Source organism: Citrobacter sp. Cpo040 (genome assembly GCF_030332915.1).
GTDB lineage: Bacteria > Pseudomonadota > Gammaproteobacteria > Enterobacterales > Enterobacteriaceae > Citrobacter > Citrobacter portucalensis.
Map to the genome: position 1 here is coordinate 343010 of NZ_JAOWGX010000037.1, position 115343 is coordinate 458352.

Sequence of the window (115343 nt, forward strand, 5' to 3'; positions counted from 1 at the left end):
GCCCAAACCATCATAATAATGCCTGCGACAATCATCGGGATAGAGAGGATCTGCCCCATGCTGATGTACTGTACCCAGGTGCCGGTAAACTGCGCATCCGGCTGGCGGAAGAATTCAACAATAATACGAAACGCGCCATAACCAATCAGGAACAGACCGGATACCGAACCCATCGGGCGCGGTTTGCGAATGTACAAGTTCAGAATGATAAACAGCACAACGCCTTCCAACGCCATCTCATAAAGCTGTGAGGCGTGGCGTGGCAGCGAGCCGTAGGTATCAAAAATAGACTGCCATTGCGGGTTAGTTTGCAGCAGTAAAATATCTTCGGTACGGGAGCCGGGGAACAGCATGGCGTACTTGAAGTTCGGGTCAACGCGTCCCCACAGCTCACCGTTGATAAAGTTGCCCAGACGCCCTGCACCCAGGCCAAATGGAATCAGCGGGGCAATGAAATCAGAAACCTGGAAGAACGAACGCTTAGTGCGTTTGGCGAAGATAATCATCACCAGGATCACACCGATAAGTCCACCGTGGAAGGACATACCGCCGTCCCAGACGCGGAACAGATACAGGGGATTATCGAGGAATAACGGGAAGTTATAGAACAGTACGTAACCAATACGCCCACCGAGGAAAACCCCGAGGAAGCCCGCATACAGTAAGTTTTCTACTTCATTTTTGGTCCAGCCACTGCCCGGACGATTCGCGCGGCGCGTCGCCAGCCACATCGCGAAAATAAACCCCACCAAATACATTAAGCCGTACCAGTGAAGCGCGACGGGTCCGATTGAGAAAATGACCGGATCGAAATCCGGAAAATGCAGATAGCTACTGGTCATCTGTCACCACAAGTTCTTGTTATTTCGCTGAAGTCAGACAGCAATTGATAAGCGCGCCTGCATAATGCAGGCGCTCCAAAGGTGCGAATGATAGCACAAGGGGTTAGAAGCGGATGCCGGGAAGATGTAAAAGATCTGTATAGGTAATCTCTATCCCCCGTAATACCTGATAGCGCTACGCTTGTCAGACCTACAATCCCCCGCGAATCAAGCCCCCCATGCCACGACGCTCCATGAAGGCCGCTACCTGATGGCGTACTTCTGTTGCCATCTGTGCCTCCAGGCTGCGCTGCGCCAGCGTTTGCGCCTCATCAAAATCGATATGGCGCAGCAGATATTTTACGCGAGCGACAGAACGACCGTTCATCGACAAATGACGGAAACCGAGACCGATCAGAATAGCCACGCACATCGGGTCGCCCGCCATTTCACCACACAGGCGCAAATCGATACCGCTTCTTTCGGCTTCCTGCGCAATCATCGCCAGCGCACGCAACATCCCCGGATGCAGGCTGTCATAAATGCTGGCTACCCGTGTGTTGTTACGATCGACGGCCAGTATGTACTGGGTAAGGTCGTTGGTTCCAACCGAGATAAAGTCTATACGGTTTGTCAGATGCGGCAGCATGAACACCATCGACGGAACTTCCAGCATAATGCCAATGCGCGGTTTCGGGATCTCGTAACCGATCATCTCCTCCACTTCGCGTCCGGCGCGTTCAATCAAACGTCGCGCTTCGTCCACTTCATCGATGCTGGTTACCATCGGCAGCAAAATGCTCAGGTTTCCGGTTGCCGCATTCGCACGCAGCATAGCGCGAACCTGGATCAAAAAGATCTCCGGCTGATCGAGCGTTATGCGGATCCCTCGCCAGCCAAGGCAGGGGTTCTCTTCACTGATCGGCATATAGGGCAGCTGTTTATCGGCGCCGACATCCAGCGTACGCAGGGTCACCGGCTTGTCGTTAAACATTTGCAGCATCCCCTGATACTGCGCAACCTGTTCTTCTTCCGAAGGAAAACCGCTTTGCAGCATGAACGGAATTTCGGTGCGATACAGGCCAATGCCGTCGATTCGGCTACCCAGCTTTTCTTCATGTTCCGGGCTGAGGCCCGCATTGAGCATCACCTTCACGCGCTCGCCGCTTTTCAGCTGTGCTGGCTGGTTGACGTCGTCTTCCGCCAGGCGGCTCAGCTCAATTTCTTCACTGATAAGACGCTGGTATTCCTGGATCAATACCGGTTCCGGATCGACCAGCAGTTCACCGCGATAACCGTCCACCACCAGCGTACGGCGATGCAGCACCGACGGCTGGATATCGGCCCCCATGACGGTAGGGATACCCAGCGCACGCACCATAATTGCCGCATGAGAGTTGGCTGCGCCGTCCCGGACAACCACGCCAACTAACCGGTCCTGAGGAAGCTCCGCCAGCGTGGTCGCCGAAAGTTCGTCCGCCACCAACACAAAGCGTTCCGGCCAGGCATTTGGCCCCTGGATAGAGTCATCAAGGTGGAACAGCAGACGCTGGCCCAGCGCGCGTAAATCTCCGGCCCGCTCTTTGAGGTAGTTATCGCTCAGCGCGGCGAACTGTTCGGCAAACTTTTCGATGATCGTTTTAACCGCCCACTCGGCCACCGAACCGTTATCCACTTCCGCAAACAGCTCGCGGCGCAGACGGGTATCGGAAAGTAAGTGCGAGTAAAGATCAAAGATCGCCGCCGTTTCTTTCTGCGCCCCAGCGGTAAAACGCTTGCTGTAGCGGCGGAATTCGTTCGCCGCCTCTTCCAGCGCACCGGTCAGTCGCTCGCGTTCAAGCACAGGATCCAGCGTTGAAGCCTGGTAGACCTGTTCCATCAACGGCAGCGTCGCATCCTGCCAACCTTCGGCTATTGCCACACCGGGAGCGGCTGGCAGCGCACGGATGCGCGTTTGACGGTACTGGCCGAACAGCGCGTTTAGCTGCGACTGCGAAAGTATGGCCGCCATTTGCGTGGCGAGCGTGACGAGGAAAGACTCTTCACTTTCATCGTACTGACGCAGTTCACGCTGCTGCACCACCAGCACACCTAAAAGCTGGCGACGCTGAATGATCGGTACGCCTAAGAATGCACGAAAACGCTCTTCTTTTACCGAAGGAATGTATTTAAAGCTGGGATGTTTTTGCGCATCGGCGAGGTTGATAGGTTCCGCCAGCCTGCCAACCAGGCCAACGATACCTTCATCAAACGCGAGTGCGACAGTGCGACCACGTGGTTTTTTTAGTCCCCGGGTCGCCATGAGGTAATAACAACGTCGATCGTGATCGGCCAGATAGACCGAGCAGACCTCTGTATCCATCGCAAGACAGATGTCGGTAACCAGTATATTCAGCGCTTCGTTCAGACGCGGAGCACTGGCCACCTTTTCGACTATTTCGCGCAGGCGGGTGAGCATAATTTGCGTAGCTTAACCTCTTTTACGTCTGTACGCAGGTGCGCTTTGTGGCTTAGGAGTGCTCTCCTGAAGCGCCATGACAACACTTGCGAATTCTTTCATCACCCTGCGATAGACATCGCGTTTAAATGACACCACCTGTCGAACCGGATACCAGTAACTCACCCAGCGCCAGCCGTCGAACTCAGGTGTACTGCTGGTTTGCATATTGATTTCAGCATCGCTGCTGACCAATTGCAGAAGAAACCATTTTTGTTTCTGGCCGATACAAACCGGCTTTGTGTCCCAACGCACCAAACGTTTCGGTAACTTGTAACGCAACCAGTTACGAGTAGAAGCAAGGATCCGTACATCTTTACGACTGAGACCCACTTCTTCAAAGAGTTCCCGGTACATCGCCTGCTCTGCTGTCTCTCCTGCATTGATCCCACCTTGTGGGAATTGCCAGGAGTGCTGACCAAATCGCCGGGCCCACATGACCTGCCCCTGGCGGTTACAAATTACTATCCCTACATTCGGGCGGTAGCCATCGTCATCAATCACCGGACTACCTCAACATAAACCTTATATACAAACGATTGTTTCACACTCCTGAGGGGCGGTAAACCACTCTGTTAAGGGTGCGATATTCTAATAACAATTGAATAACTCACAGTTAAAGGCCGAGTTATAAACAGAAGAAGGGCAAGCAAGGCGATTTTATTCACCTTTTCTGTGGATATAGTTGTGAAGAAGTACGGAATTACTATGGGAAAACCCAGAACAGTCCGAATAAGACATTCGTCACATATCAAAAATACTCTTATACATTCATAAAGTTAAAACCGATCCACGCAGATAAACACACAGAAATGTGATGTGCATCACGCATACGATCTTCACGCTGATGAAAGATCGACCAGCGTTGTTTTTATCCACAGATTATGCCAATAAGTTAGGCACAATTTGTGTGAAAATTAGATTTTCGTCGCACGTCAAGGCTGTAAATTGAAACAGTAGTGGGGGTTTTTCACAGTTATCCCATCTTTCTGTGGATAACATGGTGTAAGATCCTGTTCATTGTCAGTGACCAGAATTGGAAAACCCGCTTCGCTGTTGCGCAACTCTGCGAACGTGAATCTAAAAACCAATATAAATCATAGAATTGAATAAAGCATGTGGAAAAAGATAAACTCTGTCCACACGGTATAAAATCATTGCTCATTTTTTCACCTAAGGGTTAACCCGATGCCAGAACTCCGTCCGTTGCTTTCTCCCCCTGAATCTGAAGCCCAGTTGCTGAGCCAGGCACGGCAGCTTTCGGGCTACGCGTTAGGAGAATTAGCGGCAATGGCGGGGATCGTTACGCCGAAGGATCTTAAGCGCGATAAAGGCTGGATTGGCGTCCTGCTGGAAATCTGGCTCGGTGCCAGCGCGGGCAGTAAACCAGAGCAGGATTTTGCGGCGCTGGGCGTGGAGCTGAAAACGATCCCTGTGGACAGTCTTGGCAGACCGCTGGAAACCACCTTTGTGTGTGTGGCACCGTTAACCGGCAATACCGGCGTCACCTGGGAAACCAGCCATGTACGACACAAACTCAAACGTGTTCTGTGGATCCCGGTAGAAGGCGAACGCAGCATCCCTCTGGCTGAGCGCCGCGTCGGCTCTCCCCTGCTGTGGAGCCCGAATGAAGAAGAAGAGCAGCAATTACGGCTGGACTGGGAAGAACTAATGGACATGATTGTACTAGGCCACGTCGAACGCATCACCGCTCGCCATGGGGAAGTACTGCAACTGCGTCCTAAAGCCGCCAACGCCCGCGCGCTTACCGAGGCCATTGGCGCCAACGGCGAACCCATCCTGACCCTGCCACGCGGCTTTTACCTGAAAAAGAACTTCACCCGCGCATTGCTTGAGCGACATTTCTTGTTCCAGGCGCAATAGGCACCGTCCGGCCTTTCACCCGCCGCGTTACGGGCCTATAATTACCGCTTCTTTTTTTTGGCAGGACTTTGTTCGATGTTATTTGCATGGATAACCGATCCTAACGCCTGGCTTGCGCTCGGTACGCTGACGCTGCTGGAGATCGTTCTTGGGATCGACAATATTATTTTCCTTTCTCTGGTTGTAGCCAAACTCCCGACAGCGCAACGCAATCATGCCCGACGTATTGGGCTGGCGGCGGCGATGATCATGCGTCTGGCACTGCTGGCTTCTATCGCCTGGGTAACGCGGCTGACAAACCCGTTATTCGAGCTGTTTGGCGAGGCGATATCAGCACGTGACCTGATCCTTCTGCTGGGGGGATTGTTCCTGATCTGGAAAGCCAGCAAGGAGATCCACGAATCCATTGAAGGTGAGGAAGAGGGGTTAAAAACCCGCGTATCTTCTTTCCTGGGCGCGATTGTGCAGATCATGTTGTTAGACATTATCTTCAGTCTGGATTCCGTGATTACTGCGGTTGGCTTGTCCGATCATCTGTTTATTATGATGGCGGCGGTGGTGATTGCCGTAGGCGTGATGATGTTTGCCGCGCGCCCAATTGGCGAGTTTGTCGATCGCCACCCTTCGGTGAAAATGCTGGCGCTATCGTTTCTGATTCTGGTCGGTTTTACGCTGATTCTGGAAAGTTTCGACGTCCACGTTCCGAAAGGATATATCTATTTCGCCATGTTCTTCTCTATCGCGGTAGAGACCCTGAACCTGTGGCGTAATAAAAAAAATCCGCTCTGATGAAATCCATCGCTCCCCGCAAGGGGAGCGAATGCCAGCCACACCTACCCCTTCTCACAGTTTAAGATTTTACTGCTTTCACCCTGCACAACTTCGCGTTATTACTAAACTATTGTCAGACGCAGGCCATGTGAGGATAAGCAGATGAAAAAATGGGCAGTTTTGATTTCCGCCGTAGGACTGGCTTTTGCCGTTTCCGGATGCAGCAGCGATTATGTAATGGCGACAAAAGATGGTCGAATGATCCTGACCGATGGAAAACCAGAAATTGACGATGATACCGGTCTGGTGAGCTATCACGACCAGCAGGGCAATGCGATGCAGATTAACCGCGATGATGTGTCTCAAATCATTGAACGCTGATGGTTGAGGTCAGCAGCGCGCTGGCCTTAACAATTTTACTTCCCTTTTTCTCTTCCCTCAGCCATTTTTATAATCCTTATGTCGTGATTATAAAAAGGAAACGGCTATGCAATATCACCGTATACCCCACAGCTCGCTGGAAGTCAGTACACTGGGGCTGGGCACAATGACGTTTGGTGAACAAAACAGCGAAGCCGACGCACATGCACAGCTCGATTATGCAGTAGCACAGGGCATTAATTTGATCGACGTTGCCGAGATGTATCCGGTACCGCCGCGTCCTGAAACCCAGGGTCTCACCGAAACCTACGTAGGTAACTGGCTCGCCAAACACGGCAGCCGCGAAAAGCTGATCGTTGCGTCTAAGGTCAGCGGACCATCACGTAACAACGACAGCGGCATTCGACCGAATCAGGCGCTGGACCGTAAAAATATCCGTGAAGCGCTGCACGACAGCCTGAAAAGACTGAAAACCGATTATCTGGATCTGTATCAGGTTCACTGGCCGCAGCGCCCGACCAACTGTTTTGGTAAGTTAGGCTACAGCTGGACAGACTCCGCGCCGGTCGTTTCCCTTCTCGATACGCTGGACGCTCTGGCCGAGTTTCAGCGCGCCGGGAAAATTCGCTACATCGGCGTTTCTAATGAAACCGCGTTTGGCGTGATGCGCTATCTGCACCTGGCGGACAAACACGATCTGCCACGCATCGCCACCATCCAGAACCCCTACAGCCTGCTGAACCGCAGCTTTGAGGTTGGACTGGCTGAAGTGAGCCAGTATGAAGGCGTTGAGCTGCTGGCTTACTCTTGCCTGGGCTTCGGTACGTTAACCGGGAAATACCTGAACGGCGCGAAACCTGCCGGTGCACGCAATACGTTGTTTAGCCGTTTCACGCGCTACAGCGGCGAGCAGACGCAGAAAGCCGTTGCGGCCTATGTGGATATCGCGAAACGCCATAATCTGGATCCTGCGCAAATGGCGCTGGCATTCGTGCGTCGTCAGCCGTTTGTCGCCAGCACTTTGCTGGGCGCCACGACGATGGAGCAGCTAAAAACCAACGTTGAAAGCCTGCATCTGGAGTTGAGCGAAGAAGTACTGGCAGAGATTGAAGCGGTGCATCAGGTGTATACCTATCCTGCACCGTAACAGTTAGCGCCTGATGGCGCTACGCTTATCAGGCCTACAAAGTGAGCATCCTGTAGGCCGGATAAGGCAACGCCGCCATCCGGCAACAGCATACAACAGACTATTGGCGGCGCTGCCAAATCCACAGCGCCGCAATCGCCAGCGCAAACAGCGCACCAAATCCAATACCAATCGCAACTGCCGGGATCCCCACTAGCACCGCCAGTGAGTAAACCCCCAGCATCAACAGCATCGCGCTGTTTTCACCCAGGTTTTGCACCGCTATCGCATTACCCGCGCCGACGCTTTTCTTACCCCGTTCCTGCAGCAACGCATTCAACGGCACCACAAAGAAGCCACCCGACACGCCGATAAGCATCAGCAATGCGTAGGCCGGAAGCAGCGAATGTTGAAGAGAGAAAATCAGCACCACGACGCCAATCAGGATCCCCGCAGGCATACAGCGCGACACGGTTTCCAGCGTTACCAGCTTCGCGGCCGCACCCGCACCGACCACAATCCCGATTGCTACCATGGCATTGAGGTAGGTCGGTGTGGCGTTATCGGTGATGCCGAGCGCCACCGGGACCCACAGCACCAGCAGAAAACGCAGCGTAACGCCCGCGCCCCAAAAAAGGCTGGTTCCCACCAGCGAGAAGCGTGTTTCACCGTTGCGCCACAGCGAGGAGGCGGCACAGAAGAAACTGCGCGTCATTTTCCCCAGATGCCAGGACTGGCCAGGACGAGCCGCGGCCAGTTTCGGGATATACAGGTTAGCCACCACGGCGCCAGCATAGGCCAGGGCACAGGCAGAAAGCGCGGCAATCACGTGCCAGTCGGCCAGAACGCCGCCGGCGACAGAACCGAGCAAAATCGCGGCAATGGTGGAGGCTTCCATCAGGCCGTTAGCCTTCACCAGTTTGTCGCCGGTAGTCAGTTCACCGAGAATGCCGTACTTGGCCGGTGAATACGCCGCCGCGCCGATTCCCACCAGCGTATACCCAAGAAACGGATTAATGCCGAAGCAAATACTCGCCGCACCCAGCAGTTTCAGAGCGTTCGCGAACATCATCACTCTGCCTTTGGCAAAGCTATCCGCCACCTGTCCCACAAAGGGGGCAAACAGAATGTAAGCGCCCACAAACACCATTTGCAGGATTGGCTGACTCCAGTCCGGATAGAATTGTTCTTTCAGCAACGCCAGCGTAGCAAACAGCAACGCGTTATCGCCAAACGCCGACAGGAACTGCGCGGCGATAACGGACATCATCCCTTTGGACCAGATTGAAGTGTTAGTGTGCACTGACTCACTCATGTTGTTTTTCCGGCTCATCGACCCAGCTTTTCAGCGTAACAAAATCCGGCTTACCGCTGCCGAGTAAGGGGAGTTGCTTCAGATGGCGAATATCACGCGGTACGGCGAGTTCAGGTACACCGTGCGCCCGCGCATACTGCTGTAGTTTTTCACGTGTCAGCTCGCTGTCGGTAGTGAACAGCACCAGCGCCTCACCTTTGCTGGCATCACTCTTGATCGCCGTGGCGTGCATTTTGTCTGAGGATACCGCCAGCGCCAGTTGCTCAACCATTTCCAGCGAAACCATCTCTCCGGCAATTTTAGCGAATCGCTTAGCGCGCCCCTGAATCTGTACAAAGCCGTTTTCATCAAAGCGCACGATGTCTCCGGTGTCATACCAGCCGCGCTCAATCTCACCTTGCGCATTTTCTGCTGTCGGCACTTCCAGCACGCCAGGTTTTTCGACGCGCAAATAGCCGCTCATAATATTAGGACCTTTCAGCTGTAAACGCCCACCGTCCTCAATTCCCGGAACAGCCAACAGTCGAGCATCCATACCAGGCAAGATGCGCCCTACCGTTCCCGATTTTGCCGCCATTGGTACGTTAATCGACACAACCGGCGCACATTCCGTCACGCCATAGCCTTCAAGAACGCGCAGGCCAAATTTCTCCTGCCACAGCTGCTTTGTGCTGTCCTGAAGTTTTTCCGCTCCCGCCACCACATAGCGCAGGCGGTGGAAATCGTACGGATGCGCAAAACGCGCGTAGTTGCCGAGGAACGTTGAAGTACCAAACAACACGGTGCAGTTCCGGTCGTATACCAGCTCTGGCACAATGCGGTAATGCAGCGGGCTGGGATAAAGAAACACTTCTGCGCCAGTCAGTAGCGGCGTGAATAATCCCACCGTCAGGCCAAAGGAGTGGAACAGCGGCAGCGCCGACATAAAACGGTCATCGGCGGTGAAATCGGCAATCGTTTTGATCTGCTCAACGTTCGCCAGAATGCTTTTATGACTGTGAACCACACCTTTCGGATGGCCTTCTGAACCAGAAGTAAAGAGGATCACCGCAGCGTCTTCCGGCTGCTGCTTCACCTGCGCCAGATGCGGTGCCAGCAGATGTGAGAAAATCCACAGCTTATCGCTAAAGGTCACATCAGCTTTTAAGTCTTCCAGATAAACCCAACGCACCTGGGTGAGCTGTTCCGGTAAATGCCAGAGTTTGCCTTTATCGAGAAACTGTCGGGATGTGAAGATCGTTTTAATTTCAGACGCAGTAATGGCACTGGTTAATCCTTTCACGCCCGCGGTGTAGTTCATCATGGCCGGAATGCGTCGGCGCGCAATGGCGCCAAAAATGACCGCTGCGCTGATCCCCGCGTTTGGCAGCATCAGGCCGATTTTTTCACCTTCGACGCTGTATTTTTCCAGAATACGGGCCACAAAGAGCGTCTTTGTCAGCAGCTTGCGGTAGCTGTCCGGGGTAAAGTTAACATCTTCAATGCAGTTTTTGCCTGCGCCAAAACGGTATTTCGCCGCCAGCAGCGACTCGTATAGCGTTTCACGCGGACGAACCGCCATGCGTGCTTCCATCATAATTTGATGCAGCATCTCTCCGGCAATTTTGCGGCGATCGCGAGCACGCGGAGCTTCCGGCATCGGCAGTTGTGTGGGCGGTAGGATGTGTAAGCGGATGCGCGGGAAGAATCGCTGTTTAACCAAACCTTTCAGGCGGCTAAAGCGGGAAAGCTCCGCGCCTTCAATGCGCACAGGAACCACCGTCGCCCCCGACTTAGCGGCAACAAACCCCGCGCCGTCATAAATTTTCATTAACGAGCCGGAGGTCGAAATACGTCCTTCCGGGAAAATAACCACCGGACGGCCCTGTTCGACCAGACGAACCAGATGTTTAATCGACATCGGTTTGGTTGGATCTAACGGTACGAAATCAATCAGCGGGGTTAGCCAGCGCATATACCATTGCTGGCTGATCGAGGTGTAAACAGCGAAGACGGGACGAATCGGTAAAAAGAGCGCCAACAGGATGCCGTCTATAAATGAGACATGGTTGGGAGTGATTAGAACGCGTTCTCCCTGTAGCGCGCTGACATCGCCCGTGACGCGAACGCGGAAAAGCACGCGAAACAGATTACGAAAAAAGCCAAATAGCATCTCAACTCCCTGTGCCATTAATTATATAAACATCAATGGTGGGAGAGTATACGAGTTGGGGAATTGGCGCGACAGGTAACTGGTAAATACAATCCGAAAAAAAACCTGCGCATCCGCGCAGGTTGGTGCAAGAGACAGGTACGAAGTGCGTACCGAATAATCTCACCAATCAATACCTCTGGGATCTTGATTGTGGTCGTCAGCAGCCAGATACGCCAGTGCGAAAACGCAAAGGAATGAACCCAAATGCAACGAGTTGTGTAAATTATCGGTTACTGTTACAGATAGGCTGAAGGTAAAAAAAAACCTGCGCATCTGCGCAGGCTGGTGTAATTCTAGTGATCAACCCGAAAGTTGATTTCACCTATCAATACCTCTGGGATCTCAACTCTAGCAATCTGCTCAGTTCTCTCACCAGCGAACAATCGCAACAGCACATCGCAAAGTGTAAGCAAAAATTAGCATTTTCTATTTTCTGTCTTACTTCGCTCGTGTGCGCTCACATTTGCGACGTTCTGACGGGCAATCTGCTTGAACAGCCAGCCATTTTCCGTAACACTGACGGAATGTAAGCGTTTACCCACAACAGGTACTATCATGGCGACCATAAAGGATGTAGCCCGACTAGCTGGTGTATCAGTCGCCACCGTTTCTCGAGTGATTAATGATTCTCCTAAAGCCAGCGAAGCATCGCGCCTGGCCGTAACGAGTGCAATGGAATCACTCAGCTACCACCCCAACGCCAATGCGCGTGCGCTGGCACAACAATCCACTGAAACCATCGGTCTGGTGGTTGGAGATGTGTCCGATCCATTTTTTGGGGCAATGGTTAAAGCTGTCGAGCAGGTGGCGTATAACACCGGTAATTTTTTACTGATTGGTAACGGCTACCATAACGAACAGAAGGAACGACAGGCGATTGAACAGCTCATTCGCCACCGCTGCGCAGCCCTTGTTGTCCACGCGAAAATTATCCCGGATGCTGAGCTGGCATCACTCATGAAGCAAATCCCCGGCATGGTATTGATTAACCGAATTCTGCCGGGATTCGAACAACGCTGCGTTGCCCTTGATGACCGTTTCGGCGCCTGGCTCGCGACCCGACACCTCATTCAGCAGGGCCATACGCGCATTGGTTATCTGTGCTCCAATCACACGATTTCAGATGCGGAAGATCGTCTGCAAGGCTATTACGACGCGCTGGCAGAGAGCAATATTCCTGTCAGCGATCGACTAGTAACGTTTGGTGAACCAGATGAAAGCGGCGGTGAGCAGGCCATGACCGAGTTACTTGGCCGTGGCAAAAACTTCACTGCGGTAGCCTGCTACAACGACTCAATGGCGGCTGGTGCCATGGGCGTATTGAATGATAACGGCATTGATGTGCCGGGAGAAATCTCGCTGATTGGTTTTGATGATGTGCTGGTTTCCCGCTACGTGCGCCCGCGTCTGACCACGGTGCGCTACCCGATCGTGACGATGGCAACCCAGGCTGCCGAACTGGCGCTCGCGCTGGCGGAGAAGCGTCCCGTGCCTGAAATTACCCACGTTTTTAACCCAACTCTGGTGCGTCGCCATTCCGTTTCGACGCTGACAGAGCCGGGGAATTCATCGTCAAACGATTAACCAGGATAGCGTTATGACTACGATGTTGGACGTTTCACGACACGCAGGCGTCTCAAAAGCGACCGTTTCGCGCGTACTGAATGGCACGGGTCAGGTAAAAGAGAGCACGCGCCAGAAAGTGTTTAAGGCCATGCAGGCACTTGATTATCGGCCTAATTTTTTAGCGCGCTCTTTGGCAAACCGCACCAGCAACAGCATTGGTCTGGTAGTTTCCACATTTGATGGATTCTACTTTGGCCGCCTGCTGCAACAGGCTTCACGCCAGACGGAATCTCACGGCAAGCAGTTGATCGTCACCGACGGCCACGACACATCAGAGCGTGAGCAGGAAGCCGTGCAAATGCTGGCGGACAGGCAGTGCGACGCCATTATTCTCTATACCCGCTATATGAGTGAAAAGGCGATTATGTCGTTGATGAACAGCATTGCTATGCCCTTGCTGGTCATCAACCGTGATGTCAGCCAGGCCCGCGATCGCGCAATTTTCTTTGAACAGGAAGACGCGGCCTATCAGGCGGTCAATTATCTGATCTCGCAGGGCCATAGCGATATTGCTTGTATCACTGTGCCTGGCCATACGCCTACCGGTAAATCACGCCTGATGGGGTATCGTAAAGCGCTGGAAAAAAACGGTATTCCCTGGGATCCCGATAAGGTCAAATACGGCGACTCCACGATGACGCGAGGCTATGAGGCCTGCCGTGAACTGCTGGAGGAAGGGGTGAAATTTAGCGCCCTGTTCGCCTGTAACGATGACATGGCATTAGGCGCATCAAAAGCGTTACATCAGGCCGGGCTAAGGATCCCAACGGACGTCTCACTGTTTGGTTTTGATGATGCGCCGAGCGCCAAATGGCTGGAGCCGGGGCTGTCTACCGTTTATCTACCGATTGATACCATGATAACCACGGCAATCGACCAGGCTATCCGGCTGGCCAACGGCGAGAGCGTCGAGCCAATCCCACCGTTCACCGGCAAACTGGTACTACGTGACTCAGTAACGCTCGGGCCATACTTTAAGTAATCAAATGCCGGATGGCGGCGCAGTTAATCTTGTAGGCCGGATAAGCGTAGCGCCATCCGGCATTTCACAACGCTGTAATCAGATTAATTCCAGCGCTAACAGCTCATCAATGGTCTGGCGACGGCGAATCAGCCGCGCCACGCCGTTATCGAACAAAACTTCCGGCAGCAGCGGACGGCTATTGTAGTTTGACGACATTGACGCGCCGTACGCCCCGGTATCATGCAGCACCAGATAATCGCCCGGCACCACCGCAGGCAACAGTCGGGTTTCCACATTTCCGCCCTCCTGCTGGGTAAACACATCGCCAGATTCGCACAGCGGCCCGGCTACCACGGTTTCCCGTTGCGGGGTGTGTTCCAGAGAGCGACCATCCCCTGCCAGCGCTGAGATATGGTGATAACTACCGTACATGGCCGGGCGCATTAGATCGTTGAAGCCCGCATCGATCAGCACAAAGTGGCGGCTACCCATCTCTTTTACGCTACGTACCTGCGCCACTAACACACCGGCTTCCGCGACCAGAAAACGACCCGGCTCTATCTCAAGTGCGACCGGGTGGCCCAGGTGTTTAGCAATCTGTTCACGCGCAGCGTTCCACAATCCAAAGTAGTGATCGGTATCGATCGCCTCTTCCCCTTCGCGATACGGGATTGATAAACCACCGCCCGCGGAGATCGCCTCCAGATCCTGACCAAATTCAACCACCTGGCGCACCATTGCGCCGCACACCTGCTCCAGATGGCCGTAGTCTACGCCGGAGCCGATATGCATATGAATCCCCACCAGCTTCAGCTTATAGCGCTGAATCACCTCCAGCGCCGCGGGAAGATCGCTATACCAGATCCCGTGCTTGCTGTTTTCGCCGCCGGTATTGGTTTTCTGACTGTGCCCATGCCCAAAACCAGGGTTTACGCGTAGCCACACACGATGGCCCGGCGAGACCTGGCCCAGTTGCTCCAGCATATCCACCGACCCGGCATTTACCGGAATGCGCAATTCATGCACCCGCGCGAGCGTCGCTTCATCAATCATATCGGCGGTAAAGACGATTTCATCTTTCCCCGGTACAAAGCCTGCCGCCAGCGCACGTTCAATTTCGCCAAGCGAGACGGAATCAACCTTCACGCCCTGCTCGCGCATCAGGCGCAAAATATGAATATTCGAACATGCCTTTTGGGCGAAACGCACCACGTCAAACTGACTCAATTTGGCAATCTGCCCGCGGATAATCTGAGCATCATAGACCCACACCGGGCAGCCGAATTCGGCAGGCAGGCGCAGCAGGTTGTCGGCGGTCAGGTCAGTGTCAGTACTATTGAGTGGGCGTGGCATGGTGTGCTCCGGTATTGGCTTTTTTATGATTACGCCACAGCCCGAAAAGAATAAAAAATATCGTTTTATCGTGAGTCTATGCAAAAATGATATGGATTGATTCATTCGAGGATTGCCCATGCCCGCCGTTAACCTGCGACACATCGAAATTTTTCACGCCATCATGACGGCAGGTAATCTGACAGAAGCCGCGCGCATGCTACATACCTCGCAGCCCACCGTCAGCCGGGAACTGGCCCGATTCGAGAAAGTGCTGGGATTAACGCTGTTTGAACGTACGCGTGGCCGACTGCACCCAACCGTGCAAGGGTTACGTCTGTTTGAAGAGGTGCAACGTTCGTGGTATGGCCTGGACAGAATTGTGAGCGCCGCCGAAAGCCTGCGCGAGTTTCGCCAGGGCGAATTGTCGATTGTTTGCCTGCCGGTATTCTCACAGTCTTTTTTACCGCCGCTGCTGCAGCCATTCCTCGCTCGCTATCCACAGGTCAATATTCAGATAGTGCCGCAGGAGTCACCGCTGCTGGAAGAGTGGCTGTCGGCGCAGCGCCACGATCTGGGGTTAACGGAAACGCTGCATACGCCTGCCGGAACGAAACGCACCGAATTGCTGGCGCTGGATGAAGTGTGCGTGCTGCCTCAGGGCCATCCGCTGACTAAGAAAGCGGTGTTAACGCCGCAGGATTTTCAGGGAGAAAACTACATCAGCCTGTCGCGCACCGACAGCTACCGTCAGCTACTGGATACCCTGTTTAATGAGCACCAGGTGAAGCGCCGCATGGTGATTGAAACCCATAGCGCCGCTTCAATTTGTGCAATGGTACGGGCAGGCGTGGGGATCTCGGTGGTGAACCCACTGACCGCGCTGGATTACGCCAGCAGCGGAGTCGTTATCCGCCGCTTCAGTATTTCGGTCCCCTTTACAGTCAGCCTGATTCACCCGCTTCATCGCCCCGCCTCGGCGCTGGTTGATGCTTTTACGGCGCATCTGCAGGCCCATCTACCGAGGCTTATTGACCCGCTGGAGGCTATTTTGCATCCGCAGCCGAAAGCATAAACGCCACCGCATCTTGCGCATGGATTGCCGCGGTGTCGAAAACCGGTAGTGGGCTTAGCTCGGTGGGAACCAGCAGACCAATCTCGGTACAGCCAAAGATAACCCCTTGCGCCCCCTGTTTCGCCAGTTGGTCGATGACGCCCAGGTAATAATCGCGGGAAGCCTCGCTGAATTCACCGAGACACAGCTCATCGAAAATAATCTGGTTTATTTTCTGACGATCATCAGCTTCAGGGATCAGCGTGCTAATGCCGAATTCAGTCTGTAAACGCCCGCGGTAAAAATCCTGCTCCATGGTGTAACGCGTACCCAGTAGCGCCACGTTGCTCATTTGCTGCTTTTGTATCGCCCGCCCCGTCGCGTCGGCAATATGCAGAAACGGCACATCACAGGCGCTTTCAATCGCCTCAGCAACTTTGTGCATGGTGTTGGTACACAGCACAATTCCTTGCGCCCCGGCTTGCTGTAGCCCTGTGGCGGCCTGCGCGAGGATCTCACCGGCTCGCTGCCAGTCACCGCTTGACTGGCAGACTTCAATCTCGTGAAAATCCACGCTGTGCAACAGAATCTGCGCAGAATGCAGGCCGCCCAGACGCTGTTTTACGCCTTCATTAATGAGTCGATAATAAGGAATGGTAGATTCCCAGCTCATACCGCCTAACAGACCGATCGTTTTCATCATTTCCCCTGACTCGTTGTTGTCTCTCCAGTGAACCAAAGATGTGATCAACTTTCCACATCTGTTGGCGTGCATTTCTTTTTTTAATTTTCTGATATAGGTTTAATGAAACATTGTTTTAATTAATTACAGGAAGGCCGGATGTTTATTTTTCATAAAGAGACCACGCTTGACGATCTGGGCAATGGCGTTACCCGGCGCATTCTTGCTCACGGCGGTAACATGATGGCGGTTGAGGTGAACTTCGAGCAAGGCGCAATCGGCCCGATGCACAATCATCCGCACGAGCAGCTGACTTACGTGTTGTCCGGTGAGTTTGAATTTACCATCGGCGAAGAGAAACATATCGTTAGGGCGGGCGATACTCTGTATAAACAGCCCAACATTATGCATGGCTGCGTCTGCTTAAAACCGGGAACGCTGTTGGATACCTTTACCCCAATTCGCGAAGATTTTCTGCACGGGTAAGGTGCTAAATAAAAAAGCCGGGTCGCGTTGACGCTTTCCCGGCCTGTAAGAGACTCCACTCGCAGGCCGGACAAGGCTGAAGCGCCATCCGGCATGGTTGTCTGACTTACACCCCAATATCTCTTAACTTCTCGCCCGCCATCAGCTTACGTTCGATATGCTCCAGCGTGACGTTTTTGGTTTCTGGAATCAGCCAGAACGTAATACCAATAAATACGACGTTCAGCGCAGTATAGAGCCAGAACGTACCGGCGGCGCCAATGCTGTCGAGCAGGGTCAGGAACGTTGCGCCAATGATCATGTTCGACACCCAGTTGGTGGTGGTGGAGCAGGTAATACCAAAATCACGGCATTTCAGCGGCTGAATTTCCGAACACAGAATCCACACCACCGGCGCGGCGCTCATTGCATAGCCTGCAATACACATCATCGTCATGCCAACTGACAGCCAGGATAGTCCACTGGAAGCCGTGCCGTTATCAAACTGCATCAGGCAATATCCGAGCACCAGCGTCCCGATGGCCATTACGCTGAAACCAATTTTCAGCGCCGGTTTACGTCCTGCTTTGTCGACCGTGAAGACGGCAATAAAGGTAGCGAACATAAACGTTAAGCCAACTACCAGCGTGGCAATCATCTGCTGCTCTGTGGTAGTAAAACCCGCCATTTTAAAAATGCGCGGCGCGTAGTACATGATGATGTTCATCCCGGTGAACTGCTGCATCGCCTGCAGTAACATTCCGAGGAAAACCGCGCGACGCACGTTACGGTTAATTTTAAACAGCGCCCACCCCCCCTGCTTTAGCTTCAGGCTTTCACGGATTTCGTTCAGCTCATCGCGGGCTTTCTCTGACGTATCGCGCAACATGCGCAGTACTTCTTCAGCTTCGATGTGGCGACCTTTCTCCGCCAGCCAGCGCGGGCTGTTGGGCAAGAAAACAACCAGAATAATCAGCAATACAGCCGGAAGCGCCAGCACGCCAAGCATAGCGCGCCAGTTACCGCTGTAGCTGAACGCGGTATCGGACAAAAAGGCCAGAACGATGCCCAGCGTCACCATCAGCTGATACATACTGATCATCTTGCCACGCACGTTTTCGCTGGCCATTTCGGAGAGATAGAGCGGTGCGGTGTAAGACGCGATCCCCACCGCAACGCCCAGCACCACGCGGGCAAAAATGAGCATTTCTACGCTGGAGGCAAACGCCGAGCCCAGAGATCCGACGACGAAAAGGATCGCGCCCGCCATCAGGCTGTATTTGCGCCCCAGGCGGAATGACAACCAACCGTTAAACAGCGCACCAATTGCCGCACCCAGCATCATGCTGCTTACCACCCACTCCTGCAGGCGGCTGGTCAACACAAAGTGATCGGTGATAAAAGGCAACGCGCCAGCAATCACGCCAATATCCAGGCCGAATAACAACCCTGCGACAGCCGCAGAGATAGAAACAAACATATTCATACGTCGCGTATCGCGCACTGGGCGCGGCGCTAAAGCAGCATCATTATTTATTGAGACCATTTTTTCCTGCCAGATACAGAGTAACCATGCCATTGAAAGTAAGGGATCCCTTGCAGGAAGCGTCAGGCGGGAAACGGCAAAAACATGGATTAAATAGCTACACCACTTGGTTATGTGATGGATATTCCAATTTTAAAATTTACCGACAATCACTCAATTAAATTTAATTCATTGATATTAAAGAATATTAAAACAATAAATTTATACGTATGAAATTTAATATGGAATAATTTATAACCACAATATGGATTTTAATGATCCGAATATAAAAAAACCCTGCCAGAGGGCAGGGTTTAACGGTTCTGGAAAGCGAATTAACGTGCCAGCCAGCCGCCATCTACTGCAACGGTATAGCCGTTGATGTAGTCAGATGCGCTGGACGCCAGGAACACGACAGGCCCCATCAAATCGCTCGGCAGACCCCAACGACCCGCCGGGATACGATCGAGGATCTCTGCGCTACGTTGCTCATCAGCACGCAGCTGTTGAGTGTTATTCGTCGCCATGTAACCCGGTGCAATCGCGTTGACGTTGATGTTATGTTTTGCCCACTCGTTCGCCATCAGACGGGTAACACCCATTACGCCGCTTTTAGACGCGGTGTAAGACGGCACGCGGATCCCGCCCTGGAAGGAAAGCATAGAGGCGATATTGATAATTTTGCCGCCGTTACCCTGAGCGATAAAGTGCTTCGCCGCGGCCTGAGACATAAAGAACACGCTCTTAATGTTCAGGTTCATCACGTCATCCCAGTCTTTTTCGCTGAAGTCGATCGCATCGTCACGACGAATAAGACCCGCGTTGTTGACCAGAATATCGATATGGCCGAATTCTGCCACTGCGCGCTCCAGCAGTGCCGGAATACCATCGATTTGACGCAGATCGGCGGTCAGGCTTAAAAAACGGCGGCCCAGTGCGGTCACGCGTTCGATGGTTTCTGTCGGTTCAACAATGTTGATACCGACGATATCGCAGCCCGCTTCAGCCAGTCCCAGCGCCATACCCTGACCCAAACCTGTGTCACAACCGGTCACAACGGCGACTTTACCTTCAAGAGAGAATGCATTCAAAATCATTGTAAATCCTTAATTTTTTATAATGCCCGCCGCAGCAGGCACGGCTGTCGCCCGCAACTAGCGCAGATCTTTTACTGCAACATGGTCCATATCATCAAAGACCTGGTTTTCGCCGACCATGCCCCAAATGAACGTATAAGCTTTTGTGCCGACACCGGAGTGAATAGACCAGCTTGGAGAAATCACCGCCTGCTCGTTGTGCATCACAATATGACGCGTTTCCTGAGGCTGACCCATCATGTGGAAGACGCAGGTGTCTTCTTCCATATTGAAATAGAAATAGACTTCCATACGACGTTCATGGGTATGACACGGCATGGTGTTCCACAGGTTACCCGGAGCCAGCTCAGTCAGACCCATGCTCAACTGGCAGGTTTCCAGAACATCCGGCACAAAGTATTTGTTGATGGTACGACGGTTACTGGTGAGGTCATCACCCAGCGTCACTGGCGCAACGTCTGCAGGCGTGACTTTCTTAGTTGGGTAAGTCGTGTGTGCCGGCGCGCAGTTGTAGTAAAACTTCGCCGGTTTCGCCGTATCAATACTGGCGAATACCACTTCTTTTGCCCCTTTTCCGACGTACAGCGCGTCGCGATGGCCAATTTCATAGCACTGGCCGTCAACGGTAATCGTGCCCGGGCCGCCGATATTGATCACACCCAGCTCACGACGTTCGAGGAAATAGGTTACGCCCAGCTGTTTGCCGACTTCGCCACCCACAGAGACGGTTTTGGCCACTGGCATAATGCCGCCAACAATGATGCGGTCGATGTGGCTGTAGACCATGGTGTATTCATCTGCGACAAACACTTCTTCGACCAAAAACTCATTACGCAGCCCCTGAGTGTCCAGGGTTTTCGCATGCGCACTATGGATGCTTTGTCTTACGTCCACATTTACCTCCAGTGATAAATTGACCGTGAATGCTTAAACGAATAGCAAAACGCTGTTCCGTTTTATCTTATGCGCTCATGATATCCCTCCCTGAATGTGTTTTCAATTATAACTAAAACGATGTTTCACTTTTTCCGCATCTTATTATCAAAAGTGTAAGTGCGATCACGCTAGCGCATATAAATCGCAAAAATGGTTTCAATAAAATCATTTAAAACAATTAGATAGATAAAAATACAAAAGAGTAGATCATTAGTGGCAGGGATAAGATATTGAAAATACAGCCAGGCTCATACGTCATTCACACACCTTTTCTAACAAAGTGCGCTATCAATCACATGAAATGAAACAACGTTTTGATATGTTGGCAGGGTTTAGAGTGTATGTTTCTGTAACTGGCCTTGCCCTCCTGCTGGAGGGCTTTTTTATAGAGGAAGAGATAACACGGCAGAAAACTGTTCGAGAAGAAAAATATATACCCTAAATAATTCGAGTTGCAGGAAGGCGGCGACGCAGCGAATTCCCCGGAGCGTACATAAGTACGTGACTGGGGTGAGCGAGTAAAGCCAACGCACATGCAGCTTGAAGTATGACGGGGATTAGTCTCGTTCGATAGCGAGCGCCACCCCCTGACCACCACCAATACACAGTGTTGCCAGGCCCTTGTGCGCCCGACGTTTCACCATTTCATGTACCAGCGAAACCAGAATACGACAGCCAGAAGCGCCAATCGGATGGCCGAGCGCAATGGCCCCGCCGTTCACATTCACCCGCCGTTCATCCCACTCCAGCATTTTCCCAACGGATAATGCCTGCGCGGCGAAGGCCTCATTAGCTTCGATAAGATCAACATCAGCCAGTTGCCAGCCCACACGCTCAAGGCAGCGGCGTGTTGCATACACTGGCGCAATCCCCATGAGCGCAGGGTCGACTCCGACGCTGGCAAAGGCGCGAATACGGGCCAACACAGGTAAGTTAAGTTCCTGCGCCTTGGCCTCGCTCATCATCATCACCGCAGCGGCACCGTCGTTGATGGATGACGCGTTACCCGCCGTTACCGAACCGAGTCTGTCAAAGGTAGGATCCAGACGCGCCAGCCCCTCGGCGCTGGCATCGGTACGCGGTTGTTCGTCGGTATCCACCACGAACGATTGCCCGTTACGCTGTGTTACCACCGGCACGATTTCATCTTTAAAGCGTCCGGCATCAATTGCCATCCGCGCTTTGTGCTGCGAGTGTAGCGCGTAGGCATCCTGCAATTCGCGGCTGATTCCGTATTCTCGCGCCAGGTTTTCCGCGGTAACGCCCATGTGATAGTCGTTGAAGGCATCCCACAGACCGTCATGTACCAGGCTGTCGACCAGCTGGCTATTCCCCAGCTGTGCGCCAGTGCGGCTATCGGTAAGGACATGCGGTGCACGGCTCATATTCTCTTGCCCGCCCGCAATCACAATGTCGGCTTCGCCACACTGGATAGCCTGGGTCGCCAGATGCAGCGCTTTCAGACCCGAGCCACAGACATCGTTAATGGTGATGGCGGAAACGGTGTTGGGTAGCCCACCATTGATGGCAGACTGACGCGCAGGGTTCTGCCCGGCACCTGCGGTAAGCACCTGTCCGAGGATCACTTCATCCACAGCGTGAACGTCCACGCCCGTGCGTTCCAGTAACGCCTTGACCACCATGCTGCCTAACTCAACGGCAGAGTGGCGTGCCAGCGTCCCCTGGAAGCAGCCAATCGGTGTCCTTAATGCCCCGACGATCACAACCTCTTTCATCACTACCTCAGCGCAAAATAACACCGCAATAGTAGATGATTGTTAAAAATAGTTATCAAGGTTGTTTAAAAACGGTGATTTTTATCACAAAGGAAATTCGTATCACTTATTGGTCATCTGAACGCCACTCTGCTGTAAATGGTCACGCAGCCAGCTTCCTGCCACACCAGGCGGTGATTTCTTATTCCACAACAGATCGATAGAGATAGCCTTTGGCCAGCCAGGCATCTTTAATTGCACCAGTGGTTTTTCTGCCGCAAATTCCTCCACCAGCGCACAAGGGAGCGCGCACCAGCCGAATCCCTGAACAGCCATACTTAGCAATAACAGGTAGTTAGGAGCAGACCAGACGGGACCGCGCGCCACGTTGGTGCCGCTTTCCAGATAGGTATTCAAGCGCAGCTCGCGCCAGGTGTGTAGCTGCTCCCACTGCAGTTTTTCTTGAGCCGCGAGCGGATGCGACGCTGCAACGTATAATCCCATCCAGGTTTGCATCGGCAGACGCGTAACGCCCATGTCGGTCGGGTAATCCTCCCGCGCCTCGATCAACCCCACCTGAGCACGTCCTTTTTGCAGCAGATCGATCACGTCTTCATCTTCACCAATCAGGCATTCAAACTCGGTATGGGGAAACTTGCGATCAAACTGCACCATCAACTCTTCCAGCACATCCGGATGCAGCGTGTCAGACAGCACAAAGGTCAGACGCGCCTCAGTTTCACCCGACAGCGAGATCGCCGCCTCATCAAGACGTTCGCTGGCCGTCAGAATAGCCTGCACATAGCCCAACACCCGCTTACCTTCCTCGGTCAGCGTTGGCTGGCGGGATGAACGGTCAAACAGCGCAAAACCAAGATCGGCTTCCAGATGCGCAATGGCCGTACTGATAGTGGACTGGCTTTTACGCAACCGCCGGCCCGCCGCAGAAAATGAACCGCAGGAAACGGTCTCCACAAATGCCGTTAATGCTTCAGGAGAATAACGCATGAACTATCTACTTTATCGATGGATACTATCTTTTAGATATCACATAAAACGATAAAATTGCCACCATTCCGTTATCCGGGCATCAAAGAAGGTTTTAGGTTATGCAACACGATACTGTCCAACGCCGCTCGTTAGTTGAGCGTATTTTTCATGCCGTCTGCTTTGAAGGCATTGCCACCGCGATCCTCGCACCAACCACCGCATGGTTGATGCAGCGCTCGGTACTGGAAATGGGCGGACTGACCATTCTTCTCGCCACCACTGCGATGATCTGGAATATCATTTATAACGCCCTGTTTGACCGTTTGTGGCCGTCGCACCTGGTAAAACGTACGGCGAAAGTGCGAGCATTTCACGCCTTAGGTTTTGAGAGCGGTTTTATTGTGATCGGGGTGAGCATCGTGGCGTATGTGCTAAACGTCAGCCTGGTTCAGGCATTCACGCTGGAAATAGGTTTCTTCCTGTTCTTCCTGCCGTACACCATGTTCTATAACTGGGCTTATGACACGTTACGCGAGCGCGTTATGAAGCGCCGCCAGCAGCGCGTTACTGCCTGATAATTAAAATAATAGTCGGAATCTTCTCGGTTCCGACTATTGTCCCATTCACTCGCCCTCTTGTTCACACCTCCCCCAGCCCCTGCCATTTGTGGTAAATTGCGCTTCTTTTTGTTTATTTTATAGTTGATACGTTCAAATAATGTCGAAATTTTGGTCAAAAGAAGAGACTCTCTGGAGCTTCGCACTATATGGGACTGCCGTCGGCGCAGGAACCCTCTTCCTCCCCATACAGCTGGGTTCTGCAGGCGCGGTGGTATTGTTTATCACCGCACTCGTCGCCTGGCCTTTAACCTACTGGCCGCACAAGGCGCTGTGCCAGTTTATCCTGTCCTCAAAAACGTCGGCTGGTGAAGGGATCACTGGCGCAGTTACTCACTACTACGGCAAGAAGATTGGCAGCCTGATCACCACCCTCTATTTTATTGCCTTCTTTGTGGTGGTGCTGATTTACGCCGTAGCGATAACCAATTCACTCACTGAACAGCTGGCAAAACATATCACTATCGATCTGCGGATCCGCATGCTGGTCAGCTTTGGCGTGGTGCTGGTGCTGAACCTGATTTTTCTGATGGGCCGACAAGCCACTATTCGGGTCATGGGCTTTTTGGTGTTCCCGCTCATCGCGTACTTTTTGTTCCTTTCGCTCTACCTGACCGGAAGCTGGCAGCCAACGCTACTCACCGGCCAGATGTCTTTCGATCAGCACACGCTTCATCAGGTTTGGATATCTATTCCCGTGATGGTTTTCGCTTTTAGCCATACGCCAATTATCTCTACGTTCGCCATCGACAGACGAGAGAAATACGGCGAGCAGGCCATGGGTAAATGCAAAAAAATCATGAAGGTAGCCTACGTTATCATCTGCCTGAGCGTACTGTTTTTCGTCTTCAGCTGCTTGCTTTCGATTCCGACAAACTATATCGAAGACGCGAAAAATGAAGGCGTGACGATTCTTTCCGCGCTGTCGATGATGCCAAACGCACCGGCATGGCTGTCGATTTCCGGGATCATCGTTGCCGTTGTCGCGATGTCAAAATCGTTCCTCGGCACCTACTTTGGCGTGATTGAAGGGGCAACGGAGGTAGTAAAAACATCGTTGCATCAGGTGGGTGTGAAGAAAAGCCGGGCCTTTAACCGCGCTCTGTCCATCATGCTGGTCTCGGCTATCACGTTTATCATCTGCTGCATTAATCCTAATGCCATTTCAATGATTTACGCGATAAGCGGCCCGCTGATTGCCATGATTCTGTTTATCATGCCGACATTGTCTACCTATCTGATCCCGGCGCTGAAGCCGTACCGTTCAGTGGGTAATCTGATCACCCTGATTGTCGGTCTGCTGTGCGTATCTGTGATGTTTTTTGGCTAGAACGTGTTGTTTAACGGCTCATTCTCCTGAAAGTGGGTGCGATGTCGTTCAGTTAACGACTCAATTTCAGAAAGTTTCAACCTGTGTTGGCGGAAGTAATGACCATGCTATCTCAGAGAAGGGTTCCGTTCACCTCATGTTCATCGTTTCTCTGAAGCACCGATTCCTGTGAACGTGCAAGGGAGGCTCACCGCCGTCTCCCTTGCAACCCAGGCTCCCGGCGGGATTGTAAAGGGCGTGGCGAAGAACGCCCTTTACACGTTCACGGGTATCTGTGCTTCAGATAAATGACACTGCTGAGGTGAACGGAACCCTGAGCAAGAAGAACATGTTCACCCTGCATGCTTAACTGGACAGTATTGAACGTGGATGAGCCGTTAAACTGACTTATTTGATGTACGAATCCAGCACTTTCAGGACCACATCCAAATCCTCTTCGCGCTTAATTTCATCGCCCTGATGCACAATGTGCTCGGTCAGATGACCTTTAATCACTTCACGCATTAATCCGTTTACTGCCCCGCGGATCGCCGCTATTTGCTGCAATACTGCCGCGCATTCATGCGGTTCATCCAGCATGGTTTTCAACGCCGCTACCTGCCCCTGAATCTTGCTGGTTCGGGCTTTCAGCTTTTGTTTGTCGCGGATCGTATGTGACATAACTTTACCTTTTTAACGTCTGGCTGTAGGGACAATACCATCGACATTCTACTGGGGGGTAGTATTTGATACTGGGGGGGAGTAGAATCAGGCGAAATTAAACAACTAAGAATCATTCTCATGGGTGAGTTTTCTACGCTTCTTCAGCAAGGTAACGCCTGGTTTTTCATTCCCAGCGCGATTCTATTGGGTGTGTTACACGGCCTGGAGCCGGGGCATTCCAAGACGATGATGGCGGCCTTTATTATTGCCATTAAGGGGACCATCAAACAGGCGGTGATGCTGGGGCTGGCAGCAACGCTGTCGCATACCGCCGTGGTATGGCTGATTGCGCTCGGTGGGATGTATATCAGCAAAGCGTTTACTGCCCAGGCCGTTGAGCCATGGCTGCAGTTTGTCTCGGCGATTATTATTCTCGGGACCGCATTCTGGATGTTCTGGCGAACCTGGCAGGGAGAGCAGAACTGGCTGGCCCAGATGCATCACGACCACAATCACGAGCATCACCACCACCATGATCATGATGACCATCACCGCCATCATCATGACCACGATGACGATCATCATCATCATCACGAACACGAGCATAATCACGACCATGCCGCACTGGCAGGACTCACCGAAGGATCGAAAGAGTATCAGGATGCCCACGAACGGGCGCATGCCACCGATATTCAGCGCCGCTTTGCGGGCAAAGAGGTCACCAACGGCCAAATATTATTGTTCGGTCTGACCGGCGGGCTAATCCCGTGCCCAGCCGCCATTACGGTGCTGCTAATTTGCATCCAGCTCAAAGCCTTCACGCTGGGCGCGACCATGGTACTGTGCTTCAGCCTCGGGCTGGCGCTGACGCTGGTAACGGTGGGCGTGGGAGCGGCAATCAGCGTGCAGCAGGCGGCCAAACGCTGGAGCGGATTTAACACGATGGCCCGCAAAGCACCCTATTTTTCCAGTGTGCTCATTGCGATGGTCGGCTTATATATGGGGATTCACGGCTATATGGGGATCGTCGGTTAACGCTAAGAGAGCGCAGCAGCGCTTGCCGCTGCGCGAAAAACCAGACTAGCTTGCGACATTCCCCCACACCAGTTGCCCTTTATGGAAAGTCGCGGTGCGTGGGGAAATTCGCGCGACCGCTTCTGCCGAACAGGAGGCATCCACCAGCACAAAGCTGGCTTCATCCTGCGCTTTCGGCCAGACGCGCTCACCTTTATCGTTAAGCGGCAACACATCGCCGGTGGCGAGGAACAACGCCCGCGACAGGTTGAGTTCGTTGGGGCGAATATAGAGCTGCGCATACAGATTTGCCTTTTCCAGCATGTCGCCCAGCCCGTACGGCGACCAGTGATCAATTACGCTGTCGGTTCCGGTAATCACTTCCACGCCTTTATCGCGCAACTGCTTGAGCGGCATGTGCAAGGTGCCGATCGGCACCGTCGAGGCAATGGTAATCTGCTGTGCCGCCATGCGGCTCGCCAGCGCATCCACCTGCTGTTCGTTCAGCGTTGCCAGCGCAAACGCGTGGCTGATGGTCAATTTGCCCTTTAATTGCGGCGTTTTCTCCACCGTTTCCACCATGTAATTCACCGCCGCCACGCCCGCCGGGCTGGTTTCATGCAAATGGATATCCACGCTTTTATCGTAATCCAGCGCAATCTGGAACATGGTGTCGAGAGATTTTTCCATCGCCCCATCGACGCTGGTTGGGTCCAGACCGCCGACGTAATGCGCTCCCGCCTGCATCGCTTCACGCATCAGCGGTTCAGATTTTGATAACAGCAGGCCATGCTGCGGAAATGCCACGATTTCACAGGCAAAACCCGACTGACGACGCGCCAGTACCGCCTGCAGGTTTTCGAGATTTTTCAGCCCGGAAACCGGTTCTATGTTGCAGTGGCTGCGGGCGATCGAGGTGCCTTTTGATTGCAGCAGATCGATCAGCTTTTCTGCGCGCTCCTGCGTATAAGGCTGGAGTTCAGGCAGCAGCTTTTGTTCCAGGCGGATCATATCCTGAATAGTGGTGCCAGCCGGACGGTTCAGCGAACGCCAGGGGCCACCGTAAAAGGTTTTATCCAGATGGATGTGCATGTCGCGCATGGCGGGCAGCATCAGCTTTCCACCCGCATCGTAGTGCGGCAGCGTCGCATCCGGATGCTGCTTATTCTCGCGCAGCGCAACGATTTTTCCGTCCTGGATTTCAACGGTTTGCAGCGCGGTACGGGTGTGCACCACCACCGAGTTTTCGTAATCAAAGCCCGCTTCCAGCAGGACGTTATCCAGGTAATAGTGTTTATCGTTAATCGTCATTGTGCTCTTCGACCCGCAGGTGTTCCCGACAGGATTAGCAGCATACGCGACCGGAGCAACCGCGCCAAACAGCGCGGCAGCGGTCACCATTTTTCCGCTCTGGCTTAAAAATTCACGGCGGCTGTTACTTTCCTTCATTCACGTCTCCTCTCAGGAATGGACAATATGGGTGCCCGTTTCGCCGCGCAGTGCGGCAGGCAGGCATTCCGGCGTGGTGATGATCACTCGTTTACCGCCACGCTCCAGAAACGCCAGGCTGGCAACGATCTTGGGTAACATGCTGCCAGGCGGGAAATGTCCCTCCTGCATGTAACGGGTCATCGTTGCGACATCCACCGTATCCAGCGCCTGCTGGTTGGGTTTGCCAAAATGAATACAGACCTGCTCGACGCCGGTGGTGATCACCAAAATGTCGGCGCGGATCTCCTGCGCCAGTAGCGCCGTGGAGAGATCTTTATCAATCACCGCGTCCACGCTCTGGTAATCCCCTTGATCGCTACGCACCACCGGGATCCCGCCGCCGCCCGCGCCAATAACCACAAAGCCTTGCTGGGTCAGCGTTTTGATCGCCTCCGCCTCGACAATGCGCTTCGGTTGTGGAGAGGCGACTACCCGACGGTAGCCGCGCCCCGAATCCTCAACAAAGCGCCAGCCCGGATTGACCCGCAGCAGTTCATCACGCTGCACTTCGCTAAAGAACGCTCCAATGGGCTTGGTCGGATTAGCGAAGCCCGGATCGTTTTTGTCGACCTCCACCTGCGTGACCACCGTAACTGCCCTCTGCTCACCGCGCCGCGCCAGACGGTTATTCAGCGCCTGTTGGATCAGATAACCGATACCGCCCTGCGTATCGGCAACGCAGTTTGCCAGCGGGGTAAGCGGCAGCCCTTCACGCTCGTGCGCGATTTCCGCACGCCGCAGATCCAGCCCTACCTGTGGCCCGTTACCGTGCGTCAGCACAATGTTGTAGTCCGATGCCAGCATCTCCAGCACCGTATCCGCTACCGCTTTCACCGCTTCAGCCTGGTGTTCAATCGACTGGCTGGCGTTATCTTTGATAATGCTGTTGCCGCCAATGGCAACGACCACAAGTTCTTTCATAGTGTTATCTTCCGCTTGCAGGCAATTCAGGTCGTTTTCGTCGGTTCCTGCTCAGGCGCAGTCACCGCTTCACGGCTATCAAGAACATGCTTGAGGACAAACATGCCGCTCATCATCAGGTAGGCCACAACAAACATCATCGAGCTGCCTTCCGCAAAGCCAACCGCCGGAGAGTGGATCACGCCAAACAGCGATAACAGCGCGCCAAAGGCTGCGGCAATCGCGCCGCGCAGCGGCTTGTTCATAATGGCGAAGATAGCGACGCAGCCCCACAGCATGCTGGCCAACGGCGCGCCGCTTCCCAGATGCACCAGTCCGTCGTAATAGACACCTTTGCTGTGCAGCAAGTCACTACCCAGTTTCCCCGCGGAAGTTCCGGCGGCACCCATCACGCTGTTGACGATGGTCAATGCCCAGTTGGCGATCCACGGGAACAGACAGATGAAGATAACGGGAACCTCGACTTTGGGCGTTTCTCGCACCACCTGGTTGGCGGTCACCACGCCGATAAACACCAGAATTGGCACTATCGCGGTCATCGGAATAATGGCGAGCATAAACGCGCCCAGCCCAAACAGCGGCACCAGGAACATGGTGATGCCTGAAGCGAGGGTATAGCCGATGCTGGCCCCCATCGCTTTCCAGCCCGCATGCCCAACATATACGGTCACCGGGAACGGGTTACCCAGCATGCAGCCGAGCATGGAGGCAAAGCCGTTCGCCATCATGACCTTACGGGTGTTGTACTCATCCCCCGCCGCGTGCGCACTTTCAATGTTCTCAAGGTCAAAAATGTAGTTCGCCAGGCCCAGAGGAACAGCAGAAGCCAGATACGGCAGTGCGTGCGGCAAACCTTGCAGGAAGCTGTCGACATGAATTTCCGGCGGGTTGAAGCCAAAGGAAGACATCGACGCTTTAATGGCTTCCGGGCTTTGTAAACCGGAGATCCACGCCAGGGCCGTACCGGCAATCAGCAGCAGTAAACCGGTAGGAATACGGGCAAAAATCGGCTTCTTACCGAACCAGTTAATGAAGATCAGCAACAGGACGATGAAAGAAACCGTCGGCGCTTCGAATGCCTGCAGCATCGGGTTCATCGCCAGCAGCAACAGCCCCAGGCCGGACAGACAAGAAAGCAGTACCGTACGCGGGATCATCTTGCGGATGGTCTCGCCCAGGAAGGAGCCGCCGACCAGGATCAACGCTTCGACAAAGCACCACACCAGGGCTATCTGGATAGCGAAGTTGGCATCTTTGGTTTGCTGATAAACCGGCATCAGCACCAGGAAGGTCACGGTGAAGATTGACGGTGCACTCGGTCCGGACGGCAGCGCCGTTACGTCGTTACGCCCGGTGTGCTTAGCCATCTGCAGACCAAACCAGGCGTAGCAGACGCTGGCCACCAGCACCGCCAGACCAAAGGCAGGCGCAATACGACCGTAGACAATTTCGGTAGGGATCCCGACGACAAAAATGAGTAGTCCCATCATTGTCAGCAGGTTAGTCAGGTTGTTGGTCATCAGCCCAAAGTAAGCCGCCCAGTCACCACGTTTCCATTCTAGTTTTATGCTGTTCATGGAATATCCTTAACAGGTTAAGCATCGTTTGCGATCGCGGAGATCGCCCAGCCCTGCAGGTAAGCAACGTTTTTCGCTTCGCTACTGTGGGGCTAATCGCGTTAGCCCCGGTTATTGTTATTGGCAGTAGCGGTCGCGCCAGTTGAGGATCGCCTTTTCAAAACAGGCGAACGGCGGGTGAACTATTCCGGCGCCGATCATGCCGATCCCCGCGTCTTTGTGCGCAATAGCGGTGTTGATCACCGGCAGAATGCCGGTGCTGCCTACACGCGTAATATCGATAGCGGTCGGTACGCCCATAAAACCAAGCAGTGGAATGGTGACGTTGGGGTTTTCGCCGAGAGTGATTTCTCGCATCTGGCGAGAGAAATCAACGGCCTCTTCGACCGTACCGCCCACCAGCGCTACGATGGCCGGTGCCGTCGCCATCGCGAAACCGCCAATGCCGTAGGTTTCTGTTATCGCGCTATCGCCGATATCACGTCCGGAATCTTCCGGCTTGTAGCCCGCAAACATCGGCCCAATCACCTGCTGCGCCGGACCGGTAAACCACTGGCCCGGTAAGCCGCTAATGCGCAGACCGAACTCAACGCCGTTGCGCGCCATCGTCGTCACCACGGTGCTGTATTCAATACCGTGTGCAGCGTCCATTGCGGCTTTACACATCGCCATCCAGGTCGGTCCGGAGAAGTAATCACTACTAAGGACGAACTCGAACACCTCACGTTGCTGCTCAACCGGATAGCCGGTCTGAATAATCCACGGCGTCAGCGCCTGAATCAGCAGCGCCGTCCCGGCGTTGTTGCGGTTATGGCACTCATCACCCATGTGCAATGCCTGCGCCAGCATCAGGCGCAGATCGATTTCGCCCGCCAGCTTCATAGCATCGCGCAGCATCGGTCCCAGCACATCGCGCATCCAGTTCAAACGATCGATAACGCTCTGATCGTTCGCGCCCATACGCAGGATCTTCGCCATCTGCTCGCTCATATTGGTATATGCGCGGTTGCCATAGGTTTTGTTCTCGACGATGTGCATAAACATCGATGCCGACGTCACGCCCGCCATCGAGCCGACACAGTCATGCTCGTGGCACGGAGAGAAGATGATTTCACCCGAGGCGGCCAGTTCGGCGGCTTCATCCAGATCTTTCGCCAGCCCTTCAAAGACCAGCGCCCCGGTTACCGCCCCCTTCATTGCGCCGCACATTTTTTCCCAGCGGATTGGCGGCCCGGCGTGCAGGATGGTGTTACGGGTCATGCCCGGCACGACGTTGATCGCCTGGTCATAGCCAATCAGCACCGGATGCGACTGGATAATGCGTTCCAGCGCCTGCTGGTTAGCGGCCGCGATTTTGTCTGCCAACGGTGAATCGGCAATGTCATCCAGTGCCGCTACCACCTGCATGTTGCCCTGGCCCGGCGGCGTCCAGTCGAGCTGGGTCACCGGTACGTTCTGCTTTTTCAGGTCATCGCTGAACATTGCGATGCCAACGTTAATCACGTTCAGCGGCTGGTTAAACAGTGTCTGGCTCATCAGGCTTCCTCCCCTTTACAGATAAATTCACGCGCCAGCAATCCGGTGTTGGTGCTACTGCTCGCCCAGATAACCCCGGCGTCGGTCAGCATCTGACACTGTTTTTCCAGCGACGGCGTATCAAGATCGGTTCCCAGCACATAGCCGAGGATCTCAAGCGGACGACCGTCTGCGGCGGCGATCGCTTTGGCTTCAACGATCGCATCGAGCATCACGCCAACCGGATCTTCATGCGATCCAAATCCAAGGACGAAGTCCATCACGATCACGCCAACTTCAGGATCGCGCGCTTCCTGTAACAGACGACTAATGCGGTTGGTGGGATCGATCATCGGGTGCGGTTTGCCATTGGTAAAATCGTCATCACCGAAATCGAGGAAGGTATGCGCCACGCTGCGGTTGAGATCTTTCAGGCGGAACGCCGGATCCGGATGAATGTTGCTGTAAACTTCGGCATGTTTTTCCATGGCAGCAAACATCGCCTCATCGCACAACGTGCCGCCGCAGAACAAGCCACGGATGTACTTTTGCTGTGGAGTCAGACGGGCGCGAACCTCTTCAATCAGCGGCCAGTTGAGCGGATGTAGATCCAGACTCTCTTTTTTCACGCCGGTCAGCAGTACCGCTTTCAACGCCGCCTCTTTAGTACCGCGGGCAAACTGTAGGCCTTTTTCATCCGCAGGCGCGGCTTCACGTCCGAGGAAACACACCACCACGGGCTTATGACAGGCGCGCGCACGTTCCAGCACCTTGCGCACCACCGCTGGCGCAGGCGGTTTGGAGATAAGTGCGATGATCTCAGTTTGCGGATCGGCCTCCAGCATGCCAATCGCGTCAAGCATCATCAGGCCGCCAATCTTTTCACTCAGATCGCGTCCACCTGTGCCAATCAACTGGGAAATTCCGCCGCCAAACTCGTGAATGCGTACGCTCAGCTCCTGGCTACCGGTACCGGAGGCACCAATAATTCCGATGTTGCCGCGACGCACCGCGTTGCCAAAACACAGCGCCGCGCCGTTAATGATGGCGGTTCCGCAATCTGGCCCCATCATCAACAGTCCTTTTTCATGCGCCAGCTGCTTAAGCGCCAGCTCGTCCTCAAGAGAGACGTTGTCAGAGAACAGCATCACATTGAGGTTATTTTGCAGCGCCTGGCGCGCTTCACGCGCGGCAAACAGGCCATTGACCGAGATCACCGCCAGATTGCTCTCAGGAACATGCTTCTTCGCGCTGGCAAGCGTGGCATAGCGCGATTCATGCTGGCCACCCTGCTCTTTATGCGTAAACAGATCGTCAATCGCCATCAGCGTCTGGTCGTTCGCCGCCTCGCTGGCGCCTTTAATGACAATCATCAGATCGCCACTTTTCGCCTCTTCCAGCTCAGGCGTCAGCAGGCCGAGATTCTTCAGCACACCCTTATTCATCTCTGTCGCCATAGCCACAAACGCCTGCTCAACGCCATCGAGCTTATTTGCGCGCGTGGAGATAGACATCAGTGAGACAGAATCAAAATACGTGTTCTTTTTAACAACTATCCTGATCGACATAATTCCCTCCGGACCTGTGGCTCAGGGCGCAGGCATCCGCCATGCCATACAGCATGTCGCAGCCAGAACTTGAACCGATATTTTTAATGTCAGTAATATATTGCGTAGAAACGAGTTGTTGCTCAGTAATAAATTGGTTCAGCAGCCGGCCGATGCTTTCCCGATAACGCTGATTAAATGCTTCCTCTAGCGTTATTTTGCTAAGTAGCGTTGTATTATTTCCTGCACGTTGCAATGCTACTAAAAAATCATCTCGATATTTCCTCAGCGGATGTCCGGGAATAAATAAAATAGTGCTTAAGCCTACTAAATAATCATCCGATGAGGGCGTCAGCCCTATCCCCAAACCAATTAAATGGCTGACCGCCGTAGTAATATTTTCTCCTGTACGCAACGCCATCAGTAATGTTTGTCGGCGGTTGAGTAATTGACGGGTGATTTCCTGATAAAACGGATTGTCACCCCGGTACAGAAATAATGTGTCGTCGCTTCTTAGCTGTTGGCGGATAACCTCTTCCCAATACTGCCAGCCGACTGCGGCAAGGCTTGCTGCATCAGATGTCCACCGTGGTATTCGCCACAGCAGGCAACCGGCGGTTTCTATCCATTTATCATTGCCAACAACTATTCCCGACCCGCTAAAATTGACCCGCTCACCGGGGTGAAACAGGTCTTCACAATGCGTCAGCGCCAACCGACAGCTGTTAGGTGCGTTATCACAATCTTCACTCAGTAACGTCAACAGTCGCTGCTGTTCGGGTATCAACAGGTTTACCGCGTGAGAAAAAACCTGTTCAACCCGTCCCGTTCCCCGGAAAGTGAGAAACGCGCTGTCTGCGGTTAGCGCCCGTACGCATCGCCGTGATGGCGTAGCGATAATGGCGCTCCTGTGTCAGGCTCCGGCCGCAATCAGCAGCTCGGCAATTTCGTGGTACCCTTTCTCTCGCGCCAGTTCCAGCGGGGTTTTACCGTATTTATCCGTCATGTGCGGGTTTGCGCCATGGTCGAGCAGCAGCTTAACGATCTCCTGCTGCTTCGCACCGCCGTCATTTAGCACGATGGCTTCCAGGAGCGGCGTCCAGCCAACAAAATTAGTATGGTTGACATTGATATCGGTACGCAGCAGCAGCTCGCGCACGATCTCGACATGACCTTTTTCGCTGGCAGGTGTAATACCAACGCCGCCAAAACGGCTCAGGCAATTGAGGTCGGGGTTAGCCGGTAATACCGTACGCAACAGCGTTAAATCATTCGTCAGGCAGCTAATCAGGAAGGGGTTAAAACAAGTTTGATCTTGTTTATTAATATCGGCACCCGCAGCAATCAATAAAGAAACACAGTCATAATGTTTATTCAGGCTGGCAATAATAATGGCAGTACGCCCCTGGCGGTTAGTGGCGTTAATATCCACATTTTTTGCCAGACAGGATTTTAATCCATCGGCATTGCCCTGTTCTGCCGCCAGCAGAAATTCAGTAATGAGTTCTTTCTCTGACATAATCGCTCTCCTGCAGTTTTTTAGACTTTTTAAATATCCGATAACCTGAGAATAGCAATAGAGTGCAGAGAATAACATCCGCTTAAATTTCATTCATCGTTAGCGCATCGATTATTGAATCAATTTTAACAATGAGGACAAAACGTGCTGTAGTGCAATCTTTCCCTTATGGCTGGGCCCCTTTTAGCCACTAATCAGTAGTCCGGGAAATCAGGCGGTATGCTGCACGGATAGCGGCCTGCAATTAAAATACAGAAGTGTGATTGCCTTCAAATCAAATGTAAAACTGGTGTTAAATTCTGTTCAAAACTGATTGCTCTGTATAAGGATTACAAATACATTCAACAATCATCGTGTTGCGGATGCGCATTGTCGCCGGAGGGGAGAAAGATGAATTCAATATTTACCGAGGAAAACCTACTGGCATTTACGATGGCTGCCCGCTATAGCAGTTTCAGCAAGGCAGCGGAGGAGCTTGGCTTAACCACATCGGCAATTAGTTACACCATTAAGCGCATGGAAATGGGTCTCGACGTGGTGCTGTTTACCCGCAGTACTCGCAGCATTGAGCTGACCGAGTCCGGACGCTATCTGTTTCGTAAGGCGACCGACCTGCTCAACGATTTCCACGCAATCAAGCGCAGCATTGATACCATCGCTCAGGGAATTGAGGCTCGGGTGCGCATCTGCATTAACCAGCTGTTGTATACCCCTCAACATACGGCGCGGCTGCTGCAGGTACTCAAGAAACAGTTTCCAACCTGCCAGATAACCGTCACCACAGAGGTGTATAACGGCGTCTGGGATTCGATCATCAACAACCAGGCCAATATCGCCATTGGCGCGCCCGATACATTACTGGACGGCGGCGGAATTGATTACACCGAGATCGGCGCGATCCGTTGGTCGTTCGCGATTGCCCCGGATCATCCGCTGGCGTTTATGCCTGAACCCATTTCTGAGAGCCAACTGCGCCTGTACCCGAACATCATGGTGGAAGACACCGCACATACCATCAATAAGAAGGTCGGCTGGCTGTTACACGGACAGGAGTCGATTCTGGTTCCCGATTTTAATACCAAGTGCCAGTGCCAGATCCTGGGGGAGGGCATCGGTTTTCTGCCAGACTATATGGTGCGCGAGGCGATGGAAAAGTCGTTGCTGGTGACACGGCAGATCCACAACCCGCGTCAGGATTCACGAATGCTGTTGGCAACCCAGCATTCGGCAACCGGTCGTGTCACTCAGTGGATTAAAAAAGAGTTTGGCCCGCAAGGGATACTGACGGGGATTTATCAGGATTTACTGCATCGGGCGTGATGCACCGGATGGCTGTTATACCTTCCGGTGCATATTAGATAATCAGGCGCGGATATCGTCGTACTCGCGGGTTTTATCAAATTCATGTTTGGCAAACGGGCACAGCGGAATAACTTTGCGGTTTTCAGCGCGCATCTTCTCTACCACTTTCGCCACCAGCTGTTTGCCGACGCCCTGACCTTTCAGACTGGGATCGACATCGGTATGTTCAATGATGCTCAGATGCTCGCCCGTCGGCACGAAAACAATCTCGGCAACCTGGTTGCCCTCAGCATCATTGACATAAAACTTGTTATGGCCTGCAAGAATTTCCATGCTTCCCTCACTCATTTTTGGCGATATTTCAGCGCACCGCTCGGACAGGTATCGATGACCTTGATGACCGTGGCAACGTCCACTTCATCCGGAATAATCCACGGTTTACGTTTCAGGTTAAACAGCTTCGCGCTTCCCCGCACGCAATTGCCCGAATGCTGACACATCGCCGTGTTGAAGTAGACGTCAATTTTCTCGCCGGTATAGGCCCGGTAACCTGCATCCAGTAGTTCCTTATCCACGACATTGCCTCGCATTTTTTTATTGTCTGGGTCTAATCATAGACCTATGCGAGGCTGAAGGAAGCGGCTGAAAGCAGAAATATCATTCAGGCTTTTTCTGTATCGACGGCTGCGGCTCTGGCGGCAAATACTCCAGCATCGCAGGCGTCGGCGGCGGGAGGCGGTTATCGGCAATATCCCTGTCCACATCGATATGACTGATTTCGCCATTCTCATGATGGTGGACCGTCAGCACCCTCGCCTTGTTCAGTTCCGTAACCAGCTCCCGGGTAATACGCAAACTTTCTGCCAGCTCATGGTCTTCAAGCCCGGGTCTGCGACTGCGGCGTTCGACCCGAAAACGAAACTGGTTGTATTTCGCCCAGCCGATCAGCACCAGTCCGTTGACCAGGGCGACAAGGATATAAAACGTGACCGTATCCAGCGTGGTGAAAAAGGGACGCACGCCCATATACGGTGAATGCGCCAGGGCCGTGATCAGCCCTTTATAGATCAAATAGATAAATCCAACCCATGCGATGGCCGTCAACAACACATCGATGATGCGCGGCAGCAAACGCCGCTCTGTGAAGATCAGTGGCTGGTTCATGATTCGATCCTCCCAATACCGCGGTCAGGACTCACCCAACGCGCTCTGCCACGTTTGCGTTTGAGCATCACTTTCGGGAACGCGACCAGCGTGGTGAACAGGCTTAGCATCCAGTACACCACCGGGAACCAGATAATCCAGAACAACGAGGCGCCAATGCCTTTTTCATAGCGTCGTTCAATCATCAGGCTCACCGCAAACTGCAGCAAGCACACCACGCCGAGGATAAGCCCGGTAAAGGCTGGCGGGAAAAGATGCTGTACATACAGCGAGTCCGGCATCGGGATCATCAGTCCTAACAGGAACAGCACGATACTGATCGCATAGGCAAACGACCAGGCGGTAGAAAAACAGAACTCAAGAAACAGCGGCCACATGCGACGGAACTCCCACGACCACAGACGACGCATGTTAACGATAAACACCTCTGCACCACCCTGCGCCCAGCGCAAACGCTGCTTCCATAGCCCTTTTAATGTTTCAGGCATCAGGATCCAGCACAGTGCGCGCGGCTCAAAGAATACCGACCAGTGGCGCAATTGCAGCTTCCAACTGATATCGATATCTTCGGTGATCATGTCCGGGCTCCAGTAACCGACCTCGGCCAACGCGCGACGGCGAAACGCCGCAACTACGCCGGAAACGGTAAAGATCTGCCCATAGACTCGCTGAGTACGCTTAATTAAGCCGATAATGGAAGAGAACTCACCGACCTGCACACGACCGATTAACGTAGAGCGGGTTCGAATACGCGGGTTCCCCGTCACTGCACCAACGCGCGGGAACTGGATCAGAGGAGCCACAATATAGGCAACGGCATCACGATCCAGTAACGCATCGCCATCAATGCACACCAGGTAATCACTGCGCGCAGCGGCTGCACCGGTCTTGAGCGCCAGCGCTTTACCCTGGTTTTCAGCCAGATGAATCACCCGCAGGCTGGGGTATTCCACTGCCAGTTGTTCCAGCACGTCGTGAGTGTCATCCGTCGAGCCATCGTTGATGGCGATCACTTCGATATTCTTATATCGCTGTGCCAGTGCTGCCTCAATGGTTTCACGCGCGTTGATCCCTTCGTTAAAACAGGGGATCAGAATGGAAACCAGTGGATTCCCCGGCAGGGTTGGTGGTGGCGTGTCATCTCCCCATTTCCAGTGACGTTCACGGTAAAACCAGAAATAGACCCCGCCGCTTATCCACAAAGCAGACATGAACAATGGCCAGAAGAAGACGAAGTTCAACATCACTTCACCTGTAAAGATGACAGCCACGCCAAACGGCAGGCTGAACATCAGACAAAGTATCAGGAAAGCAATAATGCGATCGGTCATTTTTGCGGATACCAGTATGAGGAGAACGTCGAGCGAATCTCTGACATCTCAGGTTTGTCGCTGATGAAATCATCCGGGTAATAGCCGTAGTTACCTGCACCGCTTAATTTCAGCTGGCGCATCCATTCGGCTATTTGTTTTCCGCTGATTTCAGCCTGATCCCCGGATTTACGCCAGTCTCGTGCCTGCAGTTCAAACACGGTTTTATCCAGCGCCCCAGGGGTTTGTGCAACGGCATTCACCAGTCGGTCAAGCCATGCGTTGGCATCATTGGCCGGGATCTGTTCCATGAATGGCATCGCCATCGGCGCCGTCCAGTCATAGGTATTGAGGAAATCATTCAGGTTTTGTGCAAACCAGGCTTCACTTTCAGGCTCCAGTACCGGCATGGCGTATATATTGCGCGCAGTTTGCACCTGTGGACCGCGAATATTACGCACCGTCCGGGTCAGTTGTTTGGTGAAGTCAATCAGCATCTTACTTTTCAGGCGAGTCCAGCGCTCGAACGCCTGAGGATTATTACGTATTTGCTCGATACTGCCCGGAAGCCCTGCGGCACGGTAGGCGGCTAACGCCTCCGGTGACGCATCTTCAAAATCCGTCAGGAAAGCATCGTCATGGAACAAAATACCTTTGAAGCTGGCGTGCTTCGCCAGGTCTTCATAGATTTCAGTGATGCGTTTGCGCGCTTCGCTGTCCCAGGGCGAGAGACGAACATAGTTCTCATGATTGATAGCAGTGCGTCCCGTTTTCGGATCCCATGCGGTTACGCGTGGAATGGACGCGTCGAGATCGAAAGCCAGAACCGGCATCCAGGCATACACCGTCACCCCGGCCCGCGTTTGTAACTGCCAGGAGATATAGTTAAACAGATCGGCACGCATCGGCAGCCAGCGGTTGGGGAAATAGACCTCACGAATATTCCCGTCGCCCTGCGGATCGGCGTACGCCTGCAGGAAGACATGGGAAATACGCATGTCATAAACGCGCTGGATCAGCTTATCGATATTTCGCTTCTGCTGAGCAGGGTCTTTGTCATACACGTAATCCAGATCGACATGCATCACGCGCATCGTCTGTGGTTCACGGACCTGAGCGACCTGACTGGCAAAGCGCTTAAGGGATGGGTTATCAGAGATCAGCACGCGCGGAATATCATCGAGAAACGCGGCATTCGCCAACCCTTCATTAAGCGTAAAGGCCATCTTATAGCCATGCTCTTTGGCCAGGTTTAACGTTGTGCCGTTGGCTGCGCCGTAAGGCCATACCCACGCGCGCGGCGATTTGCCGGTCACCGCTTTGATCTTGTTAGTGATCAGAGAGATATCCGTGTTTATACGTCGCGTGTACTGTTCGTCCGTTTCGTAAGTGCCGGTTTTCTTATCATACAGGCGGTTCGCCACAGCGGGCTCTTTACTCCCCTGCGGGTTGGCCTCAGCGCCAAAGTGCGAGTTCCAGGTGTGCGCACCGACTTCCACCAACGGCGACTTGCCCATTTCTTCGACCATTTTCCAGGTGGCGAATTTGTCTCGCGCGGTCATTAAGCCGCCAAAATCGACTTTTTTGTTGGCTGGCGCATCAACCCAACTGCCTACTGGTGCCCAGAGTGCAGGCCAGTTGTAGGCTTTCAGCAATGGCCAGACGCGGGTATAAAAACTGCTATATCCGTCGTCAAAGGTGAGTAATACCGCTTTTTCCGGCAGTACAATTTTACCGTCATGGGCGTCCAGAATTTGCTGCACGCTGATCGGCTGATAGCCATTATCACGCAGCCAGGCCATTTGGTCGCTCAACGCGCTGGTACGCACAGAGAGGTAGCGCTGGTCGGCTGCACCATCCTCCACATCATGGTAGCCGAGCACCAGAAAGCTATTTTTCGGCCACGGATGATCCGCCGTCAGCGGTGTTCTCTCTGCGGGAGGAACATAGCGAGGCGTTGTATTGTGCGCGCTGCTGCACGCGGTAATCATCAACCAGCCAGCGATTAATGCGCTAAGCCACAGGCATCTTTTCAGCATGAACAATCCTTAAAACCTGACATTTAAATCGAAAGCGAGGGAGATATTCCGCTCACGTTTACCGTCATAGGGGCGTTTATCCCAAATCAGCATCACCCCGCCGTCTACGACGTTGTTCCATTTAAGCCGTTGGCCGTATCCCACCTGGACGATAGCGCCTGCATCTTCACCTTGCTGCCAGTAGCCACCTACGCCAGCCAGACCTTGCTGCGTCCAGACGGTATCATAGTGGCGGTAAAGAACCTGCTCTGCGCTCAGGCCAGGGACAACCGAAAAATCACTCTTCGGGTTGTAATACGGAACATTTTCTTTGGTGTTGGTGCTCCCGCCGATACCCGGCGTAAAGTCCAGCGTGAAGCGCGGCGTGGTCCACATGCGCTCTTTTCCGCTGAGTCCATATTCGATGCGATCGTTACCGTCCGAGAAATGTGATGCGGCAAACGATAGTTGATATTCACGTCGTTCGTTTTGATACCAGCGAACAAACATATCGCCGCCGTTGGCATACACGCCGCTACGCAGCGCGCGCAGTGGCGTGTTGCGCGAAAGACGCTCGGCCGACCCACCAACGCGCCAGTTGTCATTGAAGTCATGCCAGCCGGATAGACGCCCGCCAATCTTCTGACCATCGCCATAATTTCGGCCAGACACTTCCATTTCCGCCCAGTAATCGCGGGAAGTCCATTCTGCACCCGCCGCCAGATCGCGGCTGATGCCCTTCCCTTCCTCAAATTCACCAGTAGCAAAGTTGAATCCGGTAAACAGTCGCCAGTTGTCATTAATCGGCGGACTGTAAATAGCCGTGTTGATGTTGAAGTCATTCTTACCGCTGACCGGGCTATCGGACGAGATCCCCTGCGTTCCGCTAATACGCACTTCCGACATTTTGTGGACATCACGAATACGCGCGAGGCGCAGCGTCGCTTCATCATCCGGGCTACGGGCAATAACGTCATCCGTCAGTTCATCTGCCTGTTTCCACTCCTGAAGATCCAGTGCAACGTAAGCCTGCTGACGTTCCAGCTCCAGGTTGCTTGGCTCAATGACTTCCGCCAGCTTAAGCTCTTTCTCCGCCGCATGCGGCAATCCACGCGCTTCAAGCACAGAGGCATAAGATATGCGCAATCCCTGGTTACCAGAGCCTGTTCGTGCCAGATGCTCTGCGAGCTTTTCTGCCTCTGGCAGTTCATTGGCAGCGATATGATATTGCGTCAGTAGCGACTGTCCGAGCAGCCAGTTATCGTTAGGCTGCGGCGTTGGCGAGCCATAGATACGCCGCAGATACGGACTCTCTTTGATCAAATCATCGACTTGTTTTTTGGCAGCATCGAAGTTTTCATTATCAATGTGCGCGTAGAACAGATCTTGTTGATCCTCAGGACTGAGCGGCGTCACCGGGATAGGTCCATTCGGGTAGTAGATGCTCGCCAGCATCGCTTCGGTTTTTTCCGGCTGGCGTTCGCTTAACCATGCTGATGCCACCCAGCGTTTTGCATAGTTTGGTACTTCGCCGCTTGCAGAAAGGGATTCATACTCATCAATCACTTCGGCAGTACGCTTACGCACCAACAGGGCACCCATACGGTCAATTCTCGCCCGACGGACATCATTCTGCGCAGACGGCTCATCTTTCCAGGCCGCCAGCAACTGGTCATAACGGGCCAGCGCTTTATCGGCCACGATAAACCGTTCTTCTTCATTACGTGCGGACGTATAGGAGGAGCGTACCATTTCAGCCGCCGCATCAAGCTCAAGACGGCGCTTCACTGGATCAGCCGTGGGAACGACCTCCGCCATATTTAAAGCGGGTCCGGAAACGCGGTTCGCCGACAGCGCAGATAGCAGCGTGGATTTTGCATTTTTGTTGCCTGGATCAACATCATCCGCCTGGCTGGCAACCAACAGTGCATCCCAGTTTTTCCCCTGAGAATGATATACGTAGGCAAGCAGTGCGTCGGAGTCTGCGCCCGGATGCGCCTGCGCCCATTTATTCGCTTCAGTAAGGGCTTGTTGGTTGTAGCGCGCATCCGCCAACGTCATTATCCAGCCGGTGCGTACATCCACGTTATCAGGCTCTTCCTGTAAAACGCTTTCCCACACCGCCAATGAATCATTCCAGTTTTTCTGGTTACGGTACGCACGTGCAACGGCGACTTTGCCGCGCGCAGGCACATCCATCTGCCCACGATACCGCTGCCAGATTTCAATGGTTGTTTTATCGTTGTTATCGACCCAACCAGAAACTTGCAACCAGTCGGCAACCTGATTTGGCGTTAGCGCACTTTTCTTTCCCTGATCCTCAAGGTAGCGCAATAGCGGCGCACTATTCCCTTCCCGCGCTTCAATAACCAAAGCATCATAATCTGATACCGCAGCAGAGATTTGCATAGGGAAAAGAATGCTTGCCGTAAATAAACAGCTTACAGACTTAAAACGTTTAATGAAGTTGGCATGTCGACGCATACTGAACATATCTGCCCTTATATCTTACATCAGAGTAAAAATAAGCGTTTTCAATAAGTTACGGTCAATCCCTGACAGTTGCCGACCATGTAAGATGCACTGCCGCTTATTTCGTAATAGGGTTATGAAGCAATTAATTCTTTCGTCTTATTGACTACCCGCACCGCGTCCTCTAATCGTTGGACAGGGGGCATAAACTCGGGAATTTTATCACTCCATGTAGTTCGTGGCTACGCAATAAGAAAAGTCTTAGGCAAAAAAGTATTTTAGACTAAATAATCCTAATACTCTTGGGATTGAATTCTGGATTTAAACAAAGTTTGCCCGGTGACATCATGTGACGATGCTTACTATTGCTGGTTAGCATAGCTACACCGCGCAACTGTTTGCATGGTAACTATTTTGAGAGGTGAATAGAGAAAAATCTGATAATAGGCTCTCTGCTAACAACAAAATATAACTTAATTTTTAGGGCTCAAACAGGGCCAATGAAATGAAAATAAGGGTACAGGCGCAAGAAGAATTAGATACAGTAACAATGCGTTGAAATCAAACAACTTTATTTATCATTTTTCGAAACCTACCATAATTGGTATTTGGAAACTCAATCAAATACGTGCGTGAATAATTGTGTATTACTCTACCTGTTAATGTATTAACCAACCTTGCGTACTATTGACAATATCAACCACAATCAATTATTTCCCCTTACAATATGAAAGCCTATTTGCATTACAAGCAACTGATAGAAGCATAATTTTTTGCACTTACCTTCCCCTCAGTCTTTCAGGTAATCTGGGCAAAGACGCCAATGGGAGCTGGTCAATGAAAATCGTTAACGCAGAAGAAAAGCACATCCTCGCCATACGCGATATCTATGCACATCATGTTCTTCACGGTACCGGCAGCTTTGAAACCGACCCGCCGGATGCACACGAGATGCTTGCTCGTCTGGAAAAAATCCGCAGCCTCGGGCTGCCGTGGGTCGTCGCTCTGCAGGAAGATAAGGTCATCGGGTATTGCTACCTCACCCGCTACCGCGAGCGCTATGCCTACCGCTATACCCTTGAGGATTCGATTTATATTGCTCCAACGGCTCAGCGTCAGGGTTTAGGAAAAGCCTTACTGCGTCATGTGATTGGCTGGGCTGAAGCACAGGGTTATCGGCAACTGATTGCCATCGTCGGCGACAGCAATAATCAGGGATCGTTAAAAGTCCATCAGCAGGCCGGATTTACGCAAATCGGCACACTGAAAAACATTGGCTTCAAACATGGGCTATGGCTCGACACGGTATTGCTACAACGTAATCTGGGTGAAGGTAACAGCACGCTGCCACCGGATTCCGGTGTCGCTATCTAACGTTTTTAAGGATTAACTACAGGGAGAGAATTTTTGGAGCGGGCGAAGGGAATCGAACCCTCGTATAGAGCTTGGGAAGCTCTCGTTACTCCATCCCGACATTGTACATATGGCTGTACCTGATGGCGTGATTTTAGAGGATCAAAATCATGTCTATCAAGAACAATCAGTATCTTTTTCAAAGTCATTCGGGCGTATGGATCTTTCAGGTCTTTGTACCTGCGTACATGCGTCATCTGTTCGGTAATAAGCGAGCCTGGCGAAAATCCACAGGGACAAAGGACATAGTTAAGGCTCGCCACTTCAGAAATCACATGTTGATTGAGTTCAACAACCTGAAAGCCCTGTTGAATCCTGATCGGGAAGACATTCGCATCCAGAATGCGATCACCACACTCCATACCACAATAAAACAGGCAAAGAATGCGCCTGTAGCAGTATCTCCGATCCCAACGCTGGCGGTCATACGTGATGAATACATGACGGTTTATAGTGAACGTCGGGCATTCTCCACACTCAGCAAATCCGCGCGAGCCGTAGAAGTTTTTCTTCAGAGTATCGGTAAAGTTGATATTGGGTTGAACAAGATCGGACGCAGAACCGTTACTGATTTCATCGAAGGCCAACAGAAAAAGGCAGCACCTCAAACCGTGCAGAACTGGCTAACATCTTTGGGGAGTCTGTACGAGTTCGCCAAACGCCGCTACGACGCGATACCTGACAGCAACCCTTTTCACGGTCATAACCTTGAAGCACGTCGTACGATAGAGAGTTATCAGCCGTTTGAACCTGAACAGTTACAATCCCTTATCGGAGAAGCCGATGACGTTCTACGTGATGTCATTTTGATCGGCCTGTACTCTGGAATGCGACTTGATGAGATAGCCAGCATCAAGCGGGATGAGATTGTGATGATGGAGGGTGTGCGGTGTTTCTTCGTCAGCAAGTCTAAAACTGTCGCCGGGGTGCGATATGTTCCGATCCACTCGCTACTGATGGGGATTATTGATAAGCATCTGGCGCAAAACGGCGGTGCATATCTTTTGGCGCAGTCAAATAACATCATCCGGAAGGATGGCAAACGCGGTCCGTGGTACAGCCAAAAATTTACCCGGCTGCGTGATAGCGTCTTGCCTACAGCTACAGATAGGCAATGTTTCCACAGCTTGCGCGGGATGTTCATCACATGCTTAGACAGAGCAGGCGTACCAGAACAGCGCATAGGTGCTATCACCGGGCATACTGAACAGAAGGCCAAAACTGAAGCATTCAGGACATATAGCAAGGGCGCAGGTATGAGAGAGTTAGCCAAATATGTTGAGTGTGTGTATTATCATGCTCTATAGATTAAAGGGGGGCTGCCCCCCTTATATTATTGTGGCCATTCAGCTTGAATACGAGCAGAAACTTCATCAGGAAGATTATACCAATAAGCATTATTATTTGTTGCATCCACAACAATTAATCTATCATCATTATCCATTGCAGCCTTGACTATCTTCGCTGCATTTTCAGCAGAATAGCCACTATTGACATACCAGTTAGATTCTGTCGCCTTTGCCCAGTTACCCAGCGTTTTAATGGCAGCATGAACAGCCGTGTAATCCTTATCTTTTATAAGATCATAGGTAATAAATAAGTTATTAGCCATTAACTTTCTCCCAAAGGACAATAAAAAAATAAAGCGCCCCGTAAGGCGCTCATATTTCAATGGTCTTTAAGCCAAGCCTGCACTTTTTTAGCCGAATGACCTACGGCTTGAACAGCTTGAATAAGTTTAGCCTCACTAACGCCGAACTTTTTAGCCCAATCACGTCTTTCGTAATCCTGTTTGATACTTATTAAATCATTGTCAGGTGTACCAATTTTGGTCTTATCATCAGCCATTTTACTGATTCCTCGTGATACAGGCTTATACCTGCACACTACTTATATGACTCCTCTGCCGCTTCGTAAACGGTCAGTTATCAAACAATTGACACTGGTCATAAAACCAGTAAATAATTTTTTCCGAGCTTGCTAACTTTGCCGCTTCGCTTCTATCATAACCACTACATATTGTGTTTATTAATATAAGAAATACAATATATCCAAACATCCATCCCGTGAATAGGTGTTGAAATGGCGAACAATGATAAGCAATCCTCGAAAGATGTAGCTCATCTGGCAGCAGAGACTCTAAACAACCCAAACGCCTCTGCGATTCAGAAAAGTTTAGCGGGTTCAGTGCTATCACAAGCAGGAACAAAAAATCAAACTGGCGCGAACATGGAAGCCAAAGCATCAGCAGCATTGAAAAACCCACGCTCAAGCGAGGTTACTAAAACCTTAGCTGGTTCGGTTGTTTCTCAATCGAATAAAAAGCGCTAAAAAAAGCCGGGATTAACCCGGCTCTCATGTTTTCAGTTTTCGTTGTCGCTGTTCGCTCAGGTAGTACCTGATAGCGCTGTCCAATCCATACGTATGGATGCGGTCCAGTAGGCTGGAACGACTACACTCAAGCCTGCGTGCTAACGCTGACATGTTGATGATCGAATCATCGCCCCTGCCATCTAGAATCCACTGCATCAGCGGCATGTTGCCAGTACCGATCAAAGCTAATTTCATATGTATCTCCTCTTCTTTGCCTCGCCAGCAGCGGGGACAATGCGTCCCCAATAACTGCTACTGATCATTAAGCTGCGTCGTTCGCCAGTTTGGTCACAAAGTCTGGACGGTACACCACAGGCAAGATTGAGCTTTCCGCGAATAGCTCCACGTTCTTAAACTTGTCCTGTACGCTCCAGATACGGAAATCAACCGGATCAGCAAATGCCAGATCAAGATTGCGGCTGGTAGCCGTTGCTACATAACCGAAAGGTAGAGCAATATCAGAGGACAGTGGGCGGCTGAAACGTGGAACTAGGAAGGATTCATCCGGACCAATTCCATAAAGATTTTGGTCCGTTACTTCCACCACTCGGACATTTTCAATAATGAATGTTGAGAACGCAGGAAGCACTTCTTTGTTAAACAGAACATCACGATCAAGCACACCGAACTGAACATTCTGGCGTACGTCTGGGTGATACTTAATGCCGCGAAAAACATTGCTACCTGCAAACAGGATAAATCCATCAAGCTGACCAGCAAGGCCCCCCATACGCACTTTAGCGGCGGTTACAGCATCATCGAGGCTGCGAAGTGGGTCACCAGAGCTAACGTTGGTTTTGATTGTCCCAGTTGCCTGTTGGTATCCAAATTCATCTTCCCAGGAAATGATCGGCTGCTGGGTGTAGGTCGCTTCGACGGTATTACGAAAAAGCGCATCAGCAAAAATCCGCTCACGGGTACGCATGTACTTATCGTGCATTGCGACAGCAGAAGAAGTCACCGCATCCATTACAGACATTTGCAGGTCGGAGCCTGGTTTGCGATATGGTTGCACGTCTGCCGCTGTAATACGGTCCTGAAAAGCATAAAGCGGAGCTTCAATCAGGTGATTGCTGGCGCTACGCTTAGGAATGCTGGACCACTCAGAGCCGTAACGATTAACAGAGCTTGCCACCTTCTGAGCGACTTCATCAATGATATCGAGGCTCACCTTCGGACTTGCAGAAGTCTGACGATCACTGAAAACATTAAGCGTGGACAGCAAAGTGTTCTTTGCATCCATGTTCACAAAGGTGTTGGTGTAATCCGCGTAGCTGAAATTGGTTGATAGTCCCATGTTGTCTTCTCCTTATTATTCTTCGTCCGGTGCGCTGGTACGGATTGCGCCCGTTTTGGTGAGTGCTGCAATAGCATTGGCGGCAGCGGTAGCGCCCATAACAGCGACGATGGTGTCTTGTTTGATGTAAATCCCGCGATCAGCAACGATGATATGAGCAGCATCTTCTGCCCTGTGGTGGCTCAGGACCAGCAGGCAGTCATCACCAGAGACATAAGCAGCCCCAGCGCTGGTAATGCAACTACCCGGCTGGACTTCTACAGCCAGATCGACAGTAATAGTCTTGCGGTCAAAATTCGGATCGGCTGCATACGCGATCACGTCATTGTAAGAACGTTCAGTTGTTCCCATTTTCATATTATTAACTCCCGTTAAATTTCACATAGCTATGTAAACAAAAGGCCAGCGCCTGCTTGAGCCGTAAACGGCGACAGGGCCAGCCTTTCGAATTGTTCCGATGAAAAAGAAAACCGGACGGAGAGAGGCCCGGTGTGAATTTCACTGGTAGGAATGAGGAGGTGATCAGCGCCATCCAAGAGGTAAGGAGCCTCAAACGCTGAACACCTGAGCCAGTTTGCATCATGGCTGATGACCGGAGGAGAGCCGGGTTTAATGGCAAATCCAGACCAGAGGCCTAGATTTTGTACGCCCTAAGGCGAATCTTTCTTTTCTGGAGTACACCCAGCGGCTATGGCGTAGCCTTTCTGTGAGAGTGCAGGTCATTGGATGTACTTTAGAAAAGGCCCGCACGGAGTTCACACAGGCACTCTAAGTAAGGAGAAGGAATGACAACGGCTGTTGTACGCACATACAATTTAAATCATCACCCTATGCAATTATTTTAACATGAACGATTATCATTTGCAACAAATTTCACGAGAAGTATTTGATTTGTCGCTAAATTTGATACATGCGCATTGTGGTGTTGAGATAGAGGCGACGAATTCGCCGCCCTCTGTTTCATCATTGAGCAATACCAAGGATCATGTTGTTCTGTGCCTGCTCATAGCTCCTCAGCTTTGTATCAATCAGACCATTAATCGCACCATCATTAACGTTAACATCAAGCGGTGAGAGTTTAATCTCAGCCTGTCCGGTCACACTGACAGGGATCGGTTGTCGCTGCGTCATGCTATCAATTGTCGGAACCGTGAACGTTGGTTGCTGGGGTGTTAGATAGTTCAGGCCAGGAACATTCAACGCTAGCGCTGGAACGTTATACGCCGTGCCTGAGCCGATACTGCTCGAAGCGGAACTATCCAGCCACGGGTAAATCTGTTTGAGCGTTTGACCGATGCTTCGAGGATCAAAGCCTGTCTTTTCCTTAATCCAATCGGCAGCACCGTTTGCTGAATCATCTACCACGCTCGTATAAACCGCATCCGGCAGTGTCGCACCTTTCTTGAGTTCTTCACCAACTCGACCAGCGAAGGAGAGAATGTTGGTGGTTAGCTCACCAAGGGCAACGCCGAGGGCATCGGAAATTGGGATCAGTCCAGTCATATTCTGACGTAGAGTGTCAGTATTGGCAGCGTACTGCCCCAGGCCTTCAACAAACGAGGCTGAGAAGTGATCCGCAAGGCTGGTTTGTACTCGGTTGTACTCAGCCCCCAAAGCTGCCAGCTTATCAAGGTTGGCCTGCTGTGCATCAGATAGCGTCCATCCTTCAGAAGCGAGTTGATGCATACGCTGGATAAGTCCCTGCCCCTCATCATTGAACACTTCGAGGAAGACCGAACCATCATTTACAGCCTCAGCCAAGTGCCGGGTCTGGTTGTTCGTCCATTTGAAAGTTTTCTGCAACTGTTTCAGGTAAGTGATGAAGGTCGGAAAATCCAGCTTTTGCAGTTCTCCGATCACCTTCTGTGCTACCTTCTGGTTGCCGTTGGTGGAGGTCAGCACGTTGTTGATGATATCTGCGAACTCGCCACCGCCGCTGAAATTCACCTGTCCAGTTTTCTTGTTACGTTTGAAAGAGCCGGTGTTCAGCAATTCCCCGGCCTTTTCGGTTGTGTCCTTGTTGAGGTCAGCCAGCTTGTCAGCACTCAGTGAGTAACCAACACGGCTCATCGAGAGATCCTGAAGTGCAGCGAACTCAAGGTTGCTGATACCGTACTGCTGGAGTTTTTTCACATCGCGAGAACGCTCAAGGCTTCCCTGGAGGGTCTGACCGACACGAGAAACGCCCATACTACCTACTAACGCCGCACCACCAATAACTCCAGCGGCAGCAAGACTGGCATTCCCGCCCTCTGTGCGTACACGACCAGCACGAACACCTGCGGCTTTCTGCTCACGGGTAATACGTTGTTGCAAACGAGCCTGCTTGCGTAATTCTGTGGTGATACGAGCCATTTCGAAGCGGGTCTCTTCGACCGTATAGCGCTCTTCTTTCTGGGCTTTGAGTGCCTCTTTTGCTGCACTGATCGCTTTATAACGGGTTGCAACGTCAGCGCCGTTCACGTTTGCCAGAGTCAGAGCGCTACGGCGCAAACTGTTGTAATAAGTCACCTCACGCTTAAGTCCTGCCTCTTTCTCACGCTGGCGCTTCTCCTCCAGGGCCATCGCCTTTTTGGTGGCTGCGATGTCAGCAGCAACAGCCCCGTGACCACGGTTCATTGCTTCAGTCTGGCGAGAAACAAGACCGGGATCGTAATGTTGACCGCCCATGTTGGGGTTGTAGGTCATCGCGCGGGAGCGACTCGCCTGTCTCACCTTTTCAGATATTGCTGCTAAACGGGCATTCTGACGTGCTGCCTGTTCCTGTTGGGATAACTGGCGAGCCTGTAATGAGGTCATTTTATTGGCGTGGGCGATTGCGTCCCGCTCCATTTTGGCTTGTATCTGAGCTTGTTTCTGTTGCTGTTTTGACAATTGTTCAGCCTGTCGAAGTTTCGCAGTCTGGGCTTTCGCTGCTGCTAGTACTGCTTTGCCTTCACTCTGGGCGGTACGCTTCTGTGCCTTCTCAAGCGCTTTAGCGGGTTTCTCGTGAGCAGCCTTAAGAGAAATTATCTTCTTTTTGGCTTTTTGATATGAGGCATCGTCTGTGATCCACGAGATTTCATTAACGGTGCTGGTAACAATCTTATTGGTCCCACTCATTACACCCCCTGCTGCTTGATGATATTGCCGTATCGATCAGGATCGGATTTTGCGAGAGCAGCAGCCGCTGCTTTAGCCTTCGCCAGTATTTCAGGATCGATATGGTCAGCGGTATGTGAGACAACCGAACGACTATCAGCACCCAACGATTTTTTAATCCGTTTGGTGGGGGTGTCAGACGAGGCTGATTTGAGCAACTTCGGATGTTGATCTAGAAAGTTATCGGTGACGCTCTTCAGATTGTCCCGCGCTTTTTGGAGTTCGTATTCCTCCGGTGTCATGCCATGCATGGCGGCGAAAATCCGGTCTTTTATTGTGGTCATTTTTATAGTATCTCCAGAGAAGGATGCTCCCGCCGATCAGGACGTGACGAAGCGCCACCCAGATCCAAAGCAGGAAAAAGATGTAATCAAAGTTCATTGGCTCCCGATGTGGGATTATTTGGATTTACGTTTAGTGCGCTTCTTCTTCACTGTCGGCAGCTTGCAGATATTCGCGAATACGTCTGGGTAGTAACCCAACATTTCAGCGTCAGTGATCCCGGCGTTATGCAGGTAATATCGAAGGCTGACGTATGACAGACCATCGCAACGCTTGCGGATCTGCTCAGGATGCATCCTACTAACCCACATTTCACGGACAAATTCTGTCCGGGTTGTCGGTGTCATCATCGCCCAGGTCACCGCTTGTTTTTGTCGTGCGAGCCGCCAGACTTCAGCAAACGGAAGATCTAGTGTATTAGCGACAATTTGCAGTGAAAGCCCACGATTCAATAGCAAACGTGCTTTACGTTGTGTTTCCACGTCGGAAGGTTTGGACCGGGATTTATATGTCGGTTTCTCCAGAAGGGAGAACAGGCGGGATAGCTTTTGTTCTTCATGTGCGGTCAGTTCACCGCTAACGTGTTCACACAATTGTTCCTCCAATTGTTAAAACGGATATTCTTCTGATTCTTCCTCTTCTTCTGTTTCTTCTTCGTCAGAGGCTGTTGAAGGGGCAGATGGTTGTGGTTGTGGTTCGGATTGACTATCAAAGAGCGGGTTTATAATCTCCAGCGCTCTCCATATCTCATGCTTCTCCTCTTCTTCAGACGTTGCACCTCGTGAACGCGCCCATGCTTTCGCCTCAGGAACTAAGTCACCATTACCTTTAAACGGAGCACGGAACCAAGCAGGCCTGCCATTATCATTGCTGCCTTTATCAGGCTGATCATTCAGTGATGAATCATCATTGGCAGGTACATCAGCATCGACAGGAGCATCCACAGGAGGTACGCCGTCTGGCTTTCCAGCAGCAGGCGCGGCAGTCTCAGAAGCCACAGTAGTAGGTTGTTCGTGATTTTGTTGCTGTACGCCATTTTCGCTCTCCTCGATTTTTGGCTGTTCTGCTTTTTTCTTTTTAGGCGTTCCGCGCGGCTTCTTCTTCTCTAATGTGCGAATGAGCATTCCTTCAGCCAGTGGCCCACCACTGATCGATTCAGGGCCGTAGAAAAGGAGGTTGTCGGATACTTCTTCTAAAGGGATCACTGTATGGTGAAAACGTTTGTGACCGTAGGAATCACGCTCCTGCTCCTGAGATTTAACCAAGCCGAGTCTGTTTAAAACCTCAATCCTGGCAGCAATCCAGCGGCGATCACGCCCTTTAAACTTACGGCCCATGCTCTCTTGCGATTCAAAAAACGGCTTTCCGCGATCCTTATAGCTCTCGTACTGGTCACGCATGTAACCATGCAATGTTTCAATGCAATCAGGGATTTCAATTTCTTCCCCTGTGTCCTGGCGCACGATGTGCGTGGAATGCAGCAAGCGCTTATAGAAAAAAGCGTATTTCTCAGTGTTTTCTGTCTCGTTCTGGCTCATGTTGTTCTCCCTGTGGGTTCGTCTGTGGTAGTTCGTTGCGTTTCTGAATGTGTTTCGCCAAGTTCTGGCACATGTTCCGGATCATCCTGGGAACTGGCATTCCCAACCGATCCGACTCTTCGCGTAAAATTGCATATGTTTCATCGTCTAGTGACAGCTTCAAGTTCCCTCCGAATGCATAAAAGTTATCGCTCCTGCTATCGCGGATGGCGATCAGGAGTAAGAAGCCGTGTTTCGGCGATTTCGTTTGGTGGCGTTGCTGCCAACGGAGTAAAGAAGAGAATGGTTATTCGGTTGCGGTCAGTTCGGGAATGGCTTTTCCGGTAATGCCTTCGAGTTCACCACCAGACTCAATCATCTTAAGCAGAAGGATCTGCTCATTCATCAGACCGATGCCGTGGGAGGCGTAATAGACACGCCAAGCAGAAAGCACAGGTTCAATGATTTCCATAACATCACGGCCTTTTGCCAACTCATGGCTGTAAGGCTTCAGGATATCCCGGATGATTTTTGCATTCTTAGCCTGCTGACGCAGACCTTTGATGATATTCATGGCTTCACGAGTTGCCGGGTATAGTTTGTCTGCTTTCCTGGAACCGCCAACGCGGGTTCTGAAACTGCGAAGATTCACTAAAGAAGTGATTTTGTTGTCGATTGCAGAAACAATCTCTGAGGCGGTAGCGTTCGAAAAGTCGAACAGGACTGGTTTTGTCATCTAATCTCCTATGTTGTTTTAATGTTTCCTTTTCTCAAGGTATGAATATATTATGTCATAAATCACACTTTTTGTCAAGTCTCTTATTGCATTATATATAAAAGTGTGGTAGCAACCTTTTAGGCTGGACCGCATAATTCCATAAAGCAACACACAATGTCATTAGCAATTTGTGCTGAGTGTAATTATGTGTATTGCATTCTTATTTAAGGTGGTAAATAATTCAGGGTTACATAAATCTCCTATGATGCGTTCTAAGCGATTCTAGGCCGTAGGCAGTACCTATGGGTTACCTCCACCGTTTAAACGCCGTGTAGTGTGTCTGATGCGCTCTGTGAGCCTCCTGTGAAGTCTGAGGGGGGAGCGCCGCCCCTCCAAGGGGGGAGTTACGTCGCGTTTAAAGCTCCTGACTGCATCGCAGTCGTTCACATTGGACTGACGCGCTTGCGCTTGTCTTCCACACATGCTGGCAGAGCCATTGGGTAACCCGACACACAGAACAGCAACCGGTTGTCGTGATGGGCTATGGGAGGTTAGAAGGTCACGAGATGACGGGTCTGTTTACGTCATCGAAGAGAGCTTCTTACCACACACATATCTGAAGTGGCGGAGCCGTTCACATAACATCAACACGACCAACAATTGAACGCATGTTCAATCTGTCTTCTGGTTTTCTTCTTTATAGTGATTCATGTACTAACTTTGTACGTGGGTTTGAGGTTTTGAAGTTACTTTGTAATGATTATTACTTTGTTATTGATTCATGTACAAACTTTGCTAAAAGCCATGTACAAACTTTGCTAAAAGCCCCTCTGACAGACGACACCTCGCGATCCGGTCACGAAGTGATGAACGATAACGCTCACCGCTATGCGGCCTTGCCGTTAGCTTTTTTATAAAGATCGTGTTTTAGGTTTTTTATCTTTATTATCTAGTTCTTTATTATATCGTAGGTCGTTTTTGTCACCCCTCCCCCTACGTTTTTGGCAGGGGTTGGTCGCTTCTTAATCAGTTCATCCTTGGGGATGGTGCGCCTCGCCAAGCTGTAAATAAATGCCGGAAAATTCAACTTTAATCGCTGGCATTTCGCCGTAAATGCGTCGTGATGTCACTGGCTAGCTTGTGAGATGTGATAACCGTTATGGTGTAAGGTATACAACAAAGCTAGTAATGGCGCTGCCTCGGCAGATCTGTCACTCGTGGTGTGGCTAAACACAATCACCGATCCGCCCTCTCAAACCGAAAAAATTAATTTTCTTCGAAAAAAATAATGAAAAACCGTCCATTTCTAGGCCTGTGAAAGCCTCTCAGCGTGGCGCTGTGCTATCGGTCTGTCAGTTTACAATTGTGTGGAGATGACGCCGTTACGGGCTTCTGGTGAAGCGCATGATGGCTTGGTGGGTTGGCTGTTTACATTGTTGTGGGAAATGGTACGAAGCAGTGGCGGCCTGGCTCGGTGAATATCACCAGGTGATGGCAGACCTTCAGCCCGTTGTGGTAACGTCGCCGTAGTAGCCTTGTGTCTGCTGCGAATAGAAAAATGTGCTTTTATGGCATTTGATGCACTGGCAACTTCAAAGGCCTGAAACCTAAAATTGTGTGGTGACCAGCCAAACTCATCCAAAATCCTTGAACAAGAGAACTCACCTCAAATCCTCCCGAATGCTTTCCTTCTGTTGATGAAATCGCTGTTGTCTACCCCGCTTCGCATCAACGCTCCGAAAAGCAATACCTGACACTTTAAGTCAAGTACTTATAAGAACCATTATGTTAAATAGAACAGAAAACGAACAGTAAAATGCTCTGTTGTGGCAAATTTTCCATGTTGTGATGGCCTATGGGATTAAGTGATGAAGTGCATTGCTGGGAGTGTCGGCTGTAGGATATTTGGTGAACATTCTGGTTTTTTACGGAGAGTCTGGGCTGGCGGTCTAGCAGATCACCAAAAGTTCCGTGCCTGATTATTTTAAGCACCAGAGACGAATACTCAATCGTGTGTTTTTTTCATAGTTACCAGTAACATGAATCCACATACTCAAAATCATGTTGAAGAAATCAGCACTCGATCAAATTTTGAATTTTTTTTCTTAATTATTGACATGTCTTCCAGGCCTTACGGTACGAGGACTTAGCCTTTTTACCCTTTCACAGCCTTAACTTAACGTCAAAATAAACCCTTGTGCACAAAAGAATCATCTCTAAAATATCGACTATGTGGGGCCGCCATTGATTGACCACCCCCACATGTAGTGCTGCGCCTGAATTTTAGGCATAAAAAAACCGGATTCATTTGCATGAACCCGGCTTACAAAGCATGACCAATACGAGTCGCCAAACCCGTATGAATCTTAGCCTTGCCTTCATTTCTGACGGCTTGATTGTGCCAGGCAAAGAGGATCATGTAAACCATAAAATGACGCTCATAAGGAGCATTGCATGACCATTTGTAAACTGTCACACCGTTACAATACTCTTTTCATCAGCTTACCTCACGATCAAGGTGGTGAAGGTCGCCATAAATGTTGCGGCTGCGCTTACGATCAGGGTTACCGTGCAGGCTTGGCTCGCTCAGGGCAAGTTTGGGTAGACTTAGCCGCCTTACCTGATAGCCAGGCGGGAACCGTTCGCCACAAAAGTCCTCAGGCAGCGTTTGCTGATGGTTATCGTGATGGTGTGCGTGAATCCTACCGTCACGCTGGTTAATGTAGACTGAAGGGGCTTTATTGCCCCTTCCTTTTCAAGGGATAAACCGCCCCAATTTTTTGTAAGATTGACTTTTTCGGATTTAGAGCAATCCCGACGAACAAGAGTTAGAAGGCGGGAAGAGGCTGTGTACTTACGAAAACAGCATATACTTGTTCATATTGGTGACTAGATCACAAACCAGTCCTTATACCCGAACGTTCGATGCAGCAGACAATCAAAATAATTCCTAATATTTGCTAATGGGGTGCCCTACCAATCATTTCCTTTAGATTTTTGAAGCGTTCTTTAATTATTCTTCCATTCTCGGCTAAACGATTCGCTTCAAACGCAGTGAATTGAGCAATATTTTCTATTTCTTCGCGGCTGATGCTCATAAAATTCTCATCAAGTTTAGAGAGCATATTTGTGACACCTTGTCTACTTTGTGTAAAGAAACCAAGGTTATCTCTGACACCCTTAAGAAGTTCTTTCTTACCATAAGGGTTCATATTTGTACTCATTTCTATAGACTTGATAAGTTCTTCCGTATCACTACATATTCCACGATAAACCAGTTCAACTTCACGAAGTTCTTTCACTGTATCAATTTTCATTTTTCTTAAGGACTCATGCTCAGCATTTTTCCTTGATCGATAGGTGTTATACAGAGCAGTTATGCTGACAATAAGAGCAATGAAGGAGAGTAGAGCGCTAAAGATAGACAGTAATTCTTTTGACATTTTTCACTCCAAATTTATCAGTCTCGAAATTAACCTCTAAATTTTTGATAACAACGTCTATCAATCTCTTCTGCTAATCTTGTATGCATCTCTCCATAGCTTAATCGTTCCATATCTGAAGATATTTTCCAACCACAACCTTTGAAATTACACTTGATAATAGGATATGGAACATAGTTATAGTAATCAACGCTGGAGTGTTGGCTTAGAAGGCCTCCACATTTAGGGCATCTCATGTGAAGATTTCTTAACGAGTATCCGCGATCTCCTAATGCTTTAATCCATTCCCAAGAAACTATCATTTCATAAATATTATCCGAAGTATAATGCAAAAAACTGCCCTCTTGTCCTGTAGCTTTCGCTGCAATACGACGGCGCATTACAAATCCGACAGTAGGTAAAATTGCCAATAATAAGATCGATAAAATGAGGAGCATCCATAAGGGCATTGTTACTGGGAAGGTAAGGATGTCCATTAACCAATGGAAGAACTGCTTAATGTAATTCCATAGCCACACAACGACGGCGATCCCACTTCCGCCAGTGACAAGTGCAACGATAACGCCCGATATGCTGTCTTTACTAAGGTCTTTCAACCATGCCATAGAAATTCTTCTTATTAAGCTATTCTTTATGCTCAATTTTACAGCGAACCAGATTTTTGACAATAGAAGCCATAAAGCCCCGTTAGTGGTACAAGCAACAAGCGGAGCATAGCGACTGCATCAGGCCAACCTAGTTGGTTTCGCTTTGCGAAAGTCACCAGTGATCAAATCAGATTGTCAGAGGGATCACATCTTATCAGGGTGCTCGTGTACCTTTCGGAGCGTGAGCGAAGCGCTGGCAGAGCCGGATCTGTAGCTACCGGGGCATTACCACTATTCACCTGTTTACGTGGCTTATAGGGCCACACATCGGGCTTAAATGCGTGTGATCAATCTGTTCGGGAGTTATGCCAGGTATGCGGCTTTTTGTTCGTTGTTGTACTGTCGCGGTAAGAACTTGGAACCACCGCCTGCGTGATGATATGCTCCCTTGTACCACAGACCAATCACGCGACAGGTGCGGGCGTAGAACAATGGGTAGTTTAAGTTGTACCTGCTAAAGCGGGGCAACGTAACTAACTGATAAATCATAACTTGTTGATTTATCAGGAGAATGGAGCGGGCGAAGGGAATCGAACCCTCGTATAGAGCTTGGGAAGCTCTCGTTCTACCATTGAACTACGCCCGCATCGAAGTGCGTAAGGGATTATAAACCTTACGCTCTTCTTGGCAAGGGACTAACCGACTGACTGGCGATTAAATCACCGTCAGCATTTTGGCTTACTGCCCTGCGGCGGCAAATAACGCAGCGGATCGATAGCTGTCGCCCGGTAGCGGATTTGGAAATGCAGCCGCACCGTAGTCGCATCCGAGCTGCCCATCGTCGCGATTTTCTGCCCGGCCTTCACGTTTTGACCGTTGTTCACCAGCATGGTGTCATTATGCGCATACGCAGTGATGTAGTCCTCACTGTGCTTAATCATGATGAGATTACCATAGCCCCGTAGCTGATTACCGACGTAAACCACCTTCCCGGCGCCGGCGGCATAAATCGGTGTACCGCGCGCAGCCGAGATATCAATGCCCTTGTTGCCGCCGTCCGCGGTTGAATAAGGCAGGATCACCTTACCGCTGGCAGGCCACAGCCAGCAACGTTGCCCTACCGGAGGCCAGGAAGACTGCGGTACGGACGAAGACGGTCTGACCGCTGCCGTTTTGGTTGAGGATTTCTTGGTTGTTTTGCCAGAGTTAGAACTGGTTTTCGCGCCACCGCTGACCTTCAGTTTTTGCCCTACTTCAATGGTATAGGGCGGTGAAATATTATTCAGGCGGGCAATTTCTTTCACGCTGGTCCCGGTAGCGCGCGAAATACGGTATAGCGTATCCCCCCGCTTCACGGTATACACGGAGCCGGAATAACTTCCTGTATCAGACGACTTGCTCCCGGAACACCCTGCTAACAGCAGACCGACGCACAGCAACATCACGATACCCAGGCCATTTTTCTTCAGGCGTCCTGCACTCAAAACAATACCTCGCAACATTTTCAGACGCTTTATCATAGCAGCCAGAAACCGGATGCCAAATCATATCGCGCAACGAACCGTCGGCCCTGGCATTTCACACCCTCTGTTAATCAATCTGACTTAATTAAGCATATAATATGGATGCTTAAGATTGATGGTGGACGCTATGCGACAGGAACATGTCATTTTATTGAATGAGCAGGACCAACCCTGCGGAACGCTGGAAAAATATGCGGCGCATACCGCCACAACCCCCCTGCATTCCGCTTTCTCGTGCTGGATATTTAACGAGCTGGGCCAACTGCTGGTCACCCGCCGCTCGCTGCACAAAAAAGCCTGGCCTGGCGTCTGGACCAACTCTGTCTGTGGTCACCCGCAGTTGGGTGAAACCCACGAAGCCGCTATTGTCCGCCGGGCTCGCTTCGAACTGGGTGCAGACATCGACTCGCTCAGCCCCGTGTATGCTGACTTTCGTTATCGCGCTACAGACCCGAGTGGAATTGTGGAAAACGAAGTGTGCCCGGTTTATGCCGCACATATCGTGAGTCCGCTACAGCTAAACCCAGATGAAGTGATGGATTGCCAGTGGAGCAGTCTTGAGGATATCTTAAGCGGGATTGACGCGACGCCGTGGGCTTTTAGCCCGTGGATGGTAATGCAGGTTGCAGACAAAGAAGCGCGTGCGCTGTTGCGGAATTACTGCCAACAAATTATTGCCTGATGGCGCTACGCTTATCTGGCCTACATAACGAATCGTAGGCCGGATAAGGCGTCAGCCGCCATCCGGCATTTCACATCTTACTTAACCGGGCGCATCGCCGGGAACAGGATCACGTCGCGGATAGTGTGGCTGTTGGTGAACAGCATAACCATACGGTCGATACCAATGCCCAGACCCGCAGTCGGCGGCAGACCGTGTTCCAGAGCGGTAACGTAGTCTTCGTCATAGAACATTGCTTCGTCATCACCCGCATCTTTAGCGTTAACCTGATCCTGGAAACGCTGCGCCTGATCTTCCGCATCGTTCAGCTCGCTGAAACCGTTACCGATTTCACGTCCGCCGATGAAGAATTCGAAGCGGTCAGTGATTTCCGGGTTTTCGTCATTACGACGCGCCAGCGGAGAAACTTCTGCCGGGTACTCGGTAATGAAGGTCGGTTGAATCAGGTGCGCTTCCGCAACTTCTTCAAAGATCTCGGTCACGATACGGCCCAGACCCCAGCTCTTCTCAACTTTGATGCCGATAGATTCAGCAATCGCTTTTGCAGAGTCGAAGTTATCCAGATCGGCCATGTTGGTTTCCGGACGGTATTTCTGAATCGCTTCGCGCATGGTCAGTTTTTCGAACGGTTTACCGAAGTCGAAGACTTCTTCACCGTAAGGCACTTCAGTCGTTCCCAGAACGTTCTGCGCCAGCGTACGGAACAGCGATTCGGTCAGTTCGATCAGATCTTTGTAGTCCGCATAAGCCATGTAGAGTTCCATCATGGTGAACTCTGGGTTATGGCGAACAGAGATGCCTTCGTTACGGAAGTTACGGTTAATTTCGAATACGCGTTCGAAGCCGCCAACCACCAGACGCTTGAGGTACAGTTCCGGCGCGATACGCAGGTACATATCCAGATCCAGCGCGTTATGATGGGTGATGAACGGACGCGCAGCGGCACCGCCAGGGATCACCTGCATCATCGGGGTTTCCACTTCCATAAAGCCGCGACCCACCATGAACTGACGGATGCCAGCCATAATTTGTGAACGCACTTTAAAGGTATTGCGGGATTCATCGTTAGAGATGAGATCCAGGTAACGTTGACGATAGCGCGCTTCCTGATCCTGCAGACCGTGGAATTTGTCCGGCAGCGGGCGCAGCGCTTTGGTCAGCAGACGCAGTTCGGTGCAGTGGATAGACAACTCACCGGTCTTGGTCTTGAACAACTTACCTTTCGCGCCAAGGATATCGCCCAGATCCCATTTTTTGAACTGCTCGTTGTAGACGCCTTCAGGCAGGTCATCGCGAGCAACGTACAGCTGAATACGGCCGCCAACGTCCTGCAGCGTAACGAATGATGCTTTACCCATAATACGACGGGTCATCATACGGCCAGCAACGGATACCTCAATGTTCAGCGCTTCCAGCTCTTCGTTTTCTTTCGCGTCGAAGTCAGCATGCAGTTGGTCTGAGGTATGATCGCGACGGAAATCGTTCGGGAACGGGATCCCCTGCTCACGCAGGCTCGCCAGCTTCTCACGGCGCGTTTTCAGTTCATTGTTAAGGTCGGCTACCGCGTCAGCGCCCTGTACGTGTTGTTCAGACATGTTGGTTCCTCATAACCCTGCTTTCAAACTTGCTTCGATAAATTGATCCAGGCTGCCATCCAGCACCGCCTGCGTGTTACGGGTTTCAACCCCGGTACGCAGATCTTTGATGCGGGAGTCATCAAGGACATAAGAACGAATCTGGCTACCCCAGCCGATATCTGACTTGTTGTCTTCCATCGCCTGTTTCTCGGCATTCTTCTTCTGCATTTCCAGTTCATAAAGCTTCGCTTTCATCTGCTTCATGGCCTGGTCTTTGTTCTTGTGCTGGGAACGGTCGTTCTGACACTGCGTCACAATCCCAGTCGGGATGTGGGTAATACGCACCGCAGATTCCGTACGGTTAACGTGCTGACCACCCGCACCGGAGGCACGGTAAACGTCAATACGCAGATCCGCCGGGTTGATATCGATATCAATATCATCATCAACTTCCGGATAAACAAACGCAGAACTGAACGACGTATGGCGACGTCCGCCGGAGTCGAACGGACTCTTACGAACCAGACGGTGTACGCCGGTTTCAGTACGCAGCCAACCGTACGCATATTCGCCAGCAATTCTGATGGTTACGGATTTAATACCCGCCACTTCACCTTCAGACTCTTCAATAATTTCAGTCTTAAAGCCGCGCGCTTCAGCCCAACGCAGATACATGCGCATCAGCATGCTTGCCCAGTCCTGCGCTTCCGTACCGCCAGAACCTGCCTGAATATCGAGATAGCAATCTGCGCTGTCATATTCACCGGAGAACATACGACGGAATTCCAGCTGGGCCAGTTTATCTTCCAGCGTGTCGAGTTCTGCTACGGCTTCGTTAAAGGTTTCTTCGTCGTCGGCTTCTACAGCCAGTTCCAGCAGGCCGGAGACATCTTCCAGGCCCTGGCTCATCTGATCGAGCGTATCAACGATGGCTTCAAGAGAAGAACGCTCTTTACCCAGCGCCTGCGCGCGTTCGGGTTCGTTCCATACGTCCGGCTGTTCCAGCTCGGCGTTTACTTCTTCCAGACGCTCTTTCTTGGCATCATAGTCAAAGATACCCCCTAAGAACGTCAGAGCGCTCCGTGAGGTCCTGAATGCGGTTATTTACCGGATTAATTTCAAACATTGTCTGATTTCTTTTATTGGACTAGTCAAAATGCGGTGATAAGAGCGGGATTGTAACTAATCCACGCCCTTTTTTATAGCGATTAGTGACGCTAAAGTGGCCAGATATTATCGATTATTAGCTGCAAACTGCGGTTGCCGCGAAACTCATTAATATCCAGTTTATAGGCCAACTGAACATCGCGAACGCCGTTGTCCGGCCAGCAACTGGTATCAACGTTGAACGCAATTCCGTCCAGCAGAGGTCCGCCGCCAACTGGCTCCACCATCACCTTCAGATGACGCTCCCCCACCAAACGCTGCTGAAGGAGACGGAAATGTCCATCAAACAGCGGTTCCGGGAACATTTGCCCCCACGGCCCGGCATCACGCAGCATTTGCGCGACCTCCATGGTCATCTCCGCGGCGCTTAGCGGGCCATCTGACACCACTTCGCCCTGCAGCAAGGCGGGATCCAGCCACTCGGTAACCAGTTCGCCAAAACGCTGCTGGAAACGCTCAAACTGCGCCTCTTCAAGCGATAACCCCGCCGCCATGGCGTGACCGCCAAACTTGATGATCATGCCCGGATGAAGGGTGTCCAGGCGCTCCAGCGCATCACGCATGTGCAGCCCCTGAATCGAACGCCCGGAGCCTTTGAGAGTACCATCACCTGCCGGGGCAAACGCTATCACCGGACGATGGAATCGCTCTTTAATGCGCGATGCCAGAATCCCCACAACGCCCTGATGCCACTCGGGATGATACATTGCCAGGCCGCCCGGAAGCGTATCGCTACTGCGTTCCAGCTTTTCACACAGGGTAAGCGCTTCGGCCTGCATACCCTGCTCAATTTCTTTGCGCGTCTGGTTGAGTGCGTCCAGCTCATTGGCCAGCACGCGCGCTTCACCAATGTTGTCGCACAGCAACAGCGCTACGCCAACGGACATATCGTCCAGACGCCCCGCCGCATTCAGCCGTGGCCCGAGGGCAAAACCTAAATCACTGGCTGCCAGCTTTAGGGGGTCGCGATTGGAAATCTCCAGCAGCGCTTTGATACCAGGGCGGCATTTTCCAGCACGGATACGGCTTAAGCCTTGCCACGTCAGAATGCGGTTATTGGCATCCAGCGGTACCACGTCCGCCACCGTGCCAAGCGCAACCAGATCGAGCAAATCCGCCAGGTTCGGCGGTGCAATGCCTCGCTCATCAAACCAGCCTTTGTCACGCAGGAAAGTGCGCAGCGCCAGCATCAGATAGAAGGCTACACCAACGCCTGCCAGCGATTTCGACGGGAACTCACAGTCGTGCAGGTTAGGATTGATGATCGCCTCCGCGCCCGGCAGCGTATCCCCTGGCAGGTGGTGATCGGTCACAACGACCGGGATCCCCAACGTTCTGGCATGTTCGACACCCGCGTGAGACGAGATGCCGTTGTCTACGGTGACAATCAGCTGAGCACCACGGGCATGGGCCTGATCAACGACTTCCGGGCTTAAACCATAACCGTCCTCAAAACGATTTGGCACCAGGTAGTCAACGTTACTGCAGCCCAACGCGCGCATCGCCAGGATGCTTAGCGCCGTGCTGGTCGCGCCATCGGCATCGAAATCGCCAACAACGATGATGCGAGTTCCCGCACGAAAGGCGTTGTAGAGGATCTCAACCGCCTTTTCGACACCGTTTAAATGCTGCCACGGCAGCATTCCTTTGACGCTACGCTCAAGCTCCTGCGCGCTACGTACACCGCGACTGGCGTATAAACGACGCAACAATGGCGGCAAGTCATCAGGTAGCTCGGCGGTCTCGTCGGCTTCACGCCGACGAAGTTGTATCTGTTGTTTCACGCGAATTATTTACCGCTGGTCTGTTTTGCATGTGCGTCGAGGAATTCTTTCATCTCTTTCGGGCCCTGATAACCAGGTACGACATAGCCATTGCTCAGCACAATCGCCGGTGTACCGCTGACGCCAAACTGTACGCCCAGCGCATAGTGGTTAGCGATATCCACATCACAGGTCGCCGCTTTCACGCCCTTGCCTGCCATCGCATCATCAAAGGCTTTGTTTTTGTCCTTAGCACACCAGATAGACTTCATGTCCTGCTCAGCCTGGCTGTCCAGCCCCTGACGTGGGAAGGCCAGATAACGAACGGTGATCCCCAACGCATTGTAATCTTTCATCTCTTCATGCAGCTTGTGGCAGTAACCACAAGTGATGTCGGTGAAAACGGTAATGACGTGTTTTTCCTGCGGCGCTTTGTAGATGATCATCTCTTTTTCCAGCGCGTTCAGATGCTTCATCAGCAGTTGGTTGGTGACATTCACCGGACTTGCGCCGCTCACGTCGTACATCGGTCCCTGAATAATATGTTTACCGTCTTCAGTTACGTACAGCACGCCGCTATTGGTCAGTACGGTTTTCATGCCCGCAACCGGAGCAGGTTGAATCTCGGTGCTCTGCACACCCAGCTTTGCTAATGACTGACGAATTGCCGCGTCGTCTGCATGTACCATGCCGGAAAACGCCGTCGCCAGAAGGGTGAACATCATAAAACGTTTTTTCATAGCCTATCCTATCCTGTCAGCACTCACGCTCGCGGGTGATGCTGTTGATGTAGTTGCCGCAAGCGCTCCGTTGCGACATGAGTATAAATCTGCGTTGTCGAGAGATCGCTATGCCCCAGTAGCATCTGCACCACGCGCAGGTCTGCGCCATGGTTGAGCAAATGCGTGGCAAACGCGTGCCGCAGGACGTGCGGTGACAGCTTTTCGCTGTCGATTCCCGCCAACACAGCATAGTGTTTGATACGATGCCAGAAGGTCTGACGGGTCATCTGTTGCGCCCGCTGACTAGGAAACAGCACATCAATCGATACGCCGTTGAGCAACCATGGACGCCCATGCTCCAGGTAAGTTTCCAGCCAGTACACAGCCTCCTCACCCAACGGGACAAGGCGCTCTTTGTTACCTTTGCCGATCACCCGTACCACACCCTGACGCAGGCTGACGTCACTCATCGTCAGTCCTACCAGTTCAGACACGCGCAGGCCTGTTGCATACAGCACTTCCAGCATGGCTTTGTCGCGTAGCTCCAGCGGTTGCTCAATAAGCGGCGCTTGTAGCAGCCGCTCAACCTGCGCTTCGCTGAGATCTTTAGGCAGGCGCTGCGGAAGTTTAGGTGATGCAAGCGAGGCGCTGGGGTCATCTTCGCGATATTTTTCGCGGTACAGATGCTGAAAAAAACGTCGCGTCGCACTGAGCAAACGTGCGGAACTGGTGGCTTTATACCCTCCATCCATCCGCTCAGCCAGCAAGGCTTGCAGATCATCACTTTGCGCGGTCGCAAGCGAAGCGCCGCGGTGATGTAACCATTCCACAAGCATGGTCAGATCGCGACGATACGCACTTAATGTGTTTTCCGCCAGATTTCGTTCCAGCCACAGGGCATCAAGAAACTGCTCGATGCGCGCCAGATCCTGTTCCACTCGCGCCCCTTATTCCACTCTCATTTTTGATGCATTATGCCTCATTGTGCCGAGAATGCGGCGATTCTGTTACACTACCCGCAACGCTACAGCAGAATTGAGATGTTTACGTCATGAACATGGGTCTTTTTTACGGTTCCAGCACCTGCTACACCGAAATGGCAGCAGAAAAAATCCGCGATATCCTGGGTCCCGAACTGGTGACACTGCACAACCTCAAAGACGATTCTCCGACCCTAATGGAGCAATATGACGTGCTCATTTTGGGCATCCCAACCTGGGATTTCGGTGAAATTCAGGAGGACTGGGAAGCGGTCTGGGAGCAACTGGACGACCTCAACCTGGAGGGCAAGATTGTCGCGCTTTACGGTATGGGCGATCAGTTGGGATACGGCGAATGGTTCCTGGATGCGTTGGGTATGCTGCACGATAAACTGATCACCAAAGGTGTAAAGTTTGTCGGCTACTGGCCCACAGAAGGCTACGAATTCACCAGCGATAAACCCGTCATTGCTGATGGACAGCTGTTTGTTGGCCTGGCGCTGGATGAGACGAACCAGTACGATCTCAGCGATGAACGCATTCAGGCCTGGTGCGAGCAAATTCTTGGGGAAATGGCCGAGCACTGGTCCTGATAACCGATTTGCCGGATGACGGCGTAAATGCCTTATCCGGCCTGCATGACGCGCCTAACTGTTGGCCTTCAAGCTGCGCGCCATCAGGCATGTGTCATGCGTTACCCTTGCTTCGCTTTTTGCAGCATCAACCGCCGTAAATCCCGCCACTCTGCATCATCCATACTGTCTGCTGCCAGCCACAAATGTTGACGTTTTCCGGCATCAGATAGCAAGCGTAGCATCATACCTGTTTTAACCATCCAGGGGGCGCTAACGATAGACCACTCTTGCCCTTGCCAGCGCAGACGGCCATCCATCAATAGCCGAATCTCACCCTGACAGGCGTTGATTCGACGCTGACTGCGAACGCTATCGAACACCACCAGAGAGAGCAAAACCAGCCATAATGGGGTGTAGCTCAATGGCCAGGGCATCAATAAAATAAACACCGCGACCAGCCCATGAATTAGCAGTGAAAGCCACTGCGCGCGCCATGATACGCGTAAATCAGATTGCCACTGGACCACGTTCCCGATTCCGTGTCTGGATAAGTCGCACCATCTGTTCCAGCTGCTCATCAGCTGGTTTCCCATGATTCATCAACCAGTTAAATAAATCTGGATCATCACATTCTAGCAGACGGATGAAGATACGTTTTTCTTCGTCACTTAAGCTGTCATATTCATGTTCAAAAAACGGCATGATCGAGATGTCCAGCTCGCGCATACCGCGGCGGCATGCCCAATGAATACGTGCTTTGTTGTTAATATCCATGTTCTTCTCCCTGTCTCGCGAAAACGAAGTATCCCGCTATTGTAACGTGTTTTTCCCGCTCTTTTTACGGGAATATCAGTAAACTGAAGCTCGCTCGCTAAATAAAACCTTATTAAGCCAAAGGATTCACCAATTTTGGATGTCTCCTCGCAAAGCACAATATATGGCACAAATAGCCTGTTTAAACCGCTTGCAATGGGCCATAGCTCTTTTACCATTAGTCATCATCACTGCGTTAAGCAAATCAGGACATTATTATGGCTTTTACATCTTTTCCTCCTCGCCAGCCTTTTGCGTCAACGCGTTTACCTCTGACGCTAATGACGCTCGATGACTGGGCGCTCGCCACCATCACAGGTGTCGACAGTGAGAAGTATATTCAGGGTCAGGTCACGGCGGATGTCAGCCAGATGACCGAGCATCAGCACCTGTTGGCTGCACATTGTGACGCCAAAGGTAAAATGTGGAGCAACCTGCGTCTGTTCCGCCAGGGTGACGGTTTTGCATGGCTTGAGCGCCGTAGCCTGCGTGATGCGCAGCTCACTGAGCTGAAAAAATACGCGGTCTTCTCGAAGGTGGCGATCGCCCCAGACGACGAGCGCGTCTTGCTGGGCGTAGCGGGATTCCAGGCACGTGCAGCGCTGGCCAATCTCTTTAGCGAATTACCGAACAGTGATAAGCAAGTCATTACCGAAGGTGCCTCCACGGTATTGTGGTTCGAACACCCTGCCGAACGTTTTCTGCTGATCGTTGATGCCACCACAGCAGAAACCTTGGTTGAAAAGCTGCGTGGCGAAGCTGAGTTAAATAACAGCCAGCAGTGGCTGGCGCTGGATATCGAAGCGGGTATCCCCGTTATTGATACAGCCAACAGTGCACAGTTTATTCCACAGGCTACCAATCTGCAGGCTCTGGGCGGGATCAGCTTTAAAAAAGGCTGCTACACCGGTCAGGAAATGGTGGCTCGTGCAAAATTCCGCGGAGCCAACAAACGCGCCATGTGGACTTTGGCGGGTGCCGCCGGTCGAGTACCGGAAGCTGGCGAAGACCTTGAATTAAAAATGGGCGAGAACTGGCGTCGTACTGGTACCGTACTTGCCGCAGTACAACTGGCCGATGGTCAGGTACTGGTGCAGGTTGTGATGAATAACGACATGGAGGCCGACAGCGTGTTCCGCGTTCGTGACGACGCAAAAACGCTGCGTATCGTACCGCTGCCATATTCGTTAGACGAAGAGTAATTGGTCGGCCTGATAAGCGCAGCGCCATTAGGCAATTCGGCACAGGCCGCCGGATTGCGGCATTGCCTCGTCCGGCCAACAAAATACAGCCCGGGCGAGGCGTTTACGCCGCCCCCGGGGTTGCACTGAATCTATGCGTGTTGCCCCACGTACAGATAGATCGCCAGGAAGTGGCAAACGCTGCCGCCCAGCACAAAACCGTGCCAGATCGCATGGTTATAAGGAATACGCTTACAGACGTAGAAAATTACGCCCAGCGAATACACCACACCGCCAACAGCCAGCAACGTCACGCCTCCCGCCGCCAACTTCACCGCCAGTTGATACACCACAATCAGCGAAAGCCAGCCCATTGTCAGGTAAGTCACCAGCGACAGAATTTTAAACCGGTGTGCGATGGTCAGTTTGAATAAAATACCGAGCAGCGCCAGGCTCCAGATAACAATCATCAACCCACGAGCCAGCGGCGAATCAAGCCCCACCAGCAGAAATGGCGTATAGGTCCCGGCAATCAGCAGATAAATCGCACAGTGGTCGAATTTTTTCAGCCAGACTTTCGCTCTCTGATGGGGGATCGCGTGATACAAGGTTGAGGCGAGGAACAGCAGGATCATGCTGCCGCCGTACAGGCTATAGCTGGTAATCGCCATAGCGCTGGCATTGGTATCCACTGCCTGAACCAGCAACAACACCAGTCCGACAATCCCAAACACCAGCCCGATACCGTGACTGATGCTGTTGGCTATTTCCTCTGCCAGCGAATATCCCTGCGCGATTAATGGCTTCTGAACCATAACTTACTCCCGAGAAACGAACCCTATCGTGATTGCTCCTCTAGCGTAACTGAGAATGGTTCCAGTGAACACCTGTTAGCTAAAATAATTACCAGATAAATATTTACCATTAAAAATCATGGTTTTAGTTTTTAAATTTCAGCTAACATGCGTACCATTAAAATCAAAGGCATTTAAAATCAATCACATAAAATTGCGTCTGATCCGGGTAAATCTCGGCAATGACACGTTTAAGTTCTTCAAGCGTCATGTTTTCCTGCTGGGCATGTTTATCCGTCAGCGTATCCAGCGTGACGGTTGAGGTGCCAACAACCTCAATCGTGCAGAAGTAACCGTCATCTTCGAAGCGCCCAACCCGTAAAATGTCCCCGGCTTTGAAGTGTGATTCAGACTCGTCACGAATAGTGATGGTCTTGCGTCCGGCCAGAATGTCATCCTGGAAACGCTGAAAAAAAGTGATGTCATTTGGCTGCATGTTATTATTCCCTGTAGATGAAGTCTGATGAGTGAGTTTTGCCATTGTGAGTATGTTCTCCCACGCTGCCATCGCCAGTCTCAACAATCTTGAGATGCTGGTCTACAACTATGTCATCAAAAACCGTGACAAAGTCATGTACATGACCATTCGCGAACTGGCCGATGCCGTGGATGTTTCCACTACCACCGTACTGCGCTTTTGCCGCAAGCTTAAGTGTGAAGGTTACTCAGAATTTCGCGTGCGCTTCAAATTATATTTAGAGCAGAATGAACCGCAACAGGCTAATTTCGGTGCTAGCGAAATTATCAGCTTCTTTAAAGGCGTTAATAACGATGAGTTCGATAATCTGCTCGATCAGGCTGTTGATATTATATTATCTTCCGAGCGTATTATATTCGTTGGGGCGGGAACATCCGGAGCCTTAGCCAAATATGGCGCACGTTTTTTCTCAAACGTTGGAAAATTCAGTAATCACATTGATGACCCTTATTTCCCGGTAACGAATGACATGGCCAGAAACGCGCTGGCGATCGTGCTTTCCGTTTCCGGTGAAACAGAAGAGATCCTGCGTTTTGCCAGCCAGTTCAGCCTGCATAACTGTAAGGTCCTGTCTGTCACCAGTCATGAACATTCGCGGCTGGCCAAATTGGCTGACTTTAATCTCTCCTGGCACGTTCCACAGACGCGCATTGCCGGTGTATACGATATAACTACGCAGATCCCTGTTATTTATATTCTGGAATCACTCGGCCGCAAGTTGGCGAAAAGAATAACGTAAAAAAACAATCTGTTTTTTGGATGTAACAAATCACATTAGCGCTATTTTGTTATATCGTGACATTTATCTTTCCTTTGTTAGACTCAAAATCAGATGGTATTAATTTGAGACTGAGCGCAGATGAAAAAACTTACCTTACCAAAAGATTTTTTATGGGGTGGCGCGGTTGCGGCGCACCAGGTTGAAGGCGGCTGGAACAAAGGTGGCAAAGGCCCCAGCATTTGCGATGTACTGACCGGAGGGGCACACGGCGTTCCGCGAGAAATCACTCAGGAAGTTGAGCCCGGTAAGTACTACCCCAACCACGAAGCCGTCGATTTTTACGGTCATTACAAAGAAGACATCAAGCTGTTTGCCGAGATGGGCTTCAAATGCTTCCGTACCTCAATCGCCTGGACCCGTATCTTCCCCAAAGGGGACGAAAGCCAGCCGAATGAAGAAGGGCTAAAGTTCTACGACGACATGTTCGATGAAATGCTGAAGTACAACATCGAACCGGTCATCACCCTTTCCCACTTTGAAATGCCGCTGCACCTGGTTCAACAATACGGTAGCTGGACCAATCGTAAAGTCGTCGATTTCTTTGTCCGATTTGCTGAAGTCGTTTTTGAGCGCTACAAGCACAAGGTCAAATACTGGATGACCTTTAACGAGATCAACAACCAGCGCAACTGGCGCGCACCGCTGTTTGGTTATTGCTGCTCCGGCGTGGTGTATACCGAGCATGAAAACCCGGAAGAAACCATGTACCAGGTGCTGCATCACCAGTTCGTGGCCAGCGCTCTGGCAGTGAAAGCCGCACGTCGCATCAACCCGGAAATGAAAGTCGGCTGCATGCTGGCGATGGTGCCGCTGTACCCGTTCTCCTGTAAGCCTGAAGATGTGATGTTCGCGCAGGAATCGATGCGTGAGCGCTACGTTTTCACCGACGTTCAACTGCGCGGCTACTATCCATCATATGTACTGAACGAGTGGGAACGCCGCGAATTCAACATCCGAATGGAAGCCGGAGATGAGCAAATCCTGCGTGAAGGCACCTGTGACTATCTCGGATTCAGTTACTACATGACCAACGCGGTAAAAGCGGAAGGCGGCAGCGGCGATGCCATTTCTGGTTTTGAGGGCAGCGTACCGAACCCGCACGTAAAAGCGTCCGACTGGGGCTGGCAGATTGATCCGGTCGGTCTGCGTTACGCCTTATGCGAACTGTATGAGCGCTATCAGAAACCGCTATTTATCGTAGAAAACGGATTTGGTGCCTACGACAGAGTGGAAGAAGACGGCAGCATCAACGACGACTATCGCATCGACTATTTGCGCGCCCACGTTGAAGAGATGATGAAAGCGGTAACGTATGATGGCGTAGACCTGATGGGCTACACTCCGTGGGGCTGCATCGACTGTGTCTCGTTCACCACCGGTCAGTACAGCAAACGTTACGGCTTTATCTACGTGAACAAACACGACGACGGCACCGGCGATATGTCGCGTTCACGCAAGAAAAGTTTTAACTGGTACAAAGCGGTGATTGCCAGCAACGGCGAGAAACTTTGATTTTTTGCCGGATGGCGGCGTAAACGCCTTATCCAGCCTACATATTAAATTCCCGTAGGCCGGATAAGCGTAGCGCCAACCGGCGATTAAACCCTACTTCCCGCCAGCCAGTTCCAGAAAACTGCCCGTTACGTACGACGCCTTCTCGCTCAGCAGCCAGGTAATCGCCTGCGCGACCTCCTCCGGTTGTCCGCCGCGCTGCATAGGCAACATCGATTTCACGCGATCGACCCTTCCCGGCTCGCCGCCTGAAGCGTGCATTTCAGTGTAGATAAGACCAGGTCGCACGCTGTTTACGCGGATCCCTTGCGCCGCAACCTCCAGCGCAAGGCCTGTGGTGAGCGTGTCCACAGCGCCTTTTGAGGCCGCGTAATCAACATATTCGAATGGCGCACCAAGCCGCGATGCCGCCGAAGACACATTCACAATCGCCCCGCCTTGCCCTCCGTGTTTGAACGACATCCGCTTTACCGCTTCCCGACAACACAAAAAATAGCCGGTAACATTGGTCGCCAGCACGCGGTTAATTCTTTCGGCGGTTAAGCTTTCCACCGTGCTCTGTTCAAACAAAATCCCGGCATTATTCACTAACGCGGTCAGCGGTTCACCTTCGCGGTCAATGGATTCAAACATTGCCACAACCTGGCTTTCATCGCTGATATCAGCCCGTAGAGCAAACGCCTTTCCCCCGGTAGCGGCAATGGTATTCACCACCTCCGTTGCCGCACGGATATTGTGATGAAAGTTAACCGCAACCGTGTAACCCTCTTGCGCTAACTGCAGCGCGGTTGCCCGCCCGATGCCGCGACTGCCGCCAGTAACCAATGCGATTCCCATGGATACCTCCAGATATGAAAAAGCCGGGAGGCGTCTTCGCCTTACCCGGCCTACAAAAGCTTTACTGCACGGAAAAGTTACTGATATTCGCTCATCGGCACGCAGGAGCAGAACAGGTTACGGTCACCGTAAACATCATCAAGGCGTTTCACGGTCGGCCAGTATTTGTTCGCCACACCAGCCGGGAAGACGGCGATTTCTCGGCTATAACCGTGATTCCACTCCGCGACCAGCTCGTTTTGCGTGTGCGGTGAGTTAACCAGCGGGTTATCTTCCAGTGACCATTCACCGGCTTTCACGCGATCGATTTCAGCGCGGATTGCCAGCATCGCATTGATAAAGCGATCAAGTTCCACTTTGCTTTCAGATTCAGTCGGTTCAACCATCAGGGTACCCGCGACCGGGAATGACATGGTCGGCGCATGGAAACCGTAATCAATCAGACGCTTGGCAATATCCAGTTCGCTGATGCCGGTCTCTTCTTTCAGTGGGCGAATGTCGAGAATACATTCATGCGCCACGCGACCGTCGCGACCGGTATACAGTACCGGATAAGCATCTTTCAGACGGCTGGCAATGTAGTTAGCGTTAAGGATAGCCACCTGGCTTGCCTGCTTCAGACCTTCTGCACCCATCATACGGATGTACATCCAGCTGATTGGCAGAATGGATGCGCTACCGAACGGCGCCGCTGAAACTGCGCCCTGACGGGTGAGCATTCCTTCAATCTGCACTACGCTGTGACCCGGTACAAACGGTGCCAGATGTGATTTGACGCCAATCGGTCCCATACCTGGGCCGCCGCCGCCGTGCGGAATGCAGAATGTTTTATGCAGGTTGAGGTGCGAGACATCTGCGCCGATAAAGCCCGGCGTGGTGATCCCAACCTGAGCGTTCATGTTCGCGCCATCAAGGTAAACCTGGCCGCCAAACTGGTGCACAACGTCGCACACTTCACGGATCGTTTCTTCATACACGCCGTGAGTAGACGGATAGGTCACCATGATGCAGGAGAGATTCGCAGCATGTTGTTCTGCTTTTGCTCGCAGATCGTCCAGGTCGATGTTGCCGTTCTTATCACACGCGACAACCACAACCTGCATCCCCGCCATCTGTGCAGATGCCGGATTGGTGCCGTGGGCAGAAGCCGGGATCAGACAGATATCGCGATGGCCTTCGTTACGGCTTTCGTGATAGTGACGAATCGCCAGCAGACCCGCATACTCGCCCTGCGCGCCGGAGTTCGGCTGCATGCAGACGGCGTCATAACCGGTCAGTTTTACCAGCCACTCGGAAAGCTGGCCGATCATCTGGTGATAACCTTCTGCCTGCTCTGGCGGGCAGAACGGGTGAAGTTCAGCGAATTCCGGCCAGGTGATAGGGATCATCTCGGCGGCAGCGTTCAGCTTCATGGTGCAAGAACCCAGCGGGATCATTGCCTGGTTCAGCGCCAGATCTTTGCGCTCCAGCGAGTGCATGTAGCGCATCATTTCGGTTTCGCTGTGATAGCGATTAAACACCGGATGGCTGAGGATCGCATCGTCACGCAGCATGCTGTCCTGAATGGAACGGCTGTCGAGCGCCACATCTTTATCCAGCGTATCGATATTCAAACCGTGGCTGTCGCCCAGCAGAACATTGAACAACTGCACCACGTTTTCACGGGTGGTGGTTTCATCGAGCGTAATACCTACCGCGTTATGGATATCGCTACGCAGGTTGATTTCTGCCGCTTCGGCACGCGCCAGAACAGCCGCTTTGTCAGCCACTTCAACACACAGAGTGTCGAAGTAGTGCGCATGGCGCAGCTTCAGCCCTTTCTGTTGCAGACCGGCCGCCAGAATATCAGTCAGGCGGTGGATGCGATTAGCGATACGTTTCAGGCCAACCGGACCATGATAAACGGCATACAGGCTGGCGATGTTGGCCAGCAGAACCTGCGAGGTACAAATGTTGGAGTTCGCTTTCTCACGGCGGATATGCTGCTCGCGAGTCTGCATCGCCATGCGCAGTGCGGTATTGCCCGCCGCATCTTTCGATACGCCGATAATACGGCCTGGCATGGAGCGTTTGAATTCGTCTTTAGCGGCGAAGAATGCCGCGTGTGGGCCGCCGTAACCCATCGGTACGCCGAAGCGTTGCGCAGAGCCGAAAACAATATCCGCGCCCTGTTTGCCCGGTGCAGTCAGCAGTACCAGCGCCATAAAGTCGGCAGCGACACTGACCACAACTTTACGGGATTTCAGCTCGGCAATCAGTTTGCTGTAGTCGTGCACTTCACCGGTGGTGCCAACCTGCTGCAACAGCACGCCAAACACATCCTGGTGATCTAGTGCTTTCGCCGCGTCATCAACAATGACGTCAAAGCCAAAGGTTTCTGCACGGGTGCGAACCACGTCCAGCGTTTGCGGGTGAACATCAGCCGCCACAAAGAAACGGTTGGCATTTTTCAGTTTGCTGACACGTTTGGCCATCGCCATGGCTTCAGCAGCCGCAGTGGCTTCATCCAGCAGAGAAGCAGAAGCCATATCCAGGCCCGTCAGGTCCAGCGTGACCTGTTGGAAGTTCAGCAGAGCTTCCAGTCGTCCCTGGGATACTTCCGGCTGATACGGCGTATATGCGGTGTACCAACCTGGGTTTTCCAGCATGTTACGCAGAATAACCGGTGGCAATTGCACGGCGGTGTAGCCCATGCCAATGTAGGACGTGAAGCGCTTGTTACGCCCGGCGATGGCTTTTAATTCAGCCAGCGCAGCGTATTCGGTCGCCGCCTCGCCCACCTGTGGCGGGGTTGCGAGCTGAATGTCTTTCGGCACAATCTGGCCGATCAGCGCGTTTAACGACTCGGCGCCAACCGCATTCAGCATCTCTTGCTGCTGCGCGGCGTCCGGTCCGATGTGGCGTTCAATGAAAGCGCCGCTGTTTTCAAGCTGGCTTAACGTCTGTGTCATGGGCGATGGTTCCTGAAACGTGCAGTGAATCGTGATGGTCTCTAACTCAATTGCCCGGTGGCGCTGACGCTTACCGGGCCTACATAAAACCGTAGGCCGGATAAACGCAGTGCCATCCGGCACAATCTTATTCGTCTTCCAGTAATGCCTCGTACGCAGTGGCATCCAACAGCGATTCAATTTCGCTTTCATCGCTGGCTTTGATTTTGAAAATCCAGCCGCCCGCATACGGTTCGCTGTTGACCAGTTCCGGGGAGTCGCTGAGCGCATCGTTAACCGCAACAATCTCACCGCCTACTGGCGCATAGATATCGGATGCCGCTTTTACGGACTCCGCAACGGCGCAATCATCGCCCGCGCTGACGGTGGCGCCAACTTCTGGCAGGTCAACGAAAACCATGTCACCTAACAGCTCCTGAGCGTGTTCGGTGATACCAACGGTGTAAGAGCCGTCAGCTTCTTTGCGCAGCCATTCGTGTTCTTTGCTGTATTTCAGTTCTGCAGGTACGTTGCTCATCAATCAATCTCCAAAAAAGGATGAATTACGCGACGGCTTTGCCGTTACGCACAAAAACAGGTTTAGTCACTTTTACCGGCATTTCACGGTTACGGATCTGTACGATCGCAGTCTCACCGATACCCGCAGGCACGCGCGCCAACGCGATGCTGTAACCCAGGGTTGGGGAGAATGTGCCACTGGTGATAATGCCTTCATGCTGGTTGCCAGAAGCATCGGTGAAACGCACCGGCAGTTCATTACGCAGCACGCCCTTCTCAGTCATCACCAGCCCGACCAGCTGTTCGTGGCCTTTTTCGCGCTGCATTTCCAGTGCTTCACGACCAATAAAGTCGCGGTCGGCAGGTTCCCACGCAATGGTCCAACCCATATTGGCTTCCAGCGGAGAAATCCCTTCGTCCATCTCCTGACCATACAGGTTCATACCCGCTTCCAGACGCAGGGTGTCGCGCGCGCCGAGACCACAAGGTTTGACGCCTGCTTGTACCAGCGCACGCCAGAAATCAGCCGCTTTTTCATTCGGCATGGCGATTTCATAGCCTGCTTCGCCGGTATAACCGGTGGTTGCGATAAACAAATCACCCGCCTGAACGCCAAAGAACGGCTTCATACCTTCTACCGCATGGCGCTGTTCGTCAGTAAACAACGTGGCTGCTTTTTCCTGCGCGTTTGGCCCCTGCACCGCAATCAGCGACAGGTCGTCACGAACGGTGATGTCGATGGCGTAAGGTTCAGCGTGTTGGGTAATCCAGGATAGGTCTTTTTCGCGGGTGGCGGAGTTTACAACGAGGCGGAAGAAATCTTCAGTGAAGTAGTAGACAATCAGGTCATCTATCACGCCGCCCGAAGCGTTGAGCATCCCGGAGTAGAGGGCTTTACCCGTCTTCGTTAGCTTCGCGACGTCGTTTGCCAGCAGATAACGCAAGAACTCCCGGGTGCGGCTACCGCGCAGGTCGACGATGGTCATATGCGACACATCAAACATTCCGGCGTCGGTGCGAACAGCATGGTGTTCATCGAGCTGAGAACCGTAATGCAGTGGCATCATCCAGCCATGGAAATCGACCATGCGCGCGCCACATAGCGTGTGTTGTTCGTACAAAGGAGTCTGTTGAGCCATCTTTTCCTCGTTGAATAAGCGGGGCTACCAACTCTTTCGCGGTGAAATTTTCGCCACGAAACCCAGCACCGCAGCCGCTCCAGGGGCTACGACGCAAACGTTCTCTTTGTCCTGAACTTACCACCGAAACAGACGCTAAACCATAAGTCAAAATTAACCATCACATTAGCTTATGGCGAAAAACAGCCAGATCACCAACAGAATAAAACTCCATACATATAGCAATTAATCAGAACAACAAACAAAGGTAAGCGTAAAATCACAGCACCAATCCACATTAAATGTGGAAAAAATGTCAAAAATGGCGTTATGAAAAAAACGCAATATTAGAAAAACTAATGCGAAAAAAGGCGTGGAATTAGATTATTTCAAATGAGAGAAGCACCCCGGCGCGAAGGCCGGGAGAGGAAAGTGTGACGGGTCTCAAACTCTTAAGATTGTCCTTACGGACACTAACGTAACCACTCGGGAAGATCGTTCAGTCCCATCGCCTGACGGATGAGTTGTGGTTTTACGCCCGGGAGGGTATCGGCCAGTTTCAGCCCAATATCGCGTAGCAGTTTTTTCGCCGGATTCTCGCCTGCAAACAGTTCACGGAAACCCTGCATCCCCGCCAGCATCAGCGCTGCACTGTGCTTACGGCTGCGCTCGTAGCGGCGTAAATAGAGATACTGCCCAATATCTTTACCCTGACGTTGTAGCCGCTTAAGTTCATCGATCAGCTCCGCCGCATCCATAAAGCCAAGGTTAACCCCCTGACCCGCCAGCGGGTGGATGGTATGCGCCGCATCCCCCACCAGCGCCAGACGATGGGCCGCGAACTGGCGGGCATAACGTCCCGTCAGCGGAAACGCCTGACGTTCGCTTTCAAGGCTGCACAGCCCCAGACGATTATCAAAGGCGATATTCAGCGCCTGATTAAACTCGTCAACGCTTGCCTGCTGCATACGTTCTGCTTCCTGCGGCGAGAGCGACCAGACAATAGAACACAGGTGTGGATCGCTGAGTGGCAGGAATGCCAGGATCCCCTCGCCATGAAACGCCTGACGCGCAACCGCACCGTGAGCTTCCTGCGTACGGATAGTCGCCACCAGCGCATGATGACGGTAGTCCCAGAAGGTGAGCGGAATGTCCGCTTTATTGCGCAGCCAGGAATTAGCGCCATCGGCACCGACGACCAGACGCGCCGTCAGCATTGCGCCATCTTTGAGGCTCAGAAATGCTTCGTTCTCGCCCCAGGCCACCTGCTGTATTTCAGCTGGCGCCATCAGCGTAATATCCGCTGAACGCTGTGCCTTTTGCCACAGTGCATAATGGATTTCTGAGTTTTCAACGATGTGGCCCAAATGGCTGTAGCCCATGCTCTGGTCATCAAACGCAATACGTCCAAAGCTGTCTTTGTCCCAGACTTCCATGCCGTGGTAGCAGCAAGCGCGACGAGCAACAATGTCGGACCAGACGCCAAGACGGGTAAGCAGTTTTTCGCTGGCTGCATTAATGGCCGAAACGCGAAGCTGAGGAGGTGCATCCGCCGCCAACGGCTGCGGAACATGTTGTTCTAATACAGCAACGCGCAACCCACTGCCCTGCAGGCCGCAGGCAACCGCCAGCCCCACCATGCCGCCACCAACAATTGCTACATCAACACTTTGCACTGTTTATACCTCGAAACCTGTAATCCGTAGGCCTGATAAGCGCAGTGCCATCAGGCATTTTTGCGGGGACCCTTGCCGGATGTCGGCGTTGCCTTATCCGGCCTACAGGTCATATTTATCGTGCAACCCAACCCAGGGTCCGCTCCGCCAGCGCATCGCGCGCAGGGGTGAATAATTCCATCGCCATCAACCCGACATTGCGCCCAACAACCAGCGGGGCCCAGTGATTGGCAAACAAATACACTAAATTGTTGGTCACACCAATCGTCGTCTCGCGATCGCGCTCGCGGCGCTGCTGATAGCGTGCCAGCACCGCATAATCACCCACATCTTCCGCGCCGTTTTGCGCCTGCGTCAACGTCTCAGCAAGGCTCATTACATCGCGCAGGCCAAGGTTGAAGCCTTGCCCGGCAATGGGGTGCAGCGTCTGGGCGGCGTTCCCTACCAGCACGGTACGATGGGTAATCGCTTTCAGCGCCGTAGTTAACGAAAGCGGATAAGCGCTGCGTTTACCAGCCTGGGTAATACGTCCCAGTCGCCAGCCAAAAGCGGTTTGCAGTTCACGGCAAAACTGTTCGTCGGACAAGGCCATGATCTCATCACGCTGCTCCAGCGGATGGCACCACACCAGCGAGCAGCGACCGTCAGACATTGGCAGCATTGCCAGCGGGCCATATTGCGTGAAGCGTTCAAACGCTCGCCCATCGTGCGGTACAGAGGTCGTGACGTTGGCAATCACCGCCAGTTGCTCATAAGGCTGTTGCAGCCAGTCAACACCGCAGGCAGTCGCCAGTGCGGAACGCGTGCCGTCAGCAGCCACCAGCAGGCGACCGGTAATCATCTCGCCATTCTCCAGCGTCACTTCAACGCGCTCCTGCGTGCGCGACACGCTGGCTACGCGGTCGGGGCAGTGCAATGTGACACCCGGTGCTTTGCGCAGCAGCGCAAACAGACGCAGCCCGGCGTCGTGCAGTTCTACCACCTGGCCCAGAGCCGGAATACGGTATTCCTGCGCATCCAGCGTCACAAATCCGGCATGGCCGCGATCGCTGACGTGAACCGTTTTAATGGCCGTTGCGCAATCGGCAATCGCCTGCCATACGCCAATTCTCGCCAGCTGTTGGCAGGTTCCTGCCGCCAGCGCGATCGCCCGGGCGTCAAACCCAGGATGGCGGTCAGTTTCAGGTTCGCTCGCTTCTATCAGATGAACCGGCAGAGTCCCATGGCTGAGCTGAGAAATGGCCAGCGCCAGCGTCGCGCCAACCATACCACCACCAACGATAATCACGCTCATTGCAGTCGCGCCGCAGCCATTAAGGCTTCAATATCATCGGCTTTCTTCACTACGCTGGCGGTCAGGTTTTCATTGCCGTCCTCGGTGATGAGGATGTCATCCTCAATACGAATGCCGATACCACGATAGGCCGGCGGTACATCGGCATCCGGCGCGATATACAGTCCCGGTTCGACGGTGAGTACCATTCCCGGCTCAAGAATACGTGAGCGGTCCTGACCATAAACGCCGACGTCGTGCACATCCAGCCCAAGCCAGTGACTTAGACCATGCATAAAGAATGGGCGGTGCGCATTTTCGGTAATCAACTGATCGACATCACCGTGCAGAATGCCAAGCTTCACCAGGCCCGTAATCATGATGCGCACCACTTCGCCAGTGACTTCCTGAATGGACGTTCCGGGACGATACAGACGCAGGCTGGTCTCTAAGGATTCCAGTACGATATCGTAGATTTCACGCTGTGCTGGGGTAAATTTACCGTTTACCGGGAAGGTTCGCGTAATGTCACCCGCATAGCCTTTGTATTCACAGCCAGCGTCAATCAGCACCAGATCGCCATCGCGCATTTCACTTTCATTTTCGGTGTAATGCAGAATACAGCCGTTTTCACCGCTGCCGACAATCGTGTTATAGGACGGATAACGCGCGCCATGACGGGTAAATTCATGGTGAATCTCCCCTTCTAACTGGTATTCAAACATTCCTGGACGGCATTTTTCCATCGCGCGGGTATGCGCCAGTGCGGTGATTTCTCCGGCACGACGCATGACCGCAATTTCTTCCGGTGATTTGAACAGGCGCATTTCATGCACCATCGGACGCCAGTCGATAATCGCGGCAGGCGCGTGCAGATTTTGTCTGGAGCCTTTGCGCAGTTTATCCAGCGCCGTGCACACAATCTCGTCTGCCCAGGCATACTCGCCCTGGGCGTGGTATACCGCGTCCAGACCATTGAGCAGCAAATACAGCTGTTGGTTGATTTCACTGAAGGCCAGCGCCCGGTCAACGCCAAGTTTTGCCGGGGCAGCATCCTGACCCAGACGGCGGCCAAACCAGATCTCCGCCGTCAGATCGCGAACCCGATTGAACAAAACGCTGTGGTTATGAGTGTCATCACTTTTAATCAGCACCAGCACGGCTTCAGGTTCGTTAAAACCGGTGAAGTACCAGAAATCACTGCTTTGGCGGTAAGGGTATTCACTGTCCGCACTACGCGTCGCTTCCGGTGCGGCAAAAATCAGCGCGGCGCTGCCGGGCTGCATTTGTGCCAGTAAAGCCTGGCGACGACGCTGGAATTCTTGCTGAGATATCTCGCTCATCACACTCTCCTTTGCGTTTCGTTCTTAGTGCAGAGTCGGTTTACGGACTTCCGGCGCGGTCGGCTGCTGACGCGTAAACGTGTCATGGCACAGCAAGGCGGCTACGCGCACGTATTCGATGATCTCTTCGAGCGACATTTCCAGCTCTTCCTGATCTTCGTCTTCGTCATATCCTAATTGAGCGATATTGCGCAGGTCGTCAATCGCTTCCCCGGTTTCGCCGGTCACTTTGTCGAGCTTCGGCTGCGTGACGCCAAGGCCCAGTAAAAAGTGGTTTACCCACCCCGCCAGCGCATCGGCGCGATCGAACACGCTGACGTCATCCCCTTCAGGCAGATAAAGCTGAAAAAGGAAGCCGTCGTCTTCGAGGGCATCGCTGGTGGCTGAGTGCATTTTCAGCAGCGCCTGAGCCAGCTCGTGACCAAAGGCCAGACCTTCGTTCGTCAGGTCGTGCAGCAGCGGCTGCCATGAGCTGTCGTTGTTTCCGCCGCAAATCATTCCGCTTATCAAGCCGTGCATTTCGGCCGGGGTTAATCCAGCCCCTTGTTGGTTCAAAAACTGGCTAACTTCGTTGTAACCAGGCATTTCGTTCTGTATAGACATAAGCATTCGTCATCAAAGGGAGGAATATTCATGATATGCTACCACTTTGGACCCTGGTGGACCAGAAAAGGGCTTGTATCTTGATACCAGGGTAGCTATAGTGTCGCCCCTTCGCGGACCCACGGTCTGGAGACGAAGGCAGCGCAGTCAATCAGCAGGAAGGTGGCATGTCTGCACAACCCGTCGATATCCAAATATTTGGCCGTTCACTGCGAGTGAATTGCCCGCCTGAACAAAGGGATGCGTTGAATCAGGCTGCGGACGATCTCAATCAGCGATTGCAAGATCTGAAAGTTCGCACTAGAGTCACAAATACTGAGCAGTTGGTTTTCATCGCCGCGTTGAACATCAGCTATGAATTAACTCAGGAAAAAGCGAAGACGCGTGAGTACGCGGCGAGCATGGAACAACGTATTCGGATGCTACAACAGACCATCGAACAGGCGTTGCTTGATCAGGGTCGCATAACCGAAAAAACGGGCCAAAACTTTGAATAACACTTTTCGGTTTACTGTGGTAGAGTGACCGTGAAGACAAAATTTCTCTGAGATGTTTGCAAGCGGGCCAGTCCCCTGAGCCGATATTTCATACCACAAGAATGTGGCGCTCCACGGTTGGTGAGCATGCTCGGCCCGTCCGAGAAGCCTTAAAACTGTGACGACGCATTCACCTTGAACCAAGGGTTCAAGGGTTACAGCCTGCGGCGGCATCTCGGAGATTCCCTTCTACCTGGCAACAGCCATGACATTACTTTCTGAACTCCTTTTATCTCGGCAAGAAATCCGTCAACTGATTCGGCAGCGTCGTCGCGCGCTTACTTCCGAACAGCAACGACAATACGGTCAGCAAGCCGCGACCCGAATGCTCAGTTATCCCCCTGTTGTACTCGCTCATACCGTGGCGGTATTCCTCTCGTTCGATGGCGAACTCGATACCCAGCCGCTAATAGATCAGCTGTGGCGGGCAGGCAAGCGCGTCTATCTTCCGGTTCTTCATCCCTTCAGCCCTGGCAACCTGCTGTTCCTGCACTATCATCCGCACAGCGACCTGGTAACCAATCGCTTAAAGATCCAGGAACCACGGCTTGATGTACGTGACGTATTGCCGCTCTCACAGCTGGATGTACTGATTACGCCGTTAGTGGCGTTTGATGAGGTCGGGCAACGCCTGGGTATGGGCGGTGGATTTTACGATCGGACGCTTCAAAACTGGCAGCAGCATAAGATCCAGCCCGTAGGCTACGCGCACGATTGTCAGCGAGTGGAAAAGCTGCCTGTCGAAGAATGGGATATCCCGCTGCCTGCGGTGGTGACGCCGTCCAAAATCTGGGAGTGGTAGCTTTTTTGCCAATTGCGGCAAGGCTCGAAAACAGAATGTATGCGTGACAGGAAGAGATTTTGAGGCCGGAAAATCAGAGGAAGGATGGGCAGGTCAACCGCCTGCCCATGTAGAGGAAATCAGTACAGCAGACGAGCGCGAATGGTTCCCGGAAGGGCTTTCATCGCCAGCAGCGCTTTCTCTGCCACATCTTCATCCGCTTCAATATCAATAACCACGTAACCTACCTGTGCGGAAGTCTGCAGATACTGCGCGGCAATGTTGACGCCCTGCTCGGCAAAAATCTGGTTCAGCGCAGTCAGTACGCCCGGACGGTTTTCGTGAATGTGCATCAGACGACGACCGCCGTGCAGCGGCAGCGAAACTTCCGGGAAGTTAACTGCAGACAGCGTAGAGCCGTTGTCGGAATACTTGGTCAGTTTCCCAGCCACTTCCAGACCGATGTTTTCCTGTGCTTCCAGCGTTGAACCACCAATGTGCGGCGTCAGGATCACGTTGTCGAAATCACACAGCGGCGAAGTGAAAGGATCGCTGTTGGTTGCCGGCTCGGTTGGGAATACGTCGATTGCTGCCCCTGCCAGGTGCTTGGTCGCTAACGCGTCGCACAGCGCAGGAATATCAACAACTGTGCCGCGTGCGGCGTTAATCAGCAGCGCGCCTGGTTTCATCAACGCAATCTCACGCGCACCCATCAGATTTTTGGTGGAGGCATTTTCCGGTACGTGCAAACTGACCACGTCGCTCATATTGAGCAGGTCGGAAAGATGCTGCACCTGCGTGGCGTTGCCGAGCGGGAGTTTATTTTCAATATCATAGAAATAGACGTGCATCCCCAGCGATTCCGCCAGAATGCCTAGCTGAGTACCAATGTGGCCATAGCCGATGATCCCCAGTTTTTTGCCACGCGCTTCAAACGAGCCGGTAGCCAGTTTATTCCACACGCCGCGGTGTGCTTTGGCGTTTGCTTCGGGTACGCCGCGTAGCAGGAGCAGCAGTTCGCCAATCACCAGTTCCGCAACGGAACGTGTGTTAGAGAATGGTGCGTTAAACACGGGGATACCGCGCTTTGCCGCAGCGCTGAGATCAACCTGGTTGGTGCCGATACAGAAGCAGCCAATCGCGACCAGTTTCTCTGCGGCGTCAATCACATCTTCAGTCAGATGGGTACGGGATCGCAGGCCAATGAAGTGGGCATCACGGATGGACTCTTTCAGTTGTTCAGTGTCCAGAGCGCCTTTATGAAACTCGATGTTGGTATAACCTGCTGCACGAAGGCTTTCGAGCGCTTTTTGATGCACGCCTTCAACCAGCAGAAATTTAATCTTATCTTTCTCCAGTGATACCTTTGCCATTTCCCCGACCCTGTCTTTTTTTGTTCAAACTGATGTGTTGTGTGTGGGATTTTCATCCGTCTCTTCAACATATCAAAAAATAATATTGCGGCAATATGAACGTTTGCGTCGCCGTGCTGAAGAAATGTCATTCAGGGTGAAATGTCAGAGGAAAATACTGGCGATAACTTTTTCTTTGGAGAGATCGGCAGGACAATATTATAAACGTGACACAAGTCACCAAATTTGCCCTGCCAACATTTTTTTAACGGGAGAAGACACTCCCGTCAGATCATTTTACGATAGTTTTCACGCCGTCTGGTGTACCGATCAGCGCGACATCCGCACCACGGTTGGCAAACAGACCGACGGTTACCACGCCCGGAATCGCATTGATGGCGTTTTCCATCGCGATGGCATCGAGGATCTCCAGACCGTGTACATCAAGGATCACGTTACCATTGTCCGTCACTACGCCCTGACGGTATTCAGGACGACCACCCAGCTTCACCAACTGGCGAGCCACAGCGCTGCGCGCCATTGGGATCACTTCAACCGGCAGTGGGAAGTTACCGAGAATATCGACTTCTTTGGACGCGTCGGCAATGCAGATAAATTTCTTCGCCACGGAAGCAATAATTTTTTCACGGGTCAACGCTGCGCCGCCGCCCTTGATCATCTGCATGTGGCCGTTGATTTCATCCGCGCCGTCAACGTATACGCCGAGGCTGTCCACTTCGTTAAGATCGAACACGTGGATACCGAGGCTTTTGAGTTTTTCGGTTGAAGCGTCCGAACTGGATACCGCACCTTCAATCTGACCTTTCATTGTGCCCAGCGCATCAATAAAGTGTGCGGCTGTTGAACCTGTACCTACGCCCACAATGGTACCGGGCTGTACATACTGAAGTGCCGCCCATCCTACTGCTTTTTTCAGTTCATCCTGCGTCATGATCGTTTCGCCTGTGGTGTGAATATGGTGGGAAAATTCACGCGCATTATAGAACATTGTGCAGAAAAATGTCCCCACACCCGCTCGCAAGCGGCGGATTTCGTCTTTACCCAACCTAAATTTGTGTCATAGTGCAGAACAAGCAAAATTTTCAGGAGTGCGTCAAAGCAATGAAACGTCCGGACTACAGAACACTACAAGCACTGGATGCGGTTATTCGTGAACGAGGATTTGAGCGCGCGGCGCAAAAGCTGTGCATCACGCAATCCGCGGTTTCACAGCGCATAAAACAGCTTGAGAATATGTTCGGACAACCGCTGCTGGTGCGTACCGTACCACCACGCCCAACCGAACAGGGGCAGAAACTACTGGCGCTTTTGCGTCAGGTTGAACTGCTGGAAGACGAGTGGCTGGGTGATGAACAAACCGGCTCGACGCCACTGCTGCTCTCACTGGCGGTGAACGCCGACAGTCTGGCGACCTGGTTGCTTCCGGCGCTGGCTCCGGTACTGGCCAATTCACCGATTCGTCTGAACCTGCAGGTTGAGGATGAAACGCGCACTCAGGAGCGTCTACGTCGTGGTGAGGTGGTCGGTGCGGTGAGTATTCAGCATCAGGCGCTGCCAAGCTGTCTGGTGGATAAACTCGGCGCGCTGGACTACCTGTTTGTTGGATCCAAACCTTTCGCCGAGCGCTATTTCCCTAACGGCGTCACCCGCTCTGCCCTGCTGAAAGCCCCAGCGGTAGCGTTTGACCATCTTGATGATATGCACCAGGCGTTCCTGCAACAAAACTTCGACCTGCCACCGGGCAGCGTGCCGTGCCATATCGTTAACTCGTCTGAAGCCTTTGTTCAATTGGCGCGTCAGGGAACGACCTGCTGCATGATCCCCCACTTGCAGATTGAGAAAGAACTGGAAAGCGGCGAACTTATCGACTTAACACCGGGCCTGTTCCAGCGCCGGATGCTGTACTGGCACCGTTTTGCACCGGAAAGCCGCATGATGCGCAACGTCACCGATGCGCTGCTGGCCTATGGTCACAACGTACTGCGTCAGGATTAAACCGCTCATAACCTCTGAGTGCCGGATGGTGGCGTAACGCCCTATCCGGCCGACAAGCCTTTTACCCTCTTTTCATGCTATTCCCGCCACGTCTTTGAAATAAATCACAAAATCAAACACGCCACGCGGCAAAAAACGACGCCCTGTTGGCTATTTTTTGCTGGCGACAAGCCAAATGAAAAAGCTCACCGTATTCGCAAAGATTCAACTTATTGCGTAATACGGAGCAAAAAATGGCAAACGTGCAGGAGTGGCAAACACTCGCCAATAAAGAACTCAGTCGCCGGGAAAAAACCGTCGAGTCGCTGGAAAGACAGACGGCGGAAGGGATTGCCATCAAGCCGCTGTACACCGAAGAAGACCTCGATAATCTGGAAGTAACCGGTACTCTCCCCGGCCTGCCGCCTTACGTGCGTGGCCCGCGCGCCACCATGTATACCGCGCAGCCCTGGACCATTCGTCAGTACGCCGGTTTCTCTACCGCCAAAGAGTCCAACGCCTTTTACCGCCGCAACCTCGCCGCCGGACAAAAAGGACTTTCCGTCGCCTTTGACCTTGCCACCCATCGTGGCTATGACTCTGACAACCCACGCGTGGCGGGTGACGTCGGTAAAGCAGGCGTGGCGATCGATACCGTCGAAGATATGAAGATACTGTTCGACCAGATCCCGCTGGATAAGATGTCAGTATCGATGACCATGAACGGCGCGGTTCTACCTGTGCTGGCGTTTTATATCGTCGCTGCAGAAGAACAAGGCGTAGCGCCGGAACAACTCACCGGGACCATTCAGAACGATATTCTGAAAGAGTACCTGTGCCGCAACACCTACATTTATCCCCCAAAACCGTCCATGCGCATTATCGCCGACATCATCGCCTGGTGCTCTGGCAACATGCCGCGCTTTAACACCATCAGCATCAGCGGCTATCACATGGGTGAAGCCGGAGCGAACTGCGTGCAGCAGGTAGCGTTTACGCTGGCAGACGGTATTGAATACATCAAAGCTGCACTCTCCGCCGGACTGAAAATTGATGACTTCGCCCCGCGCCTGTCGTTCTTCTTCGGTATCGGCATGGATCTGTTTATGAACGTCGCCATGCTGCGCGCGGCGCGCTATTTGTGGAGTGAAGCGGTCAGCAGCTTTGGCGCGACCAACCCGAAATCTCTCGCTCTGCGTACCCACTGCCAGACGTCCGGCTGGAGCCTGACCGAGCAGGACCCGTACAACAACGTGGTACGAACCACTATTGAAGCACTCGGCGCTACGCTTGGCGGCACCCAGTCGCTGCATACCAATGCTTTTGATGAAGCGCTCGGTCTGCCCACCGATTTCTCCGCCCGTATTGCGCGTAATACGCAGATCATCATTCAGGAAGAATCAGAGATCTGCCGCACCGTTGATCCGCTGGCCGGATCGTATTACGTCGAGTCACTCACCGATCAAATCGTGAAGCAGGCGCGCACGATCATCAAACAGATTGATGAGGCAGGCGGCATGGCGAAAGCAATCGAAGCCGGACTCCCTAAACGGATGATCGAAGAAGCTTCCGCGCGTGAACAATCGCTGATCGACCAGGGTAAGCGCGTTATCGTCGGCGTCAATAAGTACAAACTGGATAAAGAAGACGAGACGTCGGTACTGGAGATCGACAACGTGAAGGTGCGCAACGAGCAGATTGCCTCGCTGCAGCATATCCGCACCACCCGCGACAACGATGCCGTCAAGACCGCGCTATCCGCGCTGACCCACGCCGCGCAGCATAATGAAAACCTGCTGGCCGCCGCCGTCAGCGCCGCTCGCGTTCGCGCCACGCTCGGTGAAATCTCCGACGCGCTGGAGGTCGCCTTTGACCGGTATCTGGTTCCCAGCCAGTGCGTCACCGGGGTGATTGCGCAAAGCTATCACCAGTCAGATAAATCCGCCGACGAGTTCGATGCCATTGTTGCGCAAACCGAACAGTTCCTCGCGGAAAATGGACGCCGCCCGCGTATTCTGATCGCCAAGATGGGTCAGGACGGCCACGATCGCGGCGCGAAGGTGATCGCCAGCGCCTATTCCGATCTCGGTTTCGATGTCGATCTCAGCCCGATGTTCTCCACTCCGGAAGAGATCGCCCGTCTGGCGGTAGAAAACGATGTGCATGTAATAGGCGCATCGTCACTTGCGGCGGGCCATAAAACGCTGATTCCTGAGTTGGTTACCGCACTCAAAAAATGGGGGCGTGAAGATATCTGCGTGGTAGCAGGAGGCGTTATTCCGCCACAGGATTACGCCTTTCTGCACGAGCATGGCGTGGCAGCCATTTATGGTCCCGGCACGCCAATGCTCGACAGCGTCCGCGATGTGTTAACCCGTATCAGTCAGCATCATGATTAACGCTGCCACGCTTGAAGATACCGTCCGCCGTTTGCGACTCGGCGAACGGGCTACGCTCGCCCAGGCGATGACGCTGGTCGAAAGCAACCACCCGCGCCACCAGCCGTTGAGTACGCAATTGCTGGACGCGATTATGCCGTTCACCGGTAACGCCCTGCGCTTGGGGATCACCGGTACGCCGGGCGCGGGCAAAAGCACTTTCCTGGAAGCATTCGGCATGCTGCTTATCCGCCACGGATTACGGGTAGCGGTGATCGCCGTCGATCCCAGCAGCCCGGTCAGCGGCGGCAGCATTCTTGGCGATAAAACCCGCATGACGGAGCTGGCCCGCGCCGAATCTGCGTTTATTCGCCCGGTCCCTTCCTGCGGTCATTTAGGCGGTGCCAGCCAGCGTGCCCGCGAATTAATGCTGCTGTGCGAAGCGGCTGGCTTTGACGTGGTGATTGTAGAAACCGTCGGCGTTGGGCAGTCAGAAACCGAAGTCGCAGGCATGGTGGATTGCTTTATCTCACTGCAAATCGCTGGCGGTGGCGACGATTTACAGGGCATCAAAAAAGGGCTGATGGAAATGGCGGATCTGGTCGTCATCAATAAGGACGACGGTGATAACCATACCAGCGTTGCCATTGCCCGCCATATGTACGAGTCCGCCCTGCATATTCTGCGCCGCAAATATGACGAGTGGCAGCCGCGGGTTCTGACCTGTAGCGCCCTGGAAAAACGCGGTATCGAGGAGGTTTGGCAGGCGATAACCGACTTTAAAACGTGCCTGACCGCCTGCGGTCGACTGGAAAAAGTTCGCCAGCAGCAGGCGGTGGACTGGTTACACCAACAGGCTGAAGAAGAAGCCCTGCATCTGTTGTTTGCCCGCACTGATTTCGACCGCTATTTCCAGCAGACGCTTCAGGCCGTCAAAAACAATGATCTTTCGCCGCGCACCGGTCTGCGGCACATCAGCGAATTTATTCAGCATCATTACTTTCAATAAAGAGAACATTATGTCTTATCAATACGTCAACGTGGTCATCATCCAGAAAGTCGCGGTTATTGAGTTCAATTACGCCCGCAAGCTCAATGCCCTGAGTAAAGTGTTTATTGACGATCTGATGCAGGCGCTGAGCGATCTCAATCGTGCAGACATTCGCTGCATCATTCTGCGCGCTCCAAGCGGGGCCAAAGTGTTTTCTGCCGGGCATGATATTCATGAACTCCCGACCGGACGTCGCGATCCGCTCTCTTATGACGATCCGCTGCGTCAGATAACCCGTATGATCCAAAAATACCCGAAGCCGGTGATCTCCATGGTCGAAGGCAGCGTCTGGGGCGGCGCGTTTGAGATGATCATGAGTTCCGATCTGATCATTGCAGCCAGTACCTCCACTTTCTCGATGACCCCGGTCAACCTCGGTGTGCCGTATAACCTGGTGGGCATCCACAACCTGACCCGCGACGCTGGTTTTCACATCGTGAAAGAGCTGATTTTTACCGCTTCGCCCATCACCGCTCAACGCGCCATGGCGGTCGGGATCCTTAACCATGTCGTGCCCGTTGAGGAACTGGAAGATTTCACTCTGCAAATGGCGCACCACATCTCGGAAAAAGCGCCGCTGGCCATCGCCGTCATCAAAGAAGAACTGCGCGTGCTGGGTGAAGCGCACACCATGAATTCCGATGAGTTCGAGCGTATTCAGGGCATGCGCCGCGCGGTGTACGACAGCGAGGATTATCAGGAAGGGATGAACGCGTTTATGGAAAAACGTAAACCAAATTTTGTTGGCCATTAATCACGTCCGAGGAAGGAGACGGCCATGAAACGGATGAGCGCCGAACAGGCGGCAGAAATTATCCAGCACGATGATATGGTGGCGTTTAGCGGCTTTACCCCTGCGGGTTCACCCAAAGCGTTACCCAGCGCAATTGCCCAACGCGCCTGCGAACGGCATCAGAACGGGCAGCCTTTTCAGATCCGCCTGCTGACCGGAGCATCAATTGGCGCCGCCGCTGATGATGTTCTATCCGCGGCGGATGCCGTTTCCTGGCGGGCGCCTTATCAAACGTCATCGGGCCTGCGCGAGAAAATTAATCAGGGCCAGGTGAGGTTTGTCGATCTCCATTTGAGTGAAGTGGCGCAAATGGTTAATTACGGCTTTTTTGGCGAGATCGATGTTGCCGTCATTGAAGCCTCCGCCATTGCGCCAGATGGCCGGATTTGGCTTTCCAGCGGTATTGGTAATGCGCCGACCTGGCTGCTGCGGGCGAAAAAAGTGATCATTGAATTGAATCATTACCATAATCCGCGCGTGGCGGAGTTTGCCGACATCGTGATACCCGGTGCGCCGCCGCGGCGTAACAGCGTACCCATTTTTCATACCATGGATCGCGTAGGCAGTCAGTGCGTACAGATAGACCCCAAAAAGGTGGTTGCGGTGGTGGATACCGAGCTGCCCGATGCCGGAAATGCGGCGGATAAAACCAATCCGGTCAGCCAGCAAATTGCCGATAACGTCGTCACTTTCCTGCTGGCAGAAATGGCTCACAAACGTATTCCAGCTGAGTTTCTACCCTTACAAAGCGGCGTGGGCAATATCAACAACGCGGTAATGGCGCGACTGGGCGAGAACCCAGATATCCCGCCCTTTATGATGTATTCGGAGGTGTTGCAGGAGTCGGTGGTGCATCTGCTGGAAACGGGCAAGATAACAGGTGCCAGCGCCTCCAGCCTGACCATTTCAGCCCCGTCGCTACAGAAGATTTACGACAACATGGACTTCTTCGCCAGCCGGATTGTGCTGCGCCCGCAGGAGATCTCCAATAACCCGGAGATCATCCGTCGGCTGGGGGTTATTGCGCTCAACGTCGGTCTGGAGTTTGATATCTACGGCCATGCCAATTCCACGCACGTTGCGGGGGTGAACCTGATGAATGGCATCGGCGGCAGCGGGGATTTCGAGCGCAATGCCTACCTGTCTATCTTTATGGCGCCGTCGATTGCCAAAGGCGGGAAAATCTCCACCATCGTACCGATGTGCAGCCATGTCGACCACAGCGAACATAGCGTTAAAGTGATCGTGACCGAACAAGGGATTGCCGATCTGCGTGGGCTATCTCCGATGCAGCGGGCGCACACGATTATCGATAACTGTGCGCACCCTCTTTACCGGGATTATCTGCACCGCTATCTGGAGAAAGCACCCGGCGGACATATCCATCACGATCTCAGCCATGCGTTCGATCTGCATCGTAATCTTCTCGAAACAGGATCGATGCTCGGTTAACTTGCGCCACCGTCACGATCTTCAGCAATATGCTGAAGCATCGTGGCGGTATAACGATGGTTTTTCAGCGAATAGAGAAACTCCTGCATATACATGGGGCTGCCGGGCGCATCGAAATACTTTAGCGTCGACGGGTTCACCAGCCGCCAGGCGAAGTGAGGAATCACCGTCAAAAACTGCCCGCGCTCTACCGCGCTGATCTTGGCCATAAAGCTGTACGGACGGTAGATAATCGTCGGGTTGATCCCACAGGGCCGCATGTATGCATCCAGCATCGCCTCAAAGTTGGCGCGATTCTGGAAGCGCATTTGCAGCCAGGGCAGCTCGCGCAGCAGATCCTGCGGCTGTTTTTCTTCGTAGCGCCGGGAAACGAGAAACCCCAGACGCAGCGGAGGCAGCTCGCTAATCGCCAGATTCTCCAGTTCCTGGACGCGGGGGGAAACGTGCTGCGGCGAGATAATAAAATCCAGTTTGCGATCGAACAGGTTATCAATCACCCCATTCTCGCTGAATTCAACGGCCTGAGCCGTCACGCCGTCATACTTGTCACCAAGGCTAATCAACTGGTCAAAAATAATCGTTGGGTAGGTATTGTCGATCCCGATAACGATTTCCCGCGAGCGGCGAGAGGCGTTATGGATTTCGTTATCAATGGCAGAAAGGCGCTGATAAACGGGAAACAGTTTCTGATACAGTTCCTGTCCGGCTTTATTCAGACTGATGTTGTTATCTTTGCGGGTAAACAGCGTATAGCCGATTTGATCCTCCAGTGCGGCAATGCTTTTACCGAAAGGCGATGCGGTCATATGTATTTTTTCTGCCGCTCTGGCAATGTTATTGGTTTGCGCCAGCAGAATGAAATTACGCATCTTTTTCGAGATAAAAATATCCATAGCGTCCCCTTAAAAATCGCTATGGCCTATCCTCATTACGGCGAAAAAAAAGACTGGATGTGGGGTCTCATTTTTACAGTTGCTCACAGAAAAAACCCGGCTGGAAAGCCGGGTCTGCAATGATTACTGGGTTTTGGCTGGCGTTGCTGCTGGCTGCCCCGCCGTCGGCTCAATCTGGAAGACCACATCAACCTGATCGTCAAACTGAATAACCGGCTGTTCGTAGGTTTCCTGAGCGGATGTCGCAGGCGCTGCATCTGCTTTCATCATCCGTACCATCGGGCTCGGTTGATAATTGGAAACGTGGTAACGCACGCTGTAAACGGGCCCCAATTTGCTGTTAAAGCCCGCAGCTAACTGCTCAGCCTGATGAATAGCATCATCAATTGCTGCTTTACGCGCTTTATCTTTGTAAGTATCCGGCTGGGCAACGCCAAGCGATACCGAACGGATCTCATTCAGACCGGCCTTCAGCGCACCATCAAGCAGCGCGTTGAGTTTCTCCAACTGACGCAGCGTGACCTCAACGGTACGTACCGCACGATAGCCTTTAAGGACGCTTTTACCATTCTGGTAGTCGTAGTCCGGCTGGGTGCGCAGGTTTGCCGCGCTAATATCTTTCTTCGCTATCTGGTTCTGTTCAAGGAAGGACAGATATTGCGCCACGCGCTCATCTGCCTGCTTCTTCGCTGAAGCCGCATCCTTTGCAGCAACGTTCACTTCAATCGCCAGAGTAGCGATGTCTGGTGTCGCATCCACGCTTGCCGTTCCGGAAGTCACGATGTGCGGTCCATTTGGCAACTCATTTGCCTGTACCGATAGTGCGCTGAATCCGACTAATGCCGCCAGGGCCATTATTTTGAACTTCACGGTCGTTCCTCCATGTTTCATTAATTACCCCGAAACTCAGGGCACATGCAGGCAAGCTTAGCCGATCTCGCTGCGTTGTCCATCAGACAACACTTAGTTGAACAACGCATGAACGTGCGCAACACCTTCTTTTGCCAACTGAAAAGCGATAAACCACATCACCAATCCTACCAGGGTATTGATGATCCGCTGTGCTTTAGCAGTGCGCAAACGCGGAGCGAGCCAGGCCGCCAGCAATGCCAGGCCGAAGAACCACAGGAACGAAGCGCTGACGGTACCCAGTGCAAACCAGCGCTTAGGCTCAACGTCCAGTTGGCCTCCCAGACTCCCCAGCACCACAAAGGTATCCAGGTAAACATGGGGGTTTAGCCATGTCACCGCCAGCATAGTAGCGATAATTTTCCAGCGGCCCTGCTTCATCACCTCGGCGCTGGCCAGTTCCAGGTTACTGCTCATCGCCGTTTTTAACGCCCCGAAACCGTACCAGAGTAAAAATGCCACCCCACCCCAGGTGACAAGCGCCATCAGCCATGGTGACTGCATCAGCAAGGCGCTACCGCCAAAGATCCCCGCGCAAATCAGCACTAAGTCGCTGATAGCGCAGAGTAAAGCAATCATGATGTGATACTGGCGACGGATCCCCTGATTCATCACGAAGGCGTTTTGCGGACCGAGCGGAAGTATCATAGCCGCACCAAGTGCAAGCCCTTGAAAATAATACGATAACACGTTAATCATCCCGAACTGTTTCTCTTAGGAGCAGACTATAGCGCGGGGAAAACATTAGCGGAAATGGATAATTTTAATCAGGGATAAGAAGAATTAATACCAAGGGGGGAGGAAATGCCGGATGACGGCTGACGCCTTATCCGGCCTACAAAACCTGCGGGCCCGGTAAGCGATAGCGCCACCGGGCACGCGATTACTCTGCCGCGCTCTCTTTCACACGCTTGAAGTTCACATCCATCTGCGGGTACGGGAAGCTGATACCGTTGGCGTCAAACTCGCGTTTAATACGCTCCAGTACGTCCCAGTAGACGCTTTGCAGATCGCTACTGTTGCTCCAGACGCGTACCACAAAATTGATCGAGGAAGCGCCCAGCTCATTCAGGCGCACCGTCATTTCACGATCTTTAAGGATACGCTCGTCAGACTGAATGATATCGGTGAGGATTTTTTTCACCTGATCGATATCGGAGTCGTAAGCCACGCCGATGATAAATTCGTTACGACGAACCGGCTCACGAGAGAAGTTAATGATGTTCCCGGCAATGATTTTACCGTTTGGGATCACAACAATCTTACCGTCTACGGTACGCATAGTCGTGGAGAAAATCTGCACGTTGAGTACGGTTCCCGCTACGCCGCCGAGGTCTACATACTCACCTGCGCGGAACGGACGGAACATCACCAGCAGCACGCCAGCGGCAAGGTTGGACAGCGAACCTTGCAATGCCAGACCAACGGCTAAACCTGCGGCACCGAGAACGGCAATCACAGAAGCGGTTTGTACCCCAACGCGACCCAGAGCGGCAATCAGCGTGAACGCGATAATCCCGTAGCGCACCAGTGCGGAGAGGAAGTCAGCAACGGTTGCATCAATTTTACGTGCCACCATCAGGCGGTTAACGGTGTTTGATACGATGCGCGCCACAATCATACCGATAATGACAATGGCGATGGCCGCAACGATGTTGACGGCATAGCTTAACAGCAGCTCCTGATTGCGGACCAGCCAGGTGCCCGCACCATTTATGCTGTCGACAACATTCAAATCTTCCATTCAATATTCCTTTTTTGCTTACCCAAATGGGAAAAATAAAGCCGTCCCAACGGGACTGGCAATCTGACAAGGGTAAACAATAAACCTGGATTTTGCCAAACAGATCACAGAATTCTCTGCCAGCAGCATATTGAAATGGCAATAAAAAAGGCCCGCATTTGCGGGCCTCATGTCACGTAGAACGGCGTAAATTACAGAACGTCAACCGCGTTCAGTTCTTTGAAAGCCTGTTCCAGACGGGTGATCATGGTTGCCTGACCAGCACGCAGCCATACGCGCGGATCGTAGTATTTCTTGTTCGGCTGATCTTCGCCTTTCGGGTTGCCCAGCTGGCCCTGCAGGTAAGCTTCGTTCGCTTTGTAGTAGTTCAGAACGCCTTCCCAGGTAGCCCATTGGGTATCGGTGTCGATGTTCATTTTCACTACGCCGTAGCTTACGGAGTCTTTGATTTCCTGAGCAGTAGAACCGGAACCGCCGTGGAAGACGAAGTTCAGGCTGTTGTGCGGCAGGTTATGTTTCTTAGAAACATAGTCCTGAGAGTCGCGCAGGATGGTCGGGGTCAGAACAACGTTACCCGGCTTGTAAACGCCGTGTACGTTACCGAAGGAAGCTGCGATGGTGAAACGCGGGCTGATTTTGCTCAGCTCGGTGTATGCGTAATCAACGTCTTCCGGCTGGGTGTACAGTGCAGAAGCGTCCATGTGGCTGTTGTCCACGCCGTCTTCTTCGCCACCGGTGCAACCCAGTTCGATTTCCAGGGTCATGCCCATTTTGGACATGCGCGCCAGGTATTTGGAGCAGATTTCGATGTTCTCTTCCAGAGACTCTTCAGACAGGTCGATCATGTGAGAAGAGAACAGCGGTTTGCCGGTTGCTGCGAAGTGTTTTTCACCCGCGTCCAGCAGACCGTCGATCCACGGCAGCAGTTTCTTCGCGCAGTGGTCAGTGTGCAGGATAACCGGAACACCGTAGTGTTCAGCCATCTGGTGAACGTGATGCGCGCCAGAGATAGCACCCAGGATTGCAGCGCCCTGAGGAACGTCAGACTTCACGCCTTTACCCGCGATGAAAGAAGCACCACCGTTGGAGAACTGTACGATTACCGGCGCTTTAACTTTTGCAGCGGTTTCCAGAACGGCGTTGATGGAGTCGGTACCCACGCAGTTAACAGCTGGCAGAGCAAAGTTGTTTTCTTTTGCTACCTGGAAAACTTTCTGTACGTCATCACCAGTGATTACGCCTGGTTTTACGAAATCAAAAATTTTAGACATATTACGAATCCTGTATCTTCGGCCTTGGAAAGGGCGCGCGCTCTAAAGCGCGCTAATAATTGGGCAGGTTTCCCTGCCCATTAAATGCTTACTTTTTAGCGCGCTCTTCGAGCATCGCTACTGCTGGCAGAACTTTGCCTTCCACGAATTCGAGGAATGCGCCGCCGCCAGTGGAGATGTAGGAGATTTTGTCAGCAATGCCGAACAGGTCGATTGCTGCTAGGGTATCGCCGCCGCCCGCGATGGAGAACGCTTCGCTGTCTGCGATAGCGTTAGCAACGATTTCAGTACCTTTACGGAAGTTCGGGAATTCGAACACGCCAACCGGGCCGTTCCACAGAATGGTTTTCGCATTCTTCAGGATTTCAGCCAGCTGCTGTGCAGAAGCGTCGCCGATATCCAGGATCTGCTCGTCTTCTTTCACATCGCTAACGGATTTCAGTGTCGCCGGCGCAGTTTCAGAGAACTCAGTCGCTACGCGAACGTCGGTCGGAACCGGGATATCGCAAGTGGTCAGCAGACGTTTTGCTTCGTCAACCAGGTCAGCTTCGTACAGGGATTTACCCACGTTGTGGCCTTGAGCGGCAACGAAGGTGTTCGCGATACCACCGCCAACGATCAGCTGGTCAGCGATTTTTGACAGAGAATCCAGAACGGTCAGTTTGGTGGAAACTTTAGAACCGCCAACGATAGCAACCATCGGACGAGCAGGTTCTTTCAGTGCTTTACCCAGCGCATCCAGCTCAGCAGCCAGCAGCGGGCCTGCGCAAGCTACATCAGCGAATTTACCGATACCGTGAGTAGAAGCCTGTGCACGGTGAGCTGTACCGAAAGCATCCATTACGAATACGTCGCACAGCGCAGCATATTTTTTGGACAGTGCTTCGTCGTCTTTCTTCTCGCCTTTGTTGAAGCGAACGTTTTCCAGAACCACCAGTTCACCGGCAGCGACTTCAACGCCGTCCAGGTAATCTTTTACCAGGCGAACCGGAGCAGACAGTTTGTCTTTCAGGTAGTTAACAACCGGCAGCAGAGAGAATTCTTCGTTGTACTCGCCTTCGGTAGGACGACCCAGGTGGGAAGTTACCATCACTTTCGCACCCTGTTTCAGGGCCAGTTCGATGGTCGGCAAAGAAGCACGGATACGCGCATCGCTGGTTACTTTCCCTTCTTTAACTGGTACGTTCAGGTCCGCACGGATAAAAACGCGTTTACCAGCCAGATCCAGATCGGTCATCTTAATTACAGACATGGTGAATCCTCTCGTTGATTCATAAAGTTTTGTCGACGCTCAAGCGTCGAGCCTGAAACCAATAGCAGCCATCGCTAACGTAGTGTCGAGCATACGGTTAGCAAAGCCCCATTCATTATCACACCAGACCAGCGTTTTGATCAGGTGAGCGCCACTCACACGCGTTTGCGTACCATCAACGATGGCACTGTGCGGGTCGTGGTTAAAATCTACAGAGACCAACGGTAATTCCGTATAGTCAACTATACCATGAAATGCACCTTGTGCTGCTTTTTGCAGCAACTGGTTGACTTCACTGGCTTTTACTGGTTTTTTCACCGTCACGCTTAAGTCGATCGCCGTCACATTTATGGTCGGTACACGCACCGCTATCGCTTCAAAACGATCGTTAAACTGCGGAAAAATTCGCGTGATGCCCGCCGCCAGTTTGGTATCAACCGGAATAATCGACTGGCTGGCCGCTCGCGTGCGACGCAGGTCAGGATGATAAGCATCAATAACCTGCTGATCGTGCATCGCGGAGTGGATCGTGGTGACGGTACCAGACTCAATGCCGTAAGCATCATCCAGCAATTTAATGACGGGTATTATGCAATTCGTGGTGCAGGAAGCGTTGGAAACGATCCGGTGCTCAGCGCGCAGCTGATCCTGATTAACGCCATACACAACGGTTGCGTCGATGTCGTGACTACCAGGATGTGAAAAGAGCACTTTTTTTGCACCAGCGGCAATATGCGCCTCGCCGTGTTCGCGATTGCCGAAGACCCCCGTACAATCCAGCACGATGTCGACACCCAGTTCACGCCATGGCAGCGCGTCGAGCGTTCGCTCATGCAAAATGCGGATCGCGTCATCACCAACGATGAGCTGGTCACGTTCCTGACGAACATCCCAGGCAAAACGCCCATGGCTGGTGTCATATTTCAACAAATGCGCCATGCCTGCAGCATCCGCAAGTTCGTTGATTGCCACCACGGTGATTTCCGCCCGACGCCCGGATTCATACAAAGCACGAACCACGTTGCGTCCGATGCGACCGAAACCATTAATCGCTACGCGTACGGTCATAGGTCTCCTGCAAGGATTTCTCAGAAACGATGTGGCAGACAGAGTAATGCAGCAAATCGCTCAGGGAAACCTTACCTGTCGCAAACTGCGACTAATTGGTTAATTGTCGAACATTTAATCGACTGAAACGCTTCAGCTAGAATAAGCGAAACGCGGAATAAAAGGAATGATTGTCCAGCAACAGAACACAGTTATCTGACTTGCATCACATTTTAACGCCCTTCAACGCTAAATTTATTCCATATTCCAGAATGACGAATAACCGTAGCAAAATTATTTCATTGTCGTGTTACACACCCTGATTTAAATCAGAAAGCCCCCTGACCTGCATCTAATCACCAGCGCGAGGTCCGAGTCCCGGAGCCCTTCAATGATGCCGCAGACGGTCTGGATAGCAGACTGAGCCGTGCGATTGCGCAACGCGCGGCGCGTTCCGGAAAAGCAAAAAAAAACGGGCCGCCTGAGCGACCCGTTTTCACCTGTAATCGAAATTACAGCAGTTCTTTTGCTTTCGCGACAACGTTGTCTACGGTGAAGCCGAACTCTTCAAACAGCAGCTCTGCCGGAGCAGACTCACCAAAGGTGGTCATACCGACGATTGCGCCGTTCAGGCCCACGTATTTGAACCAGTAGTCAGCGATACCTGCTTCCACTGCAACGCGAGCGGAAACCGCTTTCGGCAGCACAGACTCACGGTAAGCGGCATCCTGCTTGTCGAACGCGTCGGTAGACGGCATGGAAACCACGCGAGCCTTCACGCCTTCGGCAGTCAGTTTGTCCCACGCAGCCACAGCCAGCTCAACTTCAGAACCGGTAGCGATGAAGATCAGTTCCGGCTGACCGTCGCAGTCTTTCAGCACGTAACCACCGCGAGCGATGTTTGCCAGTTGCTCTTCGGTACGCTCCTGCTGTGCCAGGTTCTGGCGGGAGAGGATCAGCGCGGTCGGGCCGTCCTGACGCTCAACACCGTATTTCCACGCAACGGCGGATTCAACCTGGTCACACGGACGCCATGTGCTCATGTTCGGGGTCACTCGCAGAGAAGCAACCTGCTCTACCGGCTGGTGAGTCGGGCCGTCTTCGCCCAGACCGATGGAGTCGTGGGTGTAGACCATGACCTGACGCTGTTTCATCAGCGCAGCCATACGCACCGCGTTACGGGCATATTCCACAAACATCAGGAAGGTGGAGGTGTACGGCAGGAAACCACCGTGCAGGGAGATACCGTTCGCGATAGCGGTCATACCGAATTCACGCACACCGTAATGGATGTAGTTACCGGCAGTATCTTCGTTAATCGCTTTCGAACCAGACCACAGCGTCAGGTTAGACGGTGCCAGGTCAGCGGAGCCGCCGAGGAATTCAGGCAGCAAAGGACCGAAGGCTTCAATCGCGTTCTGAGAAGCTTTACGGCTGGCGATTTTCGCCGGATTAGCCTGCAGCTTAGCAATGAACTCGTTCGCTTTTGCGTCGAAGTCAGACGGCATTTCACCCTTCATACGACGGGTGAATTCAGCCGCTTCCTGCGGGAAGGCTTTCGCATAAGCAGCGAACTTCTCGTTCCATGCAGCTTCTTTTGCCTGACCGGCTTCTTTCGCATCCCACTGCGCGTAGATTTCAGACGGGATTTCGAACGGCGCGTATTTCCAGCCCAGCTGTTCACGGGTCAGTGCGATTTCTGCATCGCCCAGCGGTGCACCGTGAGAGTCGTGAGTACCCGCTTTGTTCGGAGAACCGAAACCGATGATGGTTTTGCACATCAGCAGGGACGGTTTGTCGGTTACTGCGCGTGCTTCTTCAACTGCGCGTTTAATGGCGTCAGCATCGTGGCCATCAACGCCACGGACCACATGCCAGCCGTAAGCTTCAAAACGCTTCGCGGTGTCATCGGTGAACCAGCCTTCAACGTGGCCATCGATAGAGATGCCGTTGTCATCGTAGAACGCAACCAGTTTACCCAGCTTCAGCGTACCGGCCAGGGAACATACCTCGTGAGAGATACCTTCCATCATGCAGCCGTCGCCCATGAAAGCATAGGTGAAGTGGTCAACGATGTCGTGACCTGGACGGTTAAACTGCGCCGCCAGCGTTTTTTCAGCGATAGCCATACCCACTGCATTCGCAATACCCTGACCCAGAGGACCTGTAGTGGTTTCAACACCGGCGGTGTAACCCACTTCCGGGTGACCCGGAGTTTTGGAGTGCAGCTGACGGAAGTTCTGCAGCTCGGACATCGGCAGATCGTAGCCGGTGAGGTGCAGCAGGCTATAAATCAGCATGGAGCCGTGACCGTTGGACAGCACGAAGCGGTCACGGTCAGCCCAGGACGGGTTAGTCGGGTTGTGGTTCAGGAAATCACGCCACAGGACTTCGGCAATGTCAGCCATACCCATCGGGGCACCCGGGTGACCGGATTTGGCTTTCTGTACTGCGTCCATGCTCAGCGCACGAATAGCATTGGCAAGCTCTTTACGTGAGGACATTTTGACTCCAGATCGGATAATGAAGGCTGAGCCCTTAACGACTTGACGACAGCGCGTTTTGGGCTACGCCGGAAAAAAGTGCCAACAATGTAACCCAAGCCGCGTGTCATGTACATGGAGCATCCTTTTGCCGCTTCAGAAATCTCTGGATCATGCGCGCAAGTTGCGCAATCTTCTCGCCCGCGTATTGTTCTTTTCTTTATACTTAGGCCGAGCGTCGGTTCACCTGCAAACGACGTAATTTTTAGAATAATCCTGACTTTGTGCGGAAGAGAAAAAATGAAAATTCGCGCTTTACTGCTTGCTACGAGCATGGCTGCGGCATTGACCGGCTGCCAGAACATGGACTCCAACGGACTGCTTTCTTCTGGCGCGGAGGCTTTTCAGGCCTACAGTCTGAGCGATGCTCAGGTAAAAGCGCTGAGCGATCAGGCCTGTAAAGATATGGACAGCAAGGCTACTATCGCCCCGACCAGCAGCGAGTACGCAACGCGTCTTGGCAAAATCGCCGCCGCGCTTGGCGATAACATTAACGGCCAGCCGGTGAACTACAAAGTCTATATGGCGAAAGATGTGAATGCCTTTGCCATGGCTAACGGCTGTATCCGCGTGTACAGCGGCCTGATGGATATGATGACCGACAACGAAGTCGAAGCGGTGATCGGCCATGAAATGGGCCACGTCGCGCTGGGTCACGTGAAAAAAGGTATGCAGGTTGCGCTGGGTACCAACGCCGTACGTGCAGCGGCGGCATCCGCTGGCGGCATTGTCGGCAGCCTGTCGCAGTCGCAATTGGGCGATCTTGGCGAGAAACTGGTGAACTCGCAGTTCTCCCAGCGTCAGGAATCCGAGGCGGATGATTACTCGTATGATTTGTTGCGCAAACGCGGGATCAATCCGGCAGGTTTAGCCACCAGCTTTGAGAAACTGGCCAAACTGGAAGCTGGACGTCAAAGCTCAATGTTTGACGATCACCCGGCATCCGCAGAACGTGCGCAGCATATTCGCGATCGCATGAGCGCCGACGGGATCAAATAACCCTTGAACACTGCCGGATGGCGGCGTGAACGCCTTATCCGGCCTACAAACATCAACCAGCTGTAGGCCGGATAAGCGTTAGCGCCATCCGGCAAAACAACTTACTCGCCTTTTTTCGCTGCCTGGATGTACAGCATTTCCAGAGCCAGCGTAGCCGCCGCCAGCGCGGTGATCTCAGACTGATCGTAGGCCGGAGCCACTTCAACGACGTCCATCCCGACGATGTTCAGATCTTTCAGACCACGTACCAGCTTGATCGCGCGATCGGACGTCAGACCGCCGATGACCGGCGTACCGGTACCCGGAGCAAACGCCGGATCCAGGCAGTCGATATCAAAGGTCAGGTAGACCGGCATATCCCCAACAATCTGCTTAACCTGGGCGATGATGTCATCTACGCCGCGATCGTTCACCTGGCAGGCATCCAGCACGGTAAAGCCGTTATCTTTGTCGAACTCGGTACGGATACCAATCTGCACTGAGTGATTCGGATCGATCAGACCTTCGTTCGGCGCAGTGTAGAACATGGTGCCGTGGTCGAATTCACAGCCGTTAGCGTAGGTGTCGGTGTGGGCATCAAAGTGCACCAGCGCCATTTTACCAAAATGCTTAGCGTGCGCGCGCAGCAGCGGCAGCGTGACGAAGTGGTCGCCGCCGAAGGAGAGCATGCGCTTACCGGCAGAAAGCAGCTTCTCAGCATGAGCCTGCAGTTTTTCACTCATTTCACGCGCATCACCGAAGGCATAGACCAGATCGCCGCAGTCCACCACGTTCAGGCGCTCGCGCATATCGAAGTTCCACGGGAAGCGGTTATGCTCCCACGCCAGGTTAGTGGAAACCTGACGGATCGCCGCCGGACCATGACGTCCGCCCGCGCGGCCAGACGTTGCCATATCAAACGGTACGCCGGTGATCACCCAGTCGGCGTCGCTGTCGTACGGCATGAAGTTCATCGGCAGACGTAAAAAACCAAAGGCGTTAGAAACCAGGGAGTTGTCGTATTGATGACCTAAGGTGCTCATGGCAAAAACCTCATATTCGTCGGTATAAAAAAACCCTTCCGCGTCGTTAGGCCCGACGAGGAAGGGTTAGATTTTTTAAAACACATTTTGTGCAATTATCGCCTTAAAACTTCCCCGCTTCAAGCAGCGCGTTATTGACGACATGGCGGCGGGGCGTAACCATTACTGTCCGCCGGGAAGGCTTGCGCGGAGCAAGGCGGGAATGTTTTGACGGCCGGCCCCTGCAAAGCAAAGGCGGCAAAACCAATCACTCCAATGTTGCGCACGTCTCCCTGTGCAGAGTTAGCGGCGTAGGCGTCAGAAACATCGGAAAACTGAAATGACGCTTCAGTATGCTTGTCTTTTCTGAACCCTTTGATTGCCAGTGAATCTCCTGCATTAACAATATAGCCGCTATTATTCAGCGAACCAGGTTTACCGTTAAGTACATCAAGCCCATCCACTGTCGCCACGATTTCATAGTTTGTATCTCGGCTATAATTGCGCACATATAATTGATAATTTGCCCCCACTTTGGCAGGAAGCCTATATTGCCATTGGCCAACTGATGAGTTGTAAAAACGGGTAATAGGTACGGAATTAAAATTAGCATCGCGAACGGCATATTCCAAGTCACTAATGCGTATGCTGTATACTCTATCGTAACCCGTCGAATGCTTTGCGGAGTAATTTATTAATATAACTTCAGCAGGATCGCGCTCCGCACGTTCTACCGATATGCCCGTTACCGTTGAGCGAACCTCTTCGCCCCAGGCCGTGCCTACAGCTGGCGAAGATGCACTGCTATACTGTACTGGCCCAGAACACCCACCAGCAAGTAAAAAAATCACAGCAAAAAAGACGTTCCACTTTAATCCCTTCATCTCGATTCCCTTTCTGTTTCCGATTTATTACAGCGGAAACAGTAGGTGTATTAAAAAATAAAAGAAAGGGTTGTGACTATATTTCAGATTCCATCAATAAAAAAAGAGCCGGATTATATAAATAAGCCGGCCCTCAAGCAGATATGTCTTAATTACTCGTCTTCGAGATAAGTATAACCGTACAGACCGGCCTCAAACTCTTCGAGGAACTGTTGCTGCAGCTCGGTATCCAGATCGGTGTTTTTCACCTGGTCACGGAACTGCGTCAGCAGGGTATTCGGATCCAACTGCACGTACTGCAGCATATCCGCCACAGTATCCCCTTCGTCGGACAATTCCACTTCTACGCTGCCGTCAGGGAAGACGAACACGTCAACCGCTTCGGTATCACCAAACAGGTTGTGCATGTTGCCGAGGATCTCCTGGTACGCCCCCACCATAAAGAAGCCCAGCATCGGCGGGTTCTCCGGGTCATATTCCGGCATCGGCATCGTGGTCGCGATGCCATCACCGTCAACGTAGTGGTCGATAGCACCATCAGAGTCGCAGGTGATATCCAACAGCACCGCACGGCGTTCAGGCACCTGGTTCAACCCTTCCAGCGGCATTACCGGGAACAGCTGATCAATCCCCCACGCATCCGGCATCGACTGGAACAGCGAGAAGTTGACGTAAATCTTATCCGCCATTCGCTCCTGCAGCTCGTCGATAATCGGACGGTGCGCACGGTTGCTCGGGTCGAGTTGTTTCTGCACTTCATGGCACATGTTCAGATAAAGCTGCTCAGCCCACGCGCGCTCTTGCAGGCTAAAGGTACCTGAAGAGTAACCAACGTGAATATCGTGCAGATCCATCTGGCTGTCGTGCAGCCATTCACGCAGTGAACGACGGGTTCCCGGTTCATGCATTTCTTGCCAGGTTTCCCACATGCTTTGCAAAGCACGCGGCGCATCATCAGCCGGAGGCGTTGCTTCTGTGTGTTCGCTACGCTCAACGCCGATAATGTTTGATACCAGCACGGTATGGTGCGCGGTAACCGCGCGGCCAGACTCGGTGATTACCGTCGGATGCGGCAGACCGTGTTCTTCGCAGGCGTCGCCAATAGCCCAGATGATGTTGTTGGCGTATTCGTTCAGGCCGTAGTTTACGGAACAGTCAGACTGCGAACGGGTACCTTCGTAATCCACGCCCAGACCACCGCCCACGTCGAAGCACTGGATATTGACGCCAAGCTTGTGCAGCTCAACGTAGAAACGCGCCGATTCACGTACGCCGGTGGCAATATCACGAATGTTCGCCATCTGCGAGCCAAGGTGGAAGTGCAGCAACTGAATGCTGTCCAGACGACCGCGCTCGCGCAGAATTTCGACCAGTTGCAGCACCTGGTTTGCCGCCAGGCCGAATTTCGATTTTTCCCCGCCGGAGGACTGCCACTTTCCAGAGCCCTGCGACGCCAGACGCGCACGCACGCCCAGACGCGGAACGACATTCAGGCGTTCAGCTTCATCCAGCACGATTGCAATTTCAGACATCTTCTCGATGACCAGATAGACCTTATGGCCCATCTTCTCGCCAATCAGCGCCAGACGGATATATTCGCGGTCTTTATAACCGTTACACACGATCACGCTACGGGTCATTCCGGCATGGGCCAGAACGGCCATCAGTTCAGCTTTGGAACCCGCTTCCAGTCCCAGCGGTTCGCCAGAGTGGATCAGCGATTCAATCACGCGACGGTGCTGGTTGACCTTGATCGGGTAAACGAGGAAATAGTCACCGTTGTAACCGTAAGATTCACGGGCACGTTTAAACGCGGCGTTAATCGAACGCAGACGGTGTTGCAGGATCTGCGGGAAGCAGAACAATGCAGGCAAACGCTGGCCCTGCGCTTCACGGGCTTTCACCAACTCAGCAAGGTCAACGCGCGCTTCGGGTACGTCCGGATCCGGGCACACGCTAATGTGACCCAGTTCATTGACGTCGTAGTAGTTATTACCCCACCAGGCAATATTGTAAGTACGCAGCATCTTGCTGGCTTCCTGGGAACTCATTGCAACCTCCTGCATGGAGCGTAGTACACCGTGTTCGCCTGCTGACGAAGGCGAACCCAAAGAAATGTCGTCAGACATAGCGAACCTCAATTTTATTAACAAGTGTAAAACAGTTGACTACTATCGCAATCCGAAGACGCGATAACAACCCAAATACAGGCAGAATTTGCAGCAGATAGTGCTGACGCTCCGACTGTGCGACCGGTTTCTTTTTCATATCAATGTAAACACGTAACCGAACTTAATGCTGACAGTTCGGCGAAACCACGAGAAAACTCTTGTTTACCAAGAGCGCCCTTGTTCAGTTCTTAGTGACCGTTACCGGCTCTTGAGTCCTGAGATACGCCGAGATGGGTATACACTTCATCCTTCATGCAGCCTCTTTGTTGGCTACGCTCATTCGCCCCAGTCACGTACTACTCGTACGTTCAGGGGACTCATTCACTTGCCGCCTCGACGCAGCATAAATGATTTTGTGTATATAACATCGACAGGTATGCAAAGCAGAGATGCAGATTGCGGGGGACATATGTACACCAGAACGGTGCGACAGATTCTGCAGAATACAACGGTTCATTATCTCGTATCACCTCCACGGTTGCTCCTTACGGAACGAACCCACAAGCCAAAGCTAAAGTTTTAACCCGGCTGGAAGTGGCAACACGATGAAAACGTCGTGTGCTTTTGTATGAGCCGCGCGCCGCGTTTTATACCGACAACAGTACGAAAATGCAAAAGATAAATATGCACATTGCCAGCACCGTCAGGAAAAATTTCCAGTTACATTTTCAGTACAATGCGACCTCAATCAAAAAAAGCTGGAAATCAGGCGAAGAACTGTCCTAAAATAGCCGTCCAGATGTTAATCCATCTATACCGATTAACACTCAGACTGCCAGTGTCCGTCATCTGCAGACTCATGGTAGAATCTTCTACACATGACTATTCCACTCGACAGTTTGAGCTAACCAAATTCTCCTTAGGTGAAATTAAATATGGCAAAACACCTTTTTACGTCCGAGTCCGTATCAGAAGGGCATCCTGACAAAATCGCTGACCAAATCTCTGATGCTGTGCTGGATGCAATCCTGGAACAGGATCCAAAAGCACGCGTTGCCTGCGAAACCTACGTCAAAACCGGTATGGTTTTAGTTGGCGGTGAGATCACCACCAGCGCATGGGTTGATATCGAAGAGATCACCCGTAACACGGTTCGCGAAATTGGCTATGTGCATTCCGACATGGGCTTTGACGCCAACTCTTGCGCGGTACTGAGCGCGATTGGTAAACAGTCTCCGGACATCAACCAGGGTGTTGACCGTGCTGATCCGCTGGAACAGGGCGCAGGCGACCAGGGCCTGATGTTTGGTTATGCAACCAACGAAACCGACGTGCTGATGCCAGCACCTATTACCTATGCTCACCGTCTGGTGCAGCGTCAGGCTGAAGTGCGTAAAAACGGCACCTTATCCTGGCTGCGTCCGGATGCCAAAAGCCAGGTAACCTTCCAGTATGACGACGGCAAAATCGTCGGTATTGATGCGGTTGTTCTGTCTACTCAGCACTCTGAAGATATCGACCAGAAATCGCTGCAAGAAGCCGTTATGGAAGAGATCATCAAGCCGGTACTGCCGACTGAATGGCTGACCGCTTCGACCAAATTCTTCATCAACCCAACTGGTCGTTTCGTTATCGGCGGCCCGATGGGCGACTGCGGTCTGACCGGTCGTAAAATCATCGTTGATACCTACGGCGGCATGGCGCGTCACGGCGGCGGTGCATTCTCTGGTAAAGATCCGTCTAAAGTTGACCGTTCCGCAGCCTATGCTGCCCGTTACGTAGCGAAAAACATCGTTGCCGCAGGCCTGGCTGACCGTTGTGAGATTCAGGTTTCCTACGCAATCGGCGTGGCAGAACCGACATCTATCATGGTGGAAACGTTCGGTACTGAAAAAGTGCCTTCAGAGCAGTTGACCCTGCTGGTACGTGAGTTCTTCGACCTGCGCCCGTATGGCCTGATTCAGATGCTGGATCTGCTGCACCCGATTTACAAAGAAACCGCTGCTTACGGTCACTTTGGTCGCGAACATTTCCCATGGGAAAAAACCGACAAAGCACAGTTGCTGCGCGACGCTGCCGGTCTGAAGTAATTTAAACCAGACTTAACGCTTATGAAGACCAGCCTCGCGCTGGTCTTTTTTATACCTATTTCCTCTCCCACATCCATCACCAAACCGCGATGATTACTATTGCTTTAAATGAAAATGAAAGCGATTACATCACACCATATTTCCCTCTACCTTGAATTAACATCTCTTAGCCAGCACACTTGCATCACTGTTACATTATCTTTCATCATTGTCTTAAATTCAGACGACCAACATTATTTAATCCCAATAAATAATACTAACTTTCAATTAGTTAACTAATAAGCTGCATGAATGGCAGTGTAAGCGATTACACTAATGTGATGTGATTCGCATTTTTTTACCCCGTACTCACCTACCCTTAACATCAACAAAACTAGCTACCCAACCGGAGGGCATCATGCCTGACAATAAAAAAACGGGGCGTTCCAACAAAGCCATGACATTTTTTGTCTGCTTTCTGGCAGCCCTGGCTGGATTACTTTTTGGCCTGGATATCGGTGTTATTGCCGGTGCTTTACCGTTCATCACCGACGAGTTTCAAATTACCCCGCACACTCAGGAATGGGTGGTGAGCTCCATGATGTTTGGTGCGGCGGTAGGTGCTGTCGGCAGCGGTTGGCTCTCCTTCAAACTGGGACGCAAAAAAAGCCTGATGATCGGTGCGATCTTATTTGTTGCGGGTTCACTGTTCTCCGCCGCTGCGCCAAACGTTGAAGTCCTGCTGGTTTCCCGCGTGCTGCTCGGCCTGGCTGTAGGCGTTGCGTCTTATACCGCGCCGCTGTACCTGTCTGAAATTGCCCCGGAAAAGATTCGTGGCAGCATGATCTCTATGTATCAGCTGATGATCACCATCGGTATTTTGGGCGCGTATCTTTCCGATACAGCGTTTAGCTACAGCGGCGCATGGCGCTGGATGCTGGGTGTAATCATCATCCCTGCCCTGCTGCTGCTGGTTGGCGTTATCTTCCTGCCGGACAGCCCACGTTGGTTTGCAGCTAAACGTCGTTTTGTTGATGCCGAACGCGTCCTGTTGCGTCTGCGTGACACCAGCGCAGAAGCCAAACGCGAGCTGGATGAAATCCGTGAAAGCCTGCAGGTAAAGCAGAGTGGCTGGGCGTTGTTTAAAGAAAACAGCAACTTCCGTCGCGCAGTATTCCTTGGCGTTCTGTTACAGGTGATGCAGCAGTTCACCGGGATGAACGTCATCATGTATTACGCACCGAAAATCTTTGAGCTGGCGGGCTACACCAACACCACCGAGCAGATGTGGGGGACTGTTATCGTCGGCCTGACCAACGTGCTGGCAACCTTTATCGCCATTGGCCTGGTTGACCGTTGGGGCCGCAAGCCTACGCTGATCCTTGGCTTTATCGTGATGGCCGTTGGTATGGGCGTGCTGGGTACAATGATGCACGTGGGTATTCACTCGGCATCCGCACAATACTTCGCAGTACTGATGCTGCTGATGTTTATCGTTGGCTTTGCCATGAGCGCCGGTCCGCTGATTTGGGTACTGTGCTCTGAAATCCAGCCGCTGAAAGGCCGCGATTTCGGCATCACCTGCTCTACTGCAACCAACTGGATTGCCAACATGATCGTCGGCGCAACCTTCCTGACGATGCTGAACTCACTGGGCAGCGCCAACACCTTCTGGGTATACGGCGGCCTGAACGTACTGTTCATCTTCCTGACTCTGTGGCTGATCCCTGAAACTAAAAACGTCTCTCTGGAACACATTGAGCGTAACCTGATGAAAGGTCGTAAACTGCGCGAAATTGGCGCACACGACTAATCACCAAAGGCTTCCTCCCCTGCGGAGGAAGCCTTCCTCTTGCAGTCCCTTCCCTGTCGCACTATCCTCTGGCGTTATGAAAACCTCCCGTCTCCCTATCGCCATCCAGCAAGCCGTTATGCGTAGCCTGCGGGAAAAACTCGCCCAGGCCAATCTCAAGCTCGAACGCCAATACCCGGAGCCAAAGCTGGTTTACCAACAGCGCGGCACCGCCGCGGGCACTGCGTGGCTACAAACCTATGAAATTCGCCTTAATCCCGTCCTGCTGATGGAAAACGTCGACGCATTCATTAACGAAGTGGTACCCCATGAACTGGCGCATTTACTGGTGTGGAAGCACTTTGGGCGCGTGCCGCCACACGGGAAAGAGTGGAAATGGATGATGGAAAGCGTTCTGGGCGTACCGGCCCGGCGCACGCATCAGTTTGAACTGCAATCGGTGCAGCGCAAGACTTTTACTTACCGCTGTAAGTGTCAGGAGCACCAACTGACCGTCCGCCGCCATAACCGCGTTGTACGCGGTGAGGCCACCTACCGCTGTGTTCACTGCGGCGAACCACTGGTTGCAGAATAATCTTCAGAATTATCAGGAACTTTTCTGACCTAACTGATTGCATACTGGAATAACTTTCGCTACGTTGCGGGCTCGTTTTGACACGGAGTTTGTGATGTACCGTCATTTTTCTTTTGCTGCGGCCCTGTTAGCCGCTGCGTTTTCAGGCCCGGTTTTAGCCGAAGGCATCAACAGTTTTTCTCAGGCAAAAGCAGCAGGCGTCAAGGTTAACGCCGATGCGCCGGGCGATTTCTACTGCGGTTGTAAAATTAACTGGCAAGGCAAAAAAGGGGTCGTTGACCTCGAATCCTGCGGCTATAAAGTGCGAAAAAATGAAAACCGCGCCAGTCGAATTGAATGGGAGCACGTTGTCCCCGCCTGGCAATTTGGTCATCAGCGTCAGTGCTGGCAGGACGGAGGGCGTAAAAACTGCGCCAAAGATCCGGTCTATCGTAAGATGGAAAGCGACATGCATAACCTGCAACCTGCGGTGGGTGAGGTAAATGGCGATCGCGCTAACTTCATGTACAGCCAGTGGAACGGTGGCGAGGGTCAGTATGGGCAATGCGCCATGAAGGTCGACTTCAAAGAGAAAGTTGCCGAGCCGCCAGCCCGCGCCCGCGGTGCCATTGCTCGTACCTATTTTTACATGCGCGACCAGTACGATCTAACGCTCTCCCGCCAGCAAACTCAGCTTTTTAACGCCTGGAATAAGCAATATCCGGTCACCGACTGGGAGTGTGAGCGCGACGAACGCATTGCAAAGGTACAGGGGAACCATAACCCATATGTGCAACGCGCTTGCCAGGCGCAAAAGAGCTAACCTACACTAGCGTCAATATTTTTAACCATGCCCTGGCCTTTCGTAGCACAGGGCCATGACGCGGATGTTTAACTATGCGCATTCCTCGCATTTATCACCCTGAGCCAATCACCTCCGGCAGCCAAATTTCACTGTGTGAAGATGCAGCCAACCATATCGGCCGCGTGCTGCGTATGGGACCGGGCCAGGCGCTACAGCTGTTTGATGGCAGCAATCAGGTATTCGACGCTGAAATCACCCACGCCAGTAAAAAAAGCGTGGATGTGAAGGTACTTAATGCTGAACTCGACGATCGTGAGTCGCCGTTGCACATCCACCTGGGTCAGGTGATGTCGCGCGGTGAAAAAATGGAATTCACTATCCAAAAATCGATCGAACTGGGTGTAAGCCTCATTACGCCACTTTTTTCTGAGCGCTGCGGCGTTAAACTGGACAGTGAACGCCTGAACAAGAAGCTCCAGCAGTGGCAGAAAATCGCCATTGCCGCCTGCGAACAGTGCGGTCGTAACCGGGTGCCCGAAATTCGCCCGGCAATGGATTTGGAAGCATGGTGCGCGGAACAGGACGAAGGTCTGAAACTGAACCTGCATCCGCGCGCCAGCGCCAGCATCAATACGCTGCCGCTGCCGGTGGAACGCATCCGCTTGCTGATTGGCCCGGAAGGCGGGTTGTCGGCAGATGAAATTGCCATGACCGCACGTTATCAGTTTACTGATATTCTGTTAGGACCTCGCGTTCTGCGTACTGAGACAACCGCGCTCACCGCCATTACTGCGCTACAGGTGCGTTTTGGCGATCTGGGCTAAGGCATAAACGGAGAAGACAATGATCAAGCTCGGCATCGTGATGGATCCCATCGCAAGCATCAACATCAAGAAAGATTCCAGCTTCGCTATGCTGCTGGAAGCGCAACGTCGCGGTTACGAAATTCATTATATGGAGATGGCCGATCTTTATCTGATCAACGGTGAAGCCCGCGCCCATACGCGTACCCTGAGCGTAGAGCAGAACTACGACAAATGGTATGAGTTCAAGAGCGAGCAGGATCTCCCGCTGGCAGACCTGGACGTTATTCTGATGCGTAAGGATCCGCCATTTGATACCGAGTTCATCTACGCAACCTATATTCTGGAACGTGCAGAAGAAAAAGGGACGCTGATCGTCAACAAACCGCAGAGCCTGCGCGACTGCAACGAAAAGCTGTTCACCGCATGGTTTGCCGACCTGACGCCGGAAACGCTGGTCACGCGTAACAAAGCGCAGCTGAAAGCCTTCTGGCAAAAACACAGCGACATCATTCTCAAACCGCTTGATGGTATGGGCGGCGCATCTATTTTCCGTGTGAAGGAAGGCGACCCGAACCTTGGCGTCATTGCTGAAACGCTGACCGAACACGGTACCCGCTACTGCATGGCGCAGAACTATCTGCCAGCAATTAAAGATGGCGATAAACGCGTCCTGGTGGTCGATGGCGAACCCGTTCCTTATTGCCTGGCGCGTATTCCGCAGGGCGGCGAAACCCGTGGCAACCTGGCCGCAGGTGGTCGTGGTGAGCCGCGTCCATTGACCGACAGCGACTGGGAAATTGCACGTCGCATTGG

The 115343-nt window shown here is 52.4% G+C and carries 105 protein-coding genes, 1 tRNA gene, 1 other RNA gene and 1 pseudogene (2 of these 108 running past the window's edge); 36 read left to right on the top strand and 72 right to left on the bottom strand.

The window, feature by feature from the left end; genetic code table 11:
• The 3 genes from lgt to rppH all read right to left on the bottom strand — a co-directional run.
• Positions 1 to 842, bottom strand: partial view of a prolipoprotein diacylglyceryl transferase gene (gene lgt, locus OGX86_RS20115; RefSeq protein WP_003825606.1) — the 5' portion only. The gene continues 34 nt to the left of window position 1, outside the view; 842 of the gene's 876 nt are visible here — the first part of the coding sequence; it begins with the start codon at positions 840 to 842; its stop codon lies beyond the left edge, outside the window.
• Positions 843 to 1032: 190 nt separating this feature from the next.
• Complete coding sequence (gene ptsP, locus OGX86_RS20120; protein ID WP_003825604.1) at positions 1033 to 3279, bottom strand: phosphoenolpyruvate--protein phosphotransferase; 2247 nt, start codon at positions 3277 to 3279, stop codon at positions 1033 to 1035.
• 12 nt (positions 3280 to 3291) lie between these two features.
• The gene (gene rppH, locus OGX86_RS20125) at positions 3292 to 3822 is read right to left on the bottom strand and encodes an RNA pyrophosphohydrolase (protein WP_003825602.1); all 531 of its coding nucleotides are present in this window, start codon (positions 3820 to 3822) and stop codon (positions 3292 to 3294) included.
• Positions 3823 to 4506: 684 nt separating this feature from the next.
• On the opposite strand from rppH, the gene mutH reads away from it, so the two are divergent.
• From mutH to OGX86_RS20145, 4 genes are all read left to right on the top strand, one after another.
• Positions 4507 to 5202 (top strand): DNA mismatch repair endonuclease MutH, encoded by a 696-nt coding sequence (mutH, locus tag OGX86_RS20130; RefSeq protein ID WP_048225389.1) that lies wholly within the window; start codon positions 4507 to 4509, stop codon positions 5200 to 5202.
• Positions 5203 to 5277: 75 nt separating this feature from the next.
• On the top strand, positions 5278 to 5991 hold the full coding sequence (locus tag OGX86_RS20135; RefSeq protein ID WP_003033961.1) for a TerC family protein: 714 nt from the start codon (positions 5278 to 5280) through the stop codon (positions 5989 to 5991).
• 144 nt (positions 5992 to 6135) lie between these two features.
• A complete protein-coding gene (ygdR, locus tag OGX86_RS20140; protein WP_000758660.1) occupies positions 6136 to 6354 on the top strand; it encodes a lipoprotein YgdR in 219 nt (72 codons plus the stop codon).
• 106 nt (positions 6355 to 6460) lie between these two features.
• Positions 6461 to 7501: an NADP(H)-dependent aldo-keto reductase gene (locus OGX86_RS20145; RefSeq protein WP_003825597.1), complete on the top strand. Its 1041-nt coding sequence runs from the start codon at positions 6461 to 6463 to the stop codon at positions 7499 to 7501.
• A 100-nt stretch (positions 7502 to 7601) separates the two neighbouring features.
• Here the strand turns inward: OGX86_RS20145 and lplT are convergent, their stop codons facing one another.
• The gene (lplT, locus tag OGX86_RS20150; RefSeq protein ID WP_048225392.1) at positions 7602 to 8795 is read right to left on the bottom strand and encodes a lysophospholipid transporter LplT; all 1194 of its coding nucleotides are present in this window, start codon (positions 8793 to 8795) and stop codon (positions 7602 to 7604) included.
• Complete coding sequence (aas, locus tag OGX86_RS20155) at positions 8788 to 10947, bottom strand: bifunctional acyl-ACP--phospholipid O-acyltransferase/long-chain-fatty-acid--ACP ligase (protein ID WP_048225394.1); 2160 nt, start codon at positions 10945 to 10947, stop codon at positions 8788 to 8790. Before aas ends, lplT begins: the two co-directional genes overlap by 8 nt.
• A gap of 597 nt (positions 10948 to 11544) precedes the next feature.
• Between aas and galR the strand changes: the two genes are divergently transcribed.
• On the top strand, positions 11545 to 12573 hold the full coding sequence (galR, locus tag OGX86_RS20160) for an HTH-type transcriptional regulator GalR (RefSeq protein WP_003033945.1): 1029 nt from the start codon (positions 11545 to 11547) through the stop codon (positions 12571 to 12573).
• Positions 12574 to 12586: 13 nt separating this feature from the next.
• Positions 12587 to 13597, top strand: coding sequence for a LacI family DNA-binding transcriptional regulator (locus tag OGX86_RS20165; protein ID WP_286640529.1), 1011 nt, complete (start codon positions 12587 to 12589; stop codon positions 13595 to 13597).
• A gap of 78 nt (positions 13598 to 13675) precedes the next feature.
• Here OGX86_RS20165 and lysA read toward each other — a convergent pair whose 3' ends face one another.
• A complete protein-coding gene (gene lysA / locus OGX86_RS20170) occupies positions 13676 to 14932 on the bottom strand; it encodes a diaminopimelate decarboxylase (RefSeq protein WP_286640531.1) in 1257 nt (418 codons plus the stop codon).
• Between the two features lie 118 nt (positions 14933 to 15050).
• Between lysA and OGX86_RS20175 the strand changes: the two genes are divergently transcribed.
• The gene (locus tag OGX86_RS20175) at positions 15051 to 15986 is read left to right on the top strand and encodes a LysR family transcriptional regulator (protein WP_008785717.1); all 936 of its coding nucleotides are present in this window, start codon (positions 15051 to 15053) and stop codon (positions 15984 to 15986) included.
• Here OGX86_RS20175 and OGX86_RS20180 read toward each other — a convergent pair.
• Entirely contained in the window at positions 15958 to 16665 is a 708-nt protein-coding gene (locus OGX86_RS20180) for an aspartate/glutamate racemase (protein ID WP_136392529.1), read from the bottom strand. The two genes, OGX86_RS20175 and OGX86_RS20180, sit on opposite strands and share 29 nt — an antisense overlap.
• A gap of 141 nt (positions 16666 to 16806) precedes the next feature.
• Between OGX86_RS20180 and OGX86_RS20185 the strand changes: the two genes are divergently transcribed.
• Positions 16807 to 17133 (top strand): cupin domain-containing protein, encoded by a 327-nt coding sequence (locus OGX86_RS20185; protein ID WP_003825583.1) that lies wholly within the window; start codon positions 16807 to 16809, stop codon positions 17131 to 17133.
• A 106-nt stretch (positions 17134 to 17239) separates the two neighbouring features.
• Here OGX86_RS20185 and araE read toward each other — a convergent pair whose 3' ends face one another.
• The 5 genes from araE to OGX86_RS20210 form a co-directional block, all read right to left on the bottom strand.
• On the bottom strand, positions 17240 to 18658 hold the full coding sequence (araE, locus tag OGX86_RS20190) for an arabinose-proton symporter AraE (RefSeq protein WP_003033926.1): 1419 nt from the start codon (positions 18656 to 18658) through the stop codon (positions 17240 to 17242).
• Between the two features lie 314 nt (positions 18659 to 18972).
• Complete coding sequence (kduD, locus tag OGX86_RS20195) at positions 18973 to 19734, bottom strand: 2-dehydro-3-deoxy-D-gluconate 5-dehydrogenase KduD (protein WP_003033923.1); 762 nt, start codon at positions 19732 to 19734, stop codon at positions 18973 to 18975.
• A gap of 57 nt (positions 19735 to 19791) precedes the next feature.
• On the bottom strand, positions 19792 to 20628 hold the full coding sequence (gene kduI / locus OGX86_RS20200) for a 5-dehydro-4-deoxy-D-glucuronate isomerase (protein WP_048215619.1): 837 nt from the start codon (positions 20626 to 20628) through the stop codon (positions 19792 to 19794).
• 599 nt (positions 20629 to 21227) lie between these two features.
• On the bottom strand, positions 21228 to 22406 hold the full coding sequence (locus OGX86_RS20205; protein ID WP_032944867.1) for an acetyl-CoA C-acetyltransferase: 1179 nt from the start codon (positions 22404 to 22406) through the stop codon (positions 21228 to 21230).
• Positions 22407 to 22508: 102 nt separating this feature from the next.
• Positions 22509 to 23393, bottom strand: a complete 885-nt coding sequence (locus OGX86_RS20210) for a LysR family transcriptional regulator (RefSeq protein ID WP_048225412.1) — start codon at positions 23391 to 23393, stop codon at positions 22509 to 22511.
• 101 nt (positions 23394 to 23494) lie between these two features.
• On the opposite strand from OGX86_RS20210, the gene OGX86_RS20215 reads away from it, so the two are divergent.
• The gene (locus OGX86_RS20215; RefSeq protein WP_008785723.1) at positions 23495 to 23950 is read left to right on the top strand and encodes a multidrug/biocide efflux PACE transporter; all 456 of its coding nucleotides are present in this window, start codon (positions 23495 to 23497) and stop codon (positions 23948 to 23950) included.
• A gap of 142 nt (positions 23951 to 24092) precedes the next feature.
• Positions 24093 to 25322, top strand: a complete 1230-nt coding sequence (locus OGX86_RS20220) for an amino acid permease (RefSeq protein WP_003825569.1) — start codon at positions 24093 to 24095, stop codon at positions 25320 to 25322.
• Between the two features lie 387 nt (positions 25323 to 25709).
• Here the strand turns inward: OGX86_RS20220 and rcnR are convergent, their stop codons facing one another.
• On the bottom strand, positions 25710 to 25982 hold the full coding sequence (rcnR, locus tag OGX86_RS20225) for a Ni(II)/Co(II)-binding transcriptional repressor RcnR (protein WP_003825567.1): 273 nt from the start codon (positions 25980 to 25982) through the stop codon (positions 25710 to 25712).
• Positions 25983 to 26102: 120 nt separating this feature from the next.
• Between rcnR and OGX86_RS20230 the strand changes: the two genes are divergently transcribed.
• Complete coding sequence (locus OGX86_RS20230; protein WP_048225418.1) at positions 26103 to 26999, top strand: nickel/cobalt efflux protein RcnA; 897 nt, start codon at positions 26103 to 26105, stop codon at positions 26997 to 26999.
• A gap of 45 nt (positions 27000 to 27044) precedes the next feature.
• Here the strand turns inward: OGX86_RS20230 and OGX86_RS20235 are convergent, their stop codons facing one another.
• The 7 genes from OGX86_RS20235 to OGX86_RS20265 form a co-directional block, all read right to left on the bottom strand.
• Complete coding sequence (locus tag OGX86_RS20235) at positions 27045 to 28427, bottom strand: amidohydrolase family protein (protein WP_286640534.1); 1383 nt, start codon at positions 28425 to 28427, stop codon at positions 27045 to 27047.
• Positions 28428 to 28439: 12 nt separating this feature from the next.
• Complete coding sequence (locus tag OGX86_RS20240) at positions 28440 to 29390, bottom strand: carbamate kinase family protein (protein ID WP_286640535.1); 951 nt, start codon at positions 29388 to 29390, stop codon at positions 28440 to 28442.
• A gap of 26 nt (positions 29391 to 29416) precedes the next feature.
• Positions 29417 to 30967 carry a hypothetical protein gene (locus tag OGX86_RS20245; protein ID WP_003825560.1) on the bottom strand — a complete coding sequence of 517 codons (1551 nt, stop codon included), beginning with the start codon at positions 30965 to 30967 and terminating at the stop codon, positions 29417 to 29419.
• A gap of 117 nt (positions 30968 to 31084) precedes the next feature.
• Positions 31085 to 32503, bottom strand: a complete 1419-nt coding sequence (locus OGX86_RS20250) for a YlbE family protein (protein WP_008785728.1) — start codon at positions 32501 to 32503, stop codon at positions 31085 to 31087.
• Positions 32503 to 34050 carry an acyl-CoA synthetase FdrA gene (gene fdrA, locus OGX86_RS20255; RefSeq protein WP_168978772.1) on the bottom strand — a complete coding sequence of 516 codons (1548 nt, stop codon included), beginning with the start codon at positions 34048 to 34050 and terminating at the stop codon, positions 32503 to 32505. Before fdrA ends, OGX86_RS20250 begins: the two co-directional genes overlap by 1 nt.
• Positions 34028 to 34927, bottom strand: a complete 900-nt coding sequence (locus OGX86_RS20260) for an oxamate carbamoyltransferase subunit AllH family protein (protein ID WP_491700869.1) — start codon at positions 34925 to 34927, stop codon at positions 34028 to 34030. The genes fdrA and OGX86_RS20260 overlap by 23 nt, the downstream gene beginning before the upstream one ends.
• Positions 34928 to 34942: 15 nt before the next feature.
• Complete coding sequence (locus OGX86_RS20265; protein WP_038633392.1) at positions 34943 to 35548, bottom strand: ankyrin repeat domain-containing protein; 606 nt, start codon at positions 35546 to 35548, stop codon at positions 34943 to 34945.
• 390 nt (positions 35549 to 35938) lie between these two features.
• On the opposite strand from OGX86_RS20265, the gene OGX86_RS20270 reads away from it, so the two are divergent.
• A complete protein-coding gene (locus tag OGX86_RS20270) occupies positions 35939 to 36868 on the top strand; it encodes a LysR substrate-binding domain-containing protein (protein ID WP_149608196.1) in 930 nt (309 codons plus the stop codon).
• Between the two features lie 42 nt (positions 36869 to 36910).
• Here the strand turns inward: OGX86_RS20270 and OGX86_RS20275 are convergent, their stop codons facing one another.
• The 6 genes from OGX86_RS20275 to pgaA form a co-directional block, all read right to left on the bottom strand.
• Positions 36911 to 37183, bottom strand: a complete 273-nt coding sequence (locus tag OGX86_RS20275; protein WP_003033869.1) for a GNAT family N-acetyltransferase — start codon at positions 37181 to 37183, stop codon at positions 36911 to 36913.
• Between the two features lie 11 nt (positions 37184 to 37194).
• Positions 37195 to 37425: a 4Fe-4S mono-cluster protein YjdI gene (yjdI, locus tag OGX86_RS20280; RefSeq protein WP_003825544.1), complete on the bottom strand. Its 231-nt coding sequence runs from the start codon at positions 37423 to 37425 to the stop codon at positions 37195 to 37197.
• 82 nt (positions 37426 to 37507) lie between these two features.
• Positions 37508 to 38014 carry a poly-beta-1,6-N-acetyl-D-glucosamine biosynthesis protein PgaD gene (gene pgaD, locus OGX86_RS20285; protein ID WP_003825542.1) on the bottom strand — a complete coding sequence of 169 codons (507 nt, stop codon included), beginning with the start codon at positions 38012 to 38014 and terminating at the stop codon, positions 37508 to 37510.
• Positions 38011 to 39345: a poly-beta-1,6-N-acetyl-D-glucosamine synthase gene (gene pgaC / locus OGX86_RS20290; protein WP_003033859.1), complete on the bottom strand. Its 1335-nt coding sequence runs from the start codon at positions 39343 to 39345 to the stop codon at positions 38011 to 38013. Before pgaC ends, pgaD begins: the two co-directional genes overlap by 4 nt.
• Positions 39342 to 41363, bottom strand: coding sequence for a poly-beta-1,6-N-acetyl-D-glucosamine N-deacetylase PgaB (pgaB, locus tag OGX86_RS20295; RefSeq protein WP_032944882.1), 2022 nt, complete (start codon positions 41361 to 41363; stop codon positions 39342 to 39344). Before pgaB ends, pgaC begins: the two co-directional genes overlap by 4 nt.
• Positions 41364 to 41372: 9 nt before the next feature.
• A complete protein-coding gene (gene pgaA / locus OGX86_RS20300; RefSeq protein WP_128317666.1) occupies positions 41373 to 43835 on the bottom strand; it encodes a poly-beta-1,6 N-acetyl-D-glucosamine export porin PgaA in 2463 nt (820 codons plus the stop codon).
• Between the two features lie 816 nt (positions 43836 to 44651).
• Here pgaA and OGX86_RS20305 point away from each other — a divergent pair.
• Positions 44652 to 45188, top strand: a complete 537-nt coding sequence (locus OGX86_RS20305) for a GNAT family N-acetyltransferase (protein WP_267437098.1) — start codon at positions 44652 to 44654, stop codon at positions 45186 to 45188.
• Positions 45189 to 45337: 149 nt separating this feature from the next.
• Entirely contained in the window at positions 45338 to 46534 is a 1197-nt protein-coding gene (locus OGX86_RS20310; protein ID WP_286640546.1) for a tyrosine-type recombinase/integrase, read from the top strand.
• 26 nt (positions 46535 to 46560) lie between these two features.
• Here the strand turns inward: OGX86_RS20310 and OGX86_RS20315 are convergent, their stop codons facing one another.
• A complete protein-coding gene (locus OGX86_RS20315) occupies positions 46561 to 46839 on the bottom strand; it encodes a hypothetical protein (protein WP_072058732.1) in 279 nt (92 codons plus the stop codon).
• A gap of 56 nt (positions 46840 to 46895) precedes the next feature.
• On the bottom strand, positions 46896 to 47075 hold the full coding sequence (locus OGX86_RS20320) for a DUF3606 domain-containing protein (RefSeq protein ID WP_032968401.1): 180 nt from the start codon (positions 47073 to 47075) through the stop codon (positions 46896 to 46898).
• Between the two features lie 234 nt (positions 47076 to 47309).
• Between OGX86_RS20320 and OGX86_RS20325 the strand changes: the two genes are divergently transcribed.
• Positions 47310 to 47558, top strand: a complete 249-nt coding sequence (locus OGX86_RS20325) for a hypothetical protein (protein ID WP_000002667.1) — start codon at positions 47310 to 47312, stop codon at positions 47556 to 47558.
• Positions 47559 to 47582: 24 nt separating this feature from the next.
• Here OGX86_RS20325 and OGX86_RS20330 read toward each other — a convergent pair whose 3' ends face one another.
• From OGX86_RS20330 to OGX86_RS20365, 8 genes are all read right to left on the bottom strand, one after another.
• Positions 47583 to 47795: a hypothetical protein gene (locus tag OGX86_RS20330; RefSeq protein ID WP_047367449.1), complete on the bottom strand. Its 213-nt coding sequence runs from the start codon at positions 47793 to 47795 to the stop codon at positions 47583 to 47585.
• A gap of 67 nt (positions 47796 to 47862) precedes the next feature.
• Complete coding sequence (locus OGX86_RS20335; RefSeq protein WP_047367448.1) at positions 47863 to 48897, bottom strand: major capsid protein; 1035 nt, start codon at positions 48895 to 48897, stop codon at positions 47863 to 47865.
• A gap of 15 nt (positions 48898 to 48912) precedes the next feature.
• Complete coding sequence (locus OGX86_RS20340; RefSeq protein ID WP_047367447.1) at positions 48913 to 49254, bottom strand: hypothetical protein; 342 nt, start codon at positions 49252 to 49254, stop codon at positions 48913 to 48915.
• A 606-nt stretch (positions 49255 to 49860) separates the two neighbouring features.
• Positions 49861 to 51999, bottom strand: coding sequence for a chemotaxis protein (locus OGX86_RS20345; protein WP_286640553.1), 2139 nt, complete (start codon positions 51997 to 51999; stop codon positions 49861 to 49863).
• Positions 51999 to 52322 carry a hypothetical protein gene (locus tag OGX86_RS20350; RefSeq protein WP_286640555.1) on the bottom strand — a complete coding sequence of 108 codons (324 nt, stop codon included), beginning with the start codon at positions 52320 to 52322 and terminating at the stop codon, positions 51999 to 52001. The genes OGX86_RS20345 and OGX86_RS20350 overlap by 1 nt, the downstream gene beginning before the upstream one ends.
• 114 nt (positions 52323 to 52436) lie before the next feature.
• Positions 52437 to 52913, bottom strand: a complete 477-nt coding sequence (locus OGX86_RS20355; RefSeq protein WP_286640557.1) for a hypothetical protein — start codon at positions 52911 to 52913, stop codon at positions 52437 to 52439.
• Positions 52914 to 52928: 15 nt separating this feature from the next.
• On the bottom strand, positions 52929 to 53858 hold the full coding sequence (locus OGX86_RS20360) for a DUF6945 domain-containing protein (protein WP_286640558.1): 930 nt from the start codon (positions 53856 to 53858) through the stop codon (positions 52929 to 52931).
• Between the two features lie 286 nt (positions 53859 to 54144).
• Positions 54145 to 54573: a hypothetical protein gene (locus OGX86_RS20365; protein WP_286640560.1), complete on the bottom strand. Its 429-nt coding sequence runs from the start codon at positions 54571 to 54573 to the stop codon at positions 54145 to 54147.
• 2436 nt (positions 54574 to 57009) lie between these two features.
• Between OGX86_RS20365 and OGX86_RS20370 the strand changes: the two genes are divergently transcribed.
• Entirely contained in the window at positions 57010 to 57276 is a 267-nt protein-coding gene (locus OGX86_RS20370) for a hypothetical protein (protein ID WP_199029495.1), read from the top strand.
• Positions 57277 to 57515: 239 nt separating this feature from the next.
• Here OGX86_RS20370 and OGX86_RS20375 read toward each other — a convergent pair whose 3' ends face one another.
• The 4 genes from OGX86_RS20375 to actS all read right to left on the bottom strand — a co-directional run bounded on the left by OGX86_RS20375 (position 57516) and on the right by actS (position 60069).
• Entirely contained in the window at positions 57516 to 57998 is a 483-nt protein-coding gene (locus OGX86_RS20375; protein WP_198886195.1) for a hypothetical protein, read from the bottom strand.
• 29 nt (positions 57999 to 58027) lie between these two features.
• Complete coding sequence (locus tag OGX86_RS20380; RefSeq protein WP_198886194.1) at positions 58028 to 58603, bottom strand: hypothetical protein; 576 nt, start codon at positions 58601 to 58603, stop codon at positions 58028 to 58030.
• 554 nt (positions 58604 to 59157) lie between these two features.
• Positions 59158 to 59231, bottom strand: a tRNA-Gly gene (locus OGX86_RS20385).
• Positions 59232 to 59310: 79 nt separating this feature from the next.
• Entirely contained in the window at positions 59311 to 60069 is a 759-nt protein-coding gene (gene actS, locus OGX86_RS20390; protein WP_020996306.1) for an amidase activator ActS, read from the bottom strand.
• Between the two features lie 166 nt (positions 60070 to 60235).
• Between actS and idi the strand changes: the two genes are divergently transcribed.
• The gene (gene idi, locus OGX86_RS20395) at positions 60236 to 60790 is read left to right on the top strand and encodes an isopentenyl-diphosphate Delta-isomerase (protein ID WP_048225457.1); all 555 of its coding nucleotides are present in this window, start codon (positions 60236 to 60238) and stop codon (positions 60788 to 60790) included.
• A gap of 77 nt (positions 60791 to 60867) precedes the next feature.
• Here the strand turns inward: idi and lysS are convergent, their stop codons facing one another.
• From lysS to xerD, 5 genes are all read right to left on the bottom strand, one after another.
• On the bottom strand, positions 60868 to 62385 hold the full coding sequence (gene lysS, locus OGX86_RS20400) for a lysine--tRNA ligase (protein ID WP_005123357.1): 1518 nt from the start codon (positions 62383 to 62385) through the stop codon (positions 60868 to 60870).
• 9 nt (positions 62386 to 62394) lie between these two features.
• Positions 62395 to 63493, bottom strand: a protein-coding gene (prfB, locus tag OGX86_RS20405) for a peptide chain release factor 2 (protein WP_100194817.1) whose coding sequence is annotated in 2 segments (ribosomal slippage) — positions 62395 to 63417 and positions 63419 to 63493 — 1098 coding nt in all. Because the reading frame shifts where the segments join, the coding sequence is not laid out codon by codon here.
• A 91-nt stretch (positions 63494 to 63584) separates the two neighbouring features.
• Entirely contained in the window at positions 63585 to 65318 is a 1734-nt protein-coding gene (gene recJ, locus OGX86_RS20410) for a single-stranded-DNA-specific exonuclease RecJ (protein WP_286640573.1), read from the bottom strand.
• Positions 65319 to 65323: 5 nt separating this feature from the next.
• Positions 65324 to 66037, bottom strand: coding sequence for a bifunctional protein-disulfide isomerase/oxidoreductase DsbC (gene dsbC / locus OGX86_RS20415; RefSeq protein ID WP_048225463.1), 714 nt, complete (start codon positions 66035 to 66037; stop codon positions 65324 to 65326).
• A 23-nt stretch (positions 66038 to 66060) separates the two neighbouring features.
• Positions 66061 to 66957, bottom strand: a complete 897-nt coding sequence (gene xerD / locus OGX86_RS20420) for a site-specific tyrosine recombinase XerD (protein WP_003825519.1) — start codon at positions 66955 to 66957, stop codon at positions 66061 to 66063.
• A gap of 113 nt (positions 66958 to 67070) precedes the next feature.
• Between xerD and fldB the strand changes: the two genes are divergently transcribed.
• The gene (gene fldB, locus OGX86_RS20425) at positions 67071 to 67592 is read left to right on the top strand and encodes a flavodoxin FldB (protein WP_003026933.1); all 522 of its coding nucleotides are present in this window, start codon (positions 67071 to 67073) and stop codon (positions 67590 to 67592) included.
• Positions 67593 to 67693: 101 nt separating this feature from the next.
• Here fldB and OGX86_RS20430 read toward each other — a convergent pair whose 3' ends face one another.
• On the bottom strand, positions 67694 to 68101 hold the full coding sequence (locus tag OGX86_RS20430) for a protein YgfX (RefSeq protein ID WP_286640575.1): 408 nt from the start codon (positions 68099 to 68101) through the stop codon (positions 67694 to 67696).
• Positions 68082 to 68348, bottom strand: a complete 267-nt coding sequence (sdhE, locus tag OGX86_RS20435; protein ID WP_003825514.1) for an FAD assembly factor SdhE — start codon at positions 68346 to 68348, stop codon at positions 68082 to 68084. Before sdhE ends, OGX86_RS20430 begins: the two co-directional genes overlap by 20 nt.
• A 257-nt stretch (positions 68349 to 68605) precedes the next feature.
• Between sdhE and ygfZ the strand changes: the two genes are divergently transcribed.
• Positions 68606 to 69589 carry a tRNA-modifying protein YgfZ gene (gene ygfZ / locus OGX86_RS20440; protein ID WP_008785741.1) on the top strand — a complete coding sequence of 328 codons (984 nt, stop codon included), beginning with the start codon at positions 68606 to 68608 and terminating at the stop codon, positions 69587 to 69589.
• 131 nt (positions 69590 to 69720) lie between these two features.
• Here the strand turns inward: ygfZ and trhA are convergent, their stop codons facing one another.
• Complete coding sequence (gene trhA / locus OGX86_RS20445; protein ID WP_006686898.1) at positions 69721 to 70383, bottom strand: PAQR family membrane homeostasis protein TrhA; 663 nt, start codon at positions 70381 to 70383, stop codon at positions 69721 to 69723.
• Between the two features lie 163 nt (positions 70384 to 70546).
• Positions 70547 to 70858 (bottom strand): N(4)-acetylcytidine aminohydrolase, encoded by a 312-nt coding sequence (gene yqfB / locus OGX86_RS20450; RefSeq protein ID WP_008785743.1) that lies wholly within the window; start codon positions 70856 to 70858, stop codon positions 70547 to 70549.
• Positions 70859 to 70910: 52 nt separating this feature from the next.
• On the opposite strand from yqfB, the gene OGX86_RS20455 reads away from it, so the two are divergent.
• Both OGX86_RS20455 and bglA read left to right on the top strand, forming a co-directional pair.
• Positions 70911 to 71639 (top strand): MurR/RpiR family transcriptional regulator, encoded by a 729-nt coding sequence (locus OGX86_RS20455; RefSeq protein WP_136392531.1) that lies wholly within the window; start codon positions 70911 to 70913, stop codon positions 71637 to 71639.
• Between the two features lie 120 nt (positions 71640 to 71759).
• Positions 71760 to 73193 (top strand): 6-phospho-beta-glucosidase BglA, encoded by a 1434-nt coding sequence (gene bglA / locus OGX86_RS20460; RefSeq protein WP_128317329.1) that lies wholly within the window; start codon positions 71760 to 71762, stop codon positions 73191 to 73193.
• Positions 73194 to 73286: 93 nt separating this feature from the next.
• On the opposite strand, the gene OGX86_RS20465 is transcribed toward bglA, so the two are convergent.
• The 8 genes from OGX86_RS20465 to OGX86_RS20500 form a co-directional block, all read right to left on the bottom strand.
• Positions 73287 to 74030, bottom strand: a complete 744-nt coding sequence (locus tag OGX86_RS20465) for an SDR family oxidoreductase (RefSeq protein WP_128317330.1) — start codon at positions 74028 to 74030, stop codon at positions 73287 to 73289.
• Positions 74031 to 74107: 77 nt separating this feature from the next.
• Positions 74108 to 76981 carry an aminomethyl-transferring glycine dehydrogenase gene (gene gcvP / locus OGX86_RS20470; RefSeq protein ID WP_003825499.1) on the bottom strand — a complete coding sequence of 958 codons (2874 nt, stop codon included), beginning with the start codon at positions 76979 to 76981 and terminating at the stop codon, positions 74108 to 74110.
• Positions 76982 to 77108: 127 nt separating this feature from the next.
• Positions 77109 to 77498 carry a glycine cleavage system protein GcvH gene (gene gcvH, locus OGX86_RS20475; protein WP_003026965.1) on the bottom strand — a complete coding sequence of 130 codons (390 nt, stop codon included), beginning with the start codon at positions 77496 to 77498 and terminating at the stop codon, positions 77109 to 77111.
• 25 nt (positions 77499 to 77523) lie between these two features.
• Positions 77524 to 78618: a glycine cleavage system aminomethyltransferase GcvT gene (gene gcvT / locus OGX86_RS20480; RefSeq protein ID WP_048215585.1), complete on the bottom strand. Its 1095-nt coding sequence runs from the start codon at positions 78616 to 78618 to the stop codon at positions 77524 to 77526.
• Positions 78619 to 79070: 452 nt separating this feature from the next.
• On the bottom strand, positions 79071 to 80273 hold the full coding sequence (ubiI, locus tag OGX86_RS20485; protein WP_048215584.1) for an FAD-dependent 2-octaprenylphenol hydroxylase: 1203 nt from the start codon (positions 80271 to 80273) through the stop codon (positions 79071 to 79073).
• Positions 80274 to 80388: 115 nt separating this feature from the next.
• On the bottom strand, positions 80389 to 81567 hold the full coding sequence (ubiH, locus tag OGX86_RS20490) for a 2-octaprenyl-6-methoxyphenyl hydroxylase (protein WP_048225476.1): 1179 nt from the start codon (positions 81565 to 81567) through the stop codon (positions 80389 to 80391).
• The gene (pepP, locus tag OGX86_RS20495; protein ID WP_048215582.1) at positions 81564 to 82889 is read right to left on the bottom strand and encodes a Xaa-Pro aminopeptidase; all 1326 of its coding nucleotides are present in this window, start codon (positions 82887 to 82889) and stop codon (positions 81564 to 81566) included. The genes ubiH and pepP overlap by 4 nt, the downstream gene beginning before the upstream one ends.
• A 24-nt stretch (positions 82890 to 82913) precedes the next feature.
• On the bottom strand, positions 82914 to 83492 hold the full coding sequence (locus OGX86_RS20500) for a YecA/YgfB family protein (RefSeq protein WP_003026978.1): 579 nt from the start codon (positions 83490 to 83492) through the stop codon (positions 82914 to 82916).
• 167 nt (positions 83493 to 83659) lie between these two features.
• Between OGX86_RS20500 and zapA the strand changes: the two genes are divergently transcribed.
• From zapA to OGX86_RS20515, 3 genes are all read left to right on the top strand, one after another.
• Positions 83660 to 83989, top strand: coding sequence for a cell division protein ZapA (gene zapA / locus OGX86_RS20505; protein WP_003026980.1), 330 nt, complete (start codon positions 83660 to 83662; stop codon positions 83987 to 83989).
• A gap of 41 nt (positions 83990 to 84030) precedes the next feature.
• A non-coding RNA gene (gene ssrS / locus OGX86_RS20510) (6S RNA) lies at positions 84031 to 84214 on the top strand.
• 19 nt (positions 84215 to 84233) lie between these two features.
• Positions 84234 to 84830 (top strand): 5-formyltetrahydrofolate cyclo-ligase, encoded by a 597-nt coding sequence (locus tag OGX86_RS20515; RefSeq protein ID WP_286640578.1) that lies wholly within the window; start codon positions 84234 to 84236, stop codon positions 84828 to 84830.
• A 119-nt stretch (positions 84831 to 84949) separates the two neighbouring features.
• Here OGX86_RS20515 and serA read toward each other — a convergent pair whose 3' ends face one another.
• On the bottom strand, positions 84950 to 86182 hold the full coding sequence (gene serA / locus OGX86_RS20520) for a phosphoglycerate dehydrogenase (RefSeq protein WP_003825480.1): 1233 nt from the start codon (positions 86180 to 86182) through the stop codon (positions 84950 to 84952).
• Between the two features lie 271 nt (positions 86183 to 86453).
• Positions 86454 to 87113 carry a ribose-5-phosphate isomerase RpiA gene (rpiA, locus tag OGX86_RS20525; protein WP_003825479.1) on the bottom strand — a complete coding sequence of 220 codons (660 nt, stop codon included), beginning with the start codon at positions 87111 to 87113 and terminating at the stop codon, positions 86454 to 86456.
• Between the two features lie 170 nt (positions 87114 to 87283).
• Here rpiA and argP point away from each other — a divergent pair, with 170 nt between their 5' ends.
• The 5 genes from argP to scpC all read left to right on the top strand — a co-directional run bounded on the left by argP (position 87284) and on the right by scpC (position 93830).
• Positions 87284 to 88177 carry a DNA-binding transcriptional regulator ArgP gene (gene argP / locus OGX86_RS20530; RefSeq protein WP_003825477.1) on the top strand — a complete coding sequence of 298 codons (894 nt, stop codon included), beginning with the start codon at positions 87284 to 87286 and terminating at the stop codon, positions 88175 to 88177.
• A gap of 233 nt (positions 88178 to 88410) precedes the next feature.
• The gene (gene scpA, locus OGX86_RS20535; protein WP_048215581.1) at positions 88411 to 90555 is read left to right on the top strand and encodes a methylmalonyl-CoA mutase; all 2145 of its coding nucleotides are present in this window, start codon (positions 88411 to 88413) and stop codon (positions 90553 to 90555) included.
• Entirely contained in the window at positions 90548 to 91543 is a 996-nt protein-coding gene (gene meaB / locus OGX86_RS20540; RefSeq protein ID WP_286640580.1) for a methylmalonyl Co-A mutase-associated GTPase MeaB, read from the top strand. The genes scpA and meaB overlap by 8 nt, the downstream gene beginning before the upstream one ends.
• 10 nt (positions 91544 to 91553) lie before the next feature.
• On the top strand, positions 91554 to 92339 hold the full coding sequence (scpB, locus tag OGX86_RS20545) for a methylmalonyl-CoA decarboxylase (RefSeq protein ID WP_008785757.1): 786 nt from the start codon (positions 91554 to 91556) through the stop codon (positions 92337 to 92339).
• Positions 92340 to 92363: 24 nt separating this feature from the next.
• Positions 92364 to 93830 carry a succinyl-CoA:acetate CoA-transferase ScpC gene (gene scpC / locus OGX86_RS20550; protein ID WP_048225482.1) on the top strand — a complete coding sequence of 489 codons (1467 nt, stop codon included), beginning with the start codon at positions 92364 to 92366 and terminating at the stop codon, positions 93828 to 93830.
• On the opposite strand, the gene srsR is transcribed toward scpC, so the two are convergent.
• The 8 genes from srsR to tkt form a co-directional block, all read right to left on the bottom strand.
• Positions 93827 to 94723, bottom strand: a complete 897-nt coding sequence (gene srsR, locus OGX86_RS20555) for a LysR family transcriptional regulator SrsR (protein ID WP_003825467.1) — start codon at positions 94721 to 94723, stop codon at positions 93827 to 93829. The genes scpC and srsR overlap by 4 nt on opposite strands.
• 123 nt (positions 94724 to 94846) lie before the next feature.
• The gene (locus OGX86_RS20560; protein WP_286640582.1) at positions 94847 to 95593 is read right to left on the bottom strand and encodes an oxidative stress defense protein; all 747 of its coding nucleotides are present in this window, start codon (positions 95591 to 95593) and stop codon (positions 94847 to 94849) included.
• A 93-nt stretch (positions 95594 to 95686) separates the two neighbouring features.
• The gene (argO, locus tag OGX86_RS20565; protein WP_003027005.1) at positions 95687 to 96322 is read right to left on the bottom strand and encodes an arginine exporter ArgO; all 636 of its coding nucleotides are present in this window, start codon (positions 96320 to 96322) and stop codon (positions 95687 to 95689) included.
• Positions 96323 to 96515: 193 nt separating this feature from the next.
• Positions 96516 to 97376 (bottom strand): small-conductance mechanosensitive channel MscS, encoded by an 861-nt coding sequence (locus OGX86_RS20570; protein ID WP_003825461.1) that lies wholly within the window; start codon positions 97374 to 97376, stop codon positions 96516 to 96518.
• Between the two features lie 191 nt (positions 97377 to 97567).
• A complete protein-coding gene (gene fbaA / locus OGX86_RS20575) occupies positions 97568 to 98647 on the bottom strand; it encodes a class II fructose-bisphosphate aldolase (protein ID WP_003027029.1) in 1080 nt (359 codons plus the stop codon).
• A gap of 88 nt (positions 98648 to 98735) precedes the next feature.
• Entirely contained in the window at positions 98736 to 99899 is a 1164-nt protein-coding gene (gene pgk, locus OGX86_RS20580) for a phosphoglycerate kinase (protein WP_006686863.1), read from the bottom strand.
• A 39-nt stretch (positions 99900 to 99938) separates the two neighbouring features.
• Positions 99939 to 100967 carry an erythrose-4-phosphate dehydrogenase gene (gene epd / locus OGX86_RS20585; RefSeq protein WP_008785759.1) on the bottom strand — a complete coding sequence of 343 codons (1029 nt, stop codon included), beginning with the start codon at positions 100965 to 100967 and terminating at the stop codon, positions 99939 to 99941.
• 491 nt (positions 100968 to 101458) lie between these two features.
• The gene (gene tkt, locus OGX86_RS20590; protein ID WP_048215577.1) at positions 101459 to 103450 is read right to left on the bottom strand and encodes a transketolase; all 1992 of its coding nucleotides are present in this window, start codon (positions 103448 to 103450) and stop codon (positions 101459 to 101461) included.
• Positions 103451 to 103729: 279 nt separating this feature from the next.
• Between tkt and loiP the strand changes: the two genes are divergently transcribed.
• On the top strand, positions 103730 to 104488 hold the full coding sequence (loiP, locus tag OGX86_RS20595) for a metalloprotease LoiP (protein WP_048225486.1): 759 nt from the start codon (positions 103730 to 103732) through the stop codon (positions 104486 to 104488).
• A gap of 101 nt (positions 104489 to 104589) precedes the next feature.
• On the opposite strand, the gene speB is transcribed toward loiP, so the two are convergent.
• The 5 genes and pseudogenes from speB to yqgG form a co-directional block, all read right to left on the bottom strand.
• Positions 104590 to 105510, bottom strand: coding sequence for an agmatinase (gene speB / locus OGX86_RS20600; RefSeq protein WP_005123314.1), 921 nt, complete (start codon positions 105508 to 105510; stop codon positions 104590 to 104592).
• Between the two features lie 131 nt (positions 105511 to 105641).
• A complete protein-coding gene (locus tag OGX86_RS20605; protein WP_128317343.1) occupies positions 105642 to 106373 on the bottom strand; it encodes a hypothetical protein in 732 nt (243 codons plus the stop codon).
• A gap of 152 nt (positions 106374 to 106525) precedes the next feature.
• On the bottom strand, positions 106526 to 108502 hold the full coding sequence (speA, locus tag OGX86_RS20610; protein ID WP_071692619.1) for a biosynthetic arginine decarboxylase: 1977 nt from the start codon (positions 108500 to 108502) through the stop codon (positions 106526 to 106528).
• A complete protein-coding gene (gene yqgB / locus OGX86_RS20615; RefSeq protein ID WP_071692618.1) occupies positions 108495 to 108641 on the bottom strand; it encodes an acid stress response protein YqgB in 147 nt (48 codons plus the stop codon). Before yqgB ends, speA begins: the two co-directional genes overlap by 8 nt.
• A gap of 258 nt (positions 108642 to 108899) precedes the next feature.
• Positions 108900 to 109001: pseudogene (gene yqgG / locus OGX86_RS20620) on the bottom strand (small protein YqgG); the annotation flags it as partial.
• A 418-nt stretch (positions 109002 to 109419) separates the two neighbouring features.
• Here yqgG and metK point away from each other — a divergent pair.
• From metK to gshB, 6 genes are all read left to right on the top strand, one after another.
• Positions 109420 to 110574 (top strand): methionine adenosyltransferase, encoded by a 1155-nt coding sequence (metK, locus tag OGX86_RS20625; RefSeq protein WP_020996311.1) that lies wholly within the window; start codon positions 109420 to 109422, stop codon positions 110572 to 110574.
• A gap of 397 nt (positions 110575 to 110971) precedes the next feature.
• Positions 110972 to 112366 carry a galactose/proton symporter gene (gene galP, locus OGX86_RS20630; protein ID WP_008785766.1) on the top strand — a complete coding sequence of 465 codons (1395 nt, stop codon included), beginning with the start codon at positions 110972 to 110974 and terminating at the stop codon, positions 112364 to 112366.
• 76 nt (positions 112367 to 112442) lie between these two features.
• Positions 112443 to 112940 carry a SprT family zinc-dependent metalloprotease gene (locus OGX86_RS20635; protein ID WP_003825440.1) on the top strand — a complete coding sequence of 166 codons (498 nt, stop codon included), beginning with the start codon at positions 112443 to 112445 and terminating at the stop codon, positions 112938 to 112940.
• Between the two features lie 94 nt (positions 112941 to 113034).
• Entirely contained in the window at positions 113035 to 113742 is a 708-nt protein-coding gene (gene endA / locus OGX86_RS20640; protein ID WP_008785767.1) for a deoxyribonuclease I, read from the top strand.
• A gap of 74 nt (positions 113743 to 113816) precedes the next feature.
• Positions 113817 to 114548, top strand: coding sequence for a 16S rRNA (uracil(1498)-N(3))-methyltransferase (rsmE, locus tag OGX86_RS20645; protein WP_008785768.1), 732 nt, complete (start codon positions 113817 to 113819; stop codon positions 114546 to 114548).
• A gap of 19 nt (positions 114549 to 114567) precedes the next feature.
• On the top strand, positions 114568 to 115343 hold the 5' portion of the coding sequence (gene gshB / locus OGX86_RS20650; RefSeq protein WP_003027083.1) for a glutathione synthase. Its footprint extends 172 nt past the window's final position; only the first 776 of its 948 coding nucleotides appear in the window; its start codon is at positions 114568 to 114570; its stop codon lies off the right edge, out of view.

Coding starts and splice junctions, on each gene's coding strand:
- ptsP (WP_003825604.1), bottom strand. CDS start 3,279: ATGCTCACCCGCCTGCGCGAAATAGTCGAAAAGGTGGCCAGTGCTCCG.
- mutH (WP_048225389.1), top strand. CDS start 4,507: ATGCCAGAACTCCGTCCGTTGCTTTCTCCCCCTGAATCTGAAGCCCAG.
- OGX86_RS20135 (WP_003033961.1), top strand. CDS start 5,278: ATGTTATTTGCATGGATAACCGATCCTAACGCCTGGCTTGCGCTCGGT.
- ygdR (WP_000758660.1), top strand. CDS start 6,136: ATGAAAAAATGGGCAGTTTTGATTTCCGCCGTAGGACTGGCTTTTGCC.
- OGX86_RS20145 (WP_003825597.1), top strand. CDS start 6,461: ATGCAATATCACCGTATACCCCACAGCTCGCTGGAAGTCAGTACACTG.
- lplT (WP_048225392.1), bottom strand. CDS start 8,795: ATGAGTGAGTCAGTGCACACTAACACTTCAATCTGGTCCAAAGGGATG.
- aas (WP_048225394.1), bottom strand. CDS start 10,947: ATGCTATTTGGCTTTTTTCGTAATCTGTTTCGCGTGCTTTTCCGCGTT.
- galR (WP_003033945.1), top strand. CDS start 11,545: ATGGCGACCATAAAGGATGTAGCCCGACTAGCTGGTGTATCAGTCGCC.
- OGX86_RS20165 (WP_286640529.1), top strand. CDS start 12,587: ATGACTACGATGTTGGACGTTTCACGACACGCAGGCGTCTCAAAAGCG.
- lysA (WP_286640531.1), bottom strand. CDS start 14,932: ATGCCACGCCCACTCAATAGTACTGACACTGACCTGACCGCCGACAAC.
- OGX86_RS20175 (WP_008785717.1), top strand. CDS start 15,051: ATGCCCGCCGTTAACCTGCGACACATCGAAATTTTTCACGCCATCATG.
- OGX86_RS20180 (WP_136392529.1), bottom strand. CDS start 16,665: ATGAAAACGATCGGTCTGTTAGGCGGTATGAGCTGGGAATCTACCATT.
- OGX86_RS20185 (WP_003825583.1), top strand. CDS start 16,807: ATGTTTATTTTTCATAAAGAGACCACGCTTGACGATCTGGGCAATGGC.
- araE (WP_003033926.1), bottom strand. CDS start 18,658: ATGGTCTCAATAAATAATGATGCTGCTTTAGCGCCGCGCCCAGTGCGC.
- kduD (WP_003033923.1), bottom strand. CDS start 19,734: ATGATTTTGAATGCATTCTCTCTTGAAGGTAAAGTCGCCGTTGTGACC.
- OGX86_RS20205 (WP_032944867.1), bottom strand. CDS start 22,406: ATGAAAGAGGTTGTGATCGTCGGGGCATTAAGGACACCGATTGGCTGC.
- OGX86_RS20210 (WP_048225412.1), bottom strand. CDS start 23,393: ATGCGTTATTCTCCTGAAGCATTAACGGCATTTGTGGAGACCGTTTCC.
- OGX86_RS20215 (WP_008785723.1), top strand. CDS start 23,495: ATGCAACACGATACTGTCCAACGCCGCTCGTTAGTTGAGCGTATTTTT.
- OGX86_RS20220 (WP_003825569.1), top strand. CDS start 24,093: ATGTCGAAATTTTGGTCAAAAGAAGAGACTCTCTGGAGCTTCGCACTA.
- rcnR (WP_003825567.1), bottom strand. CDS start 25,982: ATGTCACATACGATCCGCGACAAACAAAAGCTGAAAGCCCGAACCAGC.
- OGX86_RS20230 (WP_048225418.1), top strand. CDS start 26,103: ATGGGTGAGTTTTCTACGCTTCTTCAGCAAGGTAACGCCTGGTTTTTC.
- OGX86_RS20235 (WP_286640534.1), bottom strand. CDS start 28,427: ATGAAGGAAAGTAACAGCCGCCGTGAATTTTTAAGCCAGAGCGGAAAA.
- OGX86_RS20240 (WP_286640535.1), bottom strand. CDS start 29,390: ATGAAAGAACTTGTGGTCGTTGCCATTGGCGGCAACAGCATTATCAAA.
- OGX86_RS20245 (WP_003825560.1), bottom strand. CDS start 30,967: ATGAACAGCATAAAACTAGAATGGAAACGTGGTGACTGGGCGGCTTAC.
- OGX86_RS20250 (WP_008785728.1), bottom strand. CDS start 32,503: ATGAGCCAGACACTGTTTAACCAGCCGCTGAACGTGATTAACGTTGGC.
- fdrA (WP_168978772.1), bottom strand. CDS start 34,050: ATGTCGATCAGGATAGTTGTTAAAAAGAACACGTATTTTGATTCTGTC.
- OGX86_RS20265 (WP_038633392.1), bottom strand. CDS start 35,548: ATGTCAGAGAAAGAACTCATTACTGAATTTCTGCTGGCGGCAGAACAG.
- OGX86_RS20270 (WP_149608196.1), top strand. CDS start 35,939: ATGAATTCAATATTTACCGAGGAAAACCTACTGGCATTTACGATGGCT.
- OGX86_RS20275 (WP_003033869.1), bottom strand. CDS start 37,183: ATGGAAATTCTTGCAGGCCATAACAAGTTTTATGTCAATGATGCTGAG.
- pgaD (WP_003825542.1), bottom strand. CDS start 38,014: ATGAACCAGCCACTGATCTTCACAGAGCGGCGTTTGCTGCCGCGCATC.
- pgaC (WP_003033859.1), bottom strand. CDS start 39,345: ATGACCGATCGCATTATTGCTTTCCTGATACTTTGTCTGATGTTCAGC.
- pgaB (WP_032944882.1), bottom strand. CDS start 41,363: ATGCTGAAAAGATGCCTGTGGCTTAGCGCATTAATCGCTGGCTGGTTG.
- pgaA (WP_128317666.1), bottom strand. CDS start 43,835: ATGTTCAGTATGCGTCGACATGCCAACTTCATTAAACGTTTTAAGTCT.
- OGX86_RS20305 (WP_267437098.1), top strand. CDS start 44,652: ATGAAAATCGTTAACGCAGAAGAAAAGCACATCCTCGCCATACGCGAT.
- OGX86_RS20310 (WP_286640546.1), top strand. CDS start 45,338: ATGTCTATCAAGAACAATCAGTATCTTTTTCAAAGTCATTCGGGCGTA.
- OGX86_RS20315 (WP_072058732.1), bottom strand. CDS start 46,839: ATGGCTAATAACTTATTTATTACCTATGATCTTATAAAAGATAAGGAT.
- OGX86_RS20320 (WP_032968401.1), bottom strand. CDS start 47,075: ATGGCTGATGATAAGACCAAAATTGGTACACCTGACAATGATTTAATA.
- OGX86_RS20325 (WP_000002667.1), top strand. CDS start 47,310: ATGGCGAACAATGATAAGCAATCCTCGAAAGATGTAGCTCATCTGGCA.
- OGX86_RS20330 (WP_047367449.1), bottom strand. CDS start 47,795: ATGAAATTAGCTTTGATCGGTACTGGCAACATGCCGCTGATGCAGTGG.
- OGX86_RS20335 (WP_047367448.1), bottom strand. CDS start 48,897: ATGGGACTATCAACCAATTTCAGCTACGCGGATTACACCAACACCTTT.
- OGX86_RS20340 (WP_047367447.1), bottom strand. CDS start 49,254: ATGAAAATGGGAACAACTGAACGTTCTTACAATGACGTGATCGCGTAT.
- OGX86_RS20345 (WP_286640553.1), bottom strand. CDS start 51,999: ATGAGTGGGACCAATAAGATTGTTACCAGCACCGTTAATGAAATCTCG.
- OGX86_RS20350 (WP_286640555.1), bottom strand. CDS start 52,322: ATGACCACAATAAAAGACCGGATTTTCGCCGCCATGCATGGCATGACA.
- OGX86_RS20360 (WP_286640558.1), bottom strand. CDS start 53,858: ATGAGCCAGAACGAGACAGAAAACACTGAGAAATACGCTTTTTTCTAT.
- OGX86_RS20365 (WP_286640560.1), bottom strand. CDS start 54,573: ATGACAAAACCAGTCCTGTTCGACTTTTCGAACGCTACCGCCTCAGAG.
- OGX86_RS20370 (WP_199029495.1), top strand. CDS start 57,010: ATGACCATTTGTAAACTGTCACACCGTTACAATACTCTTTTCATCAGC.
- OGX86_RS20375 (WP_198886195.1), bottom strand. CDS start 57,998: ATGTCAAAAGAATTACTGTCTATCTTTAGCGCTCTACTCTCCTTCATT.
- OGX86_RS20380 (WP_198886194.1), bottom strand. CDS start 58,603: ATGGCATGGTTGAAAGACCTTAGTAAAGACAGCATATCGGGCGTTATC.
- idi (WP_048225457.1), top strand. CDS start 60,236: ATGCGACAGGAACATGTCATTTTATTGAATGAGCAGGACCAACCCTGC.
- lysS (WP_005123357.1), bottom strand. CDS start 62,385: ATGTCTGAACAACACGTACAGGGCGCTGACGCGGTAGCCGACCTTAAC.
- dsbC (WP_048225463.1), bottom strand. CDS start 66,037: ATGAAAAAACGTTTTATGATGTTCACCCTTCTGGCGACGGCGTTTTCC.
- fldB (WP_003026933.1), top strand. CDS start 67,071: ATGAACATGGGTCTTTTTTACGGTTCCAGCACCTGCTACACCGAAATG.
- sdhE (WP_003825514.1), bottom strand. CDS start 68,348: ATGGATATTAACAACAAAGCACGTATTCATTGGGCATGCCGCCGCGGT.
- ygfZ (WP_008785741.1), top strand. CDS start 68,606: ATGGCTTTTACATCTTTTCCTCCTCGCCAGCCTTTTGCGTCAACGCGT.
- trhA (WP_006686898.1), bottom strand. CDS start 70,383: ATGGTTCAGAAGCCATTAATCGCGCAGGGATATTCGCTGGCAGAGGAA.
- yqfB (WP_008785743.1), bottom strand. CDS start 70,858: ATGCAGCCAAATGACATCACTTTTTTTCAGCGTTTCCAGGATGACATT.
- OGX86_RS20455 (WP_136392531.1), top strand. CDS start 70,911: ATGTTCTCCCACGCTGCCATCGCCAGTCTCAACAATCTTGAGATGCTG.
- bglA (WP_128317329.1), top strand. CDS start 71,760: ATGAAAAAACTTACCTTACCAAAAGATTTTTTATGGGGTGGCGCGGTT.
- OGX86_RS20465 (WP_128317330.1), bottom strand. CDS start 74,030: ATGGGAATCGCATTGGTTACTGGCGGCAGTCGCGGCATCGGGCGGGCA.
- gcvP (WP_003825499.1), bottom strand. CDS start 76,981: ATGACACAGACGTTAAGCCAGCTTGAAAACAGCGGCGCTTTCATTGAA.
- gcvH (WP_003026965.1), bottom strand. CDS start 77,498: ATGAGCAACGTACCTGCAGAACTGAAATACAGCAAAGAACACGAATGG.
- gcvT (WP_048215585.1), bottom strand. CDS start 78,618: ATGGCTCAACAGACTCCTTTGTACGAACAACACACGCTATGTGGCGCG.
- ubiH (WP_048225476.1), bottom strand. CDS start 81,567: ATGAGCGTGATTATCGTTGGTGGTGGTATGGTTGGCGCGACGCTGGCG.
- pepP (WP_048215582.1), bottom strand. CDS start 82,889: ATGAGCGAGATATCTCAGCAAGAATTCCAGCGTCGTCGCCAGGCTTTA.
- OGX86_RS20500 (WP_003026978.1), bottom strand. CDS start 83,492: ATGTCTATACAGAACGAAATGCCTGGTTACAACGAAGTTAGCCAGTTT.
- zapA (WP_003026980.1), top strand. CDS start 83,660: ATGTCTGCACAACCCGTCGATATCCAAATATTTGGCCGTTCACTGCGA.
- OGX86_RS20515 (WP_286640578.1), top strand. CDS start 84,234: ATGACATTACTTTCTGAACTCCTTTTATCTCGGCAAGAAATCCGTCAA.
- serA (WP_003825480.1), bottom strand. CDS start 86,182: ATGGCAAAGGTATCACTGGAGAAAGATAAGATTAAATTTCTGCTGGTT.
- rpiA (WP_003825479.1), bottom strand. CDS start 87,113: ATGACGCAGGATGAACTGAAAAAAGCAGTAGGATGGGCGGCACTTCAG.
- argP (WP_003825477.1), top strand. CDS start 87,284: ATGAAACGTCCGGACTACAGAACACTACAAGCACTGGATGCGGTTATT.
- scpA (WP_048215581.1), top strand. CDS start 88,411: ATGGCAAACGTGCAGGAGTGGCAAACACTCGCCAATAAAGAACTCAGT.
- meaB (WP_286640580.1), top strand. CDS start 90,548: ATGATTAACGCTGCCACGCTTGAAGATACCGTCCGCCGTTTGCGACTC.
- scpB (WP_008785757.1), top strand. CDS start 91,554: ATGTCTTATCAATACGTCAACGTGGTCATCATCCAGAAAGTCGCGGTT.
- scpC (WP_048225482.1), top strand. CDS start 92,364: ATGAAACGGATGAGCGCCGAACAGGCGGCAGAAATTATCCAGCACGAT.
- srsR (WP_003825467.1), bottom strand. CDS start 94,723: ATGGATATTTTTATCTCGAAAAAGATGCGTAATTTCATTCTGCTGGCG.
- OGX86_RS20570 (WP_003825461.1), bottom strand. CDS start 97,376: ATGGAAGATTTGAATGTTGTCGACAGCATAAATGGTGCGGGCACCTGG.
- fbaA (WP_003027029.1), bottom strand. CDS start 98,647: ATGTCTAAAATTTTTGATTTCGTAAAACCAGGCGTAATCACTGGTGAT.
- pgk (WP_006686863.1), bottom strand. CDS start 99,899: ATGTCTGTAATTAAGATGACCGATCTGGATCTGGCTGGTAAACGCGTT.
- epd (WP_008785759.1), bottom strand. CDS start 100,967: ATGACCGTACGCGTAGCGATTAATGGTTTCGGTCGCATCGGACGCAAC.
- tkt (WP_048215577.1), bottom strand. CDS start 103,450: ATGTCCTCACGTAAAGAGCTTGCCAATGCTATTCGTGCGCTGAGCATG.
- loiP (WP_048225486.1), top strand. CDS start 103,730: ATGAAAATTCGCGCTTTACTGCTTGCTACGAGCATGGCTGCGGCATTG.
- speB (WP_005123314.1), bottom strand. CDS start 105,510: ATGAGCACCTTAGGTCATCAATACGACAACTCCCTGGTTTCTAACGCC.
- OGX86_RS20605 (WP_128317343.1), bottom strand. CDS start 106,373: ATGAAGGGATTAAAGTGGAACGTCTTTTTTGCTGTGATTTTTTTACTT.
- speA (WP_071692619.1), bottom strand. CDS start 108,502: ATGTCTGACGACATTTCTTTGGGTTCGCCTTCGTCAGCAGGCGAACAC.
- yqgB (WP_071692618.1), bottom strand. CDS start 108,641: ATGAAAAAGAAACCGGTCGCACAGTCGGAGCGTCAGCACTATCTGCTG.
- metK (WP_020996311.1), top strand. CDS start 109,420: ATGGCAAAACACCTTTTTACGTCCGAGTCCGTATCAGAAGGGCATCCT.
- galP (WP_008785766.1), top strand. CDS start 110,972: ATGCCTGACAATAAAAAAACGGGGCGTTCCAACAAAGCCATGACATTT.
- OGX86_RS20635 (WP_003825440.1), top strand. CDS start 112,443: ATGAAAACCTCCCGTCTCCCTATCGCCATCCAGCAAGCCGTTATGCGT.
- endA (WP_008785767.1), top strand. CDS start 113,035: ATGTACCGTCATTTTTCTTTTGCTGCGGCCCTGTTAGCCGCTGCGTTT.
- rsmE (WP_008785768.1), top strand. CDS start 113,817: ATGCGCATTCCTCGCATTTATCACCCTGAGCCAATCACCTCCGGCAGC.